Source organism: Arthrobacter sp. Y-9, assembly GCF_029690065.1.
Lineage (GTDB): Bacteria > Actinomycetota > Actinomycetes > Actinomycetales > Micrococcaceae > Arthrobacter_E.
This window is the reverse complement of the sequence record NZ_CP121463.1, coordinates 973,336-1,088,678: the sequence shown is the minus strand read 5'-3', so window position 1 is coordinate 1,088,678 and position 115,343 is coordinate 973,336. Positions and strand designations below refer to the sequence as shown.

The 115,343-nt window shown below is 70.0% G+C and carries 93 protein-coding genes, 1 tRNA gene and 1 pseudogene (2 of these 95 only partly in view); 31 read left to right on the top strand and 64 right to left on the bottom strand.

Annotation, left to right across the window (positions count from 1 at the left end):
- The 4 genes from P9849_RS04780 to P9849_RS04765 all read right to left on the bottom strand — a co-directional run.
- Positions 1–2,741: the start of an Ig-like domain-containing protein gene (locus P9849_RS04780; RefSeq protein WP_347567916.1), read on the bottom strand. Its footprint begins 3,475 nt before the window's first position; only the first 2,741 of its 6,216 coding nucleotides appear in the window; the start codon lies at positions 2,739–2,741; the stop codon falls past the left edge of the window.
- A gap of 130 nt (positions 2,742–2,871) precedes the next feature.
- Entirely contained in the window at positions 2,872–3,936 is a 1,065-nt protein-coding gene (locus P9849_RS04775) for an adenylate/guanylate cyclase domain-containing protein (protein WP_278269094.1), read from the bottom strand.
- Between the two features lie 71 nt (positions 3,937–4,007).
- Positions 4,008–4,598: a PH domain-containing protein gene (locus P9849_RS04770; protein WP_278268540.1), complete on the bottom strand. Its 591-nt coding sequence runs from the start codon at positions 4,596–4,598 to the stop codon at positions 4,008–4,010.
- Entirely contained in the window at positions 4,591–5,511 is a 921-nt protein-coding gene (locus tag P9849_RS04765) for a biotin--[acetyl-CoA-carboxylase] ligase (RefSeq protein WP_278268539.1), read from the bottom strand. The genes P9849_RS04770 and P9849_RS04765 overlap by 8 nt, the downstream gene beginning before the upstream one ends.
- 308 nt (positions 5,512–5,819) lie before the next feature.
- Between P9849_RS04765 and P9849_RS04760 the strand changes: the two genes are divergently transcribed.
- Together P9849_RS04760 and P9849_RS04755 are read left to right on the top strand one after the other, a co-directional pair.
- On the top strand, positions 5,820–7,403 hold the full coding sequence (locus tag P9849_RS04760; RefSeq protein WP_144629163.1) for an acyl-CoA carboxylase subunit beta: 1,584 nt from the start codon (positions 5,820–5,822) through the stop codon (positions 7,401–7,403).
- Positions 7,404–7,411: 8 nt separating this feature from the next.
- On the top strand, positions 7,412–7,663 hold the full coding sequence (locus tag P9849_RS04755) for an acyl-CoA carboxylase subunit epsilon (RefSeq protein ID WP_278268538.1): 252 nt from the start codon (positions 7,412–7,414) through the stop codon (positions 7,661–7,663).
- A 50-nt stretch (positions 7,664–7,713) separates the two neighbouring features.
- Here the strand turns inward: P9849_RS04755 and P9849_RS04750 are convergent, their stop codons facing one another.
- The 4 genes from P9849_RS04750 to P9849_RS04735 all read right to left on the bottom strand — a co-directional run bounded on the left by P9849_RS04750 (position 7,714) and on the right by P9849_RS04735 (position 10,925).
- Positions 7,714–8,802 (bottom strand): ATP-binding cassette domain-containing protein, encoded by a 1,089-nt coding sequence (locus P9849_RS04750; protein ID WP_278268537.1) that lies wholly within the window; start codon positions 8,800–8,802, stop codon positions 7,714–7,716.
- Positions 8,799–9,566, bottom strand: coding sequence for an ABC transporter permease (locus P9849_RS04745; protein ID WP_278269093.1), 768 nt, complete (start codon positions 9,564–9,566; stop codon positions 8,799–8,801). The genes P9849_RS04750 and P9849_RS04745 overlap by 4 nt, the downstream gene beginning before the upstream one ends.
- A gap of 158 nt (positions 9,567–9,724) precedes the next feature.
- Positions 9,725–10,537, bottom strand: a complete 813-nt coding sequence (gene modA, locus P9849_RS04740; protein ID WP_278268536.1) for a molybdate ABC transporter substrate-binding protein — start codon at positions 10,535–10,537, stop codon at positions 9,725–9,727.
- The gene (locus P9849_RS04735; protein ID WP_278268535.1) at positions 10,527–10,925 is read right to left on the bottom strand and encodes a TOBE domain-containing protein; all 399 of its coding nucleotides are present in this window, start codon (positions 10,923–10,925) and stop codon (positions 10,527–10,529) included. The genes modA and P9849_RS04735 overlap by 11 nt, the downstream gene beginning before the upstream one ends.
- Before the next feature lie 140 nt (positions 10,926–11,065).
- Here P9849_RS04735 and P9849_RS04730 point away from each other — a divergent pair, with 140 nt between their 5' ends.
- From P9849_RS04730 to P9849_RS04710, 5 genes are all read left to right on the top strand, one after another.
- The gene (locus P9849_RS04730) at positions 11,066–12,748 is read left to right on the top strand and encodes a DUF885 domain-containing protein (protein ID WP_278268534.1); all 1,683 of its coding nucleotides are present in this window, start codon (positions 11,066–11,068) and stop codon (positions 12,746–12,748) included.
- Positions 12,749–12,911: 163 nt separating this feature from the next.
- Entirely contained in the window at positions 12,912–14,315 is a 1,404-nt protein-coding gene (locus P9849_RS04725) for a dicarboxylate/amino acid:cation symporter (RefSeq protein ID WP_278268533.1), read from the top strand.
- Positions 14,316–14,455: 140 nt separating this feature from the next.
- The gene (locus P9849_RS04720) at positions 14,456–14,866 is read left to right on the top strand and encodes a YbjQ family protein (protein ID WP_066216897.1); all 411 of its coding nucleotides are present in this window, start codon (positions 14,456–14,458) and stop codon (positions 14,864–14,866) included.
- Positions 14,863–15,549, top strand: a complete 687-nt coding sequence (locus P9849_RS04715) for a Maf family protein (protein WP_278268532.1) — start codon at positions 14,863–14,865, stop codon at positions 15,547–15,549. Before P9849_RS04720 ends, P9849_RS04715 begins: the two co-directional genes overlap by 4 nt.
- Positions 15,550–15,658: 109 nt before the next feature.
- Positions 15,659–17,461 carry a biotin carboxylase N-terminal domain-containing protein gene (locus P9849_RS04710; RefSeq protein WP_278268531.1) on the top strand — a complete coding sequence of 601 codons (1,803 nt, stop codon included), beginning with the start codon at positions 15,659–15,661 and terminating at the stop codon, positions 17,459–17,461.
- A gap of 72 nt (positions 17,462–17,533) precedes the next feature.
- Here P9849_RS04710 and P9849_RS04705 read toward each other — a convergent pair whose 3' ends face one another.
- The 4 genes and pseudogenes from P9849_RS04705 to P9849_RS04690 all read right to left on the bottom strand — a co-directional run.
- Positions 17,534–18,400 carry a cytochrome c oxidase assembly protein gene (locus tag P9849_RS04705; RefSeq protein ID WP_278268530.1) on the bottom strand — a complete coding sequence of 289 codons (867 nt, stop codon included), beginning with the start codon at positions 18,398–18,400 and terminating at the stop codon, positions 17,534–17,536.
- 182 nt (positions 18,401–18,582) lie between these two features.
- A complete protein-coding gene (locus P9849_RS04700; RefSeq protein WP_278268529.1) occupies positions 18,583–20,004 on the bottom strand; it encodes an MFS transporter in 1,422 nt (473 codons plus the stop codon).
- A 175-nt stretch (positions 20,005–20,179) separates the two neighbouring features.
- Positions 20,180–20,875 (bottom strand): alpha/beta hydrolase, encoded by a 696-nt coding sequence (locus P9849_RS04695; protein WP_278268528.1) that lies wholly within the window; start codon positions 20,873–20,875, stop codon positions 20,180–20,182.
- A 1,253-nt stretch (positions 20,876–22,128) separates the two neighbouring features.
- A pseudogene (locus P9849_RS04690) lies at positions 22,129–22,221 on the bottom strand (alpha/beta hydrolase); the annotation flags it as partial.
- Positions 22,222–22,292: 71 nt separating this feature from the next.
- On the opposite strand from P9849_RS04690, the gene P9849_RS04685 reads away from it, so the two are divergent.
- Entirely contained in the window at positions 22,293–22,778 is a 486-nt protein-coding gene (locus P9849_RS04685) for a DUF2087 domain-containing protein (RefSeq protein WP_278268527.1), read from the top strand.
- A gap of 24 nt (positions 22,779–22,802) precedes the next feature.
- On the opposite strand, the gene P9849_RS04680 is transcribed toward P9849_RS04685, so the two are convergent.
- The gene (locus P9849_RS04680; protein ID WP_278268526.1) at positions 22,803–24,224 is read right to left on the bottom strand and encodes an NAD(P)H-quinone dehydrogenase; all 1,422 of its coding nucleotides are present in this window, start codon (positions 24,222–24,224) and stop codon (positions 22,803–22,805) included.
- Positions 24,225–24,402: 178 nt separating this feature from the next.
- Here P9849_RS04680 and P9849_RS04675 point away from each other — a divergent pair, with 178 nt between their 5' ends.
- From P9849_RS04675 to P9849_RS04660, 4 genes are all read left to right on the top strand, one after another.
- The gene (locus P9849_RS04675) at positions 24,403–25,197 is read left to right on the top strand and encodes a purine-nucleoside phosphorylase (protein WP_107002134.1); all 795 of its coding nucleotides are present in this window, start codon (positions 24,403–24,405) and stop codon (positions 25,195–25,197) included.
- A gap of 3 nt (positions 25,198–25,200) precedes the next feature.
- Entirely contained in the window at positions 25,201–26,970 is a 1,770-nt protein-coding gene (locus tag P9849_RS04670) for a phospho-sugar mutase (RefSeq protein ID WP_278268525.1), read from the top strand.
- 81 nt (positions 26,971–27,051) lie between these two features.
- The gene (gene deoC / locus P9849_RS04665; protein WP_278268524.1) at positions 27,052–27,741 is read left to right on the top strand and encodes a deoxyribose-phosphate aldolase; all 690 of its coding nucleotides are present in this window, start codon (positions 27,052–27,054) and stop codon (positions 27,739–27,741) included.
- A gap of 108 nt (positions 27,742–27,849) precedes the next feature.
- On the top strand, positions 27,850–28,086 hold the full coding sequence (locus P9849_RS04660) for a hypothetical protein (protein WP_066216871.1): 237 nt from the start codon (positions 27,850–27,852) through the stop codon (positions 28,084–28,086).
- A 183-nt stretch (positions 28,087–28,269) separates the two neighbouring features.
- Here P9849_RS04660 and mfd read toward each other — a convergent pair whose 3' ends face one another.
- Both mfd and P9849_RS04650 read right to left on the bottom strand, forming a co-directional pair.
- Positions 28,270–31,956 carry a transcription-repair coupling factor gene (gene mfd / locus P9849_RS04655; protein ID WP_278268523.1) on the bottom strand — a complete coding sequence of 1,229 codons (3,687 nt, stop codon included), beginning with the start codon at positions 31,954–31,956 and terminating at the stop codon, positions 28,270–28,272.
- 191 nt (positions 31,957–32,147) lie between these two features.
- Complete coding sequence (locus tag P9849_RS04650) at positions 32,148–32,840, bottom strand: transglycosylase family protein (protein ID WP_278268522.1); 693 nt, start codon at positions 32,838–32,840, stop codon at positions 32,148–32,150.
- Positions 32,841–33,203: 363 nt separating this feature from the next.
- On the opposite strand from P9849_RS04650, the gene P9849_RS04645 reads away from it, so the two are divergent.
- Positions 33,204–33,701, top strand: coding sequence for a DUF2505 domain-containing protein (locus P9849_RS04645; protein ID WP_278268521.1), 498 nt, complete (start codon positions 33,204–33,206; stop codon positions 33,699–33,701).
- Positions 33,702–33,881: 180 nt separating this feature from the next.
- Here P9849_RS04645 and P9849_RS04640 read toward each other — a convergent pair whose 3' ends face one another.
- Positions 33,882–35,690: an ATP-binding cassette domain-containing protein gene (locus P9849_RS04640; protein ID WP_278268520.1), complete on the bottom strand. Its 1,809-nt coding sequence runs from the start codon at positions 35,688–35,690 to the stop codon at positions 33,882–33,884.
- A gap of 434 nt (positions 35,691–36,124) precedes the next feature.
- Between P9849_RS04640 and P9849_RS04635 the strand changes: the two genes are divergently transcribed.
- Entirely contained in the window at positions 36,125–36,778 is a 654-nt protein-coding gene (locus tag P9849_RS04635; protein ID WP_278268519.1) for a maleylpyruvate isomerase family mycothiol-dependent enzyme, read from the top strand.
- Positions 36,779–36,910: 132 nt separating this feature from the next.
- Positions 36,911–38,179 carry a Na+/H+ antiporter NhaA gene (gene nhaA, locus P9849_RS04630; RefSeq protein WP_278268518.1) on the top strand — a complete coding sequence of 423 codons (1,269 nt, stop codon included), beginning with the start codon at positions 36,911–36,913 and terminating at the stop codon, positions 38,177–38,179.
- A gap of 44 nt (positions 38,180–38,223) precedes the next feature.
- Here nhaA and sufU read toward each other — a convergent pair whose 3' ends face one another.
- Both sufU and P9849_RS04620 read right to left on the bottom strand, forming a co-directional pair.
- Positions 38,224–38,712, bottom strand: a complete 489-nt coding sequence (gene sufU / locus P9849_RS04625) for a Fe-S cluster assembly sulfur transfer protein SufU (protein WP_278268517.1) — start codon at positions 38,710–38,712, stop codon at positions 38,224–38,226.
- Positions 38,712–39,998, bottom strand: coding sequence for a SufS family cysteine desulfurase (locus tag P9849_RS04620; protein ID WP_278268516.1), 1,287 nt, complete (start codon positions 39,996–39,998; stop codon positions 38,712–38,714). The genes sufU and P9849_RS04620 overlap by 1 nt, the downstream gene beginning before the upstream one ends.
- A gap of 184 nt (positions 39,999–40,182) precedes the next feature.
- Here P9849_RS04620 and gmd point away from each other — a divergent pair, with 184 nt between their 5' ends.
- Together gmd and P9849_RS04610 are read left to right on the top strand one after the other, a co-directional pair.
- Positions 40,183–41,226: a GDP-mannose 4,6-dehydratase gene (gene gmd, locus P9849_RS04615; protein ID WP_278268515.1), complete on the top strand. Its 1,044-nt coding sequence runs from the start codon at positions 40,183–40,185 to the stop codon at positions 41,224–41,226.
- Positions 41,227–41,240: 14 nt separating this feature from the next.
- On the top strand, positions 41,241–42,242 hold the full coding sequence (locus tag P9849_RS04610) for a GDP-L-fucose synthase (RefSeq protein WP_278269092.1): 1,002 nt from the start codon (positions 41,241–41,243) through the stop codon (positions 42,240–42,242).
- Between the two features lie 89 nt (positions 42,243–42,331).
- Here P9849_RS04610 and P9849_RS04605 read toward each other — a convergent pair whose 3' ends face one another.
- Both P9849_RS04605 and P9849_RS04600 read right to left on the bottom strand, forming a co-directional pair.
- Positions 42,332–43,096 (bottom strand): CDP-alcohol phosphatidyltransferase family protein, encoded by a 765-nt coding sequence (locus P9849_RS04605; RefSeq protein WP_278268514.1) that lies wholly within the window; start codon positions 43,094–43,096, stop codon positions 42,332–42,334.
- A gap of 71 nt (positions 43,097–43,167) precedes the next feature.
- Positions 43,168–44,733: a right-handed parallel beta-helix repeat-containing protein gene (locus tag P9849_RS04600; RefSeq protein WP_278268513.1), complete on the bottom strand. Its 1,566-nt coding sequence runs from the start codon at positions 44,731–44,733 to the stop codon at positions 43,168–43,170.
- 86 nt (positions 44,734–44,819) lie between these two features.
- Between P9849_RS04600 and P9849_RS04595 the strand changes: the two genes are divergently transcribed.
- On the top strand, positions 44,820–46,016 hold the full coding sequence (locus tag P9849_RS04595; RefSeq protein WP_278268512.1) for a glycosyltransferase family 4 protein: 1,197 nt from the start codon (positions 44,820–44,822) through the stop codon (positions 46,014–46,016).
- A 10-nt stretch (positions 46,017–46,026) separates the two neighbouring features.
- Here the strand turns inward: P9849_RS04595 and P9849_RS04590 are convergent, their stop codons facing one another.
- The 16 genes from P9849_RS04590 to P9849_RS04515 form a co-directional block, all read right to left on the bottom strand.
- Positions 46,027–47,487 carry a glycerophosphodiester phosphodiesterase gene (locus tag P9849_RS04590; RefSeq protein WP_278268511.1) on the bottom strand — a complete coding sequence of 487 codons (1,461 nt, stop codon included), beginning with the start codon at positions 47,485–47,487 and terminating at the stop codon, positions 46,027–46,029.
- Complete coding sequence (locus P9849_RS04585) at positions 47,474–48,817, bottom strand: glycosyltransferase (RefSeq protein WP_278268510.1); 1,344 nt, start codon at positions 48,815–48,817, stop codon at positions 47,474–47,476. Before P9849_RS04585 ends, P9849_RS04590 begins: the two co-directional genes overlap by 14 nt.
- A 26-nt stretch (positions 48,818–48,843) precedes the next feature.
- Positions 48,844–52,449: a PKD domain-containing protein gene (locus tag P9849_RS04580; RefSeq protein WP_278268509.1), complete on the bottom strand. Its 3,606-nt coding sequence runs from the start codon at positions 52,447–52,449 to the stop codon at positions 48,844–48,846.
- A gap of 6 nt (positions 52,450–52,455) precedes the next feature.
- Positions 52,456–53,790, bottom strand: a complete 1,335-nt coding sequence (locus tag P9849_RS04575) for an O-antigen ligase family protein (RefSeq protein ID WP_278268508.1) — start codon at positions 53,788–53,790, stop codon at positions 52,456–52,458.
- A complete protein-coding gene (locus P9849_RS04570; RefSeq protein WP_278268507.1) occupies positions 53,787–55,484 on the bottom strand; it encodes a hypothetical protein in 1,698 nt (565 codons plus the stop codon). Before P9849_RS04570 ends, P9849_RS04575 begins: the two co-directional genes overlap by 4 nt.
- Before the next feature lies 1 nt (position 55,485).
- Positions 55,486–56,802, bottom strand: a complete 1,317-nt coding sequence (locus tag P9849_RS04565; RefSeq protein WP_278268506.1) for a hypothetical protein — start codon at positions 56,800–56,802, stop codon at positions 55,486–55,488.
- 1 nt (position 56,803) lies between these two features.
- Positions 56,804–57,712 carry a WecB/TagA/CpsF family glycosyltransferase gene (locus P9849_RS04560; protein WP_278268505.1) on the bottom strand — a complete coding sequence of 303 codons (909 nt, stop codon included), beginning with the start codon at positions 57,710–57,712 and terminating at the stop codon, positions 56,804–56,806.
- On the bottom strand, positions 57,709–58,185 hold the full coding sequence (locus P9849_RS04555; protein WP_278268504.1) for an adenylyltransferase/cytidyltransferase family protein: 477 nt from the start codon (positions 58,183–58,185) through the stop codon (positions 57,709–57,711). Before P9849_RS04555 ends, P9849_RS04560 begins: the two co-directional genes overlap by 4 nt.
- Before the next feature lies 1 nt (position 58,186).
- Positions 58,187–59,851, bottom strand: a complete 1,665-nt coding sequence (locus P9849_RS04550; protein WP_278268503.1) for a sugar transferase — start codon at positions 59,849–59,851, stop codon at positions 58,187–58,189.
- A gap of 555 nt (positions 59,852–60,406) precedes the next feature.
- Complete coding sequence (locus P9849_RS04545; protein WP_278268502.1) at positions 60,407–63,076, bottom strand: LuxR family transcriptional regulator; 2,670 nt, start codon at positions 63,074–63,076, stop codon at positions 60,407–60,409.
- The gene (locus P9849_RS04540) at positions 63,069–65,801 is read right to left on the bottom strand and encodes a LuxR family transcriptional regulator (RefSeq protein ID WP_278268501.1); all 2,733 of its coding nucleotides are present in this window, start codon (positions 65,799–65,801) and stop codon (positions 63,069–63,071) included. Before P9849_RS04540 ends, P9849_RS04545 begins: the two co-directional genes overlap by 8 nt.
- A 236-nt stretch (positions 65,802–66,037) precedes the next feature.
- Positions 66,038–66,619, bottom strand: a complete 582-nt coding sequence (gene pth, locus P9849_RS04535) for an aminoacyl-tRNA hydrolase (RefSeq protein WP_278268500.1) — start codon at positions 66,617–66,619, stop codon at positions 66,038–66,040.
- Positions 66,620–66,769: 150 nt separating this feature from the next.
- The gene (locus tag P9849_RS04530; RefSeq protein ID WP_278268499.1) at positions 66,770–67,360 is read right to left on the bottom strand and encodes a 50S ribosomal protein L25/general stress protein Ctc; all 591 of its coding nucleotides are present in this window, start codon (positions 67,358–67,360) and stop codon (positions 66,770–66,772) included.
- Positions 67,361–67,651: 291 nt separating this feature from the next.
- Positions 67,652–68,632: a ribose-phosphate diphosphokinase gene (locus P9849_RS04525; protein WP_066216800.1), complete on the bottom strand. Its 981-nt coding sequence runs from the start codon at positions 68,630–68,632 to the stop codon at positions 67,652–67,654.
- Positions 68,633–68,634: 2 nt separating this feature from the next.
- Positions 68,635–70,053: a bifunctional UDP-N-acetylglucosamine diphosphorylase/glucosamine-1-phosphate N-acetyltransferase GlmU gene (gene glmU, locus P9849_RS04520; protein WP_278269091.1), complete on the bottom strand. Its 1,419-nt coding sequence runs from the start codon at positions 70,051–70,053 to the stop codon at positions 68,635–68,637.
- A gap of 167 nt (positions 70,054–70,220) precedes the next feature.
- Positions 70,221–70,292, bottom strand: a tRNA-Gln gene (locus P9849_RS04515).
- A 238-nt stretch (positions 70,293–70,530) separates the two neighbouring features.
- On the opposite strand from P9849_RS04515, the gene P9849_RS04510 reads away from it, so the two are divergent.
- Positions 70,531–71,199 (top strand): TetR/AcrR family transcriptional regulator, encoded by a 669-nt coding sequence (locus P9849_RS04510; protein ID WP_278269090.1) that lies wholly within the window; start codon positions 70,531–70,533, stop codon positions 71,197–71,199.
- Here P9849_RS04510 and P9849_RS04505 read toward each other — a convergent pair.
- Positions 71,193–71,609 carry a PaaI family thioesterase gene (locus P9849_RS04505; RefSeq protein ID WP_278268498.1) on the bottom strand — a complete coding sequence of 139 codons (417 nt, stop codon included), beginning with the start codon at positions 71,607–71,609 and terminating at the stop codon, positions 71,193–71,195. The two genes, P9849_RS04510 and P9849_RS04505, sit on opposite strands and share 7 nt — an antisense overlap.
- 110 nt (positions 71,610–71,719) lie before the next feature.
- Between P9849_RS04505 and P9849_RS04500 the strand changes: the two genes are divergently transcribed.
- Positions 71,720–72,319, top strand: coding sequence for a TetR/AcrR family transcriptional regulator (locus P9849_RS04500; RefSeq protein ID WP_278268497.1), 600 nt, complete (start codon positions 71,720–71,722; stop codon positions 72,317–72,319).
- A 47-nt stretch (positions 72,320–72,366) separates the two neighbouring features.
- On the opposite strand, the gene P9849_RS04495 is transcribed toward P9849_RS04500, so the two are convergent.
- The 10 genes from P9849_RS04495 to paaA form a co-directional block, all read right to left on the bottom strand.
- Complete coding sequence (locus P9849_RS04495; RefSeq protein WP_278268496.1) at positions 72,367–73,170, bottom strand: enoyl-CoA hydratase-related protein; 804 nt, start codon at positions 73,168–73,170, stop codon at positions 72,367–72,369.
- Entirely contained in the window at positions 73,167–73,607 is a 441-nt protein-coding gene (paaI, locus tag P9849_RS04490; protein WP_278268495.1) for a hydroxyphenylacetyl-CoA thioesterase PaaI, read from the bottom strand. The genes P9849_RS04495 and paaI overlap by 4 nt, the downstream gene beginning before the upstream one ends.
- Complete coding sequence (locus P9849_RS04485) at positions 73,601–74,428, bottom strand: 3-hydroxyacyl-CoA dehydrogenase family protein (protein ID WP_278268494.1); 828 nt, start codon at positions 74,426–74,428, stop codon at positions 73,601–73,603. Before P9849_RS04485 ends, paaI begins: the two co-directional genes overlap by 7 nt.
- Positions 74,425–75,183 (bottom strand): enoyl-CoA hydratase/isomerase family protein, encoded by a 759-nt coding sequence (locus P9849_RS04480; protein WP_278268493.1) that lies wholly within the window; start codon positions 75,181–75,183, stop codon positions 74,425–74,427. The genes P9849_RS04485 and P9849_RS04480 overlap by 4 nt, the downstream gene beginning before the upstream one ends.
- Positions 75,180–76,346: a thiolase family protein gene (locus P9849_RS04475; RefSeq protein WP_278268492.1), complete on the bottom strand. Its 1,167-nt coding sequence runs from the start codon at positions 76,344–76,346 to the stop codon at positions 75,180–75,182. Before P9849_RS04475 ends, P9849_RS04480 begins: the two co-directional genes overlap by 4 nt.
- A 77-nt stretch (positions 76,347–76,423) precedes the next feature.
- The gene (paaE, locus tag P9849_RS04470; RefSeq protein ID WP_278268491.1) at positions 76,424–77,509 is read right to left on the bottom strand and encodes a 1,2-phenylacetyl-CoA epoxidase subunit PaaE; all 1,086 of its coding nucleotides are present in this window, start codon (positions 77,507–77,509) and stop codon (positions 76,424–76,426) included.
- 1 nt (position 77,510) lies between these two features.
- Entirely contained in the window at positions 77,511–78,017 is a 507-nt protein-coding gene (gene paaD / locus P9849_RS04465) for a 1,2-phenylacetyl-CoA epoxidase subunit PaaD (RefSeq protein ID WP_278268490.1), read from the bottom strand.
- The gene (gene paaC, locus P9849_RS04460) at positions 78,017–78,952 is read right to left on the bottom strand and encodes a 1,2-phenylacetyl-CoA epoxidase subunit PaaC (protein ID WP_278268489.1); all 936 of its coding nucleotides are present in this window, start codon (positions 78,950–78,952) and stop codon (positions 78,017–78,019) included. Before paaC ends, paaD begins: the two co-directional genes overlap by 1 nt.
- A 17-nt stretch (positions 78,953–78,969) precedes the next feature.
- Positions 78,970–79,266, bottom strand: a complete 297-nt coding sequence (gene paaB / locus P9849_RS04455) for a 1,2-phenylacetyl-CoA epoxidase subunit PaaB (RefSeq protein WP_278268488.1) — start codon at positions 79,264–79,266, stop codon at positions 78,970–78,972.
- Positions 79,263–80,246 carry a 1,2-phenylacetyl-CoA epoxidase subunit PaaA gene (gene paaA / locus P9849_RS04450; RefSeq protein ID WP_278268487.1) on the bottom strand — a complete coding sequence of 328 codons (984 nt, stop codon included), beginning with the start codon at positions 80,244–80,246 and terminating at the stop codon, positions 79,263–79,265. Before paaA ends, paaB begins: the two co-directional genes overlap by 4 nt.
- A gap of 142 nt (positions 80,247–80,388) precedes the next feature.
- Here paaA and paaZ point away from each other — a divergent pair, with 142 nt between their 5' ends.
- Positions 80,389–82,434, top strand: coding sequence for a phenylacetic acid degradation bifunctional protein PaaZ (paaZ, locus tag P9849_RS04445; protein ID WP_278268486.1), 2,046 nt, complete (start codon positions 80,389–80,391; stop codon positions 82,432–82,434).
- Positions 82,435–82,459: 25 nt separating this feature from the next.
- A complete protein-coding gene (locus P9849_RS04440) occupies positions 82,460–83,152 on the top strand; it encodes a TetR/AcrR family transcriptional regulator (protein ID WP_278268485.1) in 693 nt (230 codons plus the stop codon).
- Positions 83,153–83,294: 142 nt separating this feature from the next.
- Here the strand turns inward: P9849_RS04440 and P9849_RS04435 are convergent, their stop codons facing one another.
- Complete coding sequence (locus P9849_RS04435) at positions 83,295–83,849, bottom strand: DUF4265 domain-containing protein (RefSeq protein ID WP_278268484.1); 555 nt, start codon at positions 83,847–83,849, stop codon at positions 83,295–83,297.
- 169 nt (positions 83,850–84,018) lie between these two features.
- Between P9849_RS04435 and P9849_RS04430 the strand changes: the two genes are divergently transcribed.
- Positions 84,019–84,225 carry a hypothetical protein gene (locus P9849_RS04430; protein ID WP_278268483.1) on the top strand — a complete coding sequence of 69 codons (207 nt, stop codon included), beginning with the start codon at positions 84,019–84,021 and terminating at the stop codon, positions 84,223–84,225.
- A gap of 51 nt (positions 84,226–84,276) precedes the next feature.
- Here the strand turns inward: P9849_RS04430 and P9849_RS04425 are convergent, their stop codons facing one another.
- The 3 genes from P9849_RS04425 to P9849_RS04415 all read right to left on the bottom strand — a co-directional run bounded on the left by P9849_RS04425 (position 84,277) and on the right by P9849_RS04415 (position 88,997).
- Positions 84,277–85,263, bottom strand: coding sequence for a hypothetical protein (locus tag P9849_RS04425; RefSeq protein ID WP_278268482.1), 987 nt, complete (start codon positions 85,261–85,263; stop codon positions 84,277–84,279).
- 25 nt (positions 85,264–85,288) lie between these two features.
- Complete coding sequence (gene paaK / locus P9849_RS04420; RefSeq protein ID WP_278268481.1) at positions 85,289–86,596, bottom strand: phenylacetate--CoA ligase PaaK; 1,308 nt, start codon at positions 86,594–86,596, stop codon at positions 85,289–85,291.
- 157 nt (positions 86,597–86,753) lie between these two features.
- Positions 86,754–88,997: a heavy metal translocating P-type ATPase gene (locus P9849_RS04415; protein WP_278268480.1), complete on the bottom strand. Its 2,244-nt coding sequence runs from the start codon at positions 88,995–88,997 to the stop codon at positions 86,754–86,756.
- Between the two features lie 122 nt (positions 88,998–89,119).
- Here P9849_RS04415 and P9849_RS04410 point away from each other — a divergent pair, with 122 nt between their 5' ends.
- Both P9849_RS04410 and P9849_RS04405 read left to right on the top strand, forming a co-directional pair.
- Entirely contained in the window at positions 89,120–89,725 is a 606-nt protein-coding gene (locus P9849_RS04410; RefSeq protein ID WP_278268479.1) for a helix-turn-helix domain-containing protein, read from the top strand.
- 162 nt (positions 89,726–89,887) lie between these two features.
- Complete coding sequence (locus P9849_RS04405; RefSeq protein WP_278268478.1) at positions 89,888–90,790, top strand: EamA family transporter; 903 nt, start codon at positions 89,888–89,890, stop codon at positions 90,788–90,790.
- Positions 90,791–90,807: 17 nt separating this feature from the next.
- Here P9849_RS04405 and P9849_RS04400 read toward each other — a convergent pair whose 3' ends face one another.
- The 6 genes from P9849_RS04400 to P9849_RS04375 all read right to left on the bottom strand — a co-directional run bounded on the left by P9849_RS04400 (position 90,808) and on the right by P9849_RS04375 (position 97,969).
- Positions 90,808–91,323, bottom strand: a complete 516-nt coding sequence (locus tag P9849_RS04400; RefSeq protein WP_278268477.1) for a hypothetical protein — start codon at positions 91,321–91,323, stop codon at positions 90,808–90,810.
- A 248-nt stretch (positions 91,324–91,571) separates the two neighbouring features.
- Entirely contained in the window at positions 91,572–93,431 is a 1,860-nt protein-coding gene (locus P9849_RS04395; protein WP_278268476.1) for an ABC-F family ATP-binding cassette domain-containing protein, read from the bottom strand.
- Positions 93,432–93,556: 125 nt separating this feature from the next.
- Entirely contained in the window at positions 93,557–94,489 is a 933-nt protein-coding gene (locus P9849_RS04390) for a 4-(cytidine 5'-diphospho)-2-C-methyl-D-erythritol kinase (protein ID WP_278268475.1), read from the bottom strand.
- A 2-nt stretch (positions 94,490–94,491) separates the two neighbouring features.
- Positions 94,492–95,385, bottom strand: coding sequence for a 16S rRNA (adenine(1518)-N(6)/adenine(1519)-N(6))-dimethyltransferase RsmA (rsmA, locus tag P9849_RS04385; RefSeq protein WP_278268474.1), 894 nt, complete (start codon positions 95,383–95,385; stop codon positions 94,492–94,494).
- Between the two features lie 166 nt (positions 95,386–95,551).
- On the bottom strand, positions 95,552–96,709 hold the full coding sequence (locus P9849_RS04380; protein WP_278268473.1) for a resuscitation-promoting factor: 1,158 nt from the start codon (positions 96,707–96,709) through the stop codon (positions 95,552–95,554).
- A 309-nt stretch (positions 96,710–97,018) separates the two neighbouring features.
- The gene (locus P9849_RS04375) at positions 97,019–97,969 is read right to left on the bottom strand and encodes a TatD family hydrolase (RefSeq protein ID WP_278268472.1); all 951 of its coding nucleotides are present in this window, start codon (positions 97,967–97,969) and stop codon (positions 97,019–97,021) included.
- 255 nt (positions 97,970–98,224) lie between these two features.
- Here P9849_RS04375 and P9849_RS04370 point away from each other — a divergent pair, with 255 nt between their 5' ends.
- Genes P9849_RS04370 through P9849_RS04360 form a run of 3 tightly spaced genes read left to right on the top strand, consistent with a single transcriptional unit; the run spans position 98,225 to position 103,208 of the window.
- Positions 98,225–99,280: a MoxR family ATPase gene (locus P9849_RS04370; RefSeq protein ID WP_278269089.1), complete on the top strand. Its 1,056-nt coding sequence runs from the start codon at positions 98,225–98,227 to the stop codon at positions 99,278–99,280.
- Positions 99,277–100,773: a DUF58 domain-containing protein gene (locus tag P9849_RS04365; RefSeq protein WP_278268471.1), complete on the top strand. Its 1,497-nt coding sequence runs from the start codon at positions 99,277–99,279 to the stop codon at positions 100,771–100,773. Before P9849_RS04370 ends, P9849_RS04365 begins: the two co-directional genes overlap by 4 nt.
- Positions 100,770–103,208: a DUF3488 and transglutaminase-like domain-containing protein gene (locus P9849_RS04360; protein ID WP_278268470.1), complete on the top strand. Its 2,439-nt coding sequence runs from the start codon at positions 100,770–100,772 to the stop codon at positions 103,206–103,208. Before P9849_RS04365 ends, P9849_RS04360 begins: the two co-directional genes overlap by 4 nt.
- 131 nt (positions 103,209–103,339) lie before the next feature.
- Here P9849_RS04360 and P9849_RS04355 read toward each other — a convergent pair whose 3' ends face one another.
- Both P9849_RS04355 and rsmI read right to left on the bottom strand, forming a co-directional pair.
- Positions 103,340–104,827 carry an NAD-dependent succinate-semialdehyde dehydrogenase gene (locus P9849_RS04355; protein ID WP_278268469.1) on the bottom strand — a complete coding sequence of 496 codons (1,488 nt, stop codon included), beginning with the start codon at positions 104,825–104,827 and terminating at the stop codon, positions 103,340–103,342.
- Between the two features lie 159 nt (positions 104,828–104,986).
- On the bottom strand, positions 104,987–105,844 hold the full coding sequence (rsmI, locus tag P9849_RS04350; RefSeq protein WP_278268468.1) for a 16S rRNA (cytidine(1402)-2'-O)-methyltransferase: 858 nt from the start codon (positions 105,842–105,844) through the stop codon (positions 104,987–104,989).
- A gap of 379 nt (positions 105,845–106,223) precedes the next feature.
- Here rsmI and P9849_RS04345 point away from each other — a divergent pair, with 379 nt between their 5' ends.
- A complete protein-coding gene (locus tag P9849_RS04345) occupies positions 106,224–107,966 on the top strand; it encodes a phospholipid carrier-dependent glycosyltransferase (protein ID WP_278268467.1) in 1,743 nt (580 codons plus the stop codon).
- A gap of 36 nt (positions 107,967–108,002) precedes the next feature.
- Complete coding sequence (locus tag P9849_RS04340; RefSeq protein ID WP_278268466.1) at positions 108,003–109,901, top strand: AMP-dependent synthetase/ligase; 1,899 nt, start codon at positions 108,003–108,005, stop codon at positions 109,899–109,901.
- A 99-nt stretch (positions 109,902–110,000) separates the two neighbouring features.
- On the opposite strand, the gene P9849_RS04335 is transcribed toward P9849_RS04340, so the two are convergent.
- From P9849_RS04335 to P9849_RS04315, 5 genes are all read right to left on the bottom strand, one after another.
- Positions 110,001–111,371, bottom strand: coding sequence for a TIGR01906 family membrane protein (locus P9849_RS04335; RefSeq protein ID WP_278268465.1), 1,371 nt, complete (start codon positions 111,369–111,371; stop codon positions 110,001–110,003).
- A gap of 199 nt (positions 111,372–111,570) precedes the next feature.
- Positions 111,571–112,809 carry an Ig-like domain-containing protein gene (locus P9849_RS04330; protein ID WP_278268464.1) on the bottom strand — a complete coding sequence of 413 codons (1,239 nt, stop codon included), beginning with the start codon at positions 112,807–112,809 and terminating at the stop codon, positions 111,571–111,573.
- Positions 112,810–112,971: 162 nt separating this feature from the next.
- Complete coding sequence (gene ahcY, locus P9849_RS04325; RefSeq protein WP_278268463.1) at positions 112,972–114,450, bottom strand: adenosylhomocysteinase; 1,479 nt, start codon at positions 114,448–114,450, stop codon at positions 112,972–112,974.
- Between the two features lie 37 nt (positions 114,451–114,487).
- Positions 114,488–114,673 (bottom strand): Trm112 family protein, encoded by a 186-nt coding sequence (locus P9849_RS04320; protein ID WP_278268462.1) that lies wholly within the window; start codon positions 114,671–114,673, stop codon positions 114,488–114,490.
- 87 nt (positions 114,674–114,760) lie between these two features.
- Positions 114,761–115,174 (bottom strand): DUF3499 domain-containing protein, encoded by a 414-nt coding sequence (locus P9849_RS04315; protein ID WP_278268461.1) that lies wholly within the window; start codon positions 115,172–115,174, stop codon positions 114,761–114,763.
- Between the two features lie 68 nt (positions 115,175–115,242).
- Here P9849_RS04315 and P9849_RS04310 point away from each other — a divergent pair, with 68 nt between their 5' ends.
- Positions 115,243–115,343, top strand: the 5' end (the start) of a protein-coding gene (locus tag P9849_RS04310; protein ID WP_278268460.1) for a metallopeptidase family protein. It continues 397 nt past the right edge of the window; 101 of the gene's 498 nt are visible here — the first part of the coding sequence; it begins with the start codon at positions 115,243–115,245; the stop codon falls past the right edge of the window.

The window sequence follows — 115,343 nt, the reverse complement described above, 5'->3', positions numbered from 1 at the left end:
CTCATGCCCGCCAGAACCCGGGCCGTGACGTTCTTGGGCTCCGGTCGTGCGTTGCGCTCGTCGTCGCGGGCCTTGATGCGGATGGTGAGCTGGGCCGAGTCGGCCTGCCCGGATTCGTTCAGCACCTTGTAGGTCGCGTAGACCGTCTTGGGCGTCGGACCCGCGAGGAACCGGACGGTGTTCCCGGAGGTGAAGATCCGTCCGTCAGCGGTGTCCGGCACTTCGGCCAGCTTCGGATCGAGCGTGAGCTTGCCGCCGTTGGGGTCCACGTCGTTGGCGAGGACCGGGATCGTGACCACGTCTCCCACCCGGACGGTGGCCTCGTCGTCCTTGGCCTGCGGAGCCGGCAGCTTGGACGGCGACGGGATCACGACCACGGCGATCTCACCGGTCGCGGAGGCCTTCCCGTTGGAGATGGAGTATTTGAGCGTCACGGTGCCCTGGGCATGCAGATCCGTCACCCGGACCACGCTGTGGTCCAGGACCGAGACGCTGACGGGCGCCCCGTTCGGCAGCGTCACCGACTGCACCACCAGCACGCCGCCCGCGGGATCGAAGTCGTTGCCGAGAACGTCCACGAGGGTGCTGCCACCGCTCGGCAGCTGGGCGACGTCACGGACCGCGATGGGCGGGCCATCCGCGTTCGACGGCACCACGTCCACGCGCACGAGCTGCTGGGCGGCGGCCGGGCCGTTGGTCACGGTGTAGGTGACGTAGTGGGTGCCGACCAGAGTCGAACTGAACTGGAACGTCTGCTGGTCGGCGCCGATGACCGCCGTCGACTGGGCGTCCGGCGCCACCCGGGCGAGCCGGAGGGAACCCCCGAGCGGGTCGACGTCGTTCTTCAGCGGCGCCACGGTGATCTTCTGGCCCGCGGGCACGATGACAGAATCCGCGTTGGCCAGCGGCGCGAGGGCGCTCGGCGGGCGGACGTCGGCCGTCACGCGGATCTCCGCGGTGTCACGGCCGTCGGAGATCCGCAGCGTCAGGGTGCGCTTGCCGGGGACGGAGCCCGCGTCCTGCAGGGTCAGCTGACCGTCCGGGCGGGTGCGCACGACGTCGCCGGCATTGCTGCTGGTGGCGCCGGTGAGGAACATGTCGTCCCCGTCCGGATCCATGAAGTCCGGCAGGACGTTCTGCACGAGCTGCTTGCCCTGCTGGAGGATCAAGGTCGGGATGCGTCCCGGCTTCAGCTGGGGTTTGCGGTTGACCTCCGGCGGGATGACCTCCAGGGTCACCTGGGCCGCCGCCTGGCCGTTCCGGCCGTCGTCCGCCATGTACTTGAACTCGGCGCTGCCGTGTTTATCCGCCGGCACGGAGACCTGGAATCCGGTGCCGCCGTAGATGCTCTCGACCCGGCCGATCGACGGCTGATTCTCCGCCCGCACCCTCAGCACATCGCCGTCGGCGTCGGAGTCGTTGTCCAGAACGCTCAGGATGGTGGTCCGGCCGGCGCGCACGCCGTAGCTGTCCGGTTTCGCGACCGGCGGGGTGTTGGGTTTGCTGCGATCCGGCAGCGTGGTCTGCTGCACCTCGTCCGCGGAATCCTTGTCCGCGTCCTGCGAGGTGTTCTTGGGCGGGATCACGTCGTCCCAGTTGTTGACCAGGAGCATGTTCTGGTTCACCAGCCAGACATTGCCGGCGTTGATGTCGTTGAGCACCACCAGTTCGCGGTTGACGCGGAACACGAACGACGGCGACGCGCTCGCCTGCGGGACGTCGCGCTGCTGGTCGTCGGCCGGGTTGGCGCACTTGCGCACATAGCGGTTGCTGCCGCTCCACGCACTGTAAATACACCCGCCCTGCTGCACCGGCGCTGCGGCCACGCCGGTTCCGCCGGCATCCACCACCGTGGCCTTGCCGCCGTCGAGCGGCTGGACGATCAGGGCCGTCGGGGTGGCCACCGCCACCTGATCGGCGTCCGGACCGCTCTGCTGCAGTCGCGCGTTCCGGGCGTCCTGGACGGTCACGCTGCGGCCGTCCGGGAGGAAGAGCTTGCCCTTGGCGGGGTCGAGGACCACGGTCTTCTGCCCGAGGACGGCCAGCTGGATGTCCCCCGCTCCCTTGAGATCGGACCAGTCCCGGCTCGAGCGGTCGGTCACCGTGCCGGCGCCGTCCAAGGAGAACTGGGTGACGGCGCCCTTCTCGGGGTCCACCACGGAGACGTGACCGTCCGAACTCACCGCTGCGCGGATCCCGGCGCTGCCCACCACCGAAGGCTCCGCCGAATCCGGCGAATACCCGCTCAGGGCATCGGCCTTCATGGCCCAGACCTTGCCCTTGGACGGGTCCGCCACCGCGATGACATCCCCGCCGATCGCGGACGTGGAGGACGCCGCGAGCTTCTGGTCCCCGGTCAGGCGCACCGTGGCGGGGTTGACCTGACCGAGCGCCGAGCCCTGGCCGTCCTGGACCAGGACGTTCTGGCGCGATTGGAGGATGTCGAAGGAGTTGCTCGCCGGGGTGACGGCGCCGTCCAGCACCCGGGAGGCGTAGTTCAGGCGACCCACTGCGTTGCGCGCGTTGGAGGTCACCCAGACGCCGCCGTCGTTGAGGTCCACATCCGCGGTCTTGAAACCGGGGTAGGCGATCGCGGCAGCGGCCAGGGAGAGCGAGACGACAGTCACCGAGGTGACCCCCAGCACGCGACGGCCGGTCCGGCCGAGCCTGAAGCGCCGGCGCTTCCCACCGGGATTCGTTCCGCTGGGGATTCCGTCGGGGCTCGTTCCGTCAGGGCTCACGTCAATCCTTCGAAGTCATGCAGGAGAATGCGGCGGGAGGGCCACCCCTACCCGGACGTTCCTGTCCCCTGAGTTTTTCACGCCGGTGATCCAACTCAAAAGTAACATCGAATGAATAATTGCGGGAGGCTCAGTCCACCACGAGTCCGAGCCCTGCGCCGCGTTCCAGCAGGACCGGCGAGATCTCGCCGAATCCGCGCACGTTTTCCGGTTCCTGCGGGGTCAGGATGTAACGCTCATCCCGCGCCAGCACACTCGCCGTCAGGGAGTCGATCAGCACGGTCCCCGGTTCGGCGAGCGCGGTGAGGCGCGCCGCCAGATTGACGGTGGGCCCGTAGATGTCGCCCATGCGGGAGAGGATGCGTCCCCAGACCAGGGCCACCCTGGTTTTCGGCAGGATCTCATCGTCCTCGAAGGCCTGGGAGAGCGCCAGGGAGATCTCGGCTCCCGCGGTCGGCGTCTCGGCGACGTAGAGCACTTCGTCGCCGATGGTCTTGACGAGGCGGCCGCCGCCCACGGAGATGATCTCGGCGCACTTGTTCTCAAATCGCTGGACCAGCTGCGCGAGGGTGCGCTCGTTCATGCGGCGGGACAGGCTCGTGTAGGAGACCAGGTCGGCGAAGCCCACGGCGCGTGCCAGCGGCAGCGGAGCATCGTCCTCATCGCCTTCGCGCCCCTCCTCGCTCGCTTCCAGGCCGGAGGCCGCGCGGACCGAGAGCCGCTGGACGGCGGCGTTGAGCTGACGGCGCCAGGAGTACCGGAGCACCTGCTCGAGCGGGTCGATCAGGGCCGGCAGCACCTCCACGATGTTCTGCCGCGCCTCGGCGTCCGGAATGCCCTGATTGGCCATGAGGTCTTCGACCAGGGCCTCGACCTGCCACACGACCATGCGGTCCGTCATCTGGCCGATGGAGCGGGCGATCGAGATAGCGGTCTCCTCGGTGAGGAGCCCTTCCCGCACCAGGCCGACGATCGTCTCCAGCGCCTGCTGGTCCGATTCGGTGAAGGCGACGTCCTGATCCCCCCAGTTCGGGAAACCGAGAGCACGCCAGATCTTGCGTGCGGAGTGCAGCGAGACGCCCACGCCGGAGGCGACTTCGCGACGGCGGAGCGTCCGGTCACCGCCGAGCAGCCGGCGCTGCAGTTCGCGGACCGAGCCGACCTGGGGAAGGGAGGTGGTGGGCACGGGCACCACGGGGGTGTGTGCGTCGGAGTCCGTCTCGTGCGGGTCGACGGCGGGGGCGGCCTGTCCGGAGGTCTCCTCGCTCACTCTTCACCTTCTCTCAGTTCCCAGGGCAATGCGGGATCATGGAAATCGTCGATCGTGTCGTCCGGATAGATGACCCCGTCCGGGAGATCGTCGAGCGCGTCCTGGATGAAGGACCGGAAGGTCTCCACCTCCGGGACATCACTCAGCACCCCGAATCCGCCATGCCGCAGTTCCAAGGTTATAGTCCCCGAACGCAGAGGCCGCTGGAGAAGTTCCTGGCGCGTCCGGACGCCTTGAACACTCGCCAGCAGGTACTGCCGGGTGACCTTGGCGAGCACGCCGTTGACGATCATGATCCGCTGGCTCGTGAGGACGTAGCGGGTGCTGTTCCAGGCGATCACCCGCGGCAGCGTGAAGAGCAGCAGCACGGCCGCGCCGAGGATCACGCAGGCCAGGGTCAGGTACGGTGTCGATCCCTGCGGCAGCCACGGCAGGAGCCGGTTCAGATTGCCCCGGCCCACCCAGGCCGCGGCGAAGGACGCCGCCGCGAGAGCCAGGATCCCCGCGACGACGGGCCAGATCAGGCTGCGAGCCTGGGGCCGGGTGGTGCAGATGAGCTGTTCCCCCGGAAGCAGGGCCTTACGCATAGCCGCCGGCGCCGTCGGGTCCGTGCAGGCGCAGGTGCACGACATCCCCGGCCGTGACCGTGTGCTCCAGGCCGTCCTCGGTGAGCAGCACCAGGGAGCCGTGATGATCAAGGCGTTCCGCACGCCCGATGACCTCGCGGTCTCCCGGGAGGTGCGCCTTCACGGTCCGGCCGAGCGTGACGGTGGACTGGGTCAGGCGGTGGTGCAGCGAGGCTCCGCCGGCCAGGCCGGCGTCGGGGTCGCCGTCGGAGTTGCAGTAGTCGCGGTAGAGCTGGACGAAGCGGCGCAGATAGGCCGCCGCCAGGGCGGTCCGGTCCAGGGGCCGCGCCCCGGCCAGCAGAAGGGAGGTGGCGGTGGGCACCGGCAGCTCCTCCGCCGTCAGGCTGACGTTCACCCCGGTCCCGAGCACGACGACGGGCGGCTGGCCGTCCGTCGGGAAGTGCAGCTGGGCGAGAATGCCGGCGAGCTTGCGCTCACCGAGGAGGAGATCGTTGGGCCACTTAACCCCCGCCCGGACGCCGCAGATGTCCTCGAGCGCCAGGCACCAGGCCTCGGCCGCGAGCAACGAGAACCAGGAGTAGGAATCGGTCGGCAGGGGCCGGCCCTGAGCGTTGACCGGCCGCAGCACGATCGAGACGGCCAGCGCCGACCGTGGCGGGGCCTCCCAGTGACGGTCGAGGCGGCCCCGGCCGGTGCTCTGGTGATCGGCGATCAGGACGCTGAGATCCGGGAAATCGGTGCGGCCCCGGCCATCCTCGGATCCCAGGGCGGCGAGCAGGTCGGCGTTGGTGGATCCGGTGGTGTCCACGTGATCCAGCCGGGCGAGACCGAGTGCCTGGACCAGGCCGTGGCGGAGCATACCCGCGTCGAACGGCTCACGGCCCTCCACCTGCTGCGAATCCTCTGCGTCCATACTGTCCAGCCTAGTACGCGAGGGGTCCCCCGCCGAGCGAAGCGAGAGCCGGGGAGCGGACTGGGCGCTAGTACGCGAGGGGTCCCCCGCCGAGCGAAGCGAGAGCCGGGGAGCGGACTGGGCGCTAGTATGTGGAACCGTCACGGCGACGCTCTCGCTGCAGTCCATGCCTGGACACGGGACTTTGTAGGGTTCCTACAGCGATCAGCGCCGGACCCCTGGCTAGACTGGCTCTCAGGCTTGTCGAATGTGCACAAGCAACACGTACGCCAGCGGCACAGGACTGTGCCGGACCGGAAGTGAGGACCATGAGCCACGACCTTGCCACCACCGCGGGGAAGATCGCCGACTTCCGGGACCGTCAGGCCCAGGCCCTGGTCCCGTCCGGCCAGGAGGCCGTCGAGAAGCAGCACGCACGCGGCAAGAACACCGCCCGCGAGCGCATCGACCTGCTCGTGGACGAAGGCTCCTTCGTCGAGTTCGACGCCCTCGCCACGCACCGCTCCACCGCGTTCGGCATGGAGAAGAAGAAGCCCCTGGGTGACGGCGTGGTGTCTGGTTACGCCACCGTCGACGGCCGCCTCGTGGCCCTCTACAGCCAGGACTTCAGCGTCTACGGCGGCTCCCTGAGCCAGGTGAACGGCGAGAAGATCGTGAAGGTGCAGGAGTTCGCCCTGCGCAACGGCTGCCCCGTGATCGGGATCAACGACGGCGGCGGCGCCCGCATCCAGGAAGGCGTGGCCTCCCTGGCGATGTTCGCGGACATCTTCCGCAACAACGTGCACGCGTCCGGCGTCGTGCCCCAGATCTCGCTCATCATGGGTCCGTGCGCCGGTGGCGCCGCCTACTCCCCCGCCCTGACCGACTACGTGGTCATGGTGGACAAGACCAGCCACATGTTCATCACCGGCCCGGATGTCATCAAGACGGTCACCGGTGAGGACGTGGACATGGAGACCCTGGGCGGCGCTCGTCAGCACAACGCCACCACCGGCACCTCCACCTACCTGGCGAGCGACGAGGCGGATGCGATCGAGTTCGTCCGCGAGCTGCTCGACTTCCTGCCGAGCAACAACCTCGCCGAGGCGCCCATCCTGGAGCACGGCCAGGAGCTCGAGGTGGACGAGGACGACCTCGCCCTGGACACCCTCATCCCGGACTCCGCGAACCACCCGTACGACATGCGCCGCGTGATCGAGAACGTGGTGGATGACGGCAACTTCCTCGAGATGCAGGCCCTGTACGCCCCGAACGTCATGATCGGCTACGCCCGGATCGAGGGACACACGGTCGGCATCGTGGCCAACCAGCCCATGCAGTTCGCCGGCACCCTGGACATCGCCGCCTCCGAGAAGGCCGCCCGCTTCGTGCGGCACTGCGACGCGTTCAACATCCCGATCGTGACCCTGGTGGACGTGCCCGGCTTCCTGCCCGGCAAGGACCAGGAGTTCCAGGGCATCATCCGCCGCGGCGCGAAGCTGCTCTACGCCTACGCCGAGGCCACCGTTCCGAAGCTGACCGTCATCACCCGCAAGGCCTACGGCGGCGCGTACATCGTGATGGGCTCCAAGAAGCTCGGCGCGGACCTCAACCTCGCCTGGCCCACCGCGCAGATCGGCGTCATGGGCGCCCAGGGCGCGGTCAACATCCTCTACCGCCGCGATCTCGCCGCCGTGCAGGCGGAGGGCGGAGACGTCGAGGCCCGCCGTGCGGAACTGATCCGGCAGTACGAGGACGAGCTCCTCAACCCGTACCAGGCGGCCGAGCTCGGCTACATCGACGCGGTCATCGCCCCGAGCGAGACCCGCACCCAGCTCATCCGTGGTCTCCGGGCCCTGCGGGACAAGCGCGCCGGCCTGCCCGCCAAGAAGCACGGCAACATCCCGCTCTAAGGACGATCATGGCCACCACCACCGCAGATGCGCCCCAGGGTGACGCGGAGAACGCCCAGCCGTTCCTCACCGTCACCCGGGGCAACCCCACGCCCGAAGAGCTCGCCGCGCTGACCGCCGTCGTGAGCGCGCTTGCTGCGGGCCAGCCGCAGGAGACCGGGAACCCCGCCCGGCACTCCGAGCGTTTCTGGCACCGCCGTGCCCAGTTCAACGTGCCGCTCAAGGCCGGCCCGGGCTCCTGGCGCCGGTCCCGGGGCTGATTCCCACCGGCTGAGTTCCACGGGCTGATTCCCGCAGGCCGGGTCAGCATTCAGGACACCGGACGGTATCGCCGCAGCGCCGCTTCGGGCACACTGAACCAGAGCGGTGAGCCCGGGCTGGCGTCCATGGCGGCCACGAGGCTGACATCGGCCTCGGCACTCACCTCATGTCCAGCGGCCTCCCCGGCCGCCCCTTCGGCGCGCAGCAGCGCGGTCTCTCCGCGGGGTTCCAACGCCTGGGCGGTGACCGGGAAGTGCTGGGCCCCTGAGGGCAGGCCGCTCACCTCGGCGCCGAGGCCGGGTTCCCGCGCGGACACGACGACGTCGGCGGCCCGGAACGCGAGCGCGTCCGCTCCGGTGCGGATCAGGTTCAGCCCGGCCAGCTTCGCGGCGAAAACGTTCGGCGGGCGGGTGAACAGCTCACGCGTCGGCCCGGAGGCCACCACGCGCCCGTCGTGCAGGATCGCCGTGTGACTGGCGAGGGTCAGGGCGTCGAGGATCTCGTGGGTGATGAGGATGGCGCTCTGACCGGCCAGCAGTTCCTTGAGGGTGCCGCGCATCCGGGTCGAAGCCGTCACGTCGAGAGCGTTGAGAGGTTCATCGAGGACGAGCAGCCGGGGCCGGGTGGCGAGCGCGCGGGCCAGTGCGACGGTCTGCGCCTGCCCACCGGAGATCTGCCAGGGTCTCTCGCCGGCGAACTCCCGCCCTCCGACCCTGTCCAGCCAGCCGAGCGCCTCTTTCCGCGCCTGAGTTCTGGACACGCCACGGCTCCGGGGGCCGAACGCCACGTTGTCCAGGGCGTCGAGATGCGGGAAGAGCATCGGGGCCTGGGCCATGAGGGCCACCGATCGCCGGTGCGCGGGGACGTCGACGCCCCGGGCGCTGTCGAGCAGGGTCCGTCCGCCCAGGACGATCCGGCCCTCGGCCTGTCGCCGGGATCCTGGAAGGGTACCCGTCACGGCCGCCGCGAAAGAGGACTTGCCGGCGCCGTTGGGGCCCATGATCGCCAGGGTGTCGCTCTCTCCGAGGCCGAGCCGGAGATCGAGGCCCCGTGAGGGCACGCGGACATCGGCATCCAGAAAGGCGGCATCCAGGAGGTCGGGTTCCACGCCGGCCGCGTCGGGGTGGCCGGCGCTCATCGCACACCGGCCTTGCGCCGGACCCAGGGCCCGTGGGCCAGCCCGACCACGAGCACCGCCACCGCCACGAGAAGGAGGGCGAGCGCGGCGGCCGCGTCGGGGTCGCTCTCGCGGGCGAGGTAGATCTCCAGGGGAAGCGTCCGGGTCACTCCTTGCAGATTGCCCGCGAAGGTCAGCGTGGCGCCGAACTCCCCCAGGCACCGCGCGAACGCCAGGACCGCGCCGGAGAGCAGACCCGGCAGGGCCAGGGGCAGCGTCACCCTCCACCAGGTGGAGGCGGGGCTGGAACCCAGGGTCGCCGCCACGGTCTCGTAGCGCACGTCGCCGCTGGACAGCGCCCCTTCCATACTGAGGACGAGATACGGCAGGGAGACGAAAGCCTGCGCGAGCACGACGGCGGCCGTGCTGAAGGACAGCTCCACTCCCGCGGCGCGAAGGGGCGGACCCAGGAGCCCGAAGCGGCCGAAGGCGTACAGCAGTGCCAGACCTCCCACGACCGGCGGGATCACCAGCGGCAGGAGCACCAGCGACCTCAGCACGCGCCTGCCCGGGAACCGCGCCCGGGAGAGGACCGCGGCCAGCGGCACTCCGAGCACGATGCAGAGCGCCGTGCTCAGGCAGGCGGTGCGGAGACTGAGGGAGAGGGCGTCCAGAGCGGCCTGGCTCGTGACCAGCGGGAGGAAGTGCGCCCAGTCGACTTTGAGGGCCATGGCCAGCGGCGGCACCAGGATGAAGGCGAGCCCGAGCACGGCGGCGAGCAGCATCCAGCCGGGCACGCCATTCAACCGCACACCATTCAGGCGGGCACCGTTAAGGCGAGCACCGCTCAGCCGACCGCCGTCCGGCCGGGCCCCGTCGCGGAGGCTCCCGTCACCCGCGGCCCTGCTCCGTGCAGCCCGGGTGGACTCGCCACCCGGGGCGCTCACGGCTTGCCGAACCCGGCGTCGGCCAGGACTTTCTGCCCCGTTGCCCCGGCGAGGGCGGAGAGGAAGGTCCTGCCGCCGTCGCTGTCGGGGGCGCCCTTGACGAGCGCCACCGCGTAGGTGTTGACGGCGGCGCTGCTCTGCGGGAAGTCGATGGCCTTCACGGCGCCCTTCGAGCCCTGCGCGTCGGTGCGGTAGACGAGACCCGCGTCGGCCTCGCCGGAGGAGACCTTGCCGAGCACATCAGTGACGGCGAGCTCCTCGCTGACCGGCTTGATGTCGAGACCGGCCGCCTTCTCCACCTTGTGGCTGGCCGCGCCGCACGGGACCTGCACCGCGCACAGCACGGTCTTGACCCCGGGCCTGGCCAGATCGGCGAGCGCGGAGATGTTCGCGGGATTGCTGGGCGGCACGGCGATGGTGAGCGTGTTGCTGGCGAAGTTCTGCGCCGCGCCGTCGAGCGAATCTGCGTCCTTCAGCTTGCCCATGGTCGCCAGATCGGCGGTGGCCACCACATCGGCCTTGGCGCCCGCCTTGATCTGCGCCACGAGGTCCTGCGAGCCGGCGAAGTTGAACTTGAGGTCCAGCTCGGGATGCTCGGCACGGAGTTTCTCCGCGAGGGTGGTGAAGCTGGACTTGAGGGAGGCCGCGGCGAAAACGACGACCGTCTTCTTGCCGGCGTCCTGCGCGGAAGCACTGCCGGAGACTGTGCTTCCAGGCGTGCCGGAGCATGCGGTCAGGGCGAGCGACGCCGCCACGAAAGCGACGGCGGCTTTGCCGAAGAACGGCAGAGGGCGGGTCTCACGCCTCATCGGGGACCTCCACGATCACATTGGTCGCCTTGACCACGGCCACGGCGAGCTTTCCTTCACGGATGCCGAGTTCCTCGACGGCCTCCGTGCTCATGAGGGACACGATCCGGTGCGGACCGCATTGCATCTCCACCTGGGACATGACCGTGTCCGAGACGACGCGGGTGACCAGGCCGACCATCCGGTTGCGGGCCGAACGGCCCACCTTCGTCGGGTCGGCGGGCTGCGCCGCCTGCTCCCGCGCCAGCGCGGCCAGGGACAGGGCGTCCACCTCGGTCACTCCCCCGCCGCGTTCCACCTTCAGGAGACCGCTGTTGAGCCACCGGCGCACGGTGTCATCACTGACTCCCAGGAAGGCGGCGGCATCCTTGATCCGGATTCCACTCATGGTGCGAGCATAGCGATATTTTCGCCTTTGCGGATATTCGAGCCCCAGGAGATCGCAAATGCAACAGGCGGTCACCGGGCGCGGTCAGTCCAGCTCACATTTTTCAAGCATTCCTTTCAAAAAATGCCTAGGCTAGGACTGTGACTGAGACCACCACCCGCGCCAAGACGGCCATCGACCGACTCGCCGACAGCTACACCGCACGTCTCCTGGAACTCGACCCCGCTCTGGCGACGAGTCTGGGACTGCCGGGGCACGAGAGCGAGTACCCCGACTTCTCCCCCGCCGGCCTGGAGGCGTTCACCCGCCTGGACCAGGAGACCCTCGCCGCGCTCGACGAGCTGGAGCCCGTCGACGACGTGGACCGCGTGACCCTGGACGCCATGCGTGAACGCCTGGGCCTCGCGGTCGAACGCCACGCGAGCGGCTGGACCCTCGCGGAGCTGAACAACATCGCCTCCCCCGCGCAGGACATCCGCGCGATCTTCGACCTCATGCCCACGGACACCGAGGAGCACTGGGCCCACATCGCGGGCCGCGCCCACAACGTCCCGGCCGCCATCGAGGGGTACATCGAGTCCCTGCGGACCGCCCAGGCCCAGGACCTCGTCTCGGCCGCGCGCCAGGTGAGGATCGTGATCGACCAGGCCACCGGCTACGCCGCGGAAGACGGCTTCTTCGCCAAGCTCGCGCGGGAGGCCGCGACGTCGTCGGGTCCCCTGCCGCAGGAGCTGCAGGCCACGCTCGACGACGGCGTGCGCCGCGCGCGGGAGGCGTACGGCACGCTGATCGACTTCCTGCGCGAGGAGCTGCTTCCCGCCGCACCGGAGAAGGACGCCGTGGGCCGCCAGCGCTACGCCCTGGCCAGCCGCACCTTCCTGGGCGCCACGATCGATCTGGAGGAGAGCTACGCGTGGGGCGTGGCCGAGCTGGACCGCCTGATCGCCGAGCAGGAGAAGGTGGCCCAGCAGATCAAGCCCGGCGCCACCATCGAGGAGGCCAAGGAGATCCTCAACGCGGACGCCTCCCGTCAGCTCCAGGGCACGGACGCCCTGCGCGCCTGGATGCAGAAGCTCTCCGACGAGGCGGTCGCCGCCCTCGCCGGGACCCACTTCGACATCCCCGGCCCCATGAAGACCCTCGAGTGCATGATCGCCCCCACCCAGGACGGCGGCATCTACTACACCGGCCCCAGCGACGACTTCTCGCGCCCCGGCCGCATGTGGTGGTCCGTCCCGCCGGGAGAGGACGAGTTCACCACCTGGGCCGAGACCACCACGGTCTACCACGAGGGCGTCCCCGGGCATCACCTGCAGGTCGCGACGGCCGTGTACCGCAAGGAGCTCCTGAACGACTGGCGCCGCAACATCTGCTGGGTGTCGGGCCACGGCGAGGGCTGGGCGCTGTACGCGGAGAAGCTCATGCACGAACTCGGCTTCCTGTCCGACCCGGGCGACCTCATGGGAATGCTCGACATGCAGCGCATGCGGGCCGCCCGCGTCGTCTTCGACATCGGCGTGCACCTCGAACTGGACATGCCGGAACGCTGGGGCAGCGGTCCCTGGACGGCGGAGAAGGGCTACGAGTTCCTTCGTGCCAACCTGCCCATCAGTGAGGGCCAGCTGCACTTCGAGTTCACCCGGTACCTGGGGTGGCCCGGCCAGGCCCCGAGTTACAAGATCGGCCAGCGCCTCTGGGAGCAGATCCGTCAGGAACTCCAGGAGCGTGAGGGCGAGTCCTTCGACGTGAAGGCGTTCCACTCCAAGGCCCTGAACGTCGGCTCCGTCGGCCTGGACGTGCTGCGCACGGCGCTGCTCGGCTGACCACCCTGACGACGACGGCGGGCGGCCCCGGAAGGGCGCCCCCGCCGTCGTCGTTCCCGCCGGATATTCCCGGATTTGAGGAATCTCTCAGAAATCCGGCGGAAAAGTAACACTGCTCAACGCAAAGTGGAATATTGTTACGCCGATTTCTATTGTCCTGTGGGTGAGTACAGAGACCAACGCACCCAAGGCACCGAGCCGCCTGCCCCGCTGGGCCGGCAACTTCGGCGTCCAGATCATCGCCGCACTGGTGCTCGGCGTCATCCTCGGCCTGGTGGCCAGGAACCTCGGGGGCACGAAGAATGACCCGAACGGCCTGACCATCACCCTTCAGACCATCGGCTCCAGCTACGTCGCGCTGCTGAAGACCGCCGTGGTCCCCCTCATCTTCACGGCCGTCGTGAGCTCGATCGCGAATCTGCGCGCCGTCACCAACGCCGCCAAGCTGGCCTGGAACACCCTCCTGTGGTTCGCCATCACAGCCCTGATCGCCGTCCTGATCGGCATCGGCCTGGGCATCCTGTTCCAGCCGGGCGCGGGCACGGGCATCAGCGAGGAAGGGGCCAAGTACTCCGGCAGCGCCGGCAGCTGGTGGGCCTTCCTCCAGGGCCTCATCCCCCGCAACGTCCTCGGCCTCGAGGTCAGCACCAAGATCACCGACGGCGTGGCCTCCACGAGCGTGAACTTCAACGTCCTGCAGATCCTGGTCCTCGCGATCGCCGTGGGCGTCGCCGCTCTGAAGGCCGGCAAGAAGGCGGACAAGTTCCTGGACTTCAACGCCTCCGCCCTGGCCGTCATCCAGAAGGTCCTCTGGTGGATCATCCGCGTCGCCCCGATCGGCACCATCGGCCTGATCGGCAACGCGGTCGCCAGCTACGGCTGGGACACGATCGGCGCGCTCGGGAAGTTCACCGTGGCGATCTACGTCGGCCTGGCCCTCGTGCTGTTCGTGGTCTACCCGATCCTGGTCCGCAGCCACGGACTGTCCATCAAGCAGTACTTCTCCGGCGTGTGGCCCGCCGTCCAGCTGGCCTTCGTCTCCCGTTCCTCCGTGGGCACCATGCCGCTGACGCAGCGTGTGACCGAGCGCAACCTGGGTGTCCCCAGCGGCTACGCCTCCTTCGCCGTGCCGCTCGGCTCGACCACCAAGATGGACGGCTGCGCCGCGATCTACCCGGCCATCGCCGCGATCTTCGTCGCCCAGTTCTTCGGCATCAACCTGGACTTCGGCCAGTACCTGCTGATCGTCCTCGTCTCGGTCCTGGGCTCCGCGGCCACCGCCGGCACCACCGGCGCCGTGGTCATGCTGACGCTGACCCTCTCCACGCTGGGTCTGCCGCTGGCCGGCGTCGGCCTCCTGCTGGCCATCGACCCGATCCTGGACATGGGCCGCACCGCGGTCAACGTCGCGGGTCAGGCTCTGGTCCCCACCCTCGTGGCCAAGCGCCAGGGCATCCTGGACCTTGACCTCTACAACGCACCGCGTCAGGGCGTGGCCTTCTCCGACGACGTCTCCGAGGACGTCGAGGAGGGTTCCGAGAAGGAACTGGTGGGCGCGGATCGCTGATCCCACCCCGGGCCTCCCCCGCCGCGGAGCCTCCGTGCTCGCGAAGTGACAGTTGGCGCCCCTTCCCGTCCTGGGAAGGGGCGCCAACTGCTCTCTCGCGGGCTCTCTCGCGAACGGCGATCCCGTATTAGGCTCTAGGCATGCTGATCGTCACCACGAATGAAGTCCCCGGGCACCGCATCGACGCCGTCTTCGGCGAAGTGATGGGCCTGACCGTCCGCTCTCGCGACATCGGGTCCCAGATGCTCGCCGGCTTCCGTTCCCTCGGCGGCGGCGAGCTGCCCGAGATGACCAAGGCCCTCTACGAGAGCCGCCAGGAAGTCATGGGCCGCATGGTCAATGAGGCGCAGCAGCGCGGCGCCAACGCGATCGTGGCCATGCGCTTCGACACCTCCGAGATGGGCGGCAACTGGACTGAGGTCTGCGCCTACGGCACCGCCGTCTACATCATCCCCCTCAAGGAGGGCGAGGAAGGCGCCACCGGTCAGTCGGTCTACCTCACGCAGCAGGGCCAGCAGCCGAACGATCAGCCCGGCAACACCCAGCTGTGAGCGGCACGCCCCGCCTCATCCTCGCCTCGCAGTCGCCGGCCCGGGCCAAGCTCCTCACCGAGGCCGGGCTGCGGTTCGACGTAATCGTCTCCGCCGTGGATGAGGACGCCGTCGCCGCGGCGGCCGACGATCCCACTCCGGCCGAGACCGCCCTGCTCCTGGCCCGCGCCAAGGCGGAGGCCGTCGCCGCGCTCCCCGAAGCGCGCGACGCCTATGTGCTGGGCTGCGACTCCGTCTTCGAGTTCGACGGCGAGGCCCACGGCAAGCCCTACGAACCCGAGGTCGCCATCGAGCGCATCTCCCGGATGAGCGGCCGCGAAGGCGTGCTGCACACCGGGCACTGGCTGATCGCGCCGGCCGCGGCGCCCGGGCCCGCGCACGACGACGCCGGCCACGCGCCGTCGTCGACCGCTGCGGCAGGCGCGGGCGCGCCGCAGTCCGGCCTGGGCAGGCTGTCCAGCGCCACCGTGCGGTTCGCCGAGATCGATCCCGCGGAGATCCGGGCCTACGTGGCCACCGGCGAGCCGCTGCACTGCGCCGGCTCGTTCACGATCGACGGCATCGGCGGGGCGTTCATCGAATCGGTCACGGGCGACCCGCACGCAGTGGTCGGCCTTTCGGTCTCCACCCTCCGGGCGCTGCTGTCCGAGCAGGGCACTGGCATCACGGAGTTCTGGGTCTGATCCCTCGTCTCCTCCGCGGGTCTTTGTAGGACTCCTACAAAGACCCGCGGCTCTACGCGCGGAATTCGTCAGTAATCTCGGCGGAACCCGCCAAGAGGTACTAAGGTCGATGTCAATTGACAATTTCGAGGAGTTCCCTGCCATGACCCAGTTGAGCAAGGTGCTGATCGCCAATCGCGGCGAGATCGCAGTGCGCGTCATCCGAGCCGCCCGTGACGAAGGCATCCAGTCCGTGGCGGTATACGCCGACCCGGATCGCGATGCCCTGCACGTCAAGCTCGCGGACGAGGCGTACGCCCTGGGTGGCAACACCGCCGCCGAGTCGTACCTGGTCATCGACAAGCTCCTCGACGTGGCCCGCCAGTCCGGCGCCGACGCGGTGCACCCCGGCTACGGCTTCCTCGCCGAGAACGCCGAATTCGCCCAGGGCGTGATCGACGCGGGCCTGACCTGGATCGGCCCCTCCCCCGAGGCCATCGACGCCCTGGGTGACAAGGCCAAGGCCAAGCACATCGCCCTCGCCGCCGGCGCACCGCTGGCCCCGGGCCTCAAGGACCCGGTCAAGGACGCCGACGAGATCATCGCCTTCGCCCAGGAATTCGGTCTTCCCGTGGCCATCAAGGCCGTCTTCGGCGGTGGCGGGCGCGGACTGAAGGTCGCTCGCACGCTCGAGGAGATCCCCGAGCTTTACGAATCCGCCGTGCGCGAGGCCGTGACGGCCTTCGGCCGCGGCGAGTGCCTCGTCGAGAAGTTCCTCGACTCCCCCCGCCACGTGGAGACCCAGTGCCTCGCGGACGCCCACGGCAACGTCGTCGTGGTGTCCACCCGCGACTGCTCGCTCCAGCGCCGCAACCAGAAGCTGGTCGAAGAGGCCCCCGCGCCGTTCCTCACCGAGGAGCAGAACCGCAGCCTCTACGAGTCCTCCAAGGCCATCCTCAAGGAGGCCGGTTACCTCGGCGCCGGCACCTGCGAGTTCTTGGTCGGCCAGGACGGCACCATCAGCTTCCTCGAGGTCAACACCCGCCTCCAGGTGGAGCACTGCGTCTCCGAAGAGGTCTCCGGCCTGGACCTGGTCCGTGAGCAGTTCCGTCTCGCCCGTGGCGAGGAACTGGGCTACGACGATCCCGAGATCCGCGGGCACTCCTTCGAGTTCCGCATCAACGGCGAGGACGCCGGCCGCAACTTCATGCCGGCTCCCGGCACCGTGGAGACCATCAGCTTCCCCAGCGGACCCGGCGTGCGCGTGGACTCGGGCATCCAGGCCGGCGAGGTCATCAGCGAAAACTTCGACTCCATGCTGGCCAAGCTGATCGTGACCGGTTCCAGCCGCAAGCAGGCGCTCGAGCGCTCGCGCCGCGCCCTCGCCGAGCTCGAGATCACCGGCATGCCGACCGTGACGCCGTTCCACCGCGCCGTGGTCTCCGACCCGGCCTTCGCCCCGGAGGAAGGCCCATTCCAGGTGCACACGCGCTGGATCGAGACGGCCTTCGACAACACCATTCCCCCGTTCGCGGGCGTCCCCGGCGCCGCGGACGACACCGAACCGCGCCAGAACGTCGTGGTGGAGGTCGGCGGCAAGCGCCTGGAGGTCAGCCTCCCCGCGTCGTTCGCCTCCGTGGCGGCCGGCCCGGCCAAGGCCGCGAAGGCCCGCAAGCCGAAGAAGTCCGGCCGTGGAAGCGCGGCCGCCGCGGCCAGCGGCGATGACCTCACCTCCCCCATGCAGGGCACCATCGTGAAGGTGGCCGTGGCCGACGGTGACGTGGTGGCCGAAGGCGATCTGATCGTGGTCCTGGAGGCCATGAAGATGGAGCAGCCCCTCACGGCGCACAAGGCCGGCACCGTGACCGGCCTGACCGCTCAGCCGGGCGAGACCGTCACCGCGGGCGCCGTGCTCGCCACGATCGCGGACTGACCCTCATTCGACGCCGACGGCGCGGCACCCTCAGGGGTGCCGCGCCGTCGGCGTTTCCGGACCTGTGCGTGCTCAGGAGCGGTTCAAGTGGCGCCGGTTCAGCTCCGCCAGCTCGTCGTCGCTGAGGTCGTCGATGGCTTGAGCGTCGGCCTTGTCGCTGCGCTGGAACCGCATCATCATCAGGATGATCAACGGCAGGTCCACCACTTCGGCCACGAACCACAGGAGGTCCCCGGCGAGCTGCTGATCCCGCAGAGCCCCCGGGAACCAGCCCAGCGCGCCGGGCACGGGTCCGGCGAACCCGTCCAGCACGGTGCCGGACAGCCGGAGGAGGATCCCCGGCACGGCGTCCGCCAGCAACTCGATGAAGACGTAGATGAACCCCACCACCATCACCGCGCTGCTCGCGGGGCGTTCCTCCCCCTCGACCGCGGGCAGAACCATGAGCAGGCCGAGGGCGGGGGCCAGAACCACCGTCAGGGCGCCGGCCAGCGGATCGGTCCGGAGCAGGTACAGGACAGGCGTCAGGAAGGACGCGAAGACCGCCAGGCTCAGCAGCGGCGAGACCACCGGGTGGGACAGCACCCGGACCGGGCGGCTGGCCATGAAGGCGTCCACCCGGCATCGTCCGTTCAGACCGAGCGTCTCCCGCGCGAGCGCCAGGGGGCGGCCCGCGGCGAGCAGCAGCGGCACGACGAAGACGTACCCCGCCACTTTGACGGTGAAGACCCACCGCAGGGAGGCGCCGTAGACGCCCGGGAAGCCGCAGGACAGGTACAGGAAGAGCAGGATGCCCAGCAGGAAGCCCAGGGTCCGCCTGACGGGCCAGCGAGGGGCATTCCGCACGCCCCGGACATACAGCACCACGACGACGGCGGCGAGTAGCAGCGCGGGGATGTCGGCGGTCCAGCTGGTGGCGAGAGCGCTCAAGGGGGGCATGGTGCGGAACCTTCCTGATGACGGCGGTCTCCCCGCCCCCGGAGTCCCGCCCGGCCGATCCCGAGTGACCGTCTCATGGTACCGAAGCGAACCCGGAGCCGTTCTCAGGAACGGGTACGGCCCGGCACCCTTCAGGGGTGCCGGGCCGTGCGCGCCGCTCTGGACGAATCCGTCAGACGGAATCAGGCGACGTTGTTCTCATAGTCCACGTCCGCCGTCTCGCGGGTGAGGAACAAGGCCACCAGCGTCAGGACGGCGGCCAGCGCCAGGTAGACGCCCACCATCCACGTGCTGCCGTGGCCGGCCTGCCAGAGGGCGATCGCCACGAAGGACGCCGGGGCGGCGCCGATCACGCTGGAAAGGTTGTACGCCACGGCCGAACCGGTGTAGCGGACGTTCGACGGGAAAAGTTCCGGCAGATAGGCCGCCATCGGTCCGAAGGTCAGGCCCATCAGCGTGAAGCCGATGATCAGGCCGACCATCGCCGCGCCCGGGCCGGGGCCGAACATGAGCGTCCAGGCACAGCCGAACACGAAGATCCCGGCGGTGACCCAGATCAGGAACTTCCGGCGGCCGTACTTCTCGGCCAGCGGGCCGGAGACCACGGTGAAGATGCCGAAGAACACCACACCGAGGATGAGCATCCACTGGAAGAGCGTCTTGTCGACGCCGAGACCCGGGACGAAGGCGGCGGGGTCGAAGGCCTTCCCGGCCTTCTTCGCGGCGGCCTCGGCCTTGGCGGCGGTGTCGGCAGCGGTGCCGTAGGTGAGCGTGAAGCTTGTCATGAGGTAGAAGAGCACGTAGGTGGCCAGCATGATGAACGTGCCGGCCAGCACCTGGCGCCAGTGGAACCGGAAGGTGACGGCCAGCGGGACGCGGGCGACCTTGTCCTCGGCGATGACCTTCTGGAACGACAGCGACTCCTCCAGCTTGAGGCGGACGTACAGGCCGACGGCCACGATCACGGCCGAGAGGATGAACGGAACGCGCCAGCCCCAGTCCATGAACTGCTGCGGGGTGAGCCAGGTCTGCAAGGCGACGAAGATCAGGTTCGAGAGGATGAAGCCGATGGGGGCACCCAGCTGCGGGAACGTGCCCCAGATGGCGCGCTTGCCCGCCGGGGCGTTCTCGGTGGCCAGCAGCGCGGCGCCGGACCACTCGCCACCCAGCGCGATGCCCTGCGCGAACCGGAGGACCACGAGCGCCAGCGGGGCCAGCACGACCCAGCCGCCCGCGGCCGGTGGAAGGAAACCGATCAGGAAGGTCGCGATGCCCATGGTCAGCAGCGAAGCCACCAGGGTTCCCTTGCGGCCCAGCTTGTCACCGAAGTGACCGAACAGGATGGAGCCGATGGGGCGGGCCACGAAGGCCACGCCGAAGATGGCGAAGGCGCTCAGGATCGCATTGATGTCCGTGGCGTTCGGGAAGAAGAGCCGCGGGAACACGAGCACGGACGCCGTGGCGTACGCATAGAAGTCGTAGAACTCGATCGTGGTGCCGATGAGGCTGGCGAAGATCACGCGTCCTCGCGTGTTGGCGGCGGGCGCCGCCACGGGTGCCCCCGGAGTTCCCGGGGCAGCCGGTGTGGCTGGAGTGGATGACATGGGTCCGGCTTTCCTTCCGGGCGGCCCGCCCCCTGAAGCGGCCGCCATGCTATGAGACGGCGTTCATCTTAACCACCGGGGTCCATCTACTGGACAACCGTGTCCAGTATGTGGAATGACTCGCACGGACCCTTTCAGAAAAGCTCCGGCCTCCCTCGCCCCGCCGGGCGGGAGGTCAGCGGGACGCAGCCTCTGCGATGAGACCGGTGAGCCGCTCCGGGACGGAGAACTGGGGCCAGTGACCCGAACCGATGGTCACGACGTCGAGGGATTTCACGGCCGCCGCCTCGTCCGCGAACGCACCCCACTGGGCCAGCGCCGCGCGGAACTGCTCCTCGTTCATGCCGCCCGAGAGAACGGTCACCGGCACGTCGTACCGTCGCTCGTCCGTCAGGGAGATGGGCCCCGTGGGCACCTGCGCCGGAACGCTGAAGGTGGCGTTCGCGGCACGTTCCCGCACCTCCGGGGTGAGGTCGTACACCTCTTCCTCGTCGAAGAAGTCCCAGCCCGGGAACGGGATCACCCCGTCCACCACGTCGAATTCCGAGATCATGGCGCCGGGCGGCGGCACGGCGGTGTCGACGAGGATCACGCGCGCGACCTTGTCCGGACGCGCATCCGCGGCGCCCCACACGACGTTGCCTCCGCCGCTGTGCCCGACGAGGACCACGGGCCCGTCCAGCGCGTCGATCTGAGTGACTGTCGCCGCGACCCAGTCGTCGATGGTGAGGGAGGACGACTCCGCAGCAGGCGCGCCGACGCCGGGCAGAGTGAGGGGATGCGGACGGTGTCCGGCGGCGATGAGCCCCGGGGTCACCTCATCCCAGGAGGACGCGTCGAGCCAGAGACCGGGTACGAGGAGGAGATCCATGGGGTCAGCCTACGCTCGCGCTCCGACGATTTTCGAGGGGTCGTGTGGCCGGGCGCCGGTGCCCGGATTCCAAAGCGGACCTCACCCCCGCAGAGCATCTGCGGGGGTGAGGTCCGCGCGTTCCTGGAGGTACCAGGCGATTCACTCTCAGCACCGCCCGGTACCCTCGAAATTGAGTACCACTATGTTGAGCGCCGTTTTCTTACAGCCGCCGTGCGTACCCGAAGTACCACATAGAGCACCGCGCCAAGAAGCGGTATCACTAAGATCAGCGCCGCCCAGAGCAGTCGAGATCCCAAGGTCAAGTGCCGGTCAGCAAGTGCTAGCACCAAAGTCGTCAGTATGAACGCAGCAACGAGGACCACGGGGATCGAAGCGATTCCCATTTCCCAATAGTTCGGATTGAGCTCAGATGGTTGGTTCATGACGGTTTATGAGCTAGTCGCCCATCCCCCACTTCCGTTGACGTTCAGCTGGACCCAAGTGTCCCAGGAAAAAGGAACCCCAACAGTCTGGGTCACCCACATATGGATTCGCTGCATCGCCGGTCCGGCATAATCTGAGGAGGTCTTTTGAGGATCCCAAGTCGGCTGATTACAAGACAATCCCCAACACGTCCCGGTCTGATTTCCAACCCAGTCGATTTTCCCGCCACCAGCCCATGACTCGAAGTTGGCGTTGAAAGCCAGATAAACATTGCCCCACTGATTGCTTACGCCACACCCCGAGAATATTGCTGAATAGCTTGTCCGGTACACCGAACAACCTTGGACCGATGCGTAAGGCGTGACTTCTCCGCTCTTTAGCTCGACCACGGGCTTCTCGACAGTAGTCACCTTTACCGAACCGTCAGCAAACCTACTGATCTGAACCGTCTCGTCGGATTTGTCTCGAGTTTCCACCGAGACGGGATCTCCACCTTTGTTAGAGTCCCACGGCTGACCTGACTCCCAAGTCCTCAGGAGAGGTGCCCAATTTTGGGCCGGAACCTCATACGTCTTGAAGAAGTCCTTTATGTGTTGCCGATCGCTATTGGTGATGCGCGGACCAGGCGTCGCCTGCGCTGGCGTTGCAAGTCCAGCAAGCAGAAGTATGCCGGAAATGCTGGCGAGAACTACTCTCAGATGCCTCATCGAATTCCCCAATTCAGTAACGAGGAGCCCCCAATGGCCCCTCATCGTCATCTGAGCCTAAGGCTGTTGACTCAAAGTGACAAGACTTTTCAGATACTTACTGCCCAGTTCTTGACCTTCATGCGGACGGTGCCCGGCGGCGACGAGCCCCGGGGTCACCTCATCCCAGGAGGACGCGTCGAGCCAGAGACCGGGTACGAGGAGGAGATCCATGGGTTCAGCCTACGCTCGCCCTCCGACGATTTTCGAGGGGTCTCGTGGCCGCAGTCAATAGAGTGGCGGGCATGTCCGCTCTCAGTTCCGTCCGGGTGCTCCTCAGTCTCCTGCGGTCACCGAAGTCCGCTCCCCTGGTCGCCCGTCTGGCCGCCGGAGAAACCGTCGACGCCGAGGAGCGGCTCGCCGGGAATCTCATGCGGAGCGGCCTGGCCGTCGCCGAAGGCCGCGGACTCAGGCTCGCGCCGGACGTGTTGGGGCAGGCCCTCGCGGCTCTGGACCCGGCCGCGCAGCTCGAAGCCCTGCTCGCCACCCCGAGGATCGCGTTGGCGGGCCGGGCGCCGGGCAGCGTGAACGGTCTCGTCCACGCGGTCGTCACCCGCTGCGTCCAGGACGGGGAGGTGCTCTCCGAGGCCCAGGTCAATGAACGGCTGTCCGTCCTGGTCGAGGACGTCGCGTTCTTCCGGCGCCACGCCGTGGACCTGGACATCCTCCGCCGGAAGCCCGACGGGACCGCCTACTGGCTCAGCCCGCCGTCGTCGTCCTGGATGCCATAGACGCCGCAGACGGCTCCGTGGCGACTAGCCGTCGTAGTGGTGCACGTGCAGGCGGCGCGCCGCCTCCGCGATGGAACCGGTCAGCGACGGGAAGACCGTGAAGGTGCTCGCGACGTCGTCCACGTGCAGCTTCTTCGCCACGGCCAGGCCGATCGGGTAGATGAGCTCCGAGGCGTTCGGGCCCACCACGACGCCGCCGATCACGGTGCCCGACCCCTTGCGGGAGATGATCTTGACGAAGCCGTCCTTGGAGTTCCGCATCTTGGCGCGCGGGTTCGACTTGAGGGGCAGCATGACGACGTCGCCCTGGTAGCGGCCCGTGGAGAGGTCCTTCTCCGAGACGCCCACCGAGGCGATCTCCGGGGAGGTGAAGATGTTGGACGCCACCTCGTTGAGCTTGAGGGGGCGGACGCCGTCGCCCATGATGTGGGCCACCGCGATGCGGCCCTGCATGGCGGCCACGGACGCCAGGGCGAACACCCCGGTGCAGTCGCCCGCCGCGTAGACGTTGTGAGCCGTGGTGCGGGAGACGCCGTCGACCTTGATGTGACCCGAGTCGGTCAGCGCCACTCCGGCGTTCTCCAGTCCGATGCCCTCGGTGTTCGGGATGGAGCCCACGCACATGAGGCAGTGGGTGCCCGTGATGGTGCTGCCGTCGCCGAGGGTGACGAGCACGCCGTCCTCGGTGCGCTCCACCTTCTCGGCACGCGAGCGGGACAGGACGCGGACGCCGCGGCGTTCGAAGACCTCTTCCAGCACGTCGGCGGCGTCGCTGTCCTCGCCCGGGAGGACCTGGTCCCGGCTGGAGATCAGGGTGACCTTGGACCCCAGACCGTTGTACGCGGAGGCGAACTCGGCGCCGGTCACGCCGGAACCGACCACGATCAGTTCCTCGGGCAGCGTGGTCAGGTTGTAGAGCTGAGTCCAGTTCAGGATCCGCTCGCCGTCCGGCTTGGCGCTCGGCAGCTCGCGGGGGTGGGCGCCGACGGCCAGGATGATGGCGTCGGCGTCGACCGTGCGCACCGAACCCGACTTGGTGGTGACCTTGATGGTGCGGTCGTCCTGCAGCACGCCGTCGCCGATCAGCACCTTCACACCGGCCTCCTCGAGGCTGCGGCGGATGTCATCCGACTGCTCCTGAGCCAGCTCCATGACACGGCGGTCGATGTGCTCGAGGTCGGCCACCATGGTCGGCGCGCCGGAATCCACCTCGAAACGGACACCCAGGGAGTGGGCCTCCGAGACGCGCGCCATGAGGTCGGCGGTGGCGATCAGCGTCTTGGACGGCACGACGTCGCTCAGGACCGCGGCGCCTCCCAGGCCGTTGCGCTCGATGACGGTGACCTTCGCACCCAGGGATGCGGCGACCGCGGCGGCCTCGTAACCACCGGGACCACCTCCGAGGACGGCGATACGGGGCGCGGCGAAATCAGGATGCGTGCTCACAAAGGACAATTCTGTCCCATGCACTGCCCCACTGCCAGCCGAGGACCCGTCACGAAGCGGTCACCAGGCCGAAAGTGACGCATCCCACGGAGACGGCGATGCCCGCGGGAGCCCGTGCTGGGCAAGAGCACGGCCCTGCGAGTACGGTTTTCCCGTGACTACCTTGGACTTGAACACGATGGATCCCTTCGAGGCCGCGAAGCTCGCCGCTGAGCACATCGCCCGCGAAACCGGGGTCGAACAGCACGACGTCGCCCTGGTGCTGGGCTCCGGCTGGGGCGGCGCCGCCGATCTCATCGGCGAGACGACCCACACCCTGGACGCGGCGACCGTGCCCGGCTTCCACGCCCCGGCCGTGGTCGGCCACACCGGCACCATCCGTTCGGTCCTCACCTCGGACGGCAAGCGCGCCCTGGTCCTCGGCGCCCGCACGCACTTCTACGAGCGCAAGGGCGTCCGCGCCGTCGCGCACGGCGTCCGCACCGCGGCGGCCGCCGGCTGCAAGACGCTCGTGCTGACCAACGGCTGCGGCGGTCTGAACGAGAACTGGAAGCCCGGCACCCCCGTGCTGATCAGCGACCACATCAACCTCACGGCGGCCTCCCCGCTCGAAGGCGCCACCTTCGTGGACCTCACGGATCTGTACTCCTCCCGCATCCGCGGCCTGGCCCGCGAAGTGGACCCCACCCTGGAGGAGGGCGTCTACGCACAGTTCACCGGCCCGCACTACGAGACCCCGGCCGAAGTCCAGATGGCCAAGATCATCGGCGCGAGCCTCGTCGGCATGTCCACCGCTCTGGAGGCCATCGCAGGCCGCCAGGCCGGCATGGAGGTCTTCGGCATCTCCCTCGTGACGAACCTCGCCGCGGGCATCAGCCCCGAGCCGCTCAGCCACGCCGAGGTCCTGGAAGCCGGCCAGGCCGCCGGTCCGCGCATCTCCGCCCTGCTCGCCCAGATCATCGGCAAGCTCTGAGCCATGGCCCCGCACAGCACGGCGCACGACGACGCCGCCTCCGCTCCCCTGCCCGTCGGCCTCGCGCAGCAGGCCCGGGAGTGGGCGGCCACCGACCCTGACAGCGCCACCGCGGCGCAGCTGCTCGCCCTCGTGGACGACGCGGAGCACGGCTCCGCCACAGCGACGGCCGAGCTGGAGGACGCATTCTCCGGGACCCTGCAGTTCGGCACGGCCGGTCTCCGCGCCGCGCTGGGCCCGGGTCCGATGCGGATGAACCGCGTGGTGGTGCGCCGTGCCGCGGCCGGGTTCGCGGCCTTCCTCAACGAGGCCCTGGGCACCGACGGCGAGGCCCGCGCTCCGCGCGTCGTGGTCGGCTTCGACGCCCGCCACAACTCGGACGTCTTCGCGAGGGACTCCGCGGCCGTCTTCACGGCCGCGGGCCTGGAGGTCTTCCTCATGCCCTCCGCCCTGCCGACCCCCCTGCTCGCCTACGCGGTGCGGGCCCTGGACGCCGATGGCGGCGTCATGGTCACAGCCAGCCACAATCCGCCGCAGGACAACGGCTACAAGGTCTACCTCGGCGGACGCGCCGTGCCGGAAGGCGCCCGTGGCTCGCAGATCGTGGAGCCGTACGACGCGCGGATCGCAACGGCGATCGCCGCGGTCGGGCCGTCCGGGTCGATCGCCCTGGCGGAGTCCGGCTGGGAGGTCCTCCCGGCGTCCATCGAGGACGACTACCGCGCAGCCGTGGTCGCGCTGGCACTGCCCGACCGCTTCCCGGAGCGCGACCTGGACATCGTCCTCACCCCGATGCACGGCGTCGGCGGGCGGACCACCGAAGCGGTCCTGCGCGAGGCCGGATTCCCGTCGGTGACGCAGGTCGCCGAGCAGGCACAGCCCGACCCCGACTTCCCCACCGTGAGCTTCCCCAATCCGGAGGAGCCCGGCGCGCTCGATCTGGCCCTGGCCCTCGCCGCGGAGCGCGGCGCGGACGTGGTCCTGGCTAACGACCCCGACGCCGACCGCGCCGCCGTGGCCGCCTTCGACCCGGACGCCGACGGTGGCCGTGGCGCGTGGCGGATGCTGCGCGGCGACGAGGTGGGCGCCCTGCTGGGGGCCCACATGGCCGACCGCCTCGCGGGCCGGACCGAAGGTGTCTTCGCGAATTCGATCGTGTCCTCCCGGCTGCTCTCCCGCATCGCGGCCGCCGCCGGCTATGAGCACCGTGAGACCCTCACCGGGTTCAAATGGATCTCCCGCGTGCCGGGCCTCGTCTACGGCTACGAGGAGGCCCTCGGGTACTGCGTGGCGCCGGAGCTGGCCCGCGACAAGGACGGGATCTCCGCCGCCCTGCTGATCGCGGAGCTCGCGGCACACGCCAAGGCCCAGGGCACCTCGCTCTTCGGTCTGCTCGACGCGCTGTCCCTGGAGCACGGCCTGCATGCGAGCGATCAGCTGAGCGTCCGGGTGGCGGATCTCAGCCTGCTGGACACCATGATGGCGACCCTCCGCGCGACTCCCACGGCGGCGCTGGCGGACTCCGCCGTCGTCGTCGCGCAGGACCTGTCGCAGGGCACGGAGGAGCTTCCCGGCACCAACGGGCTCAAGTACCTCAGCGAGGACGGCACACAGGTGATCGTGCGGCCCAGTGGCACCGAGCCGAAACTCAAGTGCTACCTCGAAGTGGTCGTGCCGGTGGACGGCGCGGACGCGCTGCCCGCGGCCAAGCGGGAGGCCCGACGCCGGCTGGACGCCGTGCTGGACGGCATGAGGTCCGCGCTGGGCGTCTGAGCGCCCGGCATGAGATTCTGGGGGGATCACCGCACACACCCGGCGCGCCACCACCCCTCGCCCCGCGCCACGACATCAGGCATGCAAAGGAAGACCATGAGCACGAACATCGCCTCTTACATCGACCACACCCTCCTCAAGCCGGACGCGAGCCGCGAGGACGTGCAGCGCCTCTGCGCCGAGGCCGTGGAGTACGGTTTCAAGTCCGTGTGCGTGAACCCGGTCTGGGTGAAGACCGCCGTCCAGGCGCTCAAGGGCAGCCAGGTGCTGTGCTGTGCCGTGGTGGGCTTCCCGCTGGGCGCCACGCCCACCGATGTGAAGGTCTTCGAAGCACGCGGCGCGGTGGAGGACGGCGCCGCGGAGATCGACATGGTCATCAACATCGCCTCCGCCCGGGCGGACGACAAGGACGCGCTCGTCGAGGACATCGCCGCCGTGGCCGCCGCGGTGCACGACGGCGAGGCGATCCTGAAGGTCATCATCGAGACCGCGCTGCTCACGGACGAGCAGAAGGTCCTCGCCTGCCAGGCGTCCGTCGAGGCGGGCGCGGACTTCGTGAAGACCTCCACCGGCTTCAACGGCGGCGGGGCGACCGTGGAGGACGTGAAGCTCATGCGCGCCACCGTGGGTCCCGATCTGGGCGTCAAGGCGTCCGGCGGAGTGCGGAGCCTGGAGGATGCACAGGCTATGATTGCTGCTGGTGCCACCCGCATCGGCGCGAGCTCCGGCATCGCCATCGTCAAGGGCGAACAGGGTCAGAGCGACTACTGAGAACCCGGGGTTCCCTCGCGGGGACCCGAGAGCGAGCCCCGTCCGGGCCGCCCTGCGGAAGACTGACGACGTCCCAGCGGACGTCATGAGAAAGAAAGTTGGGAGACCATGTCCCGTCCGATCGGCAAAGAGAACAACACCGTCCAGTCCCTGGTGCTGTTCATCATCTGCTTCGCGCTGTTCGCCGGGGCTGTCTACTCGCTGTCCTTCCTGAGCCTGGAGAACACCTGGCCGGCCGCCGTGACCCTGGTCCTGTTCGCGCTGGCCTTCGCCATCCCGCAGCACGTCCTCGGCCGTTCCGACACGCTCGCCGAGCTCGAGCGCGCCAAGCAGGACGCCAAGTAACGCTTGCCAGCAGCACGAAGGCCCCGGAGGTTCGCCTCCGGGGCCTTCGTCGATTCCTGGGTGGTGCTGTGTTTCCAGAGTGTTCTTGTGCGGCGCCGCGCCCTGTTTCACTTTTCGCGGGTCGATAACCCCGCTAGAAGTGAAACAGGGCGCGGCGCCGGCCGCCTGGCCTTCGAAGCGTGTCTAGTCCTCGAAGATCGCCGCGAGGACATTGCGCGCCCACTCGAGGACCTGCGCGTCGGCGAGATCGCGTCCCCCGACCCGCGCCGTCTTCGGCTTCGGGATCAGCACCGCGTTGAGCGCCGGCTTGATCTGGGAACCCGGGTACATGCGGCTCAGGCGCATGGTCTTGGACTCCGGCAGCGCCGCCGGGGCGAACTTGATGAAGTTCCCCTGGACCGCGACGTCGGTCAGGCCGACCGCACGGGCGGCCACCCGGAAGCGCGCCACGTCCAGGAGGTTGACCACGGGAGCGGGCGGCTCACCGTAGCGGTCCACTAGTTCGTCGCGCACCTCGTCGATGGCCGCCTCCGTGTGAGCCGCGGCGAGCTTGCGGTAGGCCTCGAGCCGCAGCCGCTCCCCCGGAACGTAGTCGTGCGGCAGGTGGGCGTTGATCGGCAGCTCGATCTTCATCTCGGCCGCCGCTTCCTCCTTCTCCCCGCGGTACTCCGCCACGGCCTCGCCGACCAGGCGGATGTAGAGGTCGAAGCCCACCCCCTGGATGTGGCCCGACTGCTCGCCGCCCAGGAGGTTGCCCGCGCCGCGGATCTCGAGGTCCTTCATGGCGAGCTGCATGCCGGCGCCGAGTTCGTTGTGCGCGGCGACGGCCTTGAGACGTTCCAGGGCCACCTCGCCCAGCGGCTTCTCCGACGGGTACAGGAAGTACGCGTAGGCCCGCTCCCGGCCACGGCCCACGCGGCCACGGAGCTGGTGCAGCTGCGAGAGACCGTAGTTGTTGGCGCCGTCCACGATCAGGGTGTTGGCGTTGGAGATGTCCAGGCCGGTCTCGATGATGGTGGTGCAGACCAGCACGTCGAACCGCTTCTCCCAGAAGTCCACGATGATCTGTTCCAGGCGGGCCTCGGTCATCTGACCGTGGGCCACCTCGACGCGGGCCTCCGGGACCAGCTCGCGGATGGACGCGGCCACCCGGTCGATCGAGGACACCCGGTTGTGCACGAAGAACACCTGGCCCTCGCGCATGAGTTCGCGGCGGACCGCGGCGGAGACCTGCTTGTCCGTGTACGGGCCCACATAGGTGAGCACGGGATGGCGCTCCTCCGGCGGCGTGGCCAGCGTGGAGGTCTCCCGGATGCCGGTGAGGGACATCTCGAGGGTGCGCGGGATCGGGGTGGCGGACATGGCCAGCACGTCCACGTTGGTGCGCATCTTCTTGAGCGCTTCCTTGTGCTCCACGCCGAACCGCTGTTCCTCGTCGATGATGACGAGGCCCAGATCCTTGAACTCGATCTCCTTCGACAGGAGGCGGTGCGTGCCGATCACGAGATCCACGCTGCCGTCCTTGACGCCGGCGAGCGTCTCCTTGGACTCCTTGGCGGTCTGGAACCGGGACAGGGCGCGGACCCGGACCGGGAACCCGGAGAACCGCTCACTGAAGGTCTCGTGGTGCTGCTGGGCGAGGAGCGTGGTGGGCACCAGGACGGCCACCTGCTTGCCGTCCTGGATGGCCTTGAATGCGGCACGGACCGCGATCTCGGTCTTGCCGTAGCCGACGTCTCCGGAGACGAGGCGATCCATGGGGATCTCCTTCTCCATGTCCGCCTTGACCTCGTTGATGGTGGTCAGCTGATCCGGGGTCTCGACATACGGGAACGCCTGCTCCAGTTCGCGCTGCCAGGGGGTGTCCTGCCCGAAGGCGTGCCCCTTGGACGCCATGCGGGCCGAGTACAGCCGGATGAGCTCCCCGGCGATCTCCTTGACCGCCCGGCGCGCCTTGGACTTGGTGGAGGCCCAGTCGGAGCCGCCCATCTTGCTGAGCGCCGGGGTGTCACCGCCGACGTAACGGGTGACCTGATCCAGCTGATCGGTGGGGACGAAGAGGCGGTCCCCGGGGGCGCCGCGCTTGGACGGCGCGTACTCCAGGACCAGGTACTCGCGCACCCCGTCCGAGCCGGCGGTCTTCCGCTGCACCAGCTCCACGAACCGGCCGATGCCGTGCTGTTCGTGCACGACGAAGTCTCCGGCGTGCAGGGACAGCGGGTCGACGGCGTTGCGGCGCCGGGACGGCATCTTCCGCATGTCCTTGGTGCCGCCGCGGGCGCTCGAGCGACCGAGCAGATCGGCCTCGGTCAGGACGCCGAACTTCAGTCCGTCCAGCACGAAGCCGTGGCCGGCCTCCGCCGTCGTGATCTCGATGATGCCGGGAGCCGGCGCGTCCGCCAGGCGGTCCACGCGGGCACAGGGCACGTCGGCGTCGTGGAACAGCTCGGCGAGGCGCTGCGCCGGACCCGGGCCGTCCGTGACGACGACGAGCCGCCAGGAGTCCTTGATCCGGGAGGAGATGAACTCCAGCATCTCCCCCACATCGCCGCGGTATCCGCGCGGTTCCCTGGCCCGCAGCGCCAGCACGTCGACGTCGTGCCCCAGCTCCTCGTCCACGCCAAGGGTGGAGACGTCCCACCAGGAGACGCCCGCCGACTGCGCGTCGGTCCGGGTGTCCGCGAGCGTGCGGAAGCTCGCCTCATGCAGGAGGGCCTCCGGGTCCAGGCCGAGGTCCAGCGGCGCTGCGCCGCCGTCCGAGGCGGTGGACCACGCGGCCGCGAGGAACTCCTCGTTGGTCGCGATGAGGTCGTGGGCGCGCAGGCGGACCTTCTCCGGTTCGATCATGAACGCGATCGAGCCCTCGGGCAGGGACGAGACGAACGGCACCATGGAGTCGACCAGCACGGGCGCCAGGGACTCCATGCCCTCCACGGTGATCCCGCCCGCGATCTTCTCCAGCATGTCCGCGGCACCGGGCATGCTCTTCTGCAGCTTCGCGGCGCGGGACATGACGGACGGCGTGATGAGCAGTTCGCGGCACGGCGGGGCCCACAGGACCTCGGGGTGCACGACGCCGTCGCCCACGGAGAGGGAGCGCTGGTCGGCGACCGCGAAGTAGCGCATCTGCTCGACCTCGTCGCCGAAGAACTCGATGCGGATGGGGTGGTTCTCTGTGGGCGGGAAGACGTCGAGGATCCCGCCGCGGACGGCGAACTCACCCCGGTGCGTCACCATGTCCACGCGGGCGTACGCCGCGGCGGCGAGGCGGCGGACGAGATCTTCGAACGGCTCCTCCGCGCCGACTCGCACCGTGACGGGTTCCAGGTCGCCGAGGCCGGCCACGATCGGCTGGACGACGGCGCGCACGGGCGCCACGACGACGCGCAGCGGGGTGGCGAACGCCTCCGGGTGGGCCAGTCGGCGCAGCACGGTCAGGCGGCGCCCGACCGTGTCCGAACGCGGCGAGAGCCGCTCATGAGGCAGCGTCTCCCAGCTGGGGAACTCGGCCACCTCGTCCTCGGGAAGGTAGGCGCGCAGGGCGGCGGCCAGGTCCTCCGCCTCCCGCCCCGTCGCCGTCACGGCGAGCACGACGGCGGGCGCCGTGGCCGCGGAAGCAGCGGCACCGGCGTCGCGCCTCTCGGAGTCCAGCTCCTTGAGCCCGTCCACCAGCTCGGCGATGACCACGGGGTTGAGGCCGCTCGGCGCACCCAGGTGGAAGTCGTCGCTGCGCCGGGTGCCCTGGGCCGCGGACACCCGCAGGTTCCCGAAGGCCGGGTCTTCAGCCAGGACGGTGCGGATGCCCGCGAGCTGTGCCTGGAACACGGCGGGGTTCTGGGAGGACGTGGCGGATGCGGTGCGAGGACTCATGCGGGCTGCTGCTTTCCTGGCGGGCTCGGTGAAGGGGCGTCGCCACGGACCATTCCGGACAACACAAACACCCGGGACTTGGGAAAGTACCGGGTGTTTCCAGTGTAATCCGCAACGCGGGATCCCTCCCGGCCCCGATCTCTCGCGAGGGGCGGGCCGGGAGGAGTCCTGTGCCGGAGAACCGCTGCCGATTACTCGGCGGGGATCTGCAGCTCCTGACCCGGGAAGATCAGGTTCACGTCGGTCACGGTGTTCGCGTTGGCATCGGCCAGGAGCTCCCAGCCGCCCTTCAGACCGAGCTTCTGCGCGATCTTGGCGAGGGTGTCGCCGGACTTGACCGTGTAGGTCTCACCGGTCACGGGGACCTCGGCCGCGTGGCGCGGAGCGGGCTGCGTCTGCTCGACAGGAGCCTGCTGGACCGGGGCCTGCTCCACGGGAGCCTGCTCAGGGGCCTGCTGGGTGTACTGACCCTGGGCCTGGATCTGGGTGTTCTGCGCCGGGGCCGGGGCCGCAGCGGCGGAACCGCCGCCGTTGCCCGAGAGGCCCAGCTGGGCGGAGCAGGACGGCCAGGCGCCCCAGCCCTGGTTCGCCTGGACCTTCTCGGCGACGGCGATCTGCTGGGACTTGGAGGCCTGGGCGGCGGAACCGGTGCCGCCGTAGGCCTGCCACGTGCTCTGGTCGAACTGCAGGCCACCGTAGTAGCCGTTGCCCGTGTTGATGGACCAGTTGCCACCCGACTCGCACTGAGCCAGTGCATCCCAGGTGGACTCGCCGGCTGCATTCGCCGCGGGAGCCGCGAGGGCGACTCCACCGAGGATCGCGCCGGAAGCGGCGACGACTGCAAGAGAGCGACGGGTAGCCAGGGAGATTGCGTTCTGCTTCATGATTTCCAAATGCTCGGGGCTCCACCGGTACTCATTCCGTCCCCGGAAATCCTCGTACGCCACCGGCCCCTGACGTCTTGAGGTCAGGACGTGGTCACGGCACAGACGGTGGCGGTCGGTGGACGGCAGTGACCCGGCATATTCAGCCCGTGGACAGGGAGTCCTCAGCGGGCGTTGTCTCCGCCGGATCAGATCTCCGGCGGCTGGGTTCGTTATCAAACCTTTATAGAGCGTAGGGCATACGGTCCGATCTGGCCAATCTCCGGCGCCTGTGAATCCCCTGAAGACCCGGATTCACAGGAACCCGCCTACCATGGTGGAGGCCCCGCAGACCGCGTGGGCGCACCCTACCTTGGAGGATCCATGGCCCTGAACGCTTCGACCACCGTGCCCTTCGGACTGCCGGAGGTGGCGGCCGTTCTGGTCGACGAGAACTTCGTCCGCCACGTGAGCGAACTCGTGGGGGGCACCCTGGAGGCTTTCACCATCGAGGGCGACACGGCCGCCGCCTTCACGGCCACCGTGGTGCGCACGGTCCCGACCACCCGTCTTCCCGAGATCGCCCGCAAGGTGGTGGGTGAGGCCCTCACCGTGACGCAGCGTGAGTCGTGGACCGCTCCCCTGGAGGACGGCAGCCGCCAGGCCGACATCCAGATCTCGATCAGCGGCGCACCCGTGAGCGCCTCCGCTCTGCAGAAGCTCGTCCCGGTGGACGGTCAGACCCGGATCGACGTCGAAGGCGAAGTGACGTCCTCCATCCCGTTCCTGGGCGGCAAGATCGCCGGCGCGGCCGAGCCCCTAGTCGGCAAGGCCCTCAACCTGCAGGCTCAGCAGGCGCAGTCCTGGCTCGAAAGCCACTGATTCCCGAGCAACCCCGAGCCGCTCCACCTGCACCGGACGGACCTGATTCCGCTGAAACAGTGAGTTCCCGTCGAAACCGTGTGTTTAACGCACTGTTTCGACGGGAACTCGCTGTTTCGGCGGTGATGACGCACCGGTCACGGCACGACAGGGACCGGAACGGGCGACGCCGCCTCCGGCTCAGCCGAGGCTGATCTCCGGGACGTTCCGTTCGCGCCAGCGCGTGCGCAGCCAGCGGTCGTGGGTCGCGATCACGACGGCTCCGGCGAAGCTCTCCAGCGCCTCCTCGAGTTCCTCGACCAGGGCCAAGGACAGGTGGTTGCTCGGCTCGTCCAGGAGGAGCACTCTCGGCGGGTCCGCCACGAGAGCCGCGAGCGCCACGCGCCGCTGCTGCCCGATGCTGAGCTCGCCGAGGGCCCGTCCCGTGTCGCGCTCGGGAAGCAGCCCCAGGGATGCGAGAGGTGTGCTCTCGGCCCGTTCGTAGCCCACGGCACGTGCGTACCAGGCGGCGGCGCTCAGGCCGGGGTCGTCGAACACGGTGTCCTGTGCCAGATAGCCCACGGTGGCGCCGTCGGACCGGAGGATCTCGCCCTCATGCGAGACCCCTCCGGCCAAGACCTTCAGCAGCGTCGACTTCCCGCTGCCGTTGGCTCCCGTCAGGAGCAGCCTGCCCTGCGGGGCGAGCCCGAAGGACACCGGTTCCAGCCGTCCGGGGACGGCCACGCGGTGGGCACGGAGCACCGACTCCGCGGCGGGACCCTGCGGCCCGGCGTCATGGTCACCGTGCCGGCCAGGCACCAGGTCCGCGCCCGACGACGCCGGCCGCGCCGCCGTCGTCGAAGCCGCTTCCGCCGTCACATCGCCCAGCGCCGTGAAGGCAGGGTCGAAGCCGGCGAAGCGCAGAGGCTCCGGCGGGCGCCGGACCCTCCCGCTCTCCAGCGTCTCGAGGCGGACCCGCGCATTGCGCGCACGGCGGGCGATGACCCGGGCGTCCTTGTCGGCATAGAACTTCCGGGAGGCCCGCGCCTCGGTCCGGGGGTCGGACTTGCGGTTGACGTTACGGGCGCCCACCTCGATCTCCTCGCGCAGTGCGAGAAGTTCGGCCTGTTCCGCGGCGTAGCGGTCACGCCACTGCCGCATGAGGTCCCGACGCGCACGGAGAGCGCTGCTGTAGTCCCCACCGAAGTGGCGGACCCCCAGCCCGCTGCCGCTGTCGGAGGTCGTGTCGCCCGGCTCCGCACCTGCGGCGTCTGCAGCCCCCTCCGGCGCTGAGGCGCCCGGTGAGGCGGCGTCGGCCAGCACCACGGCCGGCACCGGCAAGGGGTCCAGGTCCACGATTCGTGTGGCCACCCGGTCCAGGAAGGTGCGGTCGTGACTGGCGAAGAGCACGGGGCCCTTCCAGTCGCGCAAGGCGGATTCCAGATACGCCACGGCGGCGTCGTCCAGATGATTGCTCGGCTCGTCCAGGAGCAGCGCGTCGGGCTCCTCCAGGAGGAGCGCCGCGAGCGCCAGCCGGGAACGCTGCCCACCGGACAGCCGTTCCACGGGCGTCCGTTCGTCGAGGCCGGAGAGTCCCAGCCCGGCGAGGACTTCCCCTCGCCGCGCCTGAGCGCTCCAGGCGCCCAGCCGTTCGGCGTCGTCGAGAGCCTGCGCATAGGCGTCCACGTCCTGGCTCTCCAGCGCGGCCAGCGCGTCGAGGGCCGGGCGCTGGGCACGGTCCAGCACCTCGCCGGCAGTGCTGCCGGGAGGCGCGTCGAGCTCCTGGGCGAAGTACCCCAGGCGTTCCGGCCGGAGCACCAGACCCGCATCCGGGCGCTGGGCACCGGCGGCGATGCGCAGCACGGTGGATTTGCCGGAACCGTTCTCCCCGATCAGACCCACCCGCTGTCCCGGAGAGACGGCGAAGGTGATGTCGCTGAGGACACGGCGTCCGGCGTAGCGCTGGGAGATGCCGTCCAGCGCCAGATGTTGAAGAGTCACGGTATGCATGAGAGTCCTTCCGTCAGAACGAAAGTCCCGCCCGCCATGCCACGCTTCTCACACCGGATCTTCCTGAGAGCCGCCGGACCGAGAACGTCACGGACGGAGGCCCTGGAGCAAGGGCCTGTAGGAGAACCTGGAAAGGGGAGGTGAGACGCAGCCACCGCGCGATCGCCGAGTGCATCCTCCGTTAACGTCCGGAGGGCGGCAGGCGCGGGAATCATCGGCACAGGATGTCAGCGGGACAACGGGCAAGGTGGCCAGCTGTCAGCAGGCTGCGTCAGTTCTTCACCTCTCCAGAGTAACAGGCTTTCCGGGGACCTGCCCGCGACCCCTCCCGCCCAGGGCACAGCGCTGCTAGGGTCGGCGGCAGGGGGACGGCGCGTCGGAGCGGCATTCCCGGCACATCAGAGCACGATCCGCCGACCACCGGAAAGGCCGCGATGAACGAGATCTGGAACGTCGTCCACGAGGAGCGCCGCGCACTCGCGGCCGATCTCGCGGAGCTGGAACCGGACGCCTGGGACACCCCCTCCCTGTGCCCCGGATGGACGGTCCATGACGTGGTGGCCCATCTGGTGAACGACGCCAAGACCACCTGGGCCGGCTTCGCTCGGGAGCTGCTCAAAGCCCGTTTCGACTTCGACGCCCTGAACGCGCAGGGCGTCGCCCGCGAGCGCTGCGCGGACCCCCGGGTCACCCTGGCCAACCTCCGGGCCGTGAGCGGGCGCACCAGCAGCGCGCCCGCGCCCCGGGTCACCCGCCTCGTGGAGGCGTTCGTCCACGGCGAGGACATCCGGCGCCCGCTCGGACTGCGCCGGAACTATCCGGTGGCGCAGCTCCTCGACGCCCTGAAGCACCAACTGGCGACGTCCACCGACTTCGGCGGCGGCAGGGATCGGGCCGCGGGCGTGGTTCTCGAGGCCACGGACGCGGACTTCCGCTGGAAGCCGTCGACACCGGCGGTGAATTCCGCCCCGGTGGTGCGAGGCGGCACCCTGGCTCTGCTGCTCGCGGTGTCCGGTCGCCCCGTCCGCCCCGGAGAGCTCGACGGCGAGGGCGCGTCCGCATTCACCGTCACCTCTACGGACGGCTGAGCGGGCCGACCGGCGCCGCACCTGCGGTAAAATGGACTCTGGTGTGCCGGGAAGTCTGGTCGGCCCACTGCCTACCCGGGACGATCCCGGGCGCGCGGCGGTGGTCAGGAACCGACGACCCCTCAGGAATCCATGCACCAGACATCCACCACCCGCCGCCTGATCCCGGAGCGCCTGCGCGTGACGCGCCTGCTCCGCAACGAGACCACCGGCGGTTTCCTGCTCCTCGCCGCCACCGTGATCGCCCTGCTCTGGGCCAACTCCCCGTGGGGCGCCTCCTATTTCGAACTGCGGGACATCCAGGTCGGGCCCGAGAGCCTGCACCTGAATCTGAGCCTCGGCACCTGGGCGGCCGACGGCCTCCTCGCGGTGTTCTTCTTCCTGGCCGGGCTGGAACTGAAACGCGAACTCCTGCAAGGCGAGCTGAGCGACCCGCGCAAGGCCCTGGTGCCGGTCGCCGCGGCCGTGGGCGGGGTCGTGGTCCCGGCGCTCCTGTACGTCCTGGTGAACGCCGGGAACCCGGAGGGCCTGGCCGGCTGGGCCATCCCGACCGCCACGGACATCGCCTTCGCCCTCGCCGTGCTCGGCGTGGTCGGCTCGCATCTTCCCGCGGCGCTGCGGACCTTCCTCCTGACGCTCGCGGTAGTGGATGACCTGATCGCGATCGTCATCATCGCCCTCTTCTACGGCGGAGCCCTTCAGATCGGCTATCTCCTGGCGGCCCTGCTCCCCCTCGCGGCCTTCGCGGCGCTCGGACGGGTGGCGGGCGGACGATGGGCGCGCTGGTGGACGCTGCTCCCCCTCGCTCTGCTCACCTGGGTGCTCGTGCACTCCTCCGGAGTCCATGCCACGGTGGCCGGAGTGCTGCTGGCCTTCACCATCCCTCTGGGGCGCTCGGCGGCGGAGGCCCCGGCGAACGGCCTGGCGGACCGGCTCGAGCACGGCCTGAGGCCCTTCAGCGCCGGGTTCGCCGTGCCGCTGTTCGCGTTCTTCGCCGCGGGAGTCGCGCTCGGAGGGTTCGACGGCGTACGGTCGGCCGCCACGGACAGCGTCGCGGTGGGCATCGTCGTGGCGCTCGTCGTGGGCAAATTCGTGGGCGTGCTCGGGACGTCTTTCGCCCTGACGCGGCTGCCCGGCGTGGCGCTCGACAAGTCGGTGCGCTGGCTCGACATGGTGGGCGTCGCCCTGCTCACCGGGGTCGGCTTCACGGTGTCCCTGCTCGTCGCGGATCTCTCCTTCGGCGGAGGCCACGGCGGCGAGGGATCAGCGCATGGCGAGCACGCCAAGGTGGCCATCCTGGCCGCCTCGGTGATCGCCGCGGTGCTCGGCGCCGTCGTGCTCCGGCTCCGGAACAGGCACCACCGCCGTGTGAAGGAGCGCCGGCGCCCGCAGGCGGGCTGAGAAGCCCGCGGCGGGAGGGCCCGAGAGGGAAAGCGCGCGGCGCGTCAGGCCGCGGTCGACACGGCCTGACGCAGCGCGTCCTCCGCCGCCACCCAGGCGAGCATGGCGCACTTGACGCGGGCCGGGAACTTCGAAACGCCGGAGAGCGCGGCGGCGTCGCCGAGTTCTTCGGGATCGCCTTCCACCGTGCCGCGGGACCGCAGCACGGTGCGGAACTCCTCGATCAGCGTGGCGAGTTCGTCCACCGAGGAGACCTCGCCGGCCAGATCGGTCAGCATCGAGGCGGACGCCATCGAGATGGAGCACCCGTTGCCGAGCCATTCGAGGGATTCGATGCGGCGCTCACCCTCGGCGCCGCTGACCGAGAGGCGCAGGGTGATCTCGTCGCCGCATACCGGGTTCAGCTGATGGCACTGACCGGTGCCCGCGGGCCACGAGGTCTCACAGGCGGCGACTTCGCTCAGGCTCCCGCCGTGACGGGCCTTGGCGTGTTCCAGGATGGTCTGCTGGTACAGCGATTCGAGAGAACTCATCACTTCACTCCGAAGAATCCGCGGACACCGGCGACACCCTCGAGGAAGGCGTCCACCTCGCCCTCGGTGGTGTACAGGTAGGCGCTGGCGCGCGTCGACGCCGAGAGGCCGTAGCGCCGGTGCAGGGGCTGCGCGCAGTGGTGACCCACGCGGACGGCGATGCCCTGGGCGTCCAGGTACTGTCCGACGTCGTGCGCGTGCACGCCTTCCACGTCGAACGAGACCAGCGCGGCGCGCTCGACGCCGGCGGCCGGGCCGAGTGTGCGGACGCCGGGGATGCGGGCCAGGCCCTCGAGCATGCGCTGTGCGAGGACCTCCTCCCGGGCGTGGACGCGGTCCATCCCCGTCTCCATCAGATACCGCGCGGCCGCGGCCATCGCGATGGCCTGCGAGACCGGCTGGGTGCCGGCCTCGAAACGCTGCGGCGCCGGGAGGTACCCCGAGTGCTCCATCGTCACGGTGGTGATCATCGATCCGCCGGTCGTCACTGGCGGCAGGGCGTCCAGGAGTTCCTGGCGGCCGTACAGGGCGCCGATGCCGGTGGGGCCGAGCATCTTGTGGCCGGAGAAGACGGCGAAGTCCACGTCGAGGGCCTTCACGTCGAGCGGCAGGTGCGGCGCGGACTGGCAGGCGTCCAGGACCACCAGTGCGCCCACCGCGCGGGCCAGGCCCACGAGGTGCGCCACCGGGTTGATGGTGCCGAGGACGTTCGAGACGTGGGTGAACGCGAGGACGCGGGTCCTGGCGGTGATCACGCGGGCGGCCTCGTCCAGGTCCAGGGTGCCCTCGTCGGTCAGCGGAATGTGCCGGAGGGTGGCGCCGGTCCGGCGGCAGAGCTCCTGCCACGGCACCAGATTGGCGTGGTGCTCCATCTCGGTGACGACGATCTCGTCCCCGGGACCGAGCGCGAAGCGGCGGGCCTCGGGGGCCACCTCCCCCACGCTCGCGTTGGAGAAGGCGTAGGCGAGGAGGTTGAGGCCGGCGGTGGCGTTGGAGGTCCAGACGATCTCCTCCTCGCGCGCCCCGACGAACTCCGCCACCGTGGCGCGGGCGTCCTCGAAGGCGAGCGTGGCATGGGCCGCCAGGGTGTGTGCGCCGCGGTGCACGGCGGAATTCCGCTGTTCGTAGAACTCCTGCTCGGCTTCCAGCACGCTCAGGGGGTTCTGGCTCGTGGCCCCCGAGTCGAGGTAGACGAGCTCCCGCCCGTTCACCGGATGCGCCAGGAGCGGGAAGTCGTTCCGGATCCGGAGGACTTCCACATCAGTCAGAGGGACGCCATTGTTCACGTTCCCACCTCCGCCTTATTTAGGAAACATTTGCCTGGTCTATTCTCGCACCACCCGGGCCCGGGGCGCCTCCCAGGACTACCTAAGTACCCCGTACCGCGAATTGCGTAGTCCCTACTCGGGCCTGGCACCCCGCCGCCCCGTAGCGTGCAGACATCAGCAGGAATCGCTAAGGAGCAGGGACATGGCGAGACGTGCGTTCATCGCTGGAATCACGGGCCAGGACGGGTCTTACCTGGCCGAACTACTACTACTCAAGGGCTACGAGGTCCACGGTCTCATCCGCCGCACCTCCGCGTTCAACACGGCCCGCATCGACCACCTCTACGTGGATCCCCACGAGAGCGATGCCCGCCTGTTCCTCCACTACGGGGACATGGACGACGGCGCCCGGCTCGTCACGCTGCTGGCACAGATCCAGCCGGACGAGGTCTACAACCTGGCCGCCCAATCGCATGTGCGGGTCTCCTTCGACGAGCCGATCCACACCGGCAACACCACCGGTCTGGGCACCTCCCGCTTCCTCGAAGCCGTCCGCCTCGCCGGGGTGGACACCCGGTTCTACCAGGCCTCCACCTCCGAGATGTTCGGAGCCTCACCGCCGCCGCAGAACGAGGAGACGCCGTTCTATCCGCGCTCCCCCTACGGCGCCGCGAAGGTCTACAGCTATTGGATGACCCGCAACTACCGCGAGGCCTACGGCATGTTCGCCGTCAACGGGATCCTGTTCAACCATGAATCCCCGCGGCGCGGCGCCACGTTCGTCACCCGGAAGATCACCCGGGCGGTGGCCTCCATCGCCTCCGGGAAGGCGGACCGCCTGTATCTGGGAAATCTGGACGCCATCCGTGACTGGGGCTACGCCGCCGAGTATGTCGAGGGCATGTGGCGCATGCTGCAGGTGGACACCCCGCAGGACTACGTCCTCGCCACGAGCACGCCCACCACGGTGCAGCAGTTCCTGGAGTACGCCTTCGGAAGCGTCGGACTGCACTGGCGGGACCACGTCGAGTTCGATGAACGGTACCTCCGGCCCACCGAGGTGGATTCGCTCATCGGCGATCCCACGAACGCCCAGGTGGACCTCGGCTGGAAGGCGTCCGTCGGCGCGGAGGACCTGGCCCGCCTCATGGTGGCCCATGACCTGGCCGAGCTCGGAAGCCCGCAGGGACATCTGGTGGACCAGGTCACGCTCCCCTCCTGGAACGCCAGTCTGGAGCTGACATGAGCACCCGGACAGCCATGATCCTTGGGGAGACGCCGGGCACCGATGACGCCGCTCAGGCGGACATCGGCATCCTGGACCGGGACGCGCCGTTCTACGTGGCCGGACACCGCGGGCTCATCGGATCGGCGATCTGGCGGCGCCTCGAACGAGCCGGTTTCACGCATCTGATCGGCGTGCCGTCCTCGGAACTCGATCTGCTGGACCGGACGGCGGTGGAGGACTTCTTCGCCGAGCATCAGCCACGCCACGTGGCCCTGGCCGCCGCGAAAGTGGGCGGCATCCAGGCCAACAACGATTTCCCGGTGGACTTTCTGAGCGAGAATCTGAGGATCCAGGGGAACGTCATGGACAGTGCGGTGCGGCAACGGGTCCACAAGCTCCTCTTCCTGGGATCGAGCTGCATCTATCCACGGTTCGCGCCGCAGCCGATCCCCGAGGACGCGCTGCTCACGGGCAAGCTGGAAGTCACCAACGACGCCTACGCGGTGGCCAAGATCGCCGGGATCCAGTACGTCAAAGCCGTCCGGCGGCAATACGGGCTGCCGTGGATCAGTGCCATGCCCAGCAACCTGTACGGTCCCGGGGACAACTTCCGGCCGGGCGTCTCCCATGTGCTGCCGGCGCTGATCATGCGGTACCGGCAGGCCCGCGACGACGGCGTGGACACCGTCACGAACTGGGGCACCGGCACGCCGCTGCGGGAATTCCTCTACGCGGACGACTGCGCGGACGCTTGCCTCTTCCTCCTGGACAACTACGACGGCGGCCGCCACCTGAACGTGGGCACCGGCTCCGAGATCAGCATCAAGGACCTCGCGGCCCTCATCGCGGACGTCGTCGGCTACGAGGGCAAGACCGTCTGGGACGCCACGAAGCCGGACGGGACCCCGCGCAAGATGATGGACGTCTCCCGCCTCACGGGACTCGGCTGGCGGGCGCGGACGGGCCTGCGGGAAGGCGTCGAGCGCACCGTGCAGTGGCTCGATGCCCATGAGGAGGAAGCACGGACGGCCTGAGACCCCGCGGTCCCAGGCCGTCCGCGGCCCGCCGGCCGCCGTCGTCGTCCTGTGTTCACCGGCCGGGAGGCCAGGGCACGGGGCGCCGCTCAGGTCCGGCCGAAGCCGGCCAGCTCGCGGTACCACTTCGGCAGCGCCAGGCACAGGAAGAGCGCATTGCACACGAAGAGCGCGAGGTAGACCCACTGGAACACCGCCGGCCAGCCCCACAGCACGAACACGCAGGCCAGCACTCCGTATTCGGTCGGCAGCACAGCCAGCGAGTACAGCACGGAGGAGCTGCCCTCGCCGGCCAGCCGCATGCCGCTGGAGCCGCGGTGCGCACGGCGCAGCTGATCCGTGAGCATGATGGTGCAGAAGAAGAACGCCGCCAGGAAGGCGTACGCCCCGGGCAGCACCAGCCACAGCCCGGATTCCGTGCCGGTGCGCGCCCAGGCGAACAGCACCACCAGATGGAACAGGGACATCTTGGCGGCATCCACCACGTGGTCCAGCCACTCGCCGGCGAAACTTCCGCCGCCGCGCAGCCGCGCCAGCTGGCCGTCCGCCGAATCGAAGGCGTAGCCCAGGACCAGCAGCGCCGCCACGAGAAGACCTGTGACGGGCGTGACCGGGGAGAACGCCAGCACGGCGAGTCCTCCGAAGGTGGCGAGCGCGCTGATGGCCGTGACGATGTTCGGGGTCAGGCCCAGGCGGTGGGACACCGCGGCGAGCACCCGTCCGAACGGGCGGTTGAAGAACCGGACGTACGCGGAGGCACCCTTTGAGGTCTTCTGCTTGCCTTTCAGGATCTGCAAGGACGCGGCGATCCCGTGGTCCTCACCCCTGCCGGACTGCGTGCCCTGGATCCCCATGGACAGCCCCTCACTCCTGCCGGCCCTCGGACACCTCACGGTGCCCGGAAGGCGCCACCCCGAAGGCTATGTCAGCGAAGGTACGCCACACTGGCGGTGGAGTCGAACCCCGCGCTCTTCCAGCCAGGATATGTGACGAGTGCGTTGACCTTGTTGAAGCCCTTCTGGGTGCTGGTGGCCAGCGTGTAGGAGTTCCGGCTGAACGCGATCCCCGCCGCGGAGGGGGTGAGGATGCGGTCCGGCGTGGCGACGATGCCGGTCGCGGCGGTCGCCGGGGACCCGGCGCCCATGTCCACGGTGTTGCCGGACACGGTCACGGTCCTCAGCAGGTACGTTCCCCACGAGCTGGTGCCTCGGTTGCGGGCCTGGAGGCTGACGCCGTTGAGGTTCCCCCGGAGCACGTTCCCGGTGATCGTCACGTTGGACGAGGTGTTGACATCGATCCCGGCCCCCGACCAGAGGCCCGTTCCGCCGCCCCGGCCCATCCGCTTCGCGTTGTCCGTGACGGTGTTGTTCGTGATGACGCCGTGGCGGCTGATCTCGTAGCGCACGCCGTCCGCGTAGTTGCCGGAGATCGTGTTGGCGTCCACGGTGATGCCGTCGGACTGCACGTCGGCCCAGATTCCGATCCCCAGATTTCCGGAGACGGTGTTGCGCTGGATCAGGGCGCTCGAGTACGTCGTCTTGATGCCGCCGGACTCCCAGTCGGCGATCCAGTAGCCCGCCGTGTTGTTGCCGTTGACGGTGTTGCCCGTGACCGTGGCGCTGCTGGTGCGGTAGAGGGTCACGCCGAGCTGGCCGTTCCGGACCACCGTGTTGTTCAGGATCTGCGGACGGACGGCCTGATCGGCCACGATGCCCACACCGTGGTTGTCGCTGACCGTGTTGCCGGTGACCCGCCAGTCCGTGCCGGACACGACCACGGCGCCGCGCTGGGACCGGTTGGCGAAGTGCTGGACCGTCAGCCCGGTGAGCTTCACCCCGGCCTGGGTCGAGGAGATGGCGGTCTGGAGCCGGGCCATGCGGACACTGTGGGACACCGGAGTGCTGCCGACCGTGAGGGTGTTGCTCGCGTAGTCGGCGAAGAAGGTGCCGGGCACGACGGCGGCCAGGCTGTTCACGCGGCGCAGTCGCGCGCCGTCGTAGAACAGGTCCTCGGCGAGGTTGCAGGTGGTGCTGCCGGCGGTCTCGCACTGGCCGGGTCCGGTGTACGCGGCGGGGAGGTTGCCGCGGGACTGCCAGCGGGCGGGCTGACCTGCCGGCTGGTACAGAGTCCAGGCGGTGAGCTGCTTGGCGCCGTCCAGGATGGAACCGGGAAGGCCCCGGAGCTCCTGCTGCGCCTTCGGCGAGATAGTGCGGTTGACCGTGTGGCGGCCGGCCGCGAGGCAGATCACGGCGCCCTGCGGCTTCGCGTTGACGACGTCGGCGATCTCCGTGCCGGGTGCGACCGTCACGGTGCAGGCGGGCTCGGCGGCTTCTGCGGCGCCCGGGGCGGAAACGGTCAGCAGTCCGCCGCCCAGAAGCCCTGCGAGGGCGAGGACGGCGGGGATCCGGCGCCGGGCGGCACGGTGTTTCGCGCGCTGTCCGCGGGGCTCCGGGGAGGTGTTCAGGGCATGGTTCGAGGAAGGGTTCGCCATAGGCTCTCTTTGTTCACGGACGGAGACCGGCGCCCTGGAATCACATGGTTGAGAACTCGCCCCTGACAAGTCAAAGGTCGATTCTAGTGAAGATACTGGTAGCTCACAATTACTATCGCTCGGCTCAGCCGTCCGGCGAGGATTCCGTGGTGCGGCAGGAAATGGGCCTCCTGGAGGCCGCCGGACACCAGGTGGGACACTTCGCGCGGCACTCCGACGACATCGCCCGGATGCCCGTGACCCGCAAGGTCCTGGTGCCCCTGAACGTGGTGCACTCGCCCTCCGCCCGGCGGGAGCTGGCCGGTGTGCTGGAGCGGGAACGGCCGGACGTGCTGCACGTCCACAACACGTTTCCCCTGCTCAGCCCTTCGATCCTGCTCGCCGCCCGGGACGCCGCGGTGCCCGTGGTCATGACCTTGCACAACTACCGGATGTTCTGCGCGGACGGCACGTTCCTGAGGGACGGGAAGCCGTGCACGGACTGTCTCGCCGGCGCCGGCCCGCTCCCCGGGCTGCGCCACGGCTGCTACCGTGGCTCGGCCGCGGCGACTCTCCCCCTCACGGTGAGCATCGGACTCCACCGGGCACTGGGCACCTGGACGCACGGCGTGACGAAGTTCGTGGTCATGAGCGCTTTCGCCCGCGATCTGTTCGCCTCCCAGGGCCTGGATCCGGACCGGATCGCGGTCAAACCGCATTTCGTGCCCGCCGCGGCCCCGGATGACGTGAGTGTTACGTCAGATGACGCGCCCGTGGTGTACCTCGGACGGCTCTCGCCGGAGAAGGGGCCCGACGTCCTGCTGGACGCCTGGCGGGACTCCTTCGGCCCGCTCCTCGTGATCGGGGACGGTCCTCTCCGCCCCGCGCTGGAGGCGCAGGCGGCCCGGCGCGGGCTTCGCACCGTGCAGTTCCTCGGGGCGCTGCCGCGGGCCGAGGCCATGGCCCGGCTGGGGCGGGCGCGCCTGCTGGTGAACTCCTCCCGGGTCTTCGAGACGTTCGGCCTGAGCGTGGTGGAGGGCTTCGCTCACGGGCTGGGCGCCGTGGTGCCGGATCAGGGTGTCTTCCCCGAACTGACCGGCGACGACGGCGCCGCGGTCACCTTCCGCTCCGGCGATCCGGATGCGCTCGCCCGGGTTCTCGCGGACGTCCTGAAGCCTGGGGTGGCGCGTCGCATGGGCCGTGCCGCCCTCGTGCGGCACGCGGAGCATTACGGCGCCGCGGACAATCTGCGGCGGCTCGAAGCCGTGTACGCGGAGGCCATGGCGGCCGGGGTGCCCGCCTGAGGAGGCGGGCTCAGGGCGCGGCGAGCACCGCGACGTCGCGGAAGCGGACCGTCTGCGGCGTGCGGTACCCCTTGACCAGCGCGAGGTAGCCTCCGCGCAGCGCCCCGTCCGCCGCCGTCGCCTTCCAGCCGGCGTCGCCGTCCCGGGAGACGGTCAGCGACGCCGCGCTCACGTCGAGACGGATCGAGGCCCACTCCCCCGGTTTCACAGGGGCGGTCTGGACCGTGGCGAGCACCCGGTCACCGCTCGCGGCCCCCTGCCGCAGCAGCAGTGTGAGCTTCCCCTGGGGGCTCAGCTGCACCAGGTACGCGGCCGCGGCAGGCCCGGAGACGAGTGCCGGATCGTCCTGCGCGAGCGCCAGGGCCAGCCCCGCGCCGTCGTCGGCCCCCGGCAGCTCCTCCGGCCAGCAGAGGCTGAACGTGCAGCCGTACGACGGCGCGGCGAGGGGGCCCAGCGACCCCAGGACGTAGGTGGCGGCCGAGGCGAAGGCGAAGTCCAGGCCACGGGACGGCTCATCGAAGCGTGGCTGGTACTTGGGGGTCAGGATCCACGGCAGATCGCCGGTGGCACGCCGTCCCGAACCGAAGTCGTCCTTGCCGGCGAGCGCGCCGGACGCGGTGACGTACGGGTAGTTGGAGCACATCAGCCCGCGGACCCCGAGGTCGACCACACGCTTCCGCATGGCACGGGTGTGGATCTCCCAGCAGATCACGGGCTTGCCGTAGGCCACCAGGTCCCGCATGGCCTGGTCCGACGCCCCGTGGTAGATGCCCAGGAGGTCGAAACGGTCCTGGTAGCGGTCGAACTGCCGGTCCGCGTCGTCCATGAAGTATCCCCACAGCGTGTAGCCGCGCCGACGCGCCTCCTTGTAGGAGCCGGACGCCGCGGTCTGCTTCCACACCATGTGCGAGGTGGAGCCCGGATAGAAGTCCATGAGGTCCAGCACCTCCTTGGCGTGTTCCCCGGACTTGTCCTCGATGAACAGGACCGTCCGGTGCGCGAGCGCGTCGAGCACGTCCCGGAAGGCCGGGATCGGTTCGAGGGGGGTGGCCGGGCCGAGCCAGGCCCGGGCGTCGTTGCGGATGACCGCGAGTTCTTCGAAGGTGAGGTCCTTGATGTCCCGGTCCACGCCGGTCATGCGGGAGAGGTTGGTGTCGTGGTGGCACACCAGGACACCGTCCTTGGTCATGTGCACGGAGACCTCCACGGCCATGGCTCCCGCGGCCACGGCCTCGGTGTAGGCCCGCAGCGTGTGCTCGGGCCAGGTGTCGCCGGAGCCGCGGTGCGCGATCGCGAACACCTGCTGGCCCAGCAGGTCGTCCAGGGTGCTAGTGGTGCGGGTCGGCGTCGGGGTCGCGGCCGGGGGCACGACGGCGCCGGCCGAGCACGCGGTCAGCAGGCCCGCGGTGCCGAGCATGGCGAGCTGCAGGAACCGCCGGCGGCCGATCGCCGCGTCGTCACGGGGTGACATGGTCCACCGACCTCCGTGGGTGGACCGGCCGGGCGGCGAGCGCCCTGCGGTACCAGTCTCCGAGGCGTTCCGTGAAGGCCTCCTGGGTCCAGGAGGCGGGATCCGGGAGGGGCCACGCGGCGGCGCCGTCCAGGCCGGTCCGCCGGGTGTCCACGCGCAGGGTGTCCAGGCGCTGGCACAGATCCGCCACCACCGCCCGGCTCACGGGGACCGCCTGCCCCCGCTCGGCGAGGAACGACGGCGGCCCACCGAGATCCACACACACCACGGGAAGGCCGTGGCTCAGGGCCTCCCCCACCACCCAGCCGCACGAATCGTGCAGGGAAGGGAACAGCAGGGCGTCGGCCAGGCTCATGAGACGGAGGACCTCGGACCGCTCGAGCTGGCCCAGGAAGTGCACCCGCTGCGCCATCCCCCGCCGGCGGGCCATGGCCTCCAGCCACTCCCGTTCCGGCCCGTCCCCCACGAAGGTGAGGGACCACTGCGGGTTCTCCGCCACGGCGGCCAGGGCCAGCCGGACGCCTTTCCAGGCGACGAGGCGGCCCACGAACAGCGCGTTCAGCTCCTGCGGCGGTGCCGGGGCGCCGGGCCGGCCCTCCGGCACGGCGGCGTCGCGGTGCGCCGGAGCGGGAGCCGGGGTCGGAGCCGGGCCCGGAGCACCAGCGGGCTCCGGGTCCTCCAGCACCACATTGGGCGCGATCAGCACGTCACCGGCCGAGCGGAAACGGCGAGCCGTGTCCGCGTTGAGCGCCACCGTGACGGCGGCGCGGGCCGCCGTCGGGCCGGTGCTCAGACGCCGCATGGCCCGCGTGGCGGCGCTCCGCAACAGCTCGTGCACGGTGCCCCGGACGCCGAGCCAGCGCCACAGCTCCGGCGGCACATAGGTGGCGCCGCCCACGGGTCCCCAGACGAGCGGGAGGTCACGGGCCAGCGGCGCCAGACCGCTCGGCATCCAGTCCGCCGCGAACGTGGCGTGGTGCAGGAGCGTGAAGTGATGCTCCTGGTGCAGCCGCCGGGCGACCCGGGCCGACTCCCGCTGCCACAACGGGTAGTACCAGTAGACGTCCCGGTGCCGGCGCTTGGCCCGCAGGTACCGGTCCGGGAGGTCGACGTAGACCGGCCTCACCCGAGAAGCCAGGAAGCTGTCCGCCGCCAGGGCCCGGGCGATCGCGGGGGCGAACCGCTCCCGCGTCATGACCCAGACCCGGGCGTGGCGGGCGGCGGCCTGAACCACCGCCCACCCCGCCCCGGGCTCGGAACCGAGCCCGGGGCCGCAGGCATAGGCGCTGATGAGTACGCGTGGCAGCCCCTGCCCTGCTGGTGCACTCATGGTCATGCTCCTTTGCGGATCCGATGTCAGCGCGGTGTGGTGACGAGGTAGTCCGTCACCCGCGCCTGGACGGGTGCATTGGTGGAAGAGCCGGACAGCGTGGTCCGCAGCGCGGGCGAACCCGCCGCCTGCAGTCCGGCCGTGCCGTCCGTGGTGCTCAGCTGCCATGCGCCGGGTTCGGCGCCACTGCTGTCCCAGGCCTTGGCCTTGAGCGTCGTGGTGCCGGAACCGGAGACCAGGAATTTCACCTGGAGCGTGTTGCCGGCGGCCGGGGTGGCCGCCAGGACCTGGGTCTCCGGCACCAGGACGGTCTCCGCCCCGGCGCTGTCCACCCGGATCAGCGAGAGGTACACACGACCCGCCGCGATGTACCGGACCTTGGCACGGTAGGCTCCCTGGCCCGCGATGGTCCGGGAGTCCACGCTCACGTAGACGCCACCGCCCGTCGCCGGCTTGTCCAGGGACAGACCCAGGCTGACCTCGGTGTCCTGCGCGGAGAACGCGTTCAGCGCCACGCCGGTCTGGTTGCCCGCCGTCAGCATGGTCAGGGTGCCCTGTCCGCCGCTGACCGCGTAGCGGCTGGCCGTGCCGCTCACCGTCCACGCTCCGCCCTTGTCCGCCGTGCCCCAGCCGTTGGTGACGGTCCGCGCGAAGGTGTCCTTCGCCAGGACCGTGCCGGCCGGGACCGCGTTGCTCAGATCCAGCTGGGTGCTGGCGCTGGCGGTGCCTCCGCGGTTGTCGGTGACGGTGACGGTCGCGGTGTACACCCCGGGAGCCGTGTAGCTGTGGCTCGGCGTGACACCCGTGCCCGTCGTGCCGTCCCCGAAGGTCCAGGCGTAGGAGACGATGCTTCCGTCCGGATCGTTCGAGGCCGAGGCGTCGAACGTGCAGGCGAGCTGCGTGCAGGACGAGGTGGCACTCGCCACGGGCGGCTGGTTGGCCGGCTGCGGCGCCACGGTGACCGTGGTCCCGGCACTCTTCTGCGCGCCGTCGTTGTCCGTGACCGTCACGGTGGCCGTGTATGTTCCGGCGGCCGCATACGTGTGCTGCGGCTTGGCTCCGGTGCCCGTGCTGCCGTCCCCGAAGGTCCAGGCGTAGGAGGCGATGGTGCCGTCCGGATCGCTCGAGGCCGAGGCGTCGAAGTCACAGACCAGATAGGTGCACGACGACGTCGCACTGGCCACCGGCGGCTGGTTCGGCGCCGTCGTGGTCACCGTCTGGCTGGTCACCGTGGTGGCCCCCAGATTGTCCGTCACGGTCAGCCGCACGTTCCAGGTGCCCGCCGACGCGTAGGTGTGACTCGTGTTCACGCCCGTCCCCGTGGCCCCGTCACCGAAGTCCCAGGCGTAGGAGCTGATGGTGCCGTCCGGATCGTTCGACGCCGAGGCGTTGAACGAGCAGGCCATGAGCGTGCAGGACGGGGTGAACGCCGCCACCGGCGCCTGATTGCCACGGCCCAGCGAGTTGTGCCAGGCCACTTGCGAGGCGTCCAGGGCCGAGGAGTAGACGGCCACCTGGGACACGCGGCCCACGATGCCCTGGTTCAGCGGCTGGTTGGGCCAGCCGTTGAGGTTGTTCGCTCCGACTCGCCAGTAGCCGGTGTAGCCTTCGGCGCCGGCCGCCGGGGACGACCCCTGGCTCACTCCGTCGACGTAGAGGGTCGCGTTGCCGCCACCCAGCGTGCCGACCAGGTGATGCCACTTGCCGTCATTGACGGCGCTGCCACCGCGGACGGTGACCACGTAACCGGGGTAGACGCCGAAGACCGGACGCCCGCCGCTGTCCACGTAGAGATGGCGGTCATACTGGCTGCTGGAGCCACTGGCGGAACTGGCGAAGCCGACGACCTTGCCGCCCAGGAGACTCGTGGTGTTGATCCAGGCTTCCACGGAGAACGTGTTCGAACCGGAGAGCTGCACCGAGCTGTTCAGGCTCGCGTTCGAGTTCTGGATGTTCACGGACTTGGAGGTGGCGTTCGGGCCGGCGGAGCCGAGCTGCGTCCGGTTGCTGCCCGTGAGGGTGTTGCCGGCGATCGCATCGTGAGCGGACGTGCCGCTGCTCTCATCCGTAGGCCAGAAGTACTGCGCCCCATCGGCCACCACATTGTCCCCGTAGCTCGCGTTCTGGCTGGCCACGGTGATGTAGGGCGTCCAGTAGGACGTGACCACATTCGTGCCGTCCGTGACCTCCACCCGGTACGCCACCTGGCTTCCCGGGGTCAGTCCCGGGTCCGTGATCCGGTAGCTGGGGATGTCCCAGAACCGGGAGCGGACCGTACGGACGTCCAGCGGGGTGCTGGAGCCGTTGCGGAACACCTTGTAATTCAGGTATTCGTCGTCGTTGTCCAGCGTCGCCGTGACCCGGACGTCGACCTGACCGGCCCGGAGGCTGGCGGCCGCCGGCGTGGCGGGCTTCTTCGGCGGAGCGTCGCTCTCCGAGCCGAACATCGTCAGGCCCTGCTGCCCCACCCCGTTGACGGTGGTGAAGTCGCCGCCCACCCAGAGGTGCTGGCCGTCCGTGGCCATGTCCCAGGGTCCGACGTAGGTGCTGGGCCCGGCGTTCGTCTGCGGGTACCAGCCCTGCACGTCACCGGTGTCCGGCTTCTCCGCGAGCAGGAACCGGTTCGGCCCCTGTGGGAAGCCGCCCATGGAACTGCAGTCGTGGGCATGCGAGCCCTTGTAGAGCCACTCCCCCACGAAGACGATCGCCTCGGTGGCGCCCAGGCAGGTGTTCTTCCAGTTGAGCTGACCCGTGCTGATCGACGCGGACCAGGTGCCGTCGAAGCAGCCGCCGCCGTCGCCGGCGTTGGCGAAGTACACATTGTCACCGTGGGTGATGATGTCCTCCACCTTGGTCCAGCAGGAACCGTTGCGGTCAGGCAGCGTCGACGCGGCCGGGAACGGGAGCAGAGCGCCTTGCTGGGCGTCCACGAGGGCCACGCTCTCGCGGTGCACGCTGCCCACATAGGCGAATTTGCCGCCGAGGTAGACCTTGCTGCCGTCCGGGGAGGCCTTGACCGAATTCACGTCGGCGTCGGGCGCGGGATTCCACGGCAGGAGCGCGCCGTCACTGGCCTGCACGGCCGCGGCCCTCGGACGGTCGACGCCGGCGACCTGGGTGAAACTGCCGCCGAAGTAGATGGTCGGACCGGCGACGTCGATGGTGCTGACGCGGTAGGCCACATACGGCTTGAAGGCCGCACGCAGAGTGAGGCTCGCCGTGTCGATGGCGGCGATGCGGCCACGGGCCGCCCCGTAGATCTGGGTGAAGTCACCGCCCACATAGACGGTGGTGCCGTCCGCCGAGGCGGTCAGCGACCAGACCTTGCCGTTCGGCTGCGGTGCGCTGCCGAGCAGGTCTCCCGTGGCGGCGTCGAACACGGCCAGATAGGTCCGCGACGTCTCGGAGACCCCGGCTGCGGCGCCGGGCGGCCGGACGGTGGTGAACTCACCGCCGACGAAGACCTTCCCCGCCGCGTATGCGACGGCCCGGACGGTGGCATTGGTCTGCCAGGTGGGGGTGGACAGCGCCGACAACGTGGTCTGCTTCGCCCATGCGGGGGCGGCGGTCATGCCCAGGACCACGGCCACCGCAGCGATTCCCACGGCCAGACGCCTGAGGATGCTTTTCATGATGGATCACTTTCTCCCCGAGAGGATGCTGAGCCTGGGTCCCCGGGACACGTCACCGGCCGGGAGGCCCTCGGTGTGGAACCTCCCGCACAGCGACAGCTGCGCGGAGGCCAGGAGCAGGAGCGTCATGGATGACAGGTCACACAAGCCGCTCTCGTTGATGGATGCGACCAGCACGTAGCCGCACAGGAAGGCGGCGACGGCGCGGGCACCCGGCTCCGGGGTCCGGAGCGCGTAGAGGAGGGCGGCGAGTGCCGCCGCCACGATGAGCACCAGGCCCACCAGACCGGCCTCCCAGTAGGAGTCCAGCCAGCTGTTGTCGATGGCCATGTAATTGATGTCCCCTTCGCCGCGGCGCAGGAGGATCCGCTTCTCCCCCAGCCCGTGACCGAACCATCGGGTGAGGTCCGTCATGGGCTGGGAGAGGATGAAGTCCCAGACCAGCGTGCGCCCGCTCAGGCGTTCCAGCTGGCTGGTGTCCTGGCCGCGGAGGGCCCAGGTCGAGATGGTGCCCAGGAAGGGCGCGGCCGCCACGCAGGCGGTCAGGAACACCGCGGCGATCCGCCGGGCCCCCTGATGCCGGCGCAGCGCGAGCGCGGCCAGGAGCAGGCCGGTGAGGGCCGCCAGGGGCGCTGTGCGGGTGCGGCTGAGCACGATCAGCGCCGCGCCCAGCGCGACGGCGCCCAGCGCCACCGGGAGCGGCAGCAGCCGCAGCGCCCAGAGCAGGATGCCGAGGCCCAGCACGACGGCGCCGATCTCGCCCACCCGTGGCGGCATCATCGGCATGATGGCGCCCATGAGCCGGCCGCCCTGAGCGAAGTTCCGGCCATCCAGCCACGCCTGCGACGGCAGGAGCACCATGCCGGCGAGCACGCTGAGGCCCAGCACCAGATGGACGCCGAACATGATCCGGACGAAGGTGTGCGCCCGGTCTTTGATGAGGGGGAACAGGAGGACCAGCACGGCGATCCCGGCCATGAACCGGCCCGCCCGGACCATGATCGTCAGGCTCGACGGCAGCAGCAGCGAACTCAGGATGACCGCCATGGTGAACAGGAGGTAGATCCGGAAGACCGGCGGGACCGCGAGCCGCGTCCGCGGCGGAGTGAACACCACCAAGGCGAGCAGGCAGGCCAGCAGGACCACGCCCTTGAGCAGGCTGCTGCTGTCCGTGCCGCCCAGGGAATCGGAGCGCGACCACGGCTGCACGCTGAGCTCCAGCAGGAGCCACACCAGGGTGACGACGACGGTCGCGGCCACCGGGCTCAGGACGGTCCGGTCACGGGTCACGCCGCGGGTCCCGGCCAGGAGGCGCGGATCCCGCCCGGTCACGGTGCTCATGACCGCACCCGTGCAGGTGGCCGACCGGGCACCCGCACGGTCCCGAGCGGTGAGGGATCGGCGGTGGCGGACCCCACTGTGGCAGTCCCGGCCGCGGCGGATGCCGGGCCGGTTCCGTGACCGGCGTCGTGACCCGAATCGTGGCCCGTGCCGTGACCCGAGTCCCGGTCCTCCCCGGCGGGAGACCCGAGGTCCGACGTCACCGCGGTCAGCCCTGCCGGCTGCGGGCCGCGGGACTTCCGCCGGCCGTGGAAGCGGCCGAAGCGGCGCGGCGCCTTGGTCAGGACCACCGCGGCGACGTCCAGGCCTGACATCCGGAGCTGATCCACCGCGTCGAACAGGCCGTCGGCGCTGTCGGTCCCCTCCTCCACGGAGAGCAGCACCGGTCCGGCGAAGTGCTCAGGCAAGGAGGCATGGCCTTCGGCGGAGGACGCGAACGGGTCGCCGATCACCACCGTGACCATGTCACCCTGCAGCGTCCGGGAACTGGCCGCCAGGTAACTGGCCTGGTTCAGGGACAGGCCGTTCAGACGGCGCCGGGCGGCGCCGTCGAGCTCTTCCAGCCCGGCCGCGGAGACCGCGTCGGCGCCGCTGAGCTTCCGCGCCGCCTCTCCGGACTCGGTGTAGAGCAGGAGCGAGCGCCCCGCGCTGGTGGCCGCCTCGGCGAGCGCCGTCGCGGCCCGGAGGCCCGACGCCGGACTGGACAGGGCCTGCACGGCGAGCACGCTCGTGCCCGACTGGCCCTGCCCCAGGGGCAGGATGCGGGACAGCGTCCGCCAGAGCAGTGGTCCCAGGGCCGGATCCCCGGCGGTTCGTTCGGCAAACACGGCGACTCCTTCAAGGGTGCGGACGATGTCCAGACGATCGGTGATGCGGGGCGAGATCTGGCGCCGCACGGCGGCCGTCACGATCCCCAGGCCCAGTCCCCCGGCCAGGCCGAGGAGCCCGTAGACCACCAGGCTCAGGGAACGGGTGGTCTTGTCGGCGGTGGCCCGTTCCAGGACGGATCCGCCGCCCTTGAAATCCAGCGCCATGGCCGTCAGGGACGCCGCGGTGCCGCGGGCCTGCTCGGCCTGCTTGAGCAGTTCCTGCTGCCGCGCCACGAGGGACGCGCCGGTGCTGGTGTTCGCTCCGCCGGCCCCCTGGATGCTCTTGTCCAGGGCCTTGGCGGCGCTCGCGGACGCGTCCGCCTGCTCGGTGTACTGCCCGGCGAGCTTGTTCATGCTCGCCTTCCCCAGCTCGGCCCGGTACGCCAGATACGAGCTCGCCACGGCGTTGGCGTAATCCGCGGCCTCCTTCGCGGAGGGGCCCTGGGCCGTGATGGTGAAGGAGTTGTCCGTGGCCGGGCTCGCCTTCACCGATTCGGCCATGTCCCGCGCCGCCGTGCCGTCCACCCCGAGGGCGTCCGAGGCGGCGTTCGTGATGACCGGGCTGGCGATGATGATCGCCTGGGTCTCCGCCGGGAGTTCGAGGGCCAGTGGGCCCGTCTTGTCGATCACGCCCTGGATGCCGATGTTACTGGGCAGGCTGTACGTCCCGGTCACCACGCTGGTACGCGCAGTGAAGGTGACCGGCTGCTTATAGCCGAAGACGAGCCCTCCGAGCACCCCTGCCACGGTGATCAGCAGGATCAGGACATATTGCGTGGTGAACAGCTTCCTGAGCGCATACACCACGGACCATCCGCCGTTCATCTCAGGCCCCCTTTCCCATCAGGACGGCGCCGGGGAGGCGGGTGTGCGCCGCTTCGACGCACCCTCTCCGGTACTGCACGGCCCAGAGCCACGCCGAGAGCGCGGCGGCCACGGCCATCGCCCAGGCCGCGCCGTCGGCGGCCGCGAGCAGTGCCCCGAGCAGACCCGCCAGGGCCGAGAGCCCCGAGGTGAGTGCGCGGGTCACGAAGCCCCGGTGGGCCTGACCCATGGCCCGCAGCATCACGGCGTCCCCGGTGCGCAGCCCGTTGGCCACCTGCACCAGCGCCAGCGGCAGCACCAGGACGGCCGCCGCGGGCCATTGCGGGCCGAGCAGCGCCGTCGTCCAGCCGAGCGGGAGGAGGAGCAGCACCAGGCCCCACGCGGCCGCCCCTCCGGCGACGAGGCCGGAGGACCCGTGCCGGACGCGGTTCACGCTGCGCGGCCCCGACCGGAGCGCACGGGCCGCCTCCGGGACCGCTACCACGCCGACGCCCTGCACCAGGACGAACACCGGTCCGAGCGCCACCATGGCGAGCTTCAGCTGACCGAGGGCGGCCATGCCGGCCACGGCCGCGATGGCGGCGAAGAGCACTTGCTGAGCGCCGTTCACGGCCAGGTTCTCCCCGAGGTACCGCGTCCACAGGCCCCGGTGCTCCCTGGCCCAGGCAGGCATCTTCGCGGGCCTGGGCCAGAGCCTGGCCTGGAGGAGTCCGCAGACCGCCGCGGCGGTCCCGGCCAGCCCCCAGGCGAGCACGTACGCGGCGACGGAGTGGGAGGCGGACAGCATGAGCCAGGCGAAGCCGGGGATCATGAAGAGGAGCCAGAGCAGGTCGTTGAGGAAGGCGCTGGAGCCGCGGGCCGCGCTGAAGAACACCTGCCGCCAGGCGTCCTGGAGCATCAGCCCGGGCAGGCTCACCGCGAGAGCGAGCGCCAGGGGCCGGGTTCCCGCGTCCAGGAGCGGCGCGGCCGCGGCGAGCAGGGCTCCCAGGCCGGCGCCGATCAGGAGGGCGGTGCCCGTGCTGCGCCCCGCGGCGTTGCGGGCCCCCTCGCCGTCGACGGCGGAGTACCGCACCGCGTACGGCTCCGTGGACAGCGAGCGCGAGACCCCCAGCGCGAGGGAATAGCCCGCGAACGCGAGGGCGTAGGCGCCGAAGTCCGCCAGGGGGACGGCGCGCGCCACGACGATCCCCATCGCGAAGTTGCTGGCACTGTTGAGCACCTGATCGGCGATGCCCCAGCTTGCCCTGCGCCAGAGTTTCACGGTTCCCGGGGCCCCTGCCCCCGGATGCGCTGTGCTGTGTCGAGACCTGGTGTTCATGTCAGGGTGTCCTTGCTCCTGGGTCCCGGGACGGGCCGGTCAGCAGATGCGGAGGATCCCCCACGATCCCTGCCAGGAACCGGGGGATCACTTTGCTGTAGCGGGGCCAGAGCCGCTTGGGCTCCTGCAGGAGCCGGTAGCTCCACTCGAGCCCGCTGCGCTGCATCCAGCGGGGCGCCCGGCCGACGGTCCCGGCGTTCATGGCGAAGGCGCCGCCGACGCCGAACGCGACCGGCACGGTGAGCCGGTGGTTGTGGGCCCCCAGCCAGGCCTCCTGCTTGGGGGCGCCGAGGCCCACCCACAGGAAGGTGGCTCCGGAGGCGTTGATGCGCCGGACGATCTCCTCGTCCTCCTCCTCGCTCAGCGCGCGGAACGGTGGGCAGTGCCAGCCGGCCACCTGGAGTCCGGGGATGCTCTCCTCGAGGCGGGAGAGGAGCGACCGCATGGTGTCCTCGTCGCCCCCGAGGAAGTAGTTGGACCAGCCGCGCGCCGCCGAGAGCCGCAGGACGGCCGGCATGAGTTCGGGCCCGGGCACCCGGTCGATCACGTGGGAACCGGCCCAGCGGCCCGACCACACGAGCGGCATGCCGTCGGGGACCGTCAGCAGCGAGTCGTTGAGCACGCCGCGCAGAGTGCCGTCGTCGCGGGCGTGGAGCAGGGCGTTGGCGTCGCTCACGCAGACGTAGCCGTGCTGCGATTCGTCCACGCTCTCCTCCACCAGGGACACCGCGCGTCCCATGTTCACGCAGCTGACGTGGACGCCCATGATGTCCACGCGGGAGTGCGTGCGGCTCACGGGGCCGTGCGGGGCCGGCGGGCGGTGCTGTGCGGGTGTCCTGTGCTGTGCTGTGCTCATCGCGGGGACCTTCCGTTCGGGGTGTGCGACGCCGCGCGGCTCGGTGGCGCTCATGGCGTCACCTGGGCGATCGGCTGCTGAGGGGTCGCCGGGGCCGCGGAGCGGTCCAGGAGGTCGAGGGCCCGGCGGAGCGCGGTGCTCGAGGTGTGCAAGGTGTACGGCAGGTAGACGATCTCGACGCCGAGAGGCTCGAAGAGCTTCTCCAGGGCCTCCCCCGCCGGGGTGCCCTGCCAGTCGTCGCCTTTGAAGATCGCGTCGAAGCGGATCCGCTCCCACACCTCGGCCTTGCTCGCGACGGTCTCCAGGATCCCCTCGTCGACGAGGTTCAGCGAGGAGACGATGTCGAGGCGTTCGTGCTCGGGGACCACGGGTGTGAAGCCCTTCCGTTCCCTGACGAGCTCGTCGCTGACGACGCCCGCCACGAGGTATTCGCAGTGCTGGCGGGCCTGCCGCAGGAGGTTCAGATGCCCCACGTGGAAGAGGTCGTAGACCCCGGGGACGTAACCGATCCGATGGATGACGGGCATGTCAGTACGCACCTTCCGCTGAGACCATGGCTTTCGCGGTTCGCCACATGATCATGAGGTCACCCATGAGCGACCAGTTCTCGACGTAGTAGAGGTCCAGCCGGACCGATTCCTGCCAGGACAGATTGGACCGTCCGCTGATCTGCCAGAGGCCGGTGATCCCGGGCTTGATGAGGAGCCGGCGGTGCGCGGGCTGCTCATAGGCCTCGACCTCCCGGCGCAGCGGCGGCCGGGGTCCCACCAGGCTCATCTCGCCGGTCAGGACGTTGAACAGCTGGGGCAGCTCGTCCAGCGAGTACCGCCGCATCCACTTCCCGCACCGGGTGACCCGGGGGTCGTCGCGCAGCTTGAAGAGGGGGCCGGCGCCTTCGTTACCGGCGCTCAGCTCCGCGAGGCGGAGGTCGGCGTCGGTCGCCATCGACCGGAATTTGTGCATCCTGAACGTGGTGCCGTTGCGGCCGATCCGCTCCTGTGAGTAGAAGACCGGCCCGGGCGAATCGGCTTTCACCACCAGGGCCAGGAGCAGGAGGACGGGGGCCAGGATCACCAGGGCCAGGACGCCGACCGTGAGGTCCACGAGGCGCTTGAGCAGGTGCCGGGTGCCCGTGAACTGGGGCAGTTCCACGTGCATGAGAGGCATGCCCTCCACGGGACGGTAGTGGACCCGCGGCCCCGCGATGTCGGTCAGCCGGGAGGCCAGGACGAGTTCGGTGGAGAGGTCCTCGAGCCGCCAGCCGAGTTCGCGCAGACGGTGCGACCCGCCCGGCAGCGTCCCCGCCACGATCACGATGCTCGCGCCGGAGATCCGGACCAGCTGTTCGATGTCATCCAGCGTGGACATCACCGGGATCCGGTACCAGGGCTTGCCGTACGCGGCCTTCCGCGGCAGCGAGTTGAGCGCCACCCCGGCGACCCGGTAGCCGACCGCGGGATTGTCCTGAAGCTGGAGGATCACGGACTCGACGTCCTTGGTCCGGCCGATCACCACCACGTCCTGCAAGTACTCTCCCCGCCGACGGCGGCCGTTGAGATCGCGCCGCCACAGCCAGCGGGACACCAGCAGGAGGAGCAGACCGCACGGGAAGGCCGTGAGGAAGAACCCACGGAGCACCCCGCCCTGCACCACGATCAGCACCGCCGCGGCGAGCACGAAGACGCGTGTGGCGGAGTGGGCGAGGGCCTTATACTCCGATGCTCCGAGACCGAGCACCCGGGGGTCCCGGCTGTGCCCGAACTCCAGGTCCAGGCACCACAGCACGATGATGCCGAGGCTGACCCAGAAGTACGTGTCCCCCAGCTCCCAGGCGTCGAATCCCCAGCGGATCGTGTGGGCCAGGAACACGGCGGCCACGATGCACGCCCAGTCGCTGATCCTCAGCTTCCTCCTCAGAGCGCTTTCCCAGGCGGCGGCGCCAGCTGCGGCGAGAGGCCGCCCGGCCCGGCGGGTGGTGACGGTCTGCGCGACGCCGGCCGGCTCGTCGAGTCCTTCCAGGATGCCGTCCGCGCTCATGCGGTGCGCGGTGGCATGGTGTCCAGCGGCGCGGCGCTCCGCGGCACGGTGCGCCAGTGCCTGGTGGGCCGACGCCCACAGGGTGGTGCGCCCTCGCGGGAGTGAGGGGGCCGACGGTGGCAGGGGGGTAGCCTCGGTCTCGGAAGGCTGTTCCACCGCCGACCCCGCATGTGGAGCCCGAGCCTGACGGCCGGGCAGTGTGATCGCACCACCGTTACTGTCGATGGACCGCACAGGGCTGACCCGGGACGGGTTCTCGCCACGATGCGCCACCGGGGATGAAGACCGGGACATTGAGACCTCTTTGTGGTTCTTGAACTGCCCTTTCAGTCAAGTACCGCGGGCAGGTCCAGGCCCGCGGAGGCACTACCTGCATCTCGGCCGCCCGCCGTCGCTCATGTGCCACGGGGGTCCCCCGGACTACCTGAGTAGTGCCTGCCCAGGCCATCCGCCGATCCCCGTACAGACGGTCTCCTACGTGGTTCCGGGCGGCACGGCGCCCGACTACTCAGGTACGGGGAGCCGACGGCGGAAAGCGGTCGGGGCGGCGAGGTCCGGGGGCGCGGGGCGCGGCTCCGCCACGGTTCGGGTGGGTGGGCAGAGGCCCGGAGGCGAGTGGGCGTGCCGGTCAGGGTGCGAACACGGGCTGCCGTTGACCCGGCCGGCCTCGAACCACGTCAGGCATTGAACCCGGTCAGGCGTCGAACCCGGTCAGTCCTTGAAGACGTCCGCCAGCTGCCGTCGCGAGGAGACGCCGAGTTTCCGGTACGCGCGGCTCAGATGCCCGCCCACCGTCCGGACGGAGAGGTGCAGGAGGGAGGCGATCGTCTCATCGGAGTGCCCGTCCCGTGCAAGCCGGGCGATCTCCTTCTCCCGGCCCGTGAGTTTCGGAAGACCCTGCGCATCCGTGCCGGCCCCGTCACCGACGGCGTCGCCCACCGTGCTGAGCGCCTGCCGGGCCTGATGGGCGGTGACGCCGTCACCGTTGCGCTGTGCCGTGTCCGCCGCCGTCCGGTAGAGGGACCGCGCGAGCGCGGTGTGGCCGCGCACATCGAGCGAGCGGCCGGCTTCGAGGATCTGCTGGGCGTCGGGCACCTGGGCGGCCTCCAGGAACCGGGCCATCGCCTCGGCCCACGGCCCGGTGAGTCCGGGGATGAGGCCCTCCAGGCGCTCGCGGGCCCCGGGATGGCCGAGCCCGAGCAGCATCGACCAGGCCGGTGCCGCCAGCCCGAGGAAGCCCGCCCGGGCCATGGTCTCGGCCGTCTCCACCATGGCCGCCGTGCCGGGTCCGTCGGGGTCCAGCTCGGCGTCCCCGCGGGCCATCAGCAGGTTCGCCATGACCTGACCGTAGTAGAAGGTGCAGCCGGGTTCGTAGCTCTCCCGCAGTTCCCGGGCCAGCTCGACCCGGCCCGTCTTGGCCGCCGCCATGTACGCCTGCGCCACGAAGAAGCCGCGCAGCCGCTGGGGATCGTTGATCTTCAGGTTCTCCAGACCCGCGAGCAGTGGCTCCAGACTCGCGGCGTACTCGCCCTGCAGCCCGAGGATGGCTCCCGTGATCAGGCTCGTGCCGCCGCCGAACGCCATCGCGGCGCCCGTGGCGTCGATCCGGGTCAGGGCCACGAGTTCCAGCGCTGCCTGGGGACTCCCGGCGGCGAGGGAGACCATGAGGGCCGTGACGATCACGGTCTCCGGCAGGAAGAAGACGTCCAGGCTCTCGTCATGCCGGAGGGCGAAGGCCTGTCCGGCGCGCCGCAGCGCCGCCTCGGAGTCGCCCAGGACCGTGAGGCGCTCCGCGTCGAGGGACAGTGCCAGGGTCCGGTCGATCAGGGCGTGGGGTGAGTCGTCGTTCTCGGTGGTTTCCAGGAGGGACCCGATCAGCCGCCCGAGCTCGGCCAGGTGCCCCTGCTGATTGGCGGCCAGGGCCTCCAGCACCTCCGCGCGCCGCAAGAGCGCGGCGCGGCAGTCGGCGCCGCCGTCGTCGGTGATGCCGGTGGCGGCCAGCGCGCGGAGCCTCCGCGCCTGCCCGCTGATGCCCGACGACGGCAGCCCGGCCGCGATGGTCGTGGCCGCCTCCAGGAGGGACACCCGCAGCTGGGCCTCCCGGTCGGCCAGGAGCCAGGGCGCGGCCAGACGCTCCCGGACCCGCCGGTACGCGCCCTCATTGAAATCCAGCCGGGCCCGCACGGCCTCCGCCCACGCCTCGTGCGTCGTGGCGGGCACGGCGCTCAGGAATCGCCCGGCCAGATCGGGATCGAAGTGCTTGCAGGCCAGTGTCGCGGCGCGCAGCAGCTGCTCCGGCGGCACCGGCATGCCGGAGTCGATCAGCCAGCGGGTCCGCTGGAGCATCACCAGCGGCACGTCCACGTCTCCTTCGAGGGTCTCCAGGTCCTCCAGGATGGCGCGGCTCAGGCTGTGCGGGATCAGGGAGCGGACCACTTCCCCGTAGACCGGGTTCGTCATCCGGAGGCGTTCCGGATCGCCGTCCTCGAAGCGGATGAAGCCCTCGTCCAGGAGGGTCTGCACCGCGTCCGCGCCGAAGCGGGTCTGCAGGATCTCCTGTCGCAGTGTGCCGCCCAGTGCCACGGCGTTGAGGGCGTGATGGGATTGCAGGCTCAGGCTGGCCAGCCGCTCCTCGACGATCGCGTGCAGGCCCTCGCCCGACCACGGTTCCTTCGCGGTGGCCACCCACACGTCGCGACGGAGGGCGATCCCCCCGTTCCGCCGCGCTTCGGACAGCAGGAGATGCAGGAGCATGGGGCTGCCGCCCGAGTCCTGCCAGAGTTTCCACTCGAGGCCCGGCAGCAACGGCGCTCCCAGGGCTTCGCGGGCATAGTCGCTCGTGCGGGCGCGGTCGAACGGTTCGAGCCCCACCTCCTCGGCCAGCCCCATCCCCCAGAGCTCGCTGAGCGGTCCCGCCAGTGGACGCCGCGCGTCGTAGGAGGCCACCAGCGTGATGTCCCCTTCCATCACCAGCGAGGCGAACAGGTCGCTGCTGGCGGGGTCGAGGGAATCCGCTTCGTCGATCACCACCACCGGGGGCGGACCGTCGGCATCGCCGCCGAGCGCCTGCCGCTGCGCCCGGAAGTGGGCCCGGAGCACCTTGAGGGCGGGTGCGGGGTTGAGGGACAGGGCGCCCATCGAGTCCATCCCCCGCAGCACGGCCAGCACGCCGTAGTTGACCAGGGTCAGGGCCGGGGTGCCGTGCAGGGAGAGCACAGGACGTGTGGCGGACAGGGCGCCGAAGAGCCGGCGCAGCAGCGTGGTGACGCCCATGCCGGGCGCCGCGGCCACGAAGACGGCGGGCACCTCGTCGGACGTCAGGAGCCTGAGCACCTCCGCCAGTTCGGGTCCCCTGCCGAACGGCCGCGCGATGTCATTCATGCTCAGGCGCTGGCTGTCCCGAAGGCGTGGTGTCCGACAAGGCGGCGGACAAGGAGTCGAGTTGCTGTCGTGACGTCACGCCCAGTTTCGCGAAGGCCTGGTAAAGATGGCCTTCCACGGTGCGGACGGAGATGCCGATCCGGCGGGCGATGTCCCGGTTGCCCAGGCCCTGCTCCGCCAGGCGCGCCACCTGCAGTTCCCGGTGGGTGAGGTGGCCGCCGTGACTGACGGAGACCAGCGTCCGGTTGACGAGCCCGCCGCTCTCCGCCGATTGCAGGTGAGCGCGGGCCGAGGCGACGGACACGGCGCTGGCGTTCTCCTTCGCCAGTTCGAGCGCGACGGCGGCGCAGCGGTACTCGACCGCCTGCAGCTGGAGCTTCTCGGCCTCGGTGGCCGCGGCGAGGGCCTGCTGCGGGTCACGCTGCAGGACCGCTGAGGCCCAGCCGGCAGTGATGGCCCCCATGGCCCCCTGCCGGAGCAGCCCCGCTTCCCGGACCGCCTCGATCTCGCGGTGGTTGTTGTAGTACTTGGCGCCGAACAGACTGAGCGACGCCGCGGTGAGACGTCCGGCTTCAAGGTCCTCGAGGCCCGAGCGGACCAGCAGACGCGCCGCGTCCAGGTCGTTCATGGCGAGCCGGGCCATCCGCACGAAGAACTCGGTCATGAACCGGTTGGCCCAGCTCATCGCCGTTTCGATCCGGTCGAGCCGCGCGAGCAGATCCTGGGCCGCCTCCTCGTTGCCGGCCGAGGCCTGGGAGAACGCGAGTGCCGCCAGGGCGACACACAGGTAGCCGTTGGGCCGTTCCGCCTCCAATTGCGCGATCGAGGAGGCGAGGATCTCGATGGACTGGTCGGACTTCCCGGCGAAGCAGTACGCCAAGCCGACGCCCAGTTCCATGACGCCGCCCCGGAACATGGCGTCCTGACCGCTGGCTTCCAGGAGTTCCTGCAGCTCGTCCACGCATTCCACCCACCGCCCGCTCCAGATCAGGGCGAGCACCCGCCCTTCGAGGTGGATCTCCCGCACTTTGTAGTCCTGCGGTGCCAGACGCAGGCGCTCCGCGACCTCCCCGGCGAGGCGCACGGCGTCGTCCTCTCGACCCATCACCGCATGGCACATGACCAGGAAGCTGCCACAGACCAGCCGCAGCTCCTCGCTGCCGCCGGGCGATTCCCAGAGCGCCTCCAGTTCCGGGCCGACCGTCCGGAAGTCCCCGCTGTGGAACCGGATCTCGAGTCCGGCGAGCAGAAGACGCTCGGCGACGCTCAGGTGCCCACCGTCGCCGGCCGTCCGCTTCCAGCCGGTCCGGTCCGCCTTCTCGAAACGGTGGATGAGTGCTTCCAGCGTGGCGACCTCCTCCCACGCCGCCTGATGATCCCCGAAGAGTTCCAGATGGCACCGGACGCGCGCCTGCTGCACCATCGCGGCGACGGCGAGCGTGCCGGGTCCCGGGTCCCCGTCCACGAACGCCTCGACGTCGACCGGAGCGATCACCGACCAGGCCTTCTCGGCCTCCGCCAGGGCGAAGTACGCGGTGGCGGTGAGGAAGCGGGCCTCCACGGCTCGCGGGTCCTCCTCCGGGAAGTCCCGCAGGACCCGCACGGCCAGGAGGGGCCGCGCATTGGCCAGCGCGTAGTCGGCGATGCCCACGCGCAGGCCGGCGTCGAGATCCTGCCCGGAGTCCAGGAGCCACTGCCCCAGGACCAGGAGCTCGGAGGGTTCGAGTTCCATGAGCGAGCCGCCGGCCGCCAGGTTGATCTCGGAGAGCAGCTCCCCACTGGCCTTCTCATGACTTCCCACCCTGATGGACTCGGCCAGGAAATAGTCCTTCAGGCTCACATGCCGGTCCCGGGAGGTCTCCACGAGCAGATGGCCCCGCTCTTCCAGTTCCACCAGGGTCCTGACCCCGACCACGGCCGCCGCCAGCCGCCAGGGCGCCCGGTGCAGCAGGGCGATCTTGACGAGGGCTTTCTGGAGGTCCTCCGGCTCGCGCTGGAGCCGGGCGGCCATGAGCCGCGCCACGGGCCCCCGGGGTTCGATGGCCAGGGGGTGGGTGGAGATCCAGTGGCCGGACTGCAGCTCGATCCGGCGCTGCTCGACCTGTTCCCCGAACAGGGCCTGCATGGTGAGCGCCGAGCGGCCGTGATGCTGCAGGAGCGCGCTCAGAGCGGCCTCGGAGATGGGATGACCGGTCGACTGAAGGATCAGCTGCCGCGATTCGCTCCGGTTGAGGAGGGGCATGCGGTGCTGCACGATCAGTCCGTCCCGGACGAGCCAGCCCAGGCTGGAGTTCACGTCCTTGCCCCGCGGCGCGGTGGCCAGGAGCTTGCTCCGGCCGGACAGCACCAGATGCACGATCACAGACAGGGACGCGGAGTCGATGCGGTGGATGTCGTCGACGAACAGCAGAGTGGTCCGGCCCCTGGCCTCCTCCGCGATGGCCTGGCTCAGCGGCGGGATGACTTCGGCCGGCACCGGATCGGAGCCCTCCGGACCGGTGCTGTCCGGAATCCGGTCCAGGTACTTGAGGAACACCCCGAGCGGCTTGCTGCGCAGCGCCTGGGTTCCGGAGAGGATCACCACGTGGAGGTCAGGACGGGACCGGGCGAATTCGTAGCCCAGGGAGGATTTGCCGCTTCCCTCGGGACCTTCCAGGAGCATGCCCCGCAGATCGGGGTCCTGGATCATCGCCTCCACGGTGGGGATCAGGCGCCGGTGAGCCACACCGGACCATTTCCTCCGCTCGACCGCGCCGAGGACTTTCCTCCATGTGGAGGGAGCTGCGGACAACGCCAAGGTTGGCGTGTGGGCAGTACCGAATGTACTCACCTTTGACACCTCTCATGAACAGCCGCCCCCTGAAGACCTGCGACTGACCACGATGCCCCCTGCTCGTTACGTTGAACGATACCAGCGTGCCGGGGGCAGGAGAAGGGACTTCGGCCCCGTATTTCCGGTGTCTACGACGGCGAGTGGAACCGCTGCTGCGCGGCCACCAGACCGGAGCCCACCAGCTCCTCGACGGCGTCCGCCGCGGCGTCCAGGAGGAACGGCAGATCCTTGCGCTCGGTGGCGGTGAAATCCTTGAGCACGTAGTCCGCGGTGTCCATGCGGCCCGGCGGACGGCCCACCCCGACCCGCACCCTCAGGTAGTCCTTGGTGGCCAGGGCCTTGCTGATGTCCCGCAGGCCGTTGTGACCGCCCTCTCCCCCGCCGAGCTTCAGCTTGACGGTGTTGAAGGGGATGTCGATCTCGTCATGCACGGCGATCACATGGTCCGGTTCGATCCCGAAGAACCGGCTCAAGGCGGACGTGGCCCCGCCCGAGAGGTTCATGTAGCTCATCGGCTTGGCGAGGAGGAGCTTCGGTCCGCCGATCCCGAGGCGGCCCTCCGCCAGCTGGGCCCGGCTCTTGTGGACGCTGAACCGTGCGCCCATCCGCTGGGCCAGTTCGTCCAGAACCATCTGGCCCACGTTGTGCCGGTTGCCCGCATACTGCGCCCCCGGATTACCCAGTCCGACCACCAGCCATGTTTCGCTCACCGGAATATTTTACGTGCCACGGGACGGCCCGGGGTCACCACCGGTTCGTGGAGCTGCCGGGCCACGCCGGGCCAGGCACGCACGAAGGGCCGGACCCCGTGGGGTCCGGCCCTTCTCAGCGAACGTCATCCGGCCATCGGCCGGAGGGGATCACTCGGCTTCGGGAGCGGCTTCCTCAGCGGCAGCCTCGTCCTCGGTCTCCACGACGGTGGCCTCGGAGAGGTTGACGACCAGGGTCTCCGGGTCGCTCAGCAGGACGGCGCCCTTCGGCAGGACCAGGTCGGAGGCGTGCACGTGCGCGCCGGCCTCGCGGCCCTCGATGTCGAACTCGATGGCGTTGGGCACGTGGGTGGCCTCGGCCTCGACGGAGACGGTGCTGGCTTCCTGGTTGGCGACGACGCCCGGAGCGGCTTCACCGGTGACGTGAACGTGGACGTCCACGGCGACCTTCTCGCCCTTCTTCACGGTCAGCAGGTCGATGTGCTCGATGATCTGCTTGATCGGGTCGCGCTGGATGTCCTTGACGATGGTCAGGTGCTCGGCACCGTCGATCACGAGGTTCAGCAGGGCGTTCGGGGTGCGGACGGCGAGGGTGGTCTCGCGGCCCGGCAGGTTGACGTGCACGGGCTCTGCGCCGTGACCGTAGATGACGGCGGGGATCTTGCCGGCGGCGCGGGCGCGGCGGGCGTAGCCCTTGCCGAATTCGGTGCGCAGTTCGGTATCGAGCTTGGTCTCAGACATCTGAGGCTCCTCTCAGTAATCGGCCTTCGGCGTTCCTCCGTGGAGGATGCCTGGCCTGGTGGGCGGCGGGACAAGTCCGGCCACCCGGCGGCCGTGAGGCCGGCCTGGGAGCCCAGGACCCAGTCGATCACGGAACCGGAGAATCGGTTCCCTCGCCAAGGTGACGGTCCAGTTTAGCAGGAGTCCGGTCGCGGCCGTAAAACGCCCGGACCCACGGACTCGTCGGTCACCCACGGAAATTTCCGTGGGTCCGCAACGAATCCGTGGGTCCGGGTGTCGAAGAGGTGAGAATCAGGCCTTGCCGTCGAAGAGGCTGGTGACCGAGCCGTCGTCGAACACTTCGCGGATGGCGCGGGCGATCAGCGGCGCGATGGACAGCACCGTGAGGTTCGGGAAGCGCTTCTCGGCCGGGATCGGCAGGGTGTTGGTCACCACGACCTCGCGGGCGCCGGACTCGGCGAGACGCTGGGAGGCCGGTTCGGACAGCACGGCGTGGGTGCACGCGATGATGACGTCCTTGGCGCCGGCGTTCTTCAGCACCTGGACGGCGCCGGAGATGGTGCCACCGGTGTCGATCATGTCGTCGATGAGCACGCAGGTGCGTCCCTCGACCTGGCCCACGACGGTCTTGGAGACGGCCTGGTTGGGGACGGTGAGGTCACGGCTCTTGTGCACGAAGGCCAGCGGGGCGCCGCCCAGGCGCTCGGCCCACTGCTCGGCGACGCGCACACGGCCCGTGTCCGGGGAGACGACGGTGATGTTGTCGGCCTCGACCTTGGTGCGGATGTAGTCGGCCAGGAGCGGGATGGCCATCAGGTGGTCCACGGGACCGTCGAAGAAGCCCTGGATCTGGCTGGTGTGCAGGTCCACGCTCATGATGCGGTCCGCGCCGGCGGTCTTGTAGAGATCTGCCACCAGACGGGCGGAGATGGGCTCGCGGCCACGGCCCTTCTTGTCCTGGCGGGCGTACGGGTAGAACGGCGACACCACGGTGATGCGCTTGGCGGAGGCGCGCTTGAGCGAATCGATAAGGATCAGCTGCTCCATGAGCCAGTTGTTCATGGGGGCCGGGTGCGACTGGATCACGAAAGCATCCGTGCCGCGCACGCTCTCGGCGGGGCGGACGTACAGCTCTCCGTTGGCGAAGTCATAGGCGTCCACGGGAAGCAGGGAGGTGCCGAGCTCGCTCGCGATCTCCTGTGCCAGCTCCGGGTGGGCCCGTCCGCTCGCCAGGACCAGTTTCTTCTCGCCGTGCGCGGTGATTGCGGACATTGTTATTCGCCTTCTGTTGTGGGGTCGCTCTGGGTGGAAGTCTGTGCGTCCACGGCGGCCTGCGCAAGTTGCGCGGAAATGCTACCGGGCCGGTTGGCGATCACCCATTCCTGGGCATTGCGCTGGGGTGAGACGTTGATGGTGAGGGCACCGGCCGGGACGTCCTTGCGGATGACCGCTCCGGCGCCCGAATAGGCGCCGTCCCCCACGCTGACGGGGGCCACGAAGACCGTGTTGGAGCCGGTCCGCACGCCCGAGCCGATCACCGTGCGGTGCTTCTTCTCGCCGTCGTAGTTGGCCGTGATGTTGCCGCAGCCGATGTTGGTGTCCTCGCCGATCTCCGCGTCCCCGGCGTAGCCGAGGTGCGACAGCTTGGAGCGGGCGCCGATCGTGACGTTCTTCGTCTCGTAGAACGCGCCGATCTTGCCCTTCTCCCCCAGGACGGTGCCGGGGCGGAGGTAGGTGAACGGGCCGACCGAGGCGCCGGCCTTGATCTCGGAGCCGGAGCCGTGCGTGCGGGTGACCTTGGCGCCTTCGCCGATGATCACGTCGGTGAGGGTGGAGTCCGGGCCGACGACGGCGTCGCGCGCCACCCGGGTGCCGCCGTGCAGCTGCGTGTTCGGCAGGAGCGTGACGTCCTCCTCCAGCTCGACGGTGCCGTCGATCCAGGTGGTGGCGGGGTCGACGACGGTCACACCGGCGCGCATCCAGGCCTCGACCGTGCGGCGGTTCAGCTCCGCGCCGAGGGCGGCGAGCTGGACACGGTCGTTGGCGCCCTCCACCTGCCAGCGGTCCTCGGTCACGACGGCGGCCACGCGGCCTCCGCGCGAACGGGCGATGGCCAGCACGTCCGTCAGGTACTTCTCACCCTGGGCGTTGTCCGTGGTGACCTCGCCGAGAGCCTCGCGCAGCACCGCGGCGTCGAAGGCGTAGATGCCGGAGTTGATCTCGCGGATGGCGCGTTCCTCGTCGCTGGCGTCCTTGTGCTCGCGGATGCCCAGCACGGAGCCGTCCTCGGCCCGCAGGATGCGGCCATACCCGGAGGGGTCGTCCAGCACGGTGGTCAGCACCGTCACGGCATTGCCCTGGTCCTGGTGGGCGGCGAGGAGGTCGCCGAGAAGAGCGGAGGTCAGCAGGGGGACGTCACCGTACGTGACGATCACGGTGCCTTCGACGGCGTCCGTGGCATCCAGGGCCGCCAGACCCTGCTCCACGGCGCGTCCGGTGCCCGGGACCTCGTCCTGGTCCACGATCAGGGCCTCAGGGGCGATCTCGGCGAGGTGCTCCGCCACGAGGTCGCGCTGGTGGCGGACCAGGACGGCCAGACGTCCGGGCTCGATGCCCCACGCGGCGTCCAGGGCATGGCCCACCATCGACTTGCCGCCGAGGGTGTGAAGGATCTTGGGGGTGCGGGACTTCATCCGGGTGCCGGCGCCAGCCGCCAGAACGATGACAGCTGCGGCGCGGTTCTCGGCATTGCTCACGGATGGAACTCCTCATCTGCGATTCTGACTCGCGGTGCCAGGATGCGCCCGGACGGGGCGACCGGGCTGGTCAGTCATCCGCAGGCTGTCGCCATGGGATGCCGTTCCGCCCATAGGATTCGAACCTATACTCCAAGGCTCCAAAGGCCTGGGTGCTGCCGTTACACCAGAGCGGACCGTGCCGGAAAAGGCGGGGCCAAGGCCGGACACAAAAGTCCATTCTGCCACGCGGACAGCCGAGGTGCGAGCTGGGCGGAAGGCCTCCCGGACCCGCGGTGGACGGGCCGCCGGACCCGTGCAACGCAGGCCACAGCCCACCGGAACCGGGCGGGTGAGGCATGATGGAGCGGTGACTTCGGGGAGAAACGGGTGCCGGTGACCACCAGTGGACGGACGGGCCTCAGACGCACCCGGATGGCCGCGGGCGAACGGCGGGCGCAGCTGACCGCGGTGGCCCGCGCGCTCTTCTCCGAGAAGGGACTCGGCGGCACGAGCATCGAGGAGATCGCGGCGGCCGCCGGCGTCTCCAAGCCCGTGGTGTACGAACACTTCGGCGCGAAGGAGCGGCTGTACGCCGCCGTCGTCGAGCAGGAGTCCGCGGCCCTGCTGCAGGACATCACGGAAGCCCTCGCCGAGCCCGCACCCGCGCGCATCCTCCTGGAGCGCGCGGCCCTGGCGCTGCTGGGCTACATCGAAGGGCACACGCAGGGGTTCCGGATCCTGGTCCGGGACGCGCCGCCGTCGGACTCGACCGACTCCACCGCGAGCTACTCCACGATCCTCGGCGCCATCACCCGCCGCGTGACCCACATCCTGGCGGCCGAGTTCGCCCAGCGCGGCTACGCAGAGCGGGACGCGGCCCTCTACGCCCAGATGCTGGTGGGCATGGTCGCCTCGACCGGGCAGTGGTGGCTCGACGCCCGCACGGCGGCGTCCGGCCCCGGCGCCCCGCCGGCGCCCGCCAAGGACGAGGTCGCGGCGCATATCGTGAACCTCGCCTGGAACGGCCTCACCCGCTTGTCGACGGAGCCGGGCCTTCGGGTGCGGGGACGGGAAAGCCACGGCGGACCGCCGGCTCAGTGATCCTTCGGGTCCATCAGCATGTTCGTGATGCGGGCCGTCGCGAGCAGCCGTCCCTCCCCGTCCGTGATGAGCACCTGGTAGGTCGCGATCCGTGAGCCGGCATGCAGCGGGGTGGCGGTGGCGATGATCTCGCCGGCGCGGGCGCCCCGGTGATGCGTGATGTTCAGGTCCACCCCCACGCAGACCTTGCCCCGCAGGCTCGCGTGGATCATCCCGGCCCAGGAGCCGGTGGCCTCGGCGAGCGCCGCGCTCGCGCCGCCGTGCAGCCGACCGAGCGACTGCGTGTTGCCTGCCACGGGCATGGTGGTCACCACGCGGTCCGCCGACTGTTCGAGGACCCTGATGCCGAGCTTCTCATCGAGCTCTCCCAGATGGATGGTCCACGGCTCGTGCCTCTCGTCCGCACTCACGCTGTTCCACCTTTCTCCCGCCCGGCCACCGGACTGCTAGATTTCAAGGACCGACCGACCGGTCGTTCACGCCGCACCCGTCGTGACCCCGCACCCCTCGAGGAGACACCATGACAGCCGAGGCCGCTCCCCGTCGCGGACGCCCGGGCTACGACCGGGCGCAAGTGCTGCGCATCGCCGTCGAGCTCTTCAATGAGCAAGGGTACGACGCCACCTCCGTCGCCGATCTGGCGCAGCGCCTGGGCCTGTCCAAGTCGGCGCTCTATCACCACTTCGATTCCAAGGAACAGCTCCTGAGCCTCGCCCTGGAGGAGGCACTCACGGGGCTCGAAACCGATCTGGATGAGGCCGTGAGCCGGGGCGGGTCCGCCGCCGAGTCGCTGAACCTGCTGATCCGGGCCGCAGTGCTGACCCTTACGCGCCAGCAGCCCCAGGTCACCCTGCTCCTCCGGCTGCGCGGGAACAGCCCCGTGGAACTCGCGGCCCTCGAACGGCGCCGGGCCTTCGACGCCCGCGTCACCGCACTGGTCCGCACGGCGCAGGCCGACGGACAGCTGCGCGCCGACCTCGACGCCGGCATCGCCACTCGCCTGATCTTCGGCATGGTGAACTCGGTCGCCGAGTGGTACCGCCCGGGCGGGAGCATCGAGCCGGAGCAGCTCGGCCGCGACGTCATCGCTCTGGCCCTCGACGGGCTGCGCCCCCGCTGATCCCGGCCGGTTCCCGCCTCTTCTCCCGGTCCCCACCAGCCGCCTGCTCATTCGCCGGTGAAGACGGGCCGTTCCCGCGCGAGGAACGCCGCCACGGCACCGGCATGGTCGCGAGTGGACCCACACCGGGCCTGGGCCGATGCCTCGGCCTCCAGCGCGGCGTCGAGATCGGTCCCGGAACTCTCCAGCAGGAGCCGCTTCGTCTCGGCGAACGCCAGCGTGGGCCCGGCGGCGAGAGCCGCGGCGAGTTCGCGCGCGCGGCCCAGGACCGCGGCCTGCCCCTCCGCGGCGTCGACCGTCTCCCCCGCGATGCCCCAGGAGATCCCCTCTTCAGCGGTGAAGACCCGGGGGAAGAGCATCAGTTCGCGGGTCCGCGCGTGACCCACGGCACGGGGCAGGGTGAAGGACAGCCCGGAGTCGAAGGTCAGCCCGATCCCGCTGAACGCGGTGCCGAGCTTCACCCCGGCGGCGAACACCCGGTAGTCCGCGGCGAGCGCGAGTCCCAGGCCCGCTCCGACGCACGTCCCGGCCACGGCGGCGATGACCGGCTTGGGCATGGTCAGAAGGGAGCGGATGATCGGCGAGTAGTGCTCCCGGACCGTGCTGAACGCGGCGTCGCCTCCCCCGCGCAGGGCCTCTGCATGCTCGGCCAGATCCTGACCGACGGAGAACGCCGGCCCCTCGGCCGCGAGCACGACGGCGCGCACCCCGCCGTCGTCCGCCACCTCCGCGAGCGCGTCGCGCAGGGCCGTCTTGAGCTCCACGGTGAGCGCGTTGCGCTTCTCCGGGACGTTCAGCGTCACGACGGCGACGGCGGCCTCCCGCTCGATCCGCACAGCTCCGGTGGTCATGGGGTCTCCTCGAGGATCGGGCGGCCGAGCGAACGGCTGCGGCCACGGAACAATGCGACGACCGTGTCCCCACGCCGCACGGTGACGTCGTAGATCCCGGAGCGCCCACGGAGCACGACCTCCCGGCCGTCGGCCCGCAGCACGTCCCCGAGGTGGGCGGACTCGAGGAAGTCGATCTCGAAACCGGCGGCCACGGTCACGACGTTGCGGGTGTTGCAGGAGAACGCGAACGTGCTGTCCGCCAGGGTCGAGATGAACCCGCCGTGACAGATGCCGTGACCGTTGACCATGCCTGCGCGGACCGTCATGGAGAGGACCGCCCGCCCCGGCTCCACCCGGTCCAGCGTCATGCCGAGACCCTTGCTGGCCTGATCGGTGCTCCACAGGGCGTCCGCGCACGCGCGCGCCAGCCGTTGGTCGTCCAGGAGCGTCACCATGAGTAGAACCCCTGTCCGCTCTTGCGGCCGAGCTCCCCGGCCGCCACCTTGTCCCGCAGCACCTGCGGCGGGGCGAAGCGCGGCCCGAGCTCCCGTTCGAGGTGTTCGGCGATGTTGAGCCGCACGTCCAGGCCCACGATGTCGGTGGTCTTCAGCGGTCCCACCGGATGGCGGTAGCCGAGGGTCATGGCGGTGTCGATGTCCTCGGCGCTGGCCACGCCCTCCTCCAGCAGGCGCATCGCCTCGAGGGCGAGGGCCACGCCGAGGCGGCTGCTCGCGAAGCCCGGGGCGTCCTGCACGGTGATGGCGGTCTTGCCGAGACCGGCCACCCAGCCGCGGGCCGCCTCGACCAGGGCCGCCGGAGTCTGATCGCCCACGACCACCTCGACCAGATCACTGACCGGCACCGGGTTGAAGAAGTGCAGTCCGATCAGCCGGGACGGGTCCTTGAGCGTCGCCGCGAGCGCCGTGATGGAGAGGGAACTGGTGTTGCTGCCGATCACCGCGCCGGGCGCCGACTCCTCGATCCTCGCCAGGACCGCTTCCTTGAGGTCCGCCAGCTCCGGCACGGCCTCGACCACCAGGCGGCAGCCGGACAGGGCCTCGGGGTCGGTGACCACGGTGACGGAACCGGTGGCCTCCGCGCCCTTCTCCGCCGACTTCGCCAGCGATGCCGCGATGCGCTCCCGTGCGGAGGAGGCGGAGGCTTCGTCGTTCTCCACGACCGTCACCGCGGCGCCCGCGAGCGCGAAGGCGTGAGCGATCCCACCGCCCATCCGGCCTCCGCCGTAGACGCCCACTGTCTCAGGAACCGTGCTCATTCCTTCTCCTTGCGTCGGTTCAGGAACGCGGTCATCCGGTCCTGTTTCTCCTGGGTCTCGAAGAGGACCGCCTGCGCCACATTGTCGATCAGGGGGTGGGCTTCGCGGGGCGCGTGGAAGGCAGCCTTGCTCAGCCGGACCGCCAGCGGCGCCTGCCGGGCGATCCGGTCGGCGAGGCGATGCCCCGCGGCCTCCAGGTCCTCCGGCGCGGCCAGCTCGTTCAGCAGCCGGACCTCGCGGGCCTCCTCGCCCGTCAGGATGCGCCCGGCCAGAAGCACCTCCTTGGCCAACGGCTCGCCGACGAGTTCGCGCAGCCGCCAGGCCCCGCCCGCGGCCGCCAGGATGCCGAGGCCCGGCTCCGGGTTGCCGATCTTCACGGTGGGTGTGCCGATCCGGAAATCGCAGGCGTAGGCCAGTTCGGCGCCGCCGCCCAGTGCGTACCCGTCGAGCAGGGCGATGGTGGGCATCGGCAGCCGGTGGAGGCGGTCGAAGATCCCGGAGTTGATGCCGGCCAGGGCATCGGCGAGCCGCCGCTCCCGCAGCTGGGCGATGTCCGCCCCGGCCGCGAAGGTGCCGCCCGAACCGACGAGGAGCGCGACGCGCGGCTCGCGCTCCAGCAGGGCGCACGCCTCGTGGAGCGCGTCCACCATGGACTGGTCGATCGCGTTGCGGACCTCGGGCCGGTTCAGACGGATCAGGACACGGTCCTCCCGCTCCTCGATGAGCAGCGGACCGTCCGTCCGCGGCGCGCTCATGCCCGCTCCAGCAGCAACGCGGACCCCTGCCCGACGCCGACGCACATGGCCGCGAGGCCGCGCCGGCCGCCGTCGTGCTCCAGACGGCTCAGCAGAGTCAAGGCGATCCGCGCGCCGGAACAGCCGAGCGGATGCCCCAGGGCGATGGCGCCGCCCCAGGCGTTGACCGTCGCCTCGTCCAGGCCCAGCTCCCGGATGCAGGCGAGCGACTGCGAGGCGAACGCCTCGTTCAGCTCGACCGCGTCCAGATCGTCCACGGTCCACCCGGCACGGTCGAGGACCTTGCGGCTGGCGGGCACCGGGCCGATGCCCATGATGTCCGGGGCGACTCCGGCGTTGGCGCCGCCCACGACGCGGGCGCGCGGCGTCAGACCCTGTGCGAGCGCGAACCGTTCGCTGACGAGCACGACGGCGGCCGCGCCGTCGTTCAGAGAGCTCGAGTTCCCGGCCGTGATCACGCCGCCCGGGCCGTGCAGGGGGCGCAGCGCGGCGAGCTTCTCCGCGGTCGTGTCGGCGCGCGGGCCCTCATCCTGCGCGAAGTCCCCCACCGGCACGATCTCCCGCGCGAAGAGACCTTCCCGCTGCGCGGCGAGCGCTCGTTCGTGGGAGCGGAGCGCGAACGCGTCCAGCTCCTCGCGGCCAAGCCCCCAGCGCTCGGCCACCCGTTCGGCCGTCTGCGGCATCGAGAGGGTGGTGTCCGCGTCGAAGCGCGGGTTCGTGAAGCGCCAGCCGATCGAGGTGTCCCAGCTCTCCCCCGGCTTCGCCCACGCGCGGGACGGCTTCCCGGTGACCCACGGCGCGCGGGTCATGGACTCCACCCCGCCGGCCACGACGACGTCGGCGTCCCCCGCGGCGATCATCTGCCGCGCCGTGGTGATCGCCGTCATCCCGGAGGCGCACAGCCTGTTGACCGTGAAGCCGGGGATGCCGTCCGGAAGTCCCGCCAGCAGGACGGCCATGCGGGCGACGTTCCGGTTGTCCTCACCGGCCTGGTTCGCGGCGCCCAGGATGACCTCGTCGATGACCTCCGGATCCACACCGCTGCGCTCGACGGCGGTGCGCACCGTCAGGGCGGCCAGATCGTCAGGACGCTCACCGGCGAGCGATCCGCCGTACCGGCCGATCGGGGTGCGGACCCCGTCGAGAAGGAAGACCTCGTTCATCGTGCTCCTGTCGTGTTCCGGGTGTTTGCTGGGGCGGGTGTTTGCTGAGGCCGGGCGGCTCGCGCCGGTGACGCGCCTCAGGCGTCGAAGTCCACGGTGAGCTCCTCGCTCACCGGGTAGCTCTGGCAGGTGAGGACGAAGCCGGCCGCGATCTCGGCGGGCTCCAGCGCGTAGTTGCGGACCATGTCCACCTCTCCCCCGCAGAGCTTGGCGCGACAGGTCCCGCAGACCCCGCCCTTGCAGGCGAACGGCAGATCCGTCCGGACCAGCTGCGCCGAGTCCAGCACGGACATGTCACGCTGCATCGCGGTCGTGGTGGTGCGGCCGTCGAGGACCACCGTCACTTCGCTCGTGACGCCCTCGGCGACGCGGTCGGCGTGCCGGAGCTGGGGCGGCGGCTCATCCACATAGAACAGTTCGAAATGGATCCGCTCGCGCGGCACCCCCAATTCTTCGAGCACCTCGCGGGCCTCGGTGAGCATGGCGAACGGCCCGCACAGCCACACGTGGTCCATGTCCTGCACGGGCACCAGCACGCCGAGGAGCCGGCGGAGGCGTTCGGCGTCGAGTCGTCCGGAGAACAGCTCCACGTCCCGCGGCTCGCGGGACAGGATGTGGATGAGATCCAGCTGCCGCGGATGGGCGTCCTTGAGGTCGGAGAGCTCCTCGGCGAACATCACGGAATTCGTGGTCCGGTTGCCGTACAGCAGGGTGACCTCGGAGTCCGGGTGGGTCAGGATCGTGGCCGCGATGGAGAGCATCGGGGTGATCCCGGATCCCGCCGCGATGCAGAGGTGACGTCCGGCCTGCAGCGGATCGGCTCGGAAGCTCCCGCTCGGAGGCTGCACCTCGACCGTGTCCCCCGGGCGGACCTGGCGCACGAGCCACGAGGAGAACAGCCCGTCCGGGATCTCCCGGACACCGATCCGGGGCGCGGCGCCGGCCGGCGAGCAGATGGAGTAGGTCCTCCGGTGCTCCACTCCGTCGATCACCCGGCGGAGGGTCAGGGACTGACCGGCGTCGAAGGCGAACAGCTCCCGCAGTGCCTCCGGCACGGCGAACGTGACGGCGGCGGAATCGTCGGTGAGCGCCTCGACCGAGGAGACCGTGAGCGGGTGGAAGGCGGTCCGGCTTCCGGTATCCGGATCGGCGATGAGCGTCATGTCAGATCTCCTTCACGTGGTCGAAGGGCTCCAGGCAGGCCCGGCAGCGGTACATGGCCTTGCAGGCCGTGGAGCCGAATTCGGAGCTGAGCTCGACGTCGGCGCTCCCGCACTGCGGGCAGTGCACCGCGCGGCGGGTGGGCAGGAGGCTGATGGTCACGGGTCCGCTGCGGCGCGGGGCGGTCCCCGGGGGCGAGATCCCGGCGGCGGCCAGCGCCGCACGGCCCTCGGGGGTGATCCAGTCCGTGGTCCACGCCGGTTCGAGGGCCACCCGCACCCGGGCGTCCTGGAAGCCGGCGTCCTGGAACTCGCGCAGCAGATCGTCCCGCATGGCGGCCATGGCCGGGCACCCCGAGTAGGTGGGGGTGATCGCGGCGACCACGGCGCCGTCGTCGTCCACCGCGATGTCCCGCAGCACGCCCAGGTCGATCAGCGTGAGCATGGGCAGCTCGGGGTCCACCACGCGGGCGGCCGCAGCCCAGGCCCGTTCGAGGGTGTCCACGGCCATCACCAGCGTCCCTCCGGGTGGGCGCGCGCCACCACCTGCATCTCGGCGAGCATCCTGCTGAGTGCCTCGGTGTGCATCCCGTCGCGACCGAGACGGCCCTGGACCCCTGCCAGTGATCCACCGTGCGGAGCCGGCACCTGGGCCGCGTCGAAGACGTGCTCCAGGACGCCCCTCACCTCGGCCTCGGCCTCGGAGGGGTCGACGCCGGCGCCCGCCGCCGCGAGCGACCGCTCCACGGCGTGCGGGGTGAACAGTTCGCCGGTGAAGGGCCAGAGGCCCTGGAGCGCGGCGAGCATCCGGCTCCGGGACTCGTCCGTGCCCTGCGCCAGGACCAGGAACCAGCGGCCCACGTAGTCCCGGTGGTAGCTGAGCTCCTTGACTCCCTTGGCGGCGACCGCGGCCAGCACGGCGTCGCGGCTGCGGCTCAAGCGCTCGAAAAGGGCCAGACGCCACGTGGCGAAGAGCAGCACGCGGACTATGATCTCCGCGAAGTCGCCCGTGGGAAGCTCGGCGAGCCGGACGTTGCGGAACTGCTGGTCGTCACGGAAGAACGCCAGCCGGTCCTCGTCCGGCACCGGCGAACCCTCGGGCAGCGCCGGGACCATGGCCGGGTCCGCGGCGGCGGCCCGGGCCAGCAGCAGCCGGGACTGGCCGAGGAGGTCCAGCGCGATGTTGGCCAGGGCGATGTCCTCCTCCAGATCCGGGGCGTTGCTGCACCACTCGGAAAGCCGCTGGGAGAAGACGAGGGCGTCGTCGCCGAGCATGAGGCAGTATGCCGCGAGTTCCGCGGGGTCCACGCCCTCCGGCACGGTGGTGTCGACGCCGGCGAGCGGGTCCTCGAAGTCGGTCCCGAACGCCCAGTGGGCATCGTTGACCAGGAGACCGGCGTAGGCGTTGTCATGCTCGCCTTCGGGCTGGATGTGCACTTCGCTCATGAGCTGTCCTCCTCCCCTCACATGTGGGGGACGTTGTCCGGGATGTCGTAGAAGGTGGGATGCCGGTAGGCCTTGTCCCCGCTGGGGGCGAAGAGCGGGTCCTTCTCCTCCGGGCTGGAGGCGATGATGTCCGCTGAGGGCACCACCCAGATGCTCACCCCTTCATTGCGGCGGGTGTAGACGTCCCGCGCATGGCGCAGGGCCATCTGACCGTCGGGGGCGTGCACGGAACCGACGTGGACGTGGTTCAGGCCGCGCTTGCCGCGGATGAACACCTCATAGAGCGGCCATTCGGCGCGGATCTGCCCGGTCATCGCTGTGCCTCCTCGGCCTGAGCCTTCAGGGTCTCCTCGGCCTCTCCGGCCTCCTTGGCGGCGAACGCCAGGGCGGCCTCCCGCACCCAGGCGCCGTCGTCCCAGGCCCGCTTGCGGTGGGCCAGGCGCTGGGCGTTGCAGGGCCCGTCGCCCTTGACCACGGACCAGAACTCCTCCCAGTCCGGCTGGCCGAAGTCGTAGTGCCCGCGTTCCTCGTTCCAGCGCAGTTCCGGATCCGGGAACGTCACACCCAGCGCCTCGGCCTGCGGAACGGACATGTCCACGAACTTCTGGCGGAGCTCGTCATTGGTGTGGGTCTTGATGCCCCAGGCCATGGACTGCGCCGTATTGGGGGACGCGTCGTCCGGCGGGCCGAACATCATGAGCGCCGGCCACCAGAAACGGTTCACGGACTCCTGGACCATGGCCCGCTGTTCCTCGGTCCCGCGCATCATGGTCATGAGGAGCTCGTAGCCCTGACGCTGGTGGAAGGACTCCTCCTTGCAGATGCGGATCATCGCACGGCCGTAGGGTCCGAAGGACGTCCGGCAGAGCGGCACCTGGTTGCAGATGGCGGCCCCGTCCACGAGCCAGCCGATCGTCCCCACGTCGGTGTAGGAGAGCGTCGGGTAGTTGAAGATGGACGAGTACTTCTGCTTGCCGGAGATCAGCAGCTCGGTCAGCTCGTCACGGGAGATGCCCAGGGTCTCGGCGGCGGAGTAGAGGTACAGCCCGTGACCGGCCTCGTCCTGGACCTTGGCCAGCAGGATCGCCTTGCGGCGCAGGGACGGCGCGCGCCCGATCCAGTTCCCCTCCGGCTGCATGCCGATGATCTCCGAGTGGGCGTGCTGGGCGACCTGACGGATCAGGGTCTTCCGGTAGGCCTCGGGCATCCAGTCCCGGGGTTCGATCCGGTCCTTATGGCCCACGATGGCTTCGAATTCCGCCTCAAGCTGCGGCTCGGCGACTGCGGATGACATGGCACCTCCTGGAGGGTTCGCTCTATTTACTGACCGAACATTCTGTACTACTGTGGCACAGGACACACCCCTTGCGCAATGGTCCCGGAAGGGCCGGGCGAGGGCGGGTCGAGAGCATCGCCGGATCACGAGAGGACCTCCCATGAGCCCATTGCTGGAGAGCTACGCCGCCGGACACTGGTTCCGCGCCGACGACGCCGGGAAGCCGCTGCTGGACGCGGTCACCGGGGAGGAAGTGGCGCGGGTGTCCACCACAGGCCTCGACTACGCAGCGATGGTGCGCCACGCCCGCGACGTCGGCGGACCGGCCGTGCGGCGCCTGACCTTCCACGAACGCGCGCTCCTCCTCAAGGAACTGGCTCTGCACCTCGGCGGACTCAAGGACGAGTTCTACGCCCTGTCCTTCCGCACCGGCGCCACGAAGCCCGACTCCTTCGTGGACATCGACGGCGGCATCGGCACCCTTTTCTCCTACGCGAGCAAGGGCCGCCGCGAACTGCCCAACGACACGGTGATGCTCGACGGCGGCGTGGAGCCCCTGAGCCGCAACGGCACCTTCGTGGGCCAGCACCTCTACACATCGCGGACCGGCGTCGCGGTTCAGATCAACGCCTTCAACTTCCCTGTCTGGGGCATGCTCGAGAAGCTCGCCCCGGCCTTCCTGGCCGGTCTGCCGAGCATCGTGAAGCCGGCCAGCCAGACCTCCTATCTGACGGAGGCCGTGGTGCGCCGCATCATCGAATCCGGCATCCTGCCCGAAGGGTCGCTCCAGCTGGTCAGCGGCTCCGCGGGCGACCTCCTCGACCACCTCGGCGAGCAGGACTCCGTGGACTTCACCGGCTCCGCGTCCACGGCCGACCTCCTGCGCCGTCACCCGGCCGTGCTGGAACGCGGGGTGCGTCTCGGCGTGGAGGCCGATTCCCTGAACTGTTCCATCCTGGGCCTGGACGTGACACCCGAGGACCCGGAGTTCGACCTCTTCGTCAAGGGCGTCGTGGCGGAGATGACCGTCAAGGCGGGCCAGAAGTGCACCGCGATCCGCCGTGCGATCGTGCCCGAGCACCTCGCGGACGCCGTCATCCGGGCCCTCAGCGGCCGCCTGGCGAAGACCGTGGTGGGCGACCCGGCCGACGAGTCCGTGCGCATGGGCGCCCTGGCCAGCCGCGAGCAGCGCGAGGAGGTCCGGAAGGCGATCGACGAGCTGCGGCGCGGGGCCGATGTCGTGTTCGGCGATCCGGACCGGGTGGACACCGTCGGCGCCGATGCCGAGGCCGGAGCCTTCCTCTCCCCCGTCCTCCTGAAGGCGCGCGAGGGCGCGAGCGAGCCGCACGACGTCGAGCCCTTCGGTCCCGTGAGCACGGTGCTGACGTACCGGACCACGGAGGAGGCGATCGCCCTGGCGGCCCGCGGCAAGGGCAGCCTGGCGGCGTCGCTCGTGACGCACGATCCGCGGATCGCCCGCGAGGTCACGCTGGGCCTCGCGCCCTGGCACGGCCGCGTGCTGGTCCTCGACCGCGACGACGCCGGCGAGTCGACCGGGCACGGCAGCCCCCTGCCGGTGCTGGTCCACGGCGGTCCGGGTCGCGCGGGCGGCGGCGAGGAGCTCGGCGGCATCCGCGGCGTCCTGCACCACATGCAGCGCACCGCCATCCAGGGCTCGCCCGACATGATCACCGCCATCACCGGGCGCTGGACCACCGGTTCCCGCCGCGACGTGGGCGAGGTGCACCCGTTCCGGAAGAGCCTCGCGGAACTGAGGATCGGAGACGGCATCAGCTCGGCGCCGCGCACGGTGACCCTCGAGGACATCGACCACTTCGCCGAGTTCACGGGCGACCGCTTCTACGCGCACACCGATCCGGAGGCCGCAGCGGCCAACCCCCTGTTCGGCGGGATCGTGGCGCACGGCTATCTCGTGGTGTCGCTGGCCGCAGGCCTCTTCGTGGAGCCGAACCCGGGGCCGGTGCTCGCCAACTTCGGCGTGGACCACCTGCGGTTCCTGACGCCGGTCAAGGCCGGGGATTCCATCGCCGTGGAGCTCACCGTCAAGCAGATCACGCCGCGGAACTCCGCCGATTACGGCGAGGTCCGCTGGGATGCCGTGGTGCGGAATCAGGACGGCGAGACCGTGGCCACCTACGATGTGCTGACCCTCGTGGCGAAGGAACTCACGCCCGCCGCTGGCTGACGCGGCACCGTGGGAAGATGATCCGATGCGCACCCAGGAGACCGTCGAAGACAGGATTCCCGAGAAAAGAAGCGCCGACAGAAAACCGGCGGCCCGCGAGCCCTACACCCTGGACCGTCTCCTGGACGTGGCGGTGCGGGTCTTCACGGAACGCGGCTACGACGGCACGAGCTTCCAGCACCTCTCCCAGGCGTCCGGGCTCTCCAAGTCCTCGATCTACCACCACATCGACAGCAAGGAACAGCTGCTCCGGCTCGGTCTGGAGAAGGCGCTTGAGCCGCTCATGGCCACGATCACCGAGCCGGAGGCCACCACCGGCCCGGCGATCGACCGGCTGCGGTTCCTGATCCGCCGGAACATCGAGATCCTCACGGACCGGCTCCCTTACGTGACGCTCCTCCTCAACGTGCACGGCAACACCGAAACGGAGCGCTGGGCGCTGGAGCAGCGAAGGACGTACAACCACGCGGTGGCCGCCGTGGTCCAGGAGGCGATCGACCAGGGCGGCGTCCGCTCCGACGTCGACGCCAAGACCACGGCACGCCTCGTGTTCGGCATGATCAACTCGGTGCGCGAGTGGTACCGCCCGGAGCGGGGCGAGGGCGCAGGGCGCACCCGCGGCGCTGGGTTGAACGACGGAGCAGGATCGAACGACGGCGCAGCACGGCTCGCGGACCAGGTCCTGTCACTGCTGCTGGACGGCATCCGGACGCGCTAAGGGGCCGGGCCCGGGTGCGATGACCGGCCCGCGCCGTCGACCTTGCACTTTCTCGGGTTTCCGGCCGTCCAGCCCCGAGAAACTGCAAGGTCGGGGGCGACCCCCAGGCTTTCCTGGAGAGCTCGGTACTTTGTGCCCCGGTTCAGCCGGGGTTCTTGCGGTGCATCCGTCCCGTTTCGTAGACGAGAACACCTTGTGCTTCAAGGAACGCCAATCGATCAGCAACCGCTTGGGAGTCACTCCGCCCGGATGACAAGGCAACGAGGCGCGGCGAAAGCACCTCCACAAGGCATCCCCGCTGTGCGAACTCCTCCGACAATGGGCGCCACATCGATTCGTCCTCCGCGTCGCGCAGGAAAAACCGATACGTGTCGTTGCCCGCATCATGCACATGTCCTGTGGCGACCCAGGAAGCATCTCCGTTCTCTACGACGGAGACCCGGTCTCCCAGATTGAGGTCATGCACATACGCCGGAACGCCCAGGACGGTGGCACTCCCGTCTTCCTCGATCCGGCCATTCAGTCCCTCCCAGGAATCGGCATCGCCGTCCTGGCCGGGCTGGAAGAACCATACGGTTCCCGTCGCGGTCGTGGTCTCCGGCCAGGGCACCAGCGCCTGACCATCCCAAGCTGTCACCCGACTCGGGTGGGTTCTGTAGTGGTCCACGAACCCTGAGCCTACGGGATCGATCAGCACCGCAGCGAGAGTTGACCTTCGTCGAAAGGCCACGGGACCTCACTTCGCCGTCGACCTTGCACTTTCTCGGGCATACAGCCATCCAGCCCCGAGAAACTGCAAGGTCAACCTGGAACTCTGGCTCCCCGGGGGGTGCCGCACGTGGCGTGGCGGTCGTAGCATGGCGACTATGACCGCACCACGGAAGTTCAACTGGCTCGCCTATGTGGTGAGCATGGGGCTCTACGCCGCGTCGTGGGGACCGCTCGGCTTCGTCAACGGGTTCCTGCTCGCCTGCGCGGGCCTGGTCGTCGTCGTGCTGTGGCAGCGGTCCGTCCGCCGCCACACCCCCGACCTCGCCGCAGTCCCCGGCCTGACGACGCCACGCCGCCGTTGACCTTGCACTTTCTCGGGCTCGCAGCACCCTGAGCCCCGAGAAAGTGCAAGGTCAAGCTGCGTTCGGAAGCGCCCCCAGCAGCCCACGGACGAGCAGCACTTCGCTGTCGGATGCCAGGAGCGCGAGTTCGCCCCGGAGATCGACCAGCCCGAACCCGGCGGCGCCTCGCACCGTGGGGACCTCCCTCAGCGCTCCGGTCTCAAGCTCCATGAGCCGCTGCCGCCCCTTCCACTCGCCGCTGCGGAACACCGGCGTCAGAATGGCGGAGGTGCCGTCCGAGGTGAAGCGGGCGCGAATGCCGTGCTTGCCGGGCATCTTCTTCCAGCCGCTCTCCTCGAACACCCGCCGGGCGACGTGACCGCCGTCGTCTAGTGCGGCGAGAGTGAAGAAGTCGGAGCCGTACTTCAGCAGGCTCATGGAGTCGCTGCCCTGAGCCGCGGCGTAGCGCGTGCCGTCCACCTCGACCACGTCGCCGACGATGGGCGCCTTCGCTCCGCCCGGCGCCGTCGTCGTCCGCCCGCCGGCCATCGGGAACTCCTTGCCGTGCAGCAGCGAGGTCCCCTCCCAGGCCAGGATGCCGTCCTCGACACGGAGCGCGGCGACGGTCCGTGCGTTCTGAAACGTCACGGGATCGGACAGGATCACGCTCCACGAACCGTCAGCCGCCGGTCGCGCGATGCCGCCCACCGGGAACTGACGGCCATGCTCCGCAACGGCCTCCGTCCCAGCGATCGAGACCGTTTCTGCTGTGCCGAGGCCGCCGTCGGTCACCACCGCGGTCCGATCATCCACGAGCACGACGACGCCGGCCGCCTCGCGGTCGACGATCACGGGCTGTGCGCCGAAGGCCCCCTCCGGCAGCGGCAGGCGCGTGACCTCACCGGCCGTCGTGACGCGGACGAGCGCCAGCCCGAAGACGCCGCGGTCCTGCACGGTGACGACACCCAGGACGGACCCGTCCGCGCGCAGGCAGACCGTCGGAGGATGAGGAAAAGAGAGCGACCCGTCCCCCAGGTCGACACGAGCGATGATCTCCATGCACCGAAACTATCAGCCCCGCAAGCTACCTCTTCGGGCGGCTGTCGACGATCCGGCGCATCTTGCCGTTGGACCGTTCCATGCTGCCCGGGATCACGACGTCGACGGCGACCGTGACGCCGATCTTGCTCTTGACCAGTCGTTTCAGCGTCATCGCCGCGGCGTGCGCGGCTCCGGGGGTGACGCCGTCGCGCTGTTCGACCCGCACGGTCAGCTCGTCCAGCATGCCCTGCCGCGAGAGGTGGCACTGGAAATGGGGCGAGAGTTCCGGGGTGTGGAGGATGAGCTCCTCGATCTGCGTGGGGAAGAGGTTCACGCCGCGCAGGATGATCATGTCGTCCGTGCGACCCGTGATCTTCTCGATCCGGCGCATGGTGCGCGCGGTGCCCGGCAGAAGCCGCGTCAGATCGCGGGTGCGGTACCGGATGATCGGCATGGCCTGCTTGGTCAGGGACGTGAACACCACCTCGCCCTCCTGGCCTTCCGGCACCGGTTCCAGGGTGATGGGATCCACGATCTCCGGGTAGAAGTGGTCCTCCCAGACCGTCAGCCCGTCCTTGGTCTCGACGCACTCGCTGGCCACCCCCGGACCGATCACCTCGGACAGCCCGTAGATGTCCACGGCGTGCATGTCGAGGCGCTCCTCCATCTCGCGGCGCATGTCGTTGGTCCACGGTTCGGCCCCGAAGATGCCCACCTTGAGGGAGGTGGACCGCGGGTCGACACCCTGGCGCTCCATCTCCTCGATGACCGCGAGCATGTAGGACGGGGTGACCATGATGATGTCCGGTCGGAAGTCCTGGATGAGCTGCACCTGGCGCTCGGTCATGCCGCCGGAGACGGGCACCACCGTGCAGCCCAAGTGCTCCGCGCCGGCGTGTGCGCCGAGGCCGCCGGTGAACAGGCCGTAGCCGTAAGCGTTGTGCAGCATGTCCCCCGGGCGGCCGCCGGCGGCCCGGATGCTGCGGGCCATGACCGTGGCCCACATGGCCAGGTCGTCCTTCGTGTAGCCGACCACGGTCGGACGCCCGGTGGTCCCGGAAGAGGCGTGCACCCGCGCCACCTGCTCGCGCGGCACGGCCAGCATCCCGAACGGGTAGTTCTCCCGGAGATCCGCTTTGCTGGTGAACGGGAAGCGGGACAGATCCTCCAGGGAGGTCAGGTCCTCTGGATGGACCCCGGCCTCGTCGAAGGCCTTCCGGTAGTGCGGGACGTTGTCGTAGGCGTGACGGAGCGTCCATTTCAGGCGGTCCAGCTGCAGCGCCCGCAGCTCATCGACGGAAGCGGTCTCGATGGGGTCCAGCTCATCGGGACGCGGAGTCAGGTCCTGCATGCTTCACTCCTCCAGCTCAAGGGCGCGCAGTATTACTTACCGAACATTCGGTACTATAGCGTGTTCCACGTCACACCGATAGGCCCGTCCACTCCCCAGAAACGCCGAAGGACCCGTCCGATCACCGGACGGGTCCTTCGCAGATGGCGCGCGAGGGTCAGGACACGGCGTTCCTGGAAGCCAGAGCGCCCTTGAACCGCCGGAGCCGCAGACTGTTCCCCACCACGAACACGCTGGAGAAGGCCATGGCCGCCCCGGCGATCATCGGATTCAGCAGTCCGAGCGCAGCCAGCGGGATCGCCGCCACGTTGTAGGCGAACGCCCAGAACAGGTTGACCTTGATGGTGCGCAGCGTCGCCCGCGAGAGCCGGATCGCGTCGACGGCTCCGAGCAGGTCGCCGCGCACGAGGGTGAGGTCGGACGCCTCGATGGCCGCATCCGTCCCGGTCCCCATCGCCAGGCCCAGGTCGGCGGCCGCGAGCGCCGCGGCGTCGTTGACCCCGTCGCCGGCCATCGCCACCACGCGCCCTTCGGCCTGGAGCCCGCGCACCACGTCCACCTTGTCCTGCGGCAGGACCTCCGCGACCACCCGCTCGATCCCCACCTCGGCGGCGATGGTGCGCGCCACGGCCTCGTTGTCACCGGTCAGCAGGACCGGCTCGAGGCCGAGACCCTTGAGCCGGCGGATCGCGTCGGCACTGCTCGGCTTGAGCCGGTCGGCGACGGTCAGTACCGCTCGCACTTCACCGTCCCAGCCGACGACGACGGCGGTCCGCCCCTGCGCCTCCGCCTCGACCTTGGCGCGGCGGAGTTCCTCGGGCAGGGTCAGCCCCTCCGCGGCCAGGAAGGCTTCGCGGCCTGCGAGGACGCCCACGCCCTCGACCGTTCCGCGGACGCCGAGACCCTGCTCGTTCCGGAACCCGGAGACCGGCGGGAGCTCCCCGGCCTCCGCCTCGGCCCCGCGCGCGATCGCCCGGGCGATCGGGTGCTCGCTCGCGTGCTCCAGGGCTCCGGCCAGACGCAGCGCGGTCAGGCGGTCCGCCGGGTCCCCACTGACCGTCAGGACCTGGTCCAGTTCCATCTTCCCGGTCGTGACGGTGCCGGTCTTGTCGAGGACCACGGTGTCGACGCGGCGCGTGCTTTCAAGGACCTCCGGGCCCTTGATGAGGATGCCGAGCTGCGCGCCGCGCCCCGTGCCGACGAGGAGCGCGGTCGGCGTCGCGAGACCCAGCGCGCACGGGCAGGCGATGATGAGGACGGCGACTGCGGCGGTGAACGCTGCGGCGACGGGCTGGCCCAGCAGGAGCCAGGCGGCGAGGGTGAGCAGCGCGATGCCGATGACCACCGGCACGAAGACCCCGGAAATCCGGTCCGCCAGCCGCTGGACCTCGGCTTTGCCGGACTGGGCGTCTTCGACGAGGCGGGCCATCTGAGCGAGCTGAGTGTCGTTGCCGACGCGGGAGGCCCGGACCACCAGACGGCCCGAGGTGTTCACGGTGGCGCCGACGACGGCGTCGCCGGGTGCGACATCCACCGGGACCGATTCGCCGGTGATCATCGAGGCGTCCACGGCCGAGACGCCGTCCACCACGCTGCCGTCAGTGGCGATCTTCTCGCCGGGCCGCACGACGAACTCATCCCCCACGCGGAGCTCCGCCACGGGGATGCGGTGCTCGCCGCCGTCGCGCAGGACCGTCACCTCCTTGGCGCCCAATTCCAGGAGGGCCCGCAGCGCGGCGCCGGCCTGGCGCTTCGAGCGCTTTTCGAAGTACCGGCCGGCCAGGAGGAACATGGTCACCCCGGCGGCGACTTCCAGGTAGATGTTGCCGGCGCCGTCGCTGCGCTGAATGGCGAACGAGAACTCGTGGCGCATCCCGAGCATGCCGGCGTGGCCGAAGAACAGTGCGTAGAGGGACCAGAGGTAGGCCGCCAGCGTGCCGACCGAGACCAGGGTGTCCATGGTGGCGGCGCCGTGGCGGAGGTTGGTCCAGGCCGCCCGGTGGAACGGCCAGGCGCCCCAGAGGATGACCGGCGTCGCCAGGATCAGGGACACCCACTGCCAGCCGGTGAACTGGAACGCCGGGACCATCGACAGCACGATCACCGGAACCGCCAGCACCACGGAGGTCCAGAGACGGCGGCGCAGGGAGTTCAGCTCCGTGTCGTCCTGAGGAGCCTCCTCCTCGTGAACGGTGGCGCCGTAACCGGCCTGCTCCACCGTGCCGATGAGCAGCGCGACGTCGAAACCTCCGGGCGCCGTGACGCGGGCTTTCTCGGTGGCGTAGTTGACCGTGGCCTCGATTCCGTCCACCTTGTTGAGCTTGCGCTCGATCCGGTTGGCGCAGGAGGCGCAGGTCATCCCGGTGATGTCGAGTTCGACTTCGGTGGCGGTGCTGCTCATGTGGTTCCCCTTTCACCATGATCATACCCCCTGGGGGTATCTCCAGTTCAACATACCCCCAGGGGGTATCGCATCGCAAGCAATCCTTCCATAGTGCACGATTCGTGCACTATGATGCACTCATGGATGAAGCGGCGGAATCACTGGCACAGGCGATCGGCGCCCGGGTCCGGCAGGAGCGTAAAGCCCTCGCCTGGACCCTGGATCAGCTCGCCGACGCCGCGGGCGTGAGCCGCCGCATGGTCGTCAACGTGGAGCAGGGCTCCGTGAACCCCAGTGTCGGCACCCTGCTGCGGCTCAGTGACGCACTCGGCGTCGGACTCCCCGCGTTGGTCGAGCCGCCCGCGACCCGCGCGGCGAAAGTGACGCGGCACGGGGAGGGGGCGGTCCTCTGGACCGGAGCGGCCGGTGGCCGGGGTGTGCTGGTCGCCGGCACGCAGCCGCCGGACGTGGTCGAACTCTGGGACTGGACCCTGGCGCCCGGCGAACTCCACGTCAGCGAAGCGCACTCCGAGGGCACCCGTGAACTCCTGCAGGTGCAGGTGGGCGCGATCGTCGTGACAGTGGACGGGCAGAGCTACGAACTCGGCGCCGGCGACGCCCTCTCCTTCTTCGGCGACTCGGATCACTCCTACCGGAACCCCCACGCTGACCCCGCCCGCTTCCTCCTCACGGTCCACGAACCCGGCGTCGGCACCCCGCGGACGCTCGACACGGAGCACGGCTGACGGCAGGCGGCGGCGCCGCCTGGGGGCCGCTCGAAGGCGCCGGCGCTGTGCCGGCGACGACCCCCGCAGGGGGCTCCGCGCTTCAGGCCACTGCGCTTCAGAACCCCGTGCTTCCGCACCCCCTCTCAACTACTCACTCGAACCACCCACGAACGGAGCATCATGACCACCCGGAACGGCACCGTGCGGATCCCCGCCTGGTCCATGGCGATCGCCGCCATGCTCATGATCCAGATCTCGAACGCGTTGTCGGTCGGGGTCATCGAGCACATCGGACCCGGTGGGACCGCTTGGCTGCGCATGTGTTTCGGCGCCGTCTTCCTCCTGCTCATCGCGCGGCCGTCCTTCCGTTCGATCACACGTCAGGATGTCCCGAAGCTGCTGGCGCTGGGTGTCGTCACCGGGTTCATGACCACGTTCTTCCTCGCGGCCGTGGAACGGATCCCCCTCGGCACCGCCGTGGCGATCGAGTTCCTCGGTCCGCTCACCGTCGCCGGGCTGGCCGGCAAACAGCGCAAGGCGCTCCTCTGGCCCGTGATCGCGCTGCTCGGCGTCGTGCTGCTCACTGAGCCATGGCACGGCGGCGTGGACCTGCTGGGTGTCGGATTCGCCCTGCTGGCGGGGGCCTGCTGGGGGCTGTACAACGTGCTCACCCAGCTGGTCGGCGACCGGTTCTCCGGCATCAGCGGCCTGGCGCTCACCATCCCGGTCGCCGCCGTCGCGACCACCGCCGTCGGCCTTCCCCAAGTGCTCGACGGCGACCTGGACTGGGTGCTGCTGCTGGTCATCGCGGGGATCGCGCTCATCACGCCGGTCATCTCGTTCGGCCTGGAGATGCTCGCGCTGCGCCGCATGAATCACACGGCGTTCGGCACCCTTCTGGCGATCGAGCCGGCGTTCGGCATCCTGATCGGCCTGCTGATCCTCAGCCAGATGCCCACCGTGATGCAGATGCTCGGGATCGCCCTCGTGGTGTTCGCCGGCGCGGCGGCTCAGCGCGGCGGCGGACGGACGATGGAGGACCCGGTGTCCGGGACGCCCGATCTGGCCGAACAGGAACGCTGAGCCAGCCCCGGCCCGGATCAGCCGAGGACCGCGGCGGACATGAGCGCCGTGGCTCCGCCCATGAGAAGGTACTGACCGCGCACCGCGGACCCCGGGGCCCTCGCCACGCCCCACAGTGAACCCGCGACGTGGCACAGCACCAGCACGACCGTCAGGACCCACAGCAGCCCTCCCGCGGACGCGTGGCCCGCATGCGCCGTCTCGGACGGAATGCCGGGACCAGCAGCCGGGTGCATGAACAGCAGGAGCACCGCCATGACGAGGAGCCCGAGGCTGTCGTGCAGGGTGGCGACGCAGCCCTGCCGTTCCCGCCGGCTCAGCGCCGACAGCGCGATGGCCGACAGCACCAGCAGCGGCACCCAGAACACGACGCTCAGAAGCCCCAGATAGGCCACGTCCACCATCGCGACGAGCATGAGGACGCAGCCGGTCAGTCGGGGCAACCGCGGCCGGTCACGCCAGCCCGGATGCACCCCGACCGCGACGGCGGTGAGCATCACCGCGGCCAGGTGCAGCAGATCATGGAACGGCACGGCCCTCCCCGGAACTCGGCTCCGGCCCCTTTCCGGCCGGACGTGTGCCTCAGCGTAGGCACGGCCCCGTGGCCTCATCGCCGTTGCGGACGACCTCTCTCGCGCCCGGTCAACCCCGGCCCCGATCCATGCCCTGAGGTCCAAGCCTGGTCTTTAAACGATCGACTGCTCCGTAGGATGTCAATTCCCGAGATTTTCGAGAGATTTCGGCATCGTGTGGAGCAGTCGATGGGAAGTCAGGGGCGACGTTACTCCCCCAGGACCTCGGCGGCTTCGAGCCACTCCATCTCCAGGGTCTCCTTCTCCTCGAGCACCTCGTTGAGCTGGGTGTTCAGCCCGCCGAGGGCGTCGAAGTCGCCCATTTCGGAGGCCGTGGCCATCTGCCCGTGCAACTTCTCCTCCTGCTGCGCGAGCTTGCCGAGCTGGCGTTCGATCCGGTTGATGTTCTTGCGCGCCTCGCGCTTCTCCGCCTCGCTGGCCCCCGACGACGGCGCGCCGCCGCCCGGGGTGCCCGCCGCGCCGGAGCCGCCGGCCGCCGTCGGGCCGCTCGCCTTCCCGGACGAACCGGCCAGTGCCGCCTCGCGCAGCTCCAGATACTGGTCCACGCCCCGCGGAAGCCCGCGGAGCTTGCCGTCGCCCAGCAGCGCGATCTGGTGATCCGTCACGCGTTCCAGCAGATAGCGGTCATGGCTGACGACCACGAGCGTGCCGGGCCAGCCGTCCAGGACGTCCTCCACCGCGGCGAGGGTATCCGTGTCCAGGTCGTTGGTGGGCTCGTCAAGCATGAGCACATTGGGCTCCCCCACCAGGAGACGCAGGAGCTGGAGGCGTCGCCGCTCGCCACCGGAGAGGTCCCGGATGGGCGTCCACTGGCGGGCGTTCGTGAAACCGAGCTGCTCGACGAGCTGCCCTGCGGTGAGGTCCTTGCCGCCCACGCTGAAGGACCGCTTCTCACGTTCGATCAGCTCGACCACGCGCAGATCGTCCACCTCGCGCAGTTCGTGCACTTCCTGGCTCAGCACAGCAGGCACCACGGTCTTGCCGCGCTTCACCTTGCCGCTCGTGGGAGTGACCTCCCCGGACAGCAGGCGCAGGAGCGTGGACTTGCCGGCGCCGTTCACGCCGACCAGACCCACCCGTTCGCCCGGGGCGAGGCGCAGCGTGATGTTGTCGAAGAGCGGCGCGCCGCTCCGGTCCTCGGCCTCGCCCGGGGCGGGACGGCGGTCCAGGGTGACATTCTCCAGGTCGATGACGTCCTTGCCCAGGCGGGCCGTGGCCATCTTGTTCAGTGCCAGGGTGTCGCGGGGCGCGGGGACGTCCTCGATCAGGGCGTTGGCCGCCTCGATGCGGAACTTCGGCTTGGAGGTGCGGGCCGGGGCGCCACGGCGCAGCCAGGCGAGTTCCTTCTTCACGAGCTGCTGACGCTTGGCCTCCACGACGGACGCCATGCGGTCCCGCTCGGCACGGGCCAGGACGTACGCCGCGTAGCCGCCCTCGAACGGGTCCACGACCCCGTCGTGGACCTCCCAGGTCTTGGTGCAGATCTCGTCCAGGAACCAGCGGTCGTGGGTGACCACCAGGAACGCGCCCTCGGTGGCGCGCCAGCGGTTCTTGAGGTGACGGGCCAGCCAGGCCACGCCCTCGACGTCGAGATGGTTGGTGGGCTCGTCCAGCATGATGACGTCGTGGTCACCGATCAGGAGTTTCGCCAGCGCGACGCGGCGCTTCTGCCCGCCGGAGAGGCTGTGGACGCTGGAATCCCAGTCCACGTCCCCCACGAGGCCGCCCATGATCTCGCGGATCTTCGGGTCGGCGGCCCACTCGTGGTCCGCCATGTCCCCCACGATCGCCTGGCCCACCGTGTCGTCGCCGTCCAGCACGTCCTGCTGGTCCAGGTATCCCACGCGCAGGTCGCGGCGCTGCGTCACGCGGCCGTCGTCGGGCTGCGCGCGCTGGGCCAGGAACCGCATGAGCGTGGACTTGCCATCGCCGTTGCGGCCCACGATCCCGATCCGGTCGCCGTCCTCGAGTCCCACCGTGACGCCGTCCAGGACGGTGCGGGTGCCGAAGGACACGGCGAGGTTCTCGCCGCCCAGAAGATGTGCCATGTGCTGCTTTCGTCGGTGTTTCCGGTTCTGAGAGCCGTGCCGCGCGGATCCGGAGGACCCGCCCTCACGGCGCGCTGAACCTGTCTATCGTAGGCGCATCGGCCGGGGTCCGTGCCGTGGCCCTCTCATGGATGCACGAAGGCGCCGGGCGACGGCGCCGTGAGCACGAACGACCCCAGGCCGCGATGGCTGAAGCCGTCCGCGAGTCCGCGGGCCGCCGTCGTGTCCTCGCAGAGGAACGCGACCGTAGGGCCGGAGCCGGACACGATGCCCGCGAGGGCGCCCAGGGACTCCCCCAGGCCGAGCACGTCGCGCAGTTCCGGGGCCAGATCCAGGGCGGCGCGCTGGAGGTCGTTGACCATGAGCGTGGACAGCACGTGGCTGTCCGGAGTGCGCAATGCCGCCAGGATCGCGGCGTCCACGGAGTCCGGCTCCGGCGCGGCAAAGCCTTCGGCCTCGCGGAGCGCGTCGAGACGACGGAACACCTCGGGGGTCGAGAGCCCGAACGCGGCCGGGACCACCACCCAGTGGAGTTCGCCGTGTACCAGGGCCGTGGTGAGTTCATCGCCCACGCCCAGGCCCACCGCCGCTCCGCCGAGCAGGCAGAAGGGAACGTCCGCTCCGAGCCGGCTTCCCAGGCCGGCCAGTTCCTCACGGCTCAGCCCGCACTCCCACAAGGCGTTGCAGGCGACCAGCGCGGCGGCGGCGTCGGCGGATCCTCCCGCCATGCCGCCCGCGACCGGGACCCGCTTCACGATCTCCAGGCGCACGGCCGGCTCCAGTCCGCAGTGCGAGGCGAGGAGCGCGGCCGCGCGGTACACGAGGTTCCGGGCATCCAGAGGGATGGTCTCCGGGTCCACGTCGAGGGTGCTGTCCGGTGAAAGGACCACCTGGATCCCCGGTTCGTCCAGGAGTGAGGCCCGTACCTCCTCACGCAGGGACACGGCGAGGAACACGCTCGCGAGGGAGTGGTATCCGTCCTCCCGGAGCGGGCCGACGTGCAGGGAGACGTTGATCTTCCCCGGCGCGGAGGCCGTCACGGAGTTGCCGCGGCGCATCCTCAGGCCTCCAGGGGGATCCGGGCCTCGGCGATGCGAGTGAAGGCGCCGATGTCCAGAGTCTCGCCGCGGGCGCTCGGATCGACGCCTGCGAGGTGGAGATACCGTTCCGCCTCGGCGCCGTTCCCGGCCCAGCCGGACAGGGCGGCGCGGAGGGTCTTGCGGCGCTGCGCGAACGCCGCGTCGATCACGGCGAAGACCTCTTCGCGGCTCGCGCGGGACGTGGTCTCCTCCTCATAGCGCTCGAAGGAGACCAGCCCGGAGTGGATCTTGGGCGCCGGCCAGAAGACGTTCATCCCGATCACCCCGGCCTTGCGCATGGTGCCGTACCAGGCGGCCTTGACCGACGGCACGCCGTAGATCTTGGAGCCGGGTCCTGCGGCGAGGCGGTCCGCCACCTCGTCCTGCACCATGACCAGGCCGTGCCGGATGGTGGGGAAATGCTCCAGGAGGTGGAGCACCACCGGCACCGCGACGTTGTACGGCAGATTGGCGACGACGGCGGTCGGCTGATGCGGCAGCTCGGTGACCTTGAGGGCGTCCTGGTTGATGAGGGTGAAGCGCTCGGCCGCGCCCGGCCGGAATTCCTCCACGGTGGTGGGCAGACGGCCCGCCAGGACCGGGTCGATCTCCACGGCCACCACGTGGGCGGCGGCGTCCAGGAGGCCCAGAGTCAGGCTGCCCAGACCCGGGCCGACCTCCAGCACGGTCTCCGACGGGTCCAGTTCGGCGGCCGCCACGATCCGTCGGATGGTGTTCCCGTCGATCACGAAGTTCTGCCCCAGCGTCTTGGTGGGCCGGACGCCGAGCTCCTCGGCCAGACGGCGGATGTCCGCGGCGCCCAGCAACGGGGTGGGGTTCGTCGCGGCGTCGGGGTTCTGGGCTGCATCACTCACCCGACAATCCTACCGACCCGGCGGTCACAGCCCACTCCCTGTGGACAGCGGGGCCCGGTCGGAGCCACGCGCCGGGGTCTCACCAGGCGGACACGACGACGGCGGCCGGCGACCTCCGTGGGGAGGTCACCGGCCGCCGTCGTTCAGCTGGTGAAAGGAGCGCCGCTTATCCGGCGGCCCAGGCGCAGCCCCAGGGGGACAGCCCGCGCTGGGCGTACACGCGGTTGGCGATGTCGATCTGCTGCTCGCGGGTGGCGAGGCTCGCGTTCGGGGCGTACGCGCCGCCACCGGCGCCGAGCCAGGTCCCGATGTCGAACTGCAGGCCACCGTAGTAGCCGTTGCCGGTGTTGATGGACCAGTTGCCGGTCGACTCACACTGGGCGATGCGGTCCCACATACCGGCGTTCACAGCGGCCGGAGCCGCGGCGCCGGTGTTGGAAGCAGGCGGGGTGGCGGGAGCCGCGGGGGCTTCCTTGGTGCCGACCTCCACACGCTGCGTCACGGGCTCGGCCGTGACCTTGCTGGTGACCAGGGTGCGGGTCGCTTCCTTGCCGTCCACGATCACGAGGCGGAAGGTCTTCTCGACCGAACCGGCCACGCCCTCGGTGGTGACCTTCTCCACGCCCTTGTCGAGCTTGGCGGAATCGGTCTTGACCACGTCGAACGGAATCTCTTCCTTCACGGTGGCCGTGCGGCTCTTGTCGATGTTGCTGACCTTGACGGTCATGTTCGCGGTCACCGGAGCGGTGGCCGGGAGGGCCGAGACGTCGTTCTTGCCGAGGACGACCTTGGCTTCCTTGAGGACGTCGCCGACCGTGGCGGCGGTGGTGGTCAGCTTGCTGCCCTTGCCGCGGACGATCAGGTTGACCTTCTTAGGGGTGGAGATGGTGAGGCTGGTGCCCTTGACGTCGAGGGTGGCGTCGGCCGGGAGGGACACGCGGGAGGTGTCCTTCACGCCGAGTTCCTTGATCAGGCCGGCGACGGTGCTCTCGTGGGTGTCGACCTCACGCGCCGCACCGTCCACGACCACGGAAACCGACTTGGAGCGGTTGATCCGGACTTCGGTGCCGTCCTGCACGCCGCTGTTCAGCGCGGGAACCACCTTGTCCTTGTCGGCGATGTCGATGTTGGCGCTCTTCACGACCTGCTCGACGTTGCCGCCGAAGGTCTGGACGGAGCTGACTCGGCCGTCTAGGTTGATTTTCACGGTCTTGTTGTTGACCACGAAGGCCAGGAGGCCTCCGACCAAGGCCAGGATCACCGCGAGCTGAACGCCCACCTTGACGGGACTGATCTTTCCGTCAGTTGCGAAGATTTTGTTCACTACTACCCAAACTACTGGTGCGTCCGGGCACGGGGAACAGGGGCCTCGCAAGGCAAGGCCTGATGGTCGCCCGGGGCCTCTCGGCACACGGGTGTCCATGGTTCACAACGAAGTGTCATTCGTCCGCAGGCCTTCCCCGACCCCGGCTATCTGTCATCCACTGTAACCGAAGCGTTATAAAACAGCCAAGCCCTGAATGCCGTCCGCGACACGCGGAGTCGCGCAGATCCCGCCCGTCGGGTACGGTACGCACTCGCCGCCTCCGCTCGGCCGGCGTGCGTCAGCCCAGTTCAGCGGGTGGTTCGGGACTCAGTCCCAGCTCCCGTACGCCGCCTCGGTGTTGCGCGCGACGTCGGCACACAATTCATCGAGATCGGTCTCCAGAGCTTCGGCCATGGACCGCATCGTGTAGGGAATCATGTAGCTCGCGTTGGGCCGGCCGCGGTAGGGGTGAGGGGTCAGGAACGGCGAGTCGGTCTCCACCATGATCAGGTCCCGGCGGGCCGTCCTGAGGGCGTCCCGCAGATGCCCGTTCGCCTTGAAACCGACCGGCCCGGCGAAGGACATGTACCACCCGTGCTCATTGCAGACGGCCGCGAGCTTCTCATCGCCGGAGAAGCAGTGGAAGACCACACGCTGCGGCTGTTCCTCCTCGAGCAGGATCCGGACGACGTCGTCGTGCGCGTCCCGGTCGTGGATCTGCAGCGTGAGGCCGAGCCGGCGCGCGATGTCGATGTGACGGCGGAAGGAGTAGTGCTGAATCGCCTGCTCCTCCTCCCCCTGGGTGCGGAAGTAGTCCAGGCCGGTCTCGCCGATCCCTCGCACGCGCGGATGAGCTGCGAGATCCTCGATCTCCTGCAGTGCGTCCTCCAGCTCGCCGCGCGCCGCGTACAGCGGGGCGTCGTTCGGGTGGATGGCCAGGGCGCCCAGCAAGCGGCGGTCCTCGTCCAGCGCCCGGACCGTGAAGCGCGCGGATTCCAGATCACAGGCGACCTGCACGGCTGCTTTGACCCCCACGGCCTCGGCGGCGTCGAGGGCGTCCTTGACCGAGACCTCCACCAGGCCGTCCCGGAAGTTCAGGTGAGTGTGGTTGTCCATGACCGGGACCCGCAGGGGTTCCGGCGCCGGAGGATAGTCGAGCTTCCGCTTGCGGCCGGCCTCGTCCTTGGTGGACCGCACCGAATCCGCGGGTCCGTCCTGCCCGTTCTCCGGGGCTTCCTCGGGGCGGCGGTAAGCGAACGGGGTCTCGGGAGCACACATGATTCCAGCGTAATACGCGCCCGCACGCGGAACTCGACGGGCCCCCGCCGTGGCCCGCCACCCTATGACGCGGTCGCCGCGATGAGTAGGCTGTGAGGAAGTGAGCCACGTTACACCACGTCAGACTCGGCTTCTGGGGGCTCGCGCCGAGTGAAGGAGAGGTCGGTCGTGTCAGATCCGGGTTTCATCGAGGGCGCAGGCCCGGGCGGGGTCGCCACAGGGCTGCCCGGCTCCCAGCAGGCGGCTCCCGAACCCTTGTCCGCCGAGGTGTTCTCCTCGGCCGCGCGGGCGATCCTCGACGCGGTCAACGGGGTGATCGACGGCAAGCAGGAGACCGCCCGGACCGCCCTCATGGTGCTCCTGGCCCAGGGCCACCTGCTGCTGGAGGACGTCCCCGGCGTCGGCAAGACCATGCTGGCCAAGACGCTCGCCCGGGCCATTCACGGCAGCGTCTCCCGCATCCAGTTCACCCCGGATCTGCTCCCGTCGGACGTGACGGGCGTGTCCATGTACAACCAGGCGAGCGGGGAATTCGAGTTCCGCCCGGGACCCGTGTTCGCGAATCTGGTGATCGGCGACGAGATCAACCGCGCCTCGGCCAAGACGCAGTCCGCCCTGCTCGAATGCATGGAGGAGAGCCAGGTCAGCGTCGACGGCCAGGTGTACCCGCTGGGTTCGCCGTTCATGGTGCTCGCCACCCAGAACCCGGTGGAGATGGAGGGCACCTTCCCCCTCCCCGAGGCTCAGCGGGACCGCTTCATGGCCCGGATCTCCATGGGGTATCCGGACCGCGCCGCCGAACTCGACATGCTGGAGGCGCATCAGGGCCGCTCGCCCCTGAACGACCTGAGGCCCGTCGTGGACACCGCGCTGCTGCGCCGCATGATCGCCACCGTCCAGGCGGTCCATGTCGCCGGTCCGGTCAAGGAGTACGTGGTGGACCTGGGGCAGGCCACGCGCAACCATCCGGACATCGTCCTCGGAGCTAGCCCCCGCGCCCTGCTGCACGTCCTCAGGGCGGCCAAGGCGCACGCGGCCCTCGCGGGACAGGAGTTCGTGCTCCCGGACGACGTCGCCGTCGTCGCGCAGGACATCCTGGCCCACCGGCTGCTGCTGGACCGCCGCGCCGTGCTGAACGGCAAGGACGCGGCGAGCATTCTCGGCGGGATCCTGGAACGCCTGCCCGTGGACACCGCGGCCTCCCGCGAGGCCGCACGCCGGGCCGCCTCGTCCGCGCCCACCGGTTCCGGCGGGCCGTCCCTGAGCTCCGCAGGTTTCACCCCGCCGGGAGACCAGGCCCGGGTGCCATGAGCGCCGGGCCGCTGAGCAGGCTGTCGCCCACGAAGTTCCTGACCCGCCGGGGGCTGGGATTCGTGCTGGCGGCCCTTCTCTGCCTTGCCGGGGCCTGGATCCTGGGCCGCCGGGACCTCCTCACGCTGTCCGTCTTCCTCCTGGCGATGCCGGTCCTGGCGGTCCTGGGCGTGCGGAGCCGTCACGAACGCTTCCGCGTGCGGCGCGAGTTCCATCCGCTGCCGGTGCAGGAGGGCACGACGACGGTCGTGCACCTCTTCATCAGCGCCTCCACCGGAGTGCCGGGCGGAGCGGACCGCGCGGGCTGGAAGGCACGCTGGGCCCGGCTGCCGGGTGGCGGGTCGATGGTCGAATCGACGATGGTGGAACAGCTGCCGGCGGATCTCGGCGGGTCGCCGAGGTTCCGCTACCCCTCCCGCGCAGCGCGCGGCGGACCCGTCTCCGCCTACGAATACCGGGTAGCCCCTCCGCATCGCGGCGTCTTCCCGGTAGGCGGGGTCACCGCGGAGTTCCGCGACCCCTTCGATCTGGCCTGGCAGCGCCACACCGTCGACCCCGGGACCGAACTCCTGGTGACACCCCGGCCCGGGGAACTCTCCCCCGGGCTGCTGGATCTGTTGCGGGGCCATGCCGGCGTCGGCGTCGGCGGCAGTCAGACGACCAGCTGGGTCGCGAGCGCGAGCGAGAATGACGTGATGGTCCGCGAATACCGGCACGGCGATGCGTTGCGCAGGGTTCACTGGCCCTCGACCGCCCGACGCGGCGAGCTCATGGTGCGGCATGAGGAAGGCGGCGCCCTCCCCCGCATCACGCTGGTGCTGGATCAGCGCGCCGGCGTCCACAGCGGGGGCGAGCTGGCCCCCTTCCCCGTGCCCGGCGCCGCCGCCTCCTTGCGCACCACCGTCTCCTTCGAATGGCAGCTCAGGACGTTCCTCGCGGTCGCGCTGGGGCTTGCGGGACTGGGCCACGAACTCCGCCTCCAGGACCACGCCGGAGAGCCTGCCTTCCAGCGGTCCCGCAGCGCCCCGCATCCCGGACTCGAGACGATGGCCGCCGCTGAAGCCCCCGAGCTCCTGCCGGAGTGCCTTGCCGCGCTCGAACTGACCGAGCAGCACGCCCCGCTGTCGCTCTCCGCGACCGGCGGGCTGCTGGTGGCTTTCACGGGACGCCTGGGGCTCGACGACGCGCGGAACCTCGTCAGCGGCACCCTGAGCGGCGCCGGGACGGCCGCGTCCTGGGCCGGCTCGCGTGGGACACCGCAGGCGACCGTGATCAGCTGCTGGCCCGTCAGCCCGGGCCCCGACGTGCGAGACGTGCTCGAAACCGCGGGTTGGCGGGTGCTGTGGGCCTCCCCGGGCGACTCCGCCGCGAGGCTCCTGGAACGCTGGGCGGGCTCCGGCAAACCGAGTGCCGTGACGCCGCCCGCCATGGCGACGACAGCCACGACGACGAGCGCCGCCCGAGGCGAGACGTCCGGCGGTGACCGGCCATGAGCACGGCCCAGGACCTCACCCCGCCCCGGAGCCGCCTCGGCGCGATCCTCCTTCCCGTCACGGCCTGCGTTTGCGCACTGCTGGCTTCCTCCGCCGCCGGGCTCTCCGGGGTCATCTACGGCTGGTCCTGGTTCCTGCCCGTCCTCGTCACGATCCAGGTGACCGGGACCGCGCTCGTCGTCCCCCGGTTCTTCACCCGCAGCACCTGGGTCCCGTACGCGGTGGGTCTTATCGCCCTCGGCCTGATCCTCAATGCGCTCTTCCTCGCCGACCGGGCGTTCCTCGGCCTCCTGCCGAGCCCTGCGGCCTGGGGCGGCTTCTGGAGCCTCCTGGGCGAGGCCCGGAACACGGTGGAGCACGAGTTCGTGCCGGTGAACCCGGCGCCCGGGATCACCTTTCTGACCTCTGGCTGCCTGGGCCTGCTCGTGCTCCTGACGGACTGGATCGTGGTGCGGGCCCGGAACCCTCTGGCTGCGGCGGGCCCGGCGCTCGCGGTCCTGATGGTGCCCGCCCTGCTGAACTACACGAGCGTGGGCGCCTGGCCCTTCGCCGCGACGGCCTTCTTCTTCACGATCCTCCTCGCGGTCTCGCGACGCGCCCTGCGCGCCGCCGAGGAGACGGAGAATCCGGCGGAGAGGGCGCGGGGCGCCGCCCAGAACAGCGCCTCCCGCGGACTGGGCCGGGCCACCGTGCTCGGATCGGCCGCGGTCGCGATGGCACTCGTGATCCCGACACTCGTCCCCGGATTCACCGAGGGCCTCTTCCCGCAGGGCTCGCGGCTCGGGTCGCTCGGCAAGAGCAACGGCCTGAACCCGGTGCTGTCGCTCAGCAGCAACCTCCGGCAGCAGGGCACAGGCACCGTCATCAGCTACTTCACCGACGCACCTTCGCCGCCCTATCTGCGGCTGACCACGATCGATTCCTTCTCCGGAGACCGCTGGGAGCCTGAGAAGTACAACGGCGGCTACCTCGGCACCGTGCTGCAGTTCGACGAAGTCGGGACGCAGACGGGGCAGGATGGTCCCCCGGTGAGGAGCTTCCCGACCACGGTGATCAGCACGCACGACTTCACGAGCCCGTATCTGCCGCTCGTGACGAACCCGTTGAGTGTCCTGGGCGCCAGGGGCGACTGGGGTTACGACCCCAACAACCTCACCGTCCGCAGCCGCAGCGGGAACTCCACGAGCGCCGGAGAGGTCTACACCGTCCGCTCCTACGCTCCCGAATGGACGGCGGAGCAGCTCCGGACCCTCGCCGCCACGCCCCAGCAGGTCCTGGCCAAGTTCATGGAACTGCCAGCCACCATGCCCCGCACCATCCTGGACACGGCCCTGCAGGCCACCCGCAACGCCACCAATCCGTTCGACAAGGCCGTCGCCCTGCAGCGGTTCCTGCGCGGTCCGGGATTCTCCTACTCCGTGACCGCGCCGGCAGAACACGGCTACGACGGCACCGGGATGGAGGTCCTGGGCAAGTTCCTGGAGGCCAAGAGCGGGTACTGCATCCACTACTCCACGGCCATGGCCGTCATGGCCCGGTCGATCGGCCTGCCGAGCCGTGTGGCGGTCGGCTTCGCGCCGGGCCGGGCCACCGGCGTCACCCAGGCCGGCGAACAGGGAGCGCCCGCACGGACGGAGTACGCGGTGGCGGCCCAGGACGCCCACGCGTGGCCGGAGATCTACCTGCAGGGCGCGGGCTGGGTCCCCTTCGAGCCGACCCCCTCGCGCGGCGTCGTGCCCGGGTACGCGTTCGATCCGTCCACCACCGACGTCCCGGAGTTCGATCCGGAAGGGCTCCGGCCGCGGGCGACGAACACCGCCACTTCGACTCCGCAGCCCTCGGCGTCGGCCACCGCCACCACCGCCCCGGCGCCGCAGGCGGCGCCTCGGGCCGCCGCACCATGGTGGGAATCGCTCGACTGGGGTCATCTGGTCGGGGCGGTGGCCGCCGTCGTCGTGCTGGGCATCGCCTCCGTCCTGCCGCAAGTGCTGCGCGGCCGGCAGCGGCGACGACGGCTCTCCTCCGCGCAGAGCGGGACGGGCGTGCGGATCGGGGCGATGGAGGAACTGCTCGCCACGGCGGAGGACCACGGCGTTCCCGCGCGCGACGCCGAGACTCCGCGGGCCTTCTCCGCCCGGCTTCAGGACGGCCTGCCCGAGTCCGGCCGGGTGGCCGTGCGGGAGCTGGTGCGGGACTACGAGTCCGCCCGGTACGGCGCCCCGGCCGACGACGGCGAGGCGGAGTCCACGGCGCAGGCGGCCCGGGAGCGGGTCACCGCCGTCGAACAGTCCCTGGGCGAGCGCGAGGGTCGCCTCGCCCGATGGCGGGCCCGCTGGGCGCCGCCGTCGCTGTGGCGTTCAGGTCAGGGGCGTTCAGGTCAGGGGCGTTCAGGTCTGGGGCGTTCAGGTGGGGGGCGCGGAGGCCGCCGGCGTTGACGGCCACCGGAGTCTGCTGACAACGACGGCGCCCGTCCGCTGCCCCGGAGGGCGGCGGACGGGCGCCGTCGCGGTCCCTCACGGGACCAGGAGCACTGCCGTCGGTTGCGAGAAGGCGGCGGTGCCGTGGATCAGTTGGCGTACGGGTCGGCGATGCCGATGTACTGCGTGGTGGTGTACTCGGCGATGCCCTCGGCGCCGCCTTCACGGCCCAGACCGGACTGCTTCACGCCACCGAACGGAGCGGCCGCGTTCGAGATGACACCGGCGTTGAAGCCGACCATGCCGAATTCGATCTGCTCCGCCACACGGAACATCCGCGCGTAGTCGCGGGTGTAGATGTAGGAGGCCAGGCCGTACTCGCTCGCGTTCGCCAGCTTGATGGCCTGCTCCTCGGAGGAGAAGGTGGTCACGGGGGCCACCGGGCCGAAGATCTCGCTGCGGAGGATGTCGGCGTCGTTCGGGACGTTGGAGAGGACGGTCGGGGCGTAGAAGTAGCCCTCGCCCTCCACCGGAGCGCCGCCGGTCGCGACGGTGGCGCCGGCCTCGACGGCGGCGGTCACCAGTGCGTGGACGTCGTCACGGGCGCCGGAGTCGATGAGCGGGCCGACGTTGGTCTCGGATTCGGTGCCGCGGCCGGTGCTGAGAGCGGCCATCGCGGCGGAGAACTTCGCGGTGAACTCCTCAGCCACGGACTCGTGGACCAGGAAACGGTTGGCGGCCGTGCAGGCCTCGCCCATGTTGCGCATCTTGGCGGCCATGGCGCCTTCGACGGCCTTGTCCAGATCGGCGTCCTCGAAGACCAGGAACGGGGCGTTGCCGCCGAGCTCCATGGAGGTGCGGAGAACGTTGTTGGCGGCGTCGGCGATCAGGCGCTTGCCCACGGCCGTGGAGCCGGTGAAGGACACCTTGCGGAGGCGGGAGTCCTTCATGATCGGGCCGGAGATGGAGGAGGCGCTGGAGGAGGACACGACGTTCACGACGCCGGCCGGGACACCGGCCTCGACCAGGGTGGCCACGAAGAGCTGCGTGGTGAGCGGGGTGAACTTGGCGGGCTTGATCACCATGGTGCAGCCGGCGGCGATGGCCGGGGCGATCTTGCGGGTGGCCATGGCCAGCGGGAAGTTCCACGGGGTGATGAGCAGGCAGGGGCCGACCGGCTTGCGCTGCACGAGGATCTTGTTCTTGCCCTCGGGGGTGGTGAGGTAACGGCCGTAGTCACGGACGGTCTCCTCGGAGAACCAGCGCAGGAACTCGGCGCCGTAGGTGACCTCGCCACGGGCCTCGGCCAGCGGCTTGCCCATCTCGAGGGTCATGAGCAGGGCGAAGTCGTCGGCACGCTCAGTGACCAGCTCGAAGGCGCGGCGCAGGATCTCGGCGCGCTCGCGCGGAGCGGTGCGGGCCCAGGAGGCCTGCACAGCGTCGGCGGCGTCGAGGGCGGCCATGGCGTCTTCGCTCGTGCCGTCGGCGATGCTCAGCAGCACCTTGCCGGTGGCCGGGTCCTCGACGTCGAAGGTCTTGCCGGTGGAGGCTGCACGCCATTCACCGTTGATGAACAGGCCGGTGGGGACCTTGGCGAGCAGCTCTGCCTCGCGCTCGGCGGTGATCGCGGAAGTCATGTGCGACTCCTTCGTGCTTGGGGGTACTGGGGCGTGGGCCTTCCAGGAAGACCCTTCCCTGCCAAGTTATCGCCGCGTTGTGACGCACGTCTACGCGGGGGTGCACTAGCGATCCCCTGTTTCACTGTGCATCTGCACAGTCCCAGGGGAGGCCGCGGTTCAGCTCCGCGCGGCGAGGACGGCCTGGTACAGCTCGCGCTTGCTCACGCCCTGAGCCTCCGCGACGACGGCGACGGCCTCCTTCAGGCGCAAGCCCTCGGCGGTCAGGGCGGCGACGGCCTCGATGTGGTCTTCCGGGCGGCTCGGCTCGGGCTCCCCCGCTCCCCCGACCACCACCGCGATCTCGCCACGGACCTCGCCGGACGCGGCCCAGGCGACGAGTTCGTCGAGCGATCCGCGGATGACCTCTTCGTAGGTCTTGGTGAGTTCGCGGCAGACCGCCGCCTGGCGGTCCGCCCCGAACACCTCGCGCAGAGCCGTCAGCATGACTTCGAGCCGGTGCGGCGCCTCGAAGAACACCATCGTGCGGCGCTCCTGGGCCAGCTCGCGCAGTGCGCCCAGGCGGTCGCCGGACTTGCGGGGCAGGAACCCCTCGAAGGTGAAGCGGTCGGTGGGCAGGCCGGACAGCGCGAGGGCGGTGAGCACGGCGGACGGTCCGGGGACCGCGGTGACCAGCACCCCGGCGTCGACGGCGGCGGAGACCAGACGGAAGCCGGGGTCCGAGACCGCGGGCATGCCGGCGTCGGACACCACCAGGATGGTCTGTCCCTCCGCGACGAACTCGAGCAGCTCTTCGGCGCGCTCGCGCTCGTTGTGCTCGTGGTAGCTGATGACCCGGCCGGAGACCGTCACGCCGAGGCCCTGGACGAGGCGGTGCAGGCGCCGGGTGTCCTCGGCCGCGATCACGTCCGCGGTCTCCAGGAGCTCCCGCAGCCGGGGCGAGGCATCTCCGAGGTTGCCGATCGGAGTGGCCGCGAGGACCACACGCCCTTCACCCTGCACCACTCGCTCAGCCATGGCGACAAGCCTACCGCCCGAGGGGTCCCCGGCCGATTGGGCCCCTCCGGCGAGGGACCCGGGCCGAGCGAAGCGAGTTCCGGGAGCCGGAGGGAGGAGCGAGGCTGGGGAGGGCGGGAGGCGCTATCCCCAGTGGCTCCCAAACCTCGTGCCTCGGTTCGGGGCCCTCGCCACCGTGGGCCCAGCCCGAGGGGTCCCCGGCCGATTGGGCCCCTCCGGCGAGGGACCCGGGCCGAGCGAAGCGAGTTCCGGGAGCCGGAGGGAGGAGCGAGGCTGGGGAGGGCGGTAGGCGCTATCCCCAGTGGCTCCCAAACCTCGTGCCTCGGTTCGGGGCCCTCGCCACCGTGGGCCCAGTCGCCCCGCCCGGTAGCATGACTACGTGACCCAGACCGAAGAGGCCGCGCTGGACGGCGGCGCCGCCAGTGCGTCCCCGGCCGCGTCGTCCCCTGCTGCGCCCCGGCACGGGCGGACGTCCGCCACGGTCCGGAAACGCCGTCTGGCCCAGGGGAAGGGGTCCTGGGTCCTGGACCCTCGCGACGCGTACACCCGCGAAAATCTCCTGGAACGGCTCCTGGGCCCCGTCCAGTCCTGGCGCGACTTCACACCCACTCTGCGACTCTGGTTCTGGCTCGGACCGGTCCTGACCGCCGTCCTGGGCGGCGTGCTGCGGTTCGTCCGGCTCGGCGAACCGCGGTCCCTCGTGTTCGACGAGACCTACTACGTCAAGGACGCCTACTCGCTCCTGCAGTCCGGTTTCGAACGCAACTGGGCCAAGGACGCGAACGCCGCCTTCAACCACGGCGACCCCAGCCAGATCCTGACCACCGGCGAATACGTGGTCCACCCGCCGCTCGGCAAGTGGATGATCGCCTGGGGCATGGACCTCTTCGGACAGGCCGACACCTTCGGCTGGCGCTTCTCGTCCGCCGTCGTAGGCACGCTGTCCATCCTCATCCTGGCGCTGGTCGCCCAGAAACTCTTCAACTCGGTCACCCTCGGCGCCATCGCGGGCCTGCTGCTGGCCGTGGACGGCACCCACCTGGTGATGTCCCGCATCGGGATCCTGGACATCTTCATCGAGTTCTGGGTGCTGCTCGCCTTCGCCTTCCTCCTGCTGGACCGCAGCGACGGACGACGGCGGCTCGCCACCCGGCTGTCCGCCCTCGCCGCCGCGTCGCCGGACGGCGTCCCCTCCGAGGCGGCGCTCCGCTGGGGCCCCGGCCTGGGCTTCCGCTGGTGGCGCCTGGCGGCCTCCGCCTCCATGGGCGCGGCCGTCGGCATCAAGTGGTCCGGGCTGTTCTTCGTGGCCGTGTTCGGCCTGCTCATGGTGCTCTGGGACATGAACGCCCGGCGCGTGGCGGGGATCCGGAACTGGACCGTGGCCGGGATCGTCCGGGACGGCATCCCCGCGTTCTTCCTCTACCTCGGCACCGCCACGGCGGTCTACCTCTCCACCTGGACCGGCTGGTTCCTGAGCAACGACGCCTACAACCGCCACTGGGCCGAACTGAACCCGGGCAAGGGCGTCCAATGGCTTCCCCCGGCGCTCCGCTCCCTCTGGGATTTCCACGTCCAGGCGTACACCTTCCACCAGGGCCTCAGCTCGGACCATCCGTACAAGGCGAACTCCTGGACCTGGCTGATCCTCGGCAGGCCCACCTCCTTCTACTACCAGTCGCCGCAGTGCGGCCCGGGCGCTCAGGAGAAGTGCTCCGAGGCCATCCTGAGCGTCGGCAATCCGCTCATCTGGTGGGGCGCGACGATCGCCCTGCTGGTGGTCCTCTTCTACTGGGCCGGCCGCCGCGACTGGCGCGCCGGGGCCATCCTGGCGGGCATGGCCGGCGGCTACCTCCCGTGGTTCATGTACCCGGAACGGACCACGTTCTTCTTCTACGCCGTCTCCTTCGAGCCCTTCCTGATCCTCGGACTCTGCTACGCCCTGGGACTCATCCTCGGTCGGCAGGGCGACCCTCCTTGGCGCCGCCGTTCGGGCTTCCTGGTGGTGGCGTGCTTCCTCGCGGCGGTGCTCCTGCTCTCCGCGTTCTTCTACCCCATCTGGACCGCTGAGACCATCAGCTACAACGACTGGCGTCTGCGCATGTGGATGCCTTCCTGGATCTGACCCGGATCCGAGACGACAGGAACTGGAACACCCGTCATGAGCACCATCACCGAGTACACCGAGCCTCTGCTCTCCGAGCTGGACCCGGCGTCGAACGTCACGGACGTCCTGCTGAGCCGCGCCACCGCGACGCCGGACCGGCCCGTCTACGCCCTGCGCGCGCCGTCGTCGCGGGCCGGCTCCGCCTCCGCAGGCGGCGGCCGGCCGAGCGGCGACACCGTGCCCGGCTGGGACCTGCTCACGGCCGAGGGGTTCCTGACCCGGGTGAAGGCCCTCGCCAAGGGCCTGATCGCCGGCGGACTGCAGCCCGGCGACGCCGTGGCCGTCATGAGCCGCACCCGCTTCGAATGGACCCTCGCGGACTTCGCCATCTGGTACGCCGGCGGCGTCACCGTGCCGATCTACGAGACGTCCTCCGCCAGCCAGGTCGAGTGGATCCTGGAGGACTCCGGAGCCCGCCGTGTGTTCGTCGAGGACGCGGCGAAGGCCGATCTGGTCACCGCGGTGGCGGAGGGCTCGGAGCTGCTGGGCAGCGCTCCCCTCCAGGTCATCCGGATGGACGACGGCGGCGCCGTGCCGAACATGGTCAGCGTCGCGAACGCCGGGGCGGGGGTCACCGAGGCGGAGCTCGAACGCCACCGCACCTCCGCGTCCCTGGCCGACACGGCGTCGATCGTCTACACCTCCGGCACCACGGGCAAGCCGAAGGGCTGCGAGATCAGCCATGCCAACTTCGCCCTGGTGGCGGAGAACATCGTCCCGGCGCTCGGCGCCTTCACCCTGGTCCCCGGCGCCCGGACGCTCATGTTCCTGCCGCTCGCCCACGTGCTGGCCCGCGCCGTGCAGGTCATCTGTCTCCACGCCGGCATCCTCGTGGGCCACAGCAGTTCCGCCTCGGAGCTCATGGCGGACATGCAGACCCTCAAGCCGACGTTCCTGCTGGCCGTGCCCCGCATCTTCGAGAAGGTCGTGGCGGGCGCCCAGCAGAAGGCCGAGGAGTCCGGCAAGGGGAAGCTGTTCGCCAGCGCCTTCAACACCGCCGTGGAGTACGCCCAGGCCACCCAGCGGCACGAACAGGGGCTCGGCGACGGCCCGGGCCTGGTCCTGCGTCTGCGTCACCTCCTCTTCGACCGCCTGCTCTACCCCCGGGTCCGGGCGGCGTTCGGCGGGCACATCACGCACACTGTCTCCGGGGCCAGTGCGCTGAACCGTCACGAATCCGAGTTCTTCCTCGGAGCCGGCGTGCCGATCCTGGAAGGCTACGGCCTCACGGAGACCACGGCCCCGGCCGCGGTGAACCGGCCGGGCCAGAACCGGCTGGGCACCGTCGGACGGCCCGTGCCCGGCACCTCGATCCGCATCGCCGACGACGGCGAGGTCCTGATCAAGGGGATCGGCGTCTTCAAGGGCTACCACAACAACCCCCAGGCCGACTTCGACGCCTTTGTGGACGGCTGGTTCGCCACCGGTGATCTGGGCACGCTCGATCAGGACGGTTTCCTGACCATCACGGGCCGGAAGAAGGACCTGATCGTGACCGCCGGCGGCAAGAACGTGGCCCCGGAACCGCTCGAGGAGACCATCCGTCAGAATCCGCTCGTGGAGCACGTGGTGGTGCTCGGCGAGGGCCGGCCGTTCGTCTCCGCGCTCATCGGCCTCGATCCCGAAGCCGTCGAGGCGTGGGGCGGCCAGCATTCCCGTCCGGGGCTGACCCCGTCGGAAGCGGCTCAGCTCCCCGAGGTGCTCGCCTCCCTGCAGCGTTCCGTGGATCAGGCGAACACCCAGGTGTCCAAGGCGGAGAGCATCCGCAAGTTCGCCATCCTGGACGCCGAGCTGTCCGTGGACTCCGGGCACCTGACGCCGTCGCTCAAGCTGCGCCGCAACGCCGTCGTGACCGACTTCGCCCCCCAGATCGACCAGCTCTACCGCGGCTGAGCGGCCGGCCGCCCGGTCCCAGGACACGGAAAAAGCCCGCCCCCGGTGAGGGGCGGGCTTTTCCGTGTCAGTCGAGTCGCCCGGAGCCGGGCGCCGGGGTCACTCCCCCGCGACGGCGGCCTGCTGCGCGGCCAGGCGGCCCGCGATGACGGCCTTGCGGGCCTCACGGCGACGCTTGGTGGGCCAGGTGCAGATGAGCGTCACGAGGGCCGTGAGGAACACGAGACCGGCGATGGTGACTGCCGAGTCGATCCAGAACTGCCCCGGGAAGAGGCGGATCAGGGTGTCCTGCAGCGTGAACGTCCACGTGCCGTTGGCGAAGAAGATCTCGTGGAAGCCGGTGAAGAAGCTGTCCCAGCCGAGGAAGCCCACCACACCGAGCGCCACGATGATCACGAGCGTCACCACGGAGGCGGCGAAGAACGCGTGGCGCAGCGAGCCGTCGCGGCGCCGCCCCAGGTACCAGATGGCCACGAGGGCGAGCACGGCGAGCAGCGCGCCCACACCCCAGGTGCTCATGGTGACCATCTTGACGTCGGCCATGTGCGAGATCTCAGGGTCGCGGAACAGCTTGGTGCCACTGGCCGTCACCAGGTCGCCCAGGTACCTCGGACCGGCGAAGTTGCTCAGGTAGTCCACGGCGTAGGAGCCGTACGTGAGCCGGTCCTCCTGGCTGAAGCCGTATCCGTCGCCCGGGAACCCGGGACGGAAGTACTCGATCCAGAGGAACAACGGCGTGGCCACGACGCGGACGGCGGCGATCACCAGCAGGAGCGGCAGGAAGATCGCACTCAGGATCTTCACGACGCGCGGGCCCACAGGCTTCGCGGCCAGCGCGGCATCGCGGGCGGCCTGGCGCTTCTGCACCTCCTCGTCGGGGGCGCGCACCGTGAGTGCGCTCGTGGGCAGGCGCTCCTGGATCACCGTGGCCGGAGTGTCCGCGGGGGCGTTCTCCTCGGCTTCCTCCTCGGCGCGGGCGGTGGCCTCGGCCTCCGGCTTCTCCGCCTCGGGCGTCACAGGCTCTGCGGGCAAGGGCTCTGCGGGCACGGCTTCTGCACTCCCCGGCTCACGGCCTGCGGTGCCGAACGCCTCCGGCAGCACGGCGCCGCCCGCGATGAACGGGCGGTCCGTCTCCGGCGCGGCGGGCATGGACGGGCGATCCGCGGCGGCCGGCGTCTCGTCCGGGCCGCTGGACGGTTCAGAGTCGTCGCGAGCGTCCGAGGCCGCGTCCGCGCGGGCCTTGGTGGCCTCCGGGTCCCAGGCGGCGGGTTCCTTCAGGGCGTCCACGGAGGGGGCCTTCGCTTCCTCGGCGCCTTCGGGCTGGTCGCCCCGGGCGGGCTTCTCCGCCTCCTGGTGGGCGTCGGCGCCGGCGGCATCCGCCGCCGTCGAGCCCTTCATCCATTCGAATGCGGGTTCGTCGGAATCGTGGGGGCTGTCCCACGCCGGGTCATTGGGCTTCTTGTCGCTCACGGTCATCCACTTCTCGTCCGGCCTGGCGCCAGGCTGCAACGGGCATTCGGTTCTCCCTGTGACAGTACCCGTCAACACCGACAGCCGGACGGAAATGCGCGGCGTGGTCCCGGATCAGCCGCCCGATTGTTGCCGGAGCGTTATCCGCACGGCCTCACGACCCGCGCGGCGCGAGCCCATCCGAAGGTATCCACCCGGCTCAGGCGTTGCCGTACTGGGCCCAGGGGATGTTCCAGTCGCCGAATCCCTCATCGGCACGGATGGGCGGGCCTGCGGTGTTCTTGAACTGCACCACGTCGCCCGGCTTCATGTGCTCGAAGAACCAGGCGGCGTCCTTCGGCAGCAGGCCGACGCAGCCGTGGGAGATGTTGGTGTTGCCGATGAACTGGGTGCCGCCGGGCAGGGTCTCGTGGACGTACACGCCGCTCCAGGTGAGGCGATTGGCGTAGTTCACGTCCGTCGGGGCGTAGTAGAGCGGGTCACCCGGCTTCAGACCGATGCTCTCGGCGCGGAAGTGGGACACGCGCTGCTGCTCCAGGATGATGGCGGAACCGGACGGCGAGGGCATCTCCGGCCCGCCCATGCCGGCGTCCGCCGAGTACACGAGCTGGCCGTCCTGGTAGACGCGCATGGTGTGCGCGGCGCCGTCCATCACGGCGACCCGCTGCGGGCCGACCTTGAAGGTGGTCGTCTTGCTGAAGCTGCCGATCTGGCCGTTGCCGAACGGCACGCCGAAGAGCTGCTGATCCAGGGTCACGGTGCTGCCGGACTTCCAGTAAGACTCCGGACGGATCCGCGCCATGGAGTCCGAGTACCAGTGCCACTTGACCTTCTGGCCCGCGCTGGAGGTCACCTTCACGGCCTTCTCGACGCCGGCCTTGTTGGCATCCAGCACCGGCTCGGAGAACGTGAGCTGGATCGGCTGGCCCGCGCCGATCTGGTCGCCCAGGGTGCCCACCACGAGCGTGGTGTTCGCCTCGTTCTTGGTGACCACGGTGGTGAAGCTGCTGGTGCGCTGGGTTTCGCCGCCCGCCTCGTCAACCGCGGTGTAGCTCAGGGTGTAGGTGGTGTTGAAGGCCAGCTTCTCAGAGGCCTTCCACTGGGCGTTGCCGGCGTCGTACTCGCCCTTGACGGCGGGGCCCTTCGCGGGAGCCAAGCGGACGTCCTTCACGGTGCCGTTGACGGCCTTCACGACGGGCGCGGTCACCGGGTTCACCTCTTTGGCGCCGTTGAGGGGCGCGACGGTGAGCTGCACCGGCTTGGCCGGAGGGGCCTGGGTGGTCGGCGCCTGGGAGGAGCCGGACGGCGAGGCGGAGTTCACGGCACCGAGCCACTGGGGAGCCGTGGCGGCCCCGATCCCGCCCAGGACGATGACGGCCCCGGCCGCGGACAGCGCGACGATCTTGACGGCCCGGCTCTTGCGGGTGCTCGATTTCATGGTGTTCCCTCAACGGGCCGTGCCGGGGTTCAACCCCGGCACGGCTCCCTGCTGTTCGTGGCAAATCTGATGAGGCCATTTTATCCCCGGCCACCCGGGAAAAGCCTGAACCCGGCGCCGTGGAGCGCCGGGTTCAGGCTGCGGGTCTCAGGGCGAGAAGACTCAGTACCGGTAGTGGTCGGCCTTGTACGGGCCCGCCACGTCCACGTCGAGGTACTCGGCCTGTTCCTTGGACAGCTCGGTCAGCTCGACGCCGAGAGCGTCCAGGTGGAGCCGCGCGACCTTCTCGTCCAGGATCTTGGGCAGGACGTAGACCTGGTTCTGGTACTCCTTCTCCTCGCCCTCCTGCTCGTGCTTCGTCCAGAGCTCGATCTGGGCGATCGTCTGGTTGCTGAAGGAGTTGCTCATGACGAACGACGGGTGGCCCGTGGCGTTGCCCAGGTTCAGCAGGCGTCCCTCGGACAGGACGATGATGGAGCGCTCGTTCTCGGTGCCCTCGTCGAAGACCCACTCGTGCACCTGGGGCTTGATCTCGACGCGCTTGACGCCCGGGACCTTCGCCAGGCCGGCCATGTCGATCTCGTTGTCGAAGTGGCCGATGTTGCCCACGATCGCCTTGTTCTTCATGGCGGCCATGTCGGAGGCCATGATGACGTCCTTGTTGCCCGTGGTGGTGATGAAGATGTCGCCTTCGGAGAGGACGTTCTCCAGCCGCGCGACCTGGTAGCCGTCCATGGCGGCCTGCAGGGCGCAGATCGGGTCGATCTCCGTGACGATCACGCGGGAGCCCTGCCCGCGCAGCGCCTCCGCGGCGCCCTTGCCGACGTCGCCGTATCCGCACACGACGGCGACCTTGCCGCCCATCAGCACGTCGGTGGCGCGGTTGATGCCGTCCGGCAGGGAGTGGCGGATGCCGTACTTGTTGTCGAACTTGCTCTTGGTGACCGAGTCGTTGACGTTGATGGCCGGGAACAGGAGGCGGCCCTGCTCGGCGAGCTGGTACAGGCGGTGCACGCCCGTGGTGGTCTCCTCGGTGACGCCCTGGATGCGGGAGGCGATACGGGTCCACTTCTGCGGGTCGGCGGCCAGGTTCGCGCGGAGCACGTCCAGGATGATCCGGTATTCCTCCGGGTCCTCCTCGGTGGCGCCCGGCACGGCGCCGGCGGCCTCGAACTCGACGCCCTTGTGCAGCAGCAGGGTGGCGTCGCCGCCGTCGTCGAGGATCATGTTCGGGCCGAGCTCAGGGTTCTGATCGGCGCCCGGCCAGGTCAGGATCTGCTCGGCGGTCCACCAGTACTCCTCCAGGGTCTCGCCCTTCCAGGCGAAGACCGGGACACCCTGCGGATCCTCGGGGGTGCCCTTGCCCACGACGATCGCGGCGGCGGCCTCGTCCTGGGTGGAGAAGATGTTGCAGGAGGCCCAGCGGACCTCGGCGCCCAGGGCCGTCAGGGTCTCGATCAGCACGGCGGTCTGCACGGTCATGTGCAGCGAACCCGCGATGCGAGCGCCCTTGAGCGGCTGGCTCTCGCCGAACTCGGCGCGCAGCGCCATGAGGCCCGGCATCTCGTGCTCCGCCAGGCGGATCTGGTGACGTCCCGCCTCGGCCAGGGAGATGTCAGCGATCTTGTAATCGAACGTCATGTTGCTCTGGTTTCCGATCTGGTGTGGGGCCGGGGGCTCAGTGGGCGGTGCGGGAGGCGTCACGCAGAGAGGCGGGCAGCAGCAGCGGGATGCCGTCCTCCACGGGATAACGGACGGCGGAATCCCCCGTGCCGGCGACGAGCTCGTCGCCTTCCTGGTGCAGGGGCGCGCCGGTCTCGGGGCAGCGGAGGATGCTCAGCAGTTCTGGGCTCAGCGAAGGCATGGACGGCTCCAAACATCGGGCCCCGGTAGGCCGGGGCGGCGTGACCACCTTCCAGCCTACCGCCGTCGTCGGCTCGCGGCGGAACCGTCAGGGTTCGCGCAGAGCCCGCAGGTGGCCGCGGCGTGTGCCTTCGACTCCGACCGGCGGTTCCAGGAGCGGCGGGCGGAGCCGCTGCGGGATCCCGGTCCCGGGTTCCGCCTCGTCCTCGGTCGCCTGGCGCTCTTCCCGCACGGCGTCGGCGAGGGCGGAGAGTTCGTCGCTTTCGGGCCGGGAGATCCGCCGCTCCGCCTCGGCCGTGGCGGGGAGGGAGATCCGCAGCACTTCCCAGCCGCGCGGGACGGTCAGACGGTCCGCGTGGTGCACGCAGAGGTCATAGCTGTGGGGCTCCGGATAGACGGCCAGAGGGCCCAGAACAGCGGTGGAATCCGCGTACACGTACGTCAAAGTGGCCACCGCGGACTCACGGCAGGCCGAACGCGAACACATCCTCATGGCACCCACAACGCACCAGATTACCGTCTGAAGGCCCGTTTTCGCCGCAAGGGCGGGAGCGGGTCTAGAGTCGATCTATGCAGTCCGGACCCAACAAACCCTCGGCGACGTTCTCCTTCCCGGAGACGGAGGAGGAAACCGCGGCCGGCCGTGATTTCCGGCACCGCCGCAGGAACCG

Coding starts and splice junctions, on each gene's coding strand:
- P9849_RS04770 (WP_278268540.1), bottom strand. CDS start 4,598: ATGCGTAAGGCCCTGCTTCCGGGGGAACAGCTCATCTGCACCACCCGG.
- P9849_RS04765 (WP_278268539.1), bottom strand. CDS start 5,511: ATGGACGCAGAGGATTCGCAGCAGGTGGAGGGCCGTGAGCCGTTCGAC.
- P9849_RS04760 (WP_144629163.1), top strand. CDS start 5,820: ATGAGCCACGACCTTGCCACCACCGCGGGGAAGATCGCCGACTTCCGG.
- P9849_RS04755 (WP_278268538.1), top strand. CDS start 7,412: ATGGCCACCACCACCGCAGATGCGCCCCAGGGTGACGCGGAGAACGCC.
- P9849_RS04750 (WP_278268537.1), bottom strand. CDS start 8,802: ATGAGCGCCGGCCACCCCGACGCGGCCGGCGTGGAACCCGACCTCCTG.
- P9849_RS04745 (WP_278269093.1), bottom strand. CDS start 9,566: ATGCTGCTCGCCGCCGTGCTCGGGCTCGCCTTCATCCTGGTGCCGCCG.
- modA (WP_278268536.1), bottom strand. CDS start 10,537: ATGAGGCGTGAGACCCGCCCTCTGCCGTTCTTCGGCAAAGCCGCCGTC.
- P9849_RS04735 (WP_278268535.1), bottom strand. CDS start 10,925: ATGAGTGGAATCCGGATCAAGGATGCCGCCGCCTTCCTGGGAGTCAGT.
- P9849_RS04720 (WP_066216897.1), top strand. CDS start 14,456: ATGCTGATCGTCACCACGAATGAAGTCCCCGGGCACCGCATCGACGCC.
- P9849_RS04710 (WP_278268531.1), top strand. CDS start 15,659: ATGTCAATTGACAATTTCGAGGAGTTCCCTGCCATGACCCAGTTGAGC.
- P9849_RS04705 (WP_278268530.1), bottom strand. CDS start 18,400: ATGCCCCCCTTGAGCGCTCTCGCCACCAGCTGGACCGCCGACATCCCC.
- P9849_RS04700 (WP_278268529.1), bottom strand. CDS start 20,004: ATGTCATCCACTCCAGCCACACCGGCTGCCCCGGGAACTCCGGGGGCA.
- P9849_RS04695 (WP_278268528.1), bottom strand. CDS start 20,875: ATGGATCTCCTCCTCGTACCCGGTCTCTGGCTCGACGCGTCCTCCTGG.
- P9849_RS04685 (WP_278268527.1), top strand. CDS start 22,293: ATGTCCGCTCTCAGTTCCGTCCGGGTGCTCCTCAGTCTCCTGCGGTCA.
- P9849_RS04675 (WP_107002134.1), top strand. CDS start 24,403: ATGGATCCCTTCGAGGCCGCGAAGCTCGCCGCTGAGCACATCGCCCGC.
- P9849_RS04670 (WP_278268525.1), top strand. CDS start 25,201: ATGGCCCCGCACAGCACGGCGCACGACGACGCCGCCTCCGCTCCCCTG.
- deoC (WP_278268524.1), top strand. CDS start 27,052: ATGCAAAGGAAGACCATGAGCACGAACATCGCCTCTTACATCGACCAC.
- P9849_RS04660 (WP_066216871.1), top strand. CDS start 27,850: ATGTCCCGTCCGATCGGCAAAGAGAACAACACCGTCCAGTCCCTGGTG.
- mfd (WP_278268523.1), bottom strand. CDS start 31,956: ATGAGTCCTCGCACCGCATCCGCCACGTCCTCCCAGAACCCCGCCGTG.
- P9849_RS04650 (WP_278268522.1), bottom strand. CDS start 32,840: ATGAAGCAGAACGCAATCTCCCTGGCTACCCGTCGCTCTCTTGCAGTC.
- P9849_RS04645 (WP_278268521.1), top strand. CDS start 33,204: ATGGCCCTGAACGCTTCGACCACCGTGCCCTTCGGACTGCCGGAGGTG.
- P9849_RS04640 (WP_278268520.1), bottom strand. CDS start 35,690: ATGCATACCGTGACTCTTCAACATCTGGCGCTGGACGGCATCTCCCAG.
- P9849_RS04635 (WP_278268519.1), top strand. CDS start 36,125: ATGAACGAGATCTGGAACGTCGTCCACGAGGAGCGCCGCGCACTCGCG.
- nhaA (WP_278268518.1), top strand. CDS start 36,911: ATGCACCAGACATCCACCACCCGCCGCCTGATCCCGGAGCGCCTGCGC.
- sufU (WP_278268517.1), bottom strand. CDS start 38,712: ATGAGTTCTCTCGAATCGCTGTACCAGCAGACCATCCTGGAACACGCC.
- gmd (WP_278268515.1), top strand. CDS start 40,183: ATGGCGAGACGTGCGTTCATCGCTGGAATCACGGGCCAGGACGGGTCT.
- P9849_RS04610 (WP_278269092.1), top strand. CDS start 41,241: ATGATCCTTGGGGAGACGCCGGGCACCGATGACGCCGCTCAGGCGGAC.
- P9849_RS04605 (WP_278268514.1), bottom strand. CDS start 43,096: ATGGGGATCCAGGGCACGCAGTCCGGCAGGGGTGAGGACCACGGGATC.
- P9849_RS04600 (WP_278268513.1), bottom strand. CDS start 44,733: ATGGCGAACCCTTCCTCGAACCATGCCCTGAACACCTCCCCGGAGCCC.
- P9849_RS04590 (WP_278268511.1), bottom strand. CDS start 47,487: ATGTCACCCCGTGACGACGCGGCGATCGGCCGCCGGCGGTTCCTGCAG.
- P9849_RS04585 (WP_278268510.1), bottom strand. CDS start 48,817: ATGAGTGCACCAGCAGGGCAGGGGCTGCCACGCGTACTCATCAGCGCC.
- P9849_RS04580 (WP_278268509.1), bottom strand. CDS start 52,449: ATGAAAAGCATCCTCAGGCGTCTGGCCGTGGGAATCGCTGCGGTGGCC.
- P9849_RS04575 (WP_278268508.1), bottom strand. CDS start 53,790: ATGAGCACCGTGACCGGGCGGGATCCGCGCCTCCTGGCCGGGACCCGC.
- P9849_RS04570 (WP_278268507.1), bottom strand. CDS start 55,484: ATGAACGGCGGATGGTCCGTGGTGTATGCGCTCAGGAAGCTGTTCACC.
- P9849_RS04565 (WP_278268506.1), bottom strand. CDS start 56,802: ATGAACACCAGGTCTCGACACAGCACAGCGCATCCGGGGGCAGGGGCC.
- P9849_RS04560 (WP_278268505.1), bottom strand. CDS start 57,712: ATGAGCGCCACCGAGCCGCGCGGCGTCGCACACCCCGAACGGAAGGTC.
- P9849_RS04555 (WP_278268504.1), bottom strand. CDS start 58,185: ATGCCCGTCATCCATCGGATCGGTTACGTCCCCGGGGTCTACGACCTC.
- P9849_RS04545 (WP_278268502.1), bottom strand. CDS start 63,076: ATGAATGACATCGCGCGGCCGTTCGGCAGGGGACCCGAACTGGCGGAG.
- P9849_RS04530 (WP_278268499.1), bottom strand. CDS start 67,360: ATGTCTGAGACCAAGCTCGATACCGAACTGCGCACCGAATTCGGCAAG.
- P9849_RS04525 (WP_066216800.1), bottom strand. CDS start 68,632: ATGTCCGCAATCACCGCGCACGGCGAGAAGAAACTGGTCCTGGCGAGC.
- glmU (WP_278269091.1), bottom strand. CDS start 70,053: ATGAAGTCCCGCACCCCCAAGATCCTTCACACCCTCGGCGGCAAGTCG.
- P9849_RS04510 (WP_278269090.1), top strand. CDS start 70,531: ATGGCCGCGGGCGAACGGCGGGCGCAGCTGACCGCGGTGGCCCGCGCG.
- P9849_RS04500 (WP_278268497.1), top strand. CDS start 71,720: ATGACAGCCGAGGCCGCTCCCCGTCGCGGACGCCCGGGCTACGACCGG.
- P9849_RS04495 (WP_278268496.1), bottom strand. CDS start 73,170: ATGACCACCGGAGCTGTGCGGATCGAGCGGGAGGCCGCCGTCGCCGTC.
- paaI (WP_278268495.1), bottom strand. CDS start 73,607: ATGGTGACGCTCCTGGACGACCAACGGCTGGCGCGCGCGTGCGCGGAC.
- P9849_RS04485 (WP_278268494.1), bottom strand. CDS start 74,428: ATGAGCACGGTTCCTGAGACAGTGGGCGTCTACGGCGGAGGCCGGATG.
- P9849_RS04480 (WP_278268493.1), bottom strand. CDS start 75,183: ATGAGCGCGCCGCGGACGGACGGTCCGCTGCTCATCGAGGAGCGGGAG.
- P9849_RS04475 (WP_278268492.1), bottom strand. CDS start 76,346: ATGAACGAGGTCTTCCTTCTCGACGGGGTCCGCACCCCGATCGGCCGG.
- paaE (WP_278268491.1), bottom strand. CDS start 77,509: ATGACGCTCATCGCCGATCCGGATACCGGAAGCCGGACCGCCTTCCAC.
- paaD (WP_278268490.1), bottom strand. CDS start 78,017: ATGGCCGTGGACACCCTCGAACGGGCCTGGGCTGCGGCCGCCCGCGTG.
- paaC (WP_278268489.1), bottom strand. CDS start 78,952: ATGAGCGAAGTGCACATCCAGCCCGAAGGCGAGCATGACAACGCCTAC.
- paaB (WP_278268488.1), bottom strand. CDS start 79,266: ATGACCGGGCAGATCCGCGCCGAATGGCCGCTCTATGAGGTGTTCATC.
- paaA (WP_278268487.1), bottom strand. CDS start 80,246: ATGTCATCCGCAGTCGCCGAGCCGCAGCTTGAGGCGGAATTCGAAGCC.
- paaZ (WP_278268486.1), top strand. CDS start 80,389: ATGAGCCCATTGCTGGAGAGCTACGCCGCCGGACACTGGTTCCGCGCC.
- P9849_RS04440 (WP_278268485.1), top strand. CDS start 82,460: ATGCGCACCCAGGAGACCGTCGAAGACAGGATTCCCGAGAAAAGAAGC.
- P9849_RS04430 (WP_278268483.1), top strand. CDS start 84,019: ATGACCGCACCACGGAAGTTCAACTGGCTCGCCTATGTGGTGAGCATG.
- P9849_RS04425 (WP_278268482.1), bottom strand. CDS start 85,263: ATGGAGATCATCGCTCGTGTCGACCTGGGGGACGGGTCGCTCTCTTTT.
- paaK (WP_278268481.1), bottom strand. CDS start 86,596: ATGCAGGACCTGACTCCGCGTCCCGATGAGCTGGACCCCATCGAGACC.
- P9849_RS04415 (WP_278268480.1), bottom strand. CDS start 88,997: ATGAGCAGCACCGCCACCGAAGTCGAACTCGACATCACCGGGATGACC.
- P9849_RS04410 (WP_278268479.1), top strand. CDS start 89,120: ATGGATGAAGCGGCGGAATCACTGGCACAGGCGATCGGCGCCCGGGTC.
- P9849_RS04405 (WP_278268478.1), top strand. CDS start 89,888: ATGACCACCCGGAACGGCACCGTGCGGATCCCCGCCTGGTCCATGGCG.
- P9849_RS04395 (WP_278268476.1), bottom strand. CDS start 93,431: ATGGCACATCTTCTGGGCGGCGAGAACCTCGCCGTGTCCTTCGGCACC.
- P9849_RS04390 (WP_278268475.1), bottom strand. CDS start 94,489: ATGCGCCGCGGCAACTCCGTGACGGCCTCCGCGCCGGGGAAGATCAAC.
- P9849_RS04375 (WP_278268472.1), bottom strand. CDS start 97,969: ATGTGTGCTCCCGAGACCCCGTTCGCTTACCGCCGCCCCGAGGAAGCC.
- P9849_RS04365 (WP_278268471.1), top strand. CDS start 99,277: ATGAGCGCCGGGCCGCTGAGCAGGCTGTCGCCCACGAAGTTCCTGACC.
- P9849_RS04360 (WP_278268470.1), top strand. CDS start 100,770: ATGAGCACGGCCCAGGACCTCACCCCGCCCCGGAGCCGCCTCGGCGCG.
- P9849_RS04355 (WP_278268469.1), bottom strand. CDS start 104,827: ATGACTTCCGCGATCACCGCCGAGCGCGAGGCAGAGCTGCTCGCCAAG.
- rsmI (WP_278268468.1), bottom strand. CDS start 105,844: ATGGCTGAGCGAGTGGTGCAGGGTGAAGGGCGTGTGGTCCTCGCGGCC.
- P9849_RS04340 (WP_278268466.1), top strand. CDS start 108,003: ATGAGCACCATCACCGAGTACACCGAGCCTCTGCTCTCCGAGCTGGAC.
- P9849_RS04330 (WP_278268464.1), bottom strand. CDS start 112,809: ATGAAATCGAGCACCCGCAAGAGCCGGGCCGTCAAGATCGTCGCGCTG.
- ahcY (WP_278268463.1), bottom strand. CDS start 114,450: ATGACGTTCGATTACAAGATCGCTGACATCTCCCTGGCCGAGGCGGGA.
- P9849_RS04320 (WP_278268462.1), bottom strand. CDS start 114,673: ATGCCTTCGCTGAGCCCAGAACTGCTGAGCATCCTCCGCTGCCCCGAG.